Genomic DNA, 115,343 nt, shown 5'->3' with positions numbered 1-115,343 from the left:
CGTGGAAAATAACAGCATCGTAATCCTCCCCGATGGCCTCCGGGCTGAGGTCGATCTGCTGCCGGACTGCCTCAGGCAGCTCACTCAGCCACTGTCGGTTATTGTCGCTCTCCTGCCACAATACACGACATCCGGTACAGATCACTGCAGCTAACTGGCACAGGGCATCAGCCTGATTGTCAGCAACACAGAATACCCGTTGACGAGGCAACAGGGCATAACTGTTACGCTCGCCCGTCGGGCCGTTTAACAGCCGGACGGTATTACTGTGGTTGTTATCTGCAAAATGACGACACTGTTGTTGTAACAGTGTATTTTTCTGCCCCGTGGCATAATCATTCAGCGCCGTAAACGGTGCAGACGGTATCTGGCTGGTCAGGGGGGACGATAAATGTGACAGTGTCACTGATATACCATTATCCGGCCGTGAAGAGAGCAGCCGGTACAGATATAATGGCCCGCCGGCTTTCGGCCCTGTTCCCGACAGACCTTCACCGCCAAATGGCTGAACACCGACAACCGCGCCGACCATATTCCGGTTGACATACAGGTTACCGGAGCAGATATCACGGGTGACCTGGTTGATAGTTTCATCAATCCGGGTATGCACACCAAAGGTAAGCCCGTAACCTGTACTGTTAATGTCCTCAACCAGTTGTGGCAGCTGGTTGCGGGCGTAACGTACCACATGCAGTACCGGCCCGAAAATTTCCTGTTGCAGATCCTGTGGGCTGTTAATTTCGATCAGGGCAGGGACCACGAAATGGCCATTCTGCAACGGGGTCGTTTTACCGCTATCCGGATGGGTAAGACGACTGACATTAAAGCCCTGCTGTGCCATTGATGATATATGCTGTTCAATCATTTGTTGTGCCTGCCGGTCAATCACCGGACCGATATCTGTCGCCAGGTATTCCGGATTACCGGTGCGGTATTCGGCCATCGCGCCGCGCAGCATCTCCAGAGTATGGTCTGCGATATCGTCTTGCAGACATAACAGGCGCAGGGCGGAACAGCGTTGTCCTGCACTGTCAAAGGCCGAGGCCACGACATCAGTCACCACCTGTTCAGTCAGGGCTGAGGAGTCAACGATCATAGCGTTAATTCCGCCGGTCTCGGCGATCAGCGGAACCGGCTGACCTGACGGGGTCATTCGTCCGGCAATATTCTGCTGCAACAGCGCCGCAACGGCGGTGGAGCCGGTAAAAATCACTCCGCGGATGGCCGGATCGGCAACCAGTTGTGCACCGACCGTTTTCCCTGAGCCTGGCAGAAATTGTAATACACCGCGCGGCACACCCGCGTCGTGCATAATTTGTACGGCTTTCATTGCTATCAGCGGGGTCTGATCGGCCGGTTTTGCCAGAACGGCATTACCGGCAGCCAGCGCGGCGGCAATCTGACCGGTAAAAATTGCCAGCGGAAAGTTCCACGGACTGATACAGGCGACCGGGCCAAGGGGACGGTGGGTGTCGTTATCGAAGTCGGTACGGACGGTATTGGCGTAGTAACGCAGGAAATCGACGGCTTCGCGGATTTCTGCTATCGCATTCTGGAATGTTTTGCCGGCTTCACGAACCAGAATCCCCATCAGGGTCTGTGTCTGGTCCTCCATGATCATCGCAGCGTTATCCAGAATACTGGCACGTTCCTGCGGAGGAGTCGCGAACCAGATGCTGCAGGCCTGAGTACTGGCTTGCAGGGCGGCGCTGACCTCCTGTGGTGTCGATTTTCGTACCATACCGACCGTATCCTGTTGTGCTGCCGGATTGATCACCGGTTGCGGATCAGGACGCTGATTATCCGCGGATAAGGGCGCATCAATCAGGGGTTCAGCCTGCCACAGTTGTGCAGCACTGTTCAGTAACGCGCTGGATAAAGAAGCAAGGCGGTGCTCGTTAGCCAGGTCCAGGCCCGCTGAATTCTGCCGTTCCGTGCCATAGAGGTCACGGGGTAACGGAATTTTAGGGTGTGGCAGACCGGCCGTGCCTTCTTCCAGACCGGTTTGTTCGGTTGCCAGCACCGGGTCGATGATTAAATCGTCCAGTGACAGGGATTTATCGGCAATACGGTTAACGAAGGAGGTGTTAGCTCCGTTCTCCAGTAACCGCCGGACCAGATAGGCCAGTAATGTTTCGTGGGTGCCGACCGGGGCATAGATTCGGCATGGACGGCTCAGTTTTCCTTCGGCGACCGGACCGACTACCTGCTCATATAATGGTTCTCCCATACCATGCAGGCACTGGAATTCGTACTGACCCGGGTAATAGTTATTACCGGCCAGCTGATAGATAGCCGCCAGGCTCTGGGCGTTGTGGGTAGCAAACTGGGGATAAATCAGGTTAGGGACCGACAATAATTTGCGGGCGCAGGCCAGATAAGAGACATCGGTATAAACTTTACGGGTATAAACCGGGTAACCTTCAAGGCCTTCAGTCTGCGCCCGCTTGATTTCGCTGTCCCAGTAAGCCCCCTTAACCAGGCGGATCATCAGGCGGCGATGGCTGCGTTGTGCCAGCTCCGTCAGCCAGTCAATAACAAACGGGCAGCGTTTCTGGTAAGCCTGAATAACAAAACCAATGCCATTCCAGCCCTCCAGTTCCGGCTCAAAACACAGTTTTTCCAACAGGTCGAGTGACAGTTCCAGCCTGTCTGCCTCTTCGGCATCAATATTAATACCGATATCGTATTCGCGGGCCAGCAGCGTCAGTGATTTCAGCACCGGATAGAGTTCATTCATTACCCTGTCATATTGCGCCCGTTGATAGCGGGGATGCAGAGCGGAAAGTTTAATCGATATCCCCGGACCTTCATAAATACCGCGGCCATTAGAGGCTTTACCAATAGCATGGATTGCCTGCTGGTAAGAGACCAGGTAAGCTGCGGCATCTTTACGGGTCAGTGCGGCTTCGCCCAGCATATCGTAAGAGTAACGGAAACCCTTATCTTCCAGTTTACGGGCATTAGCCAGTGCTTCAGCGATGGTCTCTCCGGTTACAAATTGCTCACCCATCAGACGCATCGCCATATCAACACCTTTGCGTACCACCGGCTCACCGCTCTTACCGATAATCCGGTTCAGGGAACGTGACAAGCTGGCCTCATTATGGGTAGCAACCAGCTTACCGGTGACCAGCAGTCCCCAGGTGGCGGCATTGACAAACAGTGAAGAGCTGCGGCCAAGATGTGACTGCCAGTTGCCATGACTGATTTTGTCACGGATCAGGGCATCGCGGGTGGGCTTATCCGGAATACGTAACAATGCTTCTGCCAGACACATCAGAGCAACCCCCTCCTGAGAAGAAAGGGAAAACTCCTGCAGCAGGCTCTGTACCATACCTGAGCGCCCGCTGCTTACTTTCTGCTGGCGTAAGTTTTCGGCCAGCTGGTGTGCCAGCTGGCGGGTTTTTTCCGACTGTACCGGGTTTAACCTCGCCTGCTCAAGGATCATTGGCACACTATCCGTTTCCGGACGTCGCCAGGCGGCGGTAATCGCCGAACGGGTCACTGACTGTGGTAACACCTGTTCCGCAAAATCGAGAAACGGCTGCACCGGTTCTTCTCTGGCGGCCACAATGTCCGGATCATAACCGGCAGAAAGCTGTTCAGAAATATAAGGGCTGTGACCGGATTCAATGGCCTCCAGCAGGTTAAACACCGCCTGGCGAATTAACCAGTGAGGTGTCCGGTCTATTTTTAGTGCGGCTGACTTTAACCGCTCCCTTGTCTGTTCGTCGAGCTTTACACCCATTGTGGTGGTGGTTGCCATGTGAGTCTCCGTTTGCGGTTAATTATTATAGGTTGCACCTCAATATCACCGATGTTGCAACCTGTTGCAACTATGAAAAACTTATGAATATAAAAAGTATCATATCACCGGGTATTTATTGTGGTGATACAAGGCGGGGTGCATAGTTACCCTCCCGTAAAGAATAGCTATTTATCTATTAAAATCAGGGTTGCATAAAGTTGCAAAATCAAAAAAATTGATCAGGCGCGGATTACGGAGAAAAAAGGAGTGCACCAGGGTGAACAACATGTTACTTCATTGTTACAAGCGGGCAGGGGGAGTGAAAAAATACACGATATGTGCAGTTTCTATGCGTAAAGCCGGAGGAGTGACTATTTTGTCGTGCTATTTACGCTAATTGTGCCTGATAATAAAAGAAAAATGGAGACAAACATGACAATCAGTACCCCGTTAGTGGTGACATTTATTATTTATATTTTTGGCATGCTGCTGATCGGCTTCTTCGCCTGGCGTTCTACCAAAAACTTTGACGATTATATTCTCGGTGGCCGTAAAATGGGCAGCCTGGTCACTGCATTATCTGCAGGTGCATCGGATATGAGTGGCTGGCTGCTGATGGGGTTGCCTGGTGCTATTTTTCTGGCGGGTATTTCAGAAAGCTGGATAGCTATCGGTCTGCTGCTCGGCGCCTGGTTTAACTGGAAAATTATTGCCGGTCGTTTACGGGTGCATACGGAGTATCACAATAATGCCCTGACTCTGCCGGACTATTTTTCCAGCCGCTTTGAAGATAACAGTAAATTATTACGTGTGATTTCTGCGGTCATTATCCTGGTATTTTTCACTATTTACTGCGCCTCAGGCATTGTGGCCGGTGCACGGCTATTTGAAAGCACTTTCGGAATGAGCTATGAAACAGCCCTCTGGGCCGGAGCGACAGCTACTATTATCTATACCTTCCTCGGAGGGTTTCTGGCCGTTAGCTGGACAGATACGGTACAGGCCGGCCTGATGATTTTCGCCCTGATTCTGACGCCGGTAATTGTGATATTTGCGGTCGGTGGTATCCCTGATGCGCTGGCAGTGATTGAAGCACACGGCTCCGGTTTTACCAATCTGTTTAACCGTATGGATTTTATTGCGATTGTTTCGCTGCTTGGCTGGGGACTGGGTTACTTTGGTCAGCCACATATCCTGGCACGTTTTATGGCGGCAGATTCGCACCGTTCAATGCATGCCGCAAGGCGGATTGGTATGACCTGGATGGTCCTTTGTCTGGCCGGTGCCGTGGCGGTAGGTTTCTTTGGCATCGCTTATTTTGATAATAATCCTGCGCTGGCTACAGCGGTAAATCAGAACGGCGAGCGGATATTTATTGAACTGGCTAAAATTCTGTTCAACCCGTGGATTGCCGGAGTCTTACTGTCGGCGATTCTGGCGGCGGTAATGTCCACCCTGAGCTGCCAGTTGCTGGTCTGTTCCAGTGCCCTGACCGAAGATTTTTATAAAGCGTTTTTACGCAAACATGCCGGACAACAGGAGCGGGTCTGGGTAGGGAGGCTGATGGTGTTGCTGGTGGCGATTATCGCAATACTGCTGGCCCGTGATCCGGATAACAAAGTCCTGGGGCTGGTCAGTTACGCCTGGGCAGGTTTTGGTGCGGCTTTCGGTCCGGTAGTATTGCTCAGTGTTTGCTGGAAACAGATGACGCGTAACGGGGCATTGGCCGGAATGATTGCCGGTGCAGTCACGGTAATTGTCTGGAAACAGTTTGCGTTATTCGGGTTATACGAGATTATTCCTGGCTTTATTGCCGGATTACTGGCGATTGTTATTTTCAGCTCAATCGGACCACGTCCGTCCCCGCAAGCATTACAGCGCTTTGACAAGGCCCGCCAGGCATTTCTGAGTGACTGATAACCGCTAAGATAACCACTGAGCAAAAAACCGTTCCATCGTCGATGGGGCGGTTTTTTTTCGATTTTATTCGCCTGACGGGAAATGTTTACTGACAGAACTTGCGTTTTTTATAAATGAGAATAATAATCGTAATTATTTACACTATTTTACCGATGCTGACGTTTCGGTATAAGGTCAGTTATGTTTGTTCCTTTCCTGATAATGCTCCGTGAAGGCCTTGAGGCCGCATTAATTGTCAGTCTGATTGCCAGTTATCTGCAGCGAACCGGCCGTAGCCGATGGTTTCCGGCGATGTGGTCCGGCGTCGGAATGGCTGCTGTACTCTGCCTCGGACTGGGCATTTTCATCAACCTGACTACCGGAGAGTTCCCGCAGAAACAGCAGGAATTATTTGAAGCTATTGTGGCGATGGTTGCGGTCGTAGTGCTTACCTGGATGGTGTTCTGGATGCAGCGGGTCGCCCGTCATATAAAAACCGGGCTGACAGATGCTATCGAACATACTTTACAACGCAGCAGTGGCGGAGGACTGGCTCTGGTGTTTCTGGCAGTGGCACGTGAAGGACTGGAATCGGTGTTTTTCCTGCTGGCGGCATTCACTCAGGATGTGGGATATGCACCACCGGCAGGTGCAGTGCTCGGGCTGGTGACCGCCATTTTCCTCGGCATACTGCTGTATCGTGGGGGGATTACCCTTAATCTTGCCGGTTTTTTCCGCTGGACCAGTTTATTCATTTTATTTGTTGCCGCGGGCCTGGCTGCCGGTGCCGTCCGCGCTTTTCATGAGGCGGGTATCTGGAACGGTTACCAGTCTGTAGCTTTTGACCTTAGTGATATTTTATCGACCCATTCAGTGGCGGGTACCTTACTGGAAGGTATTCTCGGATATCAGGAGGCCCCGACAGTCAGTGAAGTGGCTGTCTGGTGCCTTTATCTGATTCCCGCATTACTGCTGTTTTTCCGCAGCGCGGGTCCGGTAGTCACTGTCAGCCGGCCGGCCAGCTGATATCCGGGTACTGCTATTTTAAACCATATAAACAGGGATTCAGACATGAAAACAGTTTTCCGTCGTCATGCATTACTCACCGCGATGCTGGCGGTTTCAGGGCTGGCCAATGCAGCCGGTACTCCTCAGGTGACTGTGACGGTAACGGACACCAGGTGTGAGCCTATGGCATTAACCGTCAATGCCGGTAAGACACAGTTTATTATTAAGAATAACAGTCAGAAAGGGCTGGAATGGGAAATACTTAAAGGCGTGCTGGTGGTTGAAGAGCGTGAAAACATTGCCCCCGGATTCAGCCAGAAACTGACGGCAACCCTCGACGCCGGAGAATATGAAATGACCTGTGGCCTGTTGAGTAACCCTAAGGGGAAACTGACAGTCAAGGCCAGTGGTCAGCAGGGTGAAACCCGGCAGCAGAACCATTTACTGGCACTGCAAGGCCCGGTAACCGCCTACAAGGCCTATGTTGTTGCGGAAGTGACTCAGCTGGTGGCAGGGACTAAACAATTCACTGATGCTATTAACGCCGGTGATATTGTCCGTGCCAGGGCGCTGTTTGCGCCGGTCCGCCGCCATTATGAACGTATTGAACCTATCGCAGAGCTGTTTTCTGATCTTGATGGACGGATTGATGCCCGCGAAGACGATTACGAGAAAAAAGCAGAAGATCCTGCATTCACGGGTTTTCACCGGCTTGAGAAGGCATTATTTGCCGATAATTCGGTGGCGGGTATGGGACATTATGCAGACCAGTTGTATCAGGATACCCTGGAACTGCAGCAGCGTATTAACCAACTGGCTTTCCCGCCTGCCAAAATGGTGGGCGGTGCTGCCGGTTTAATGGAGGAGATCGCATCAGGGAAAATTTCCGGTGAAGAAGACCGCTACAGCCGGACCGATCTTTCAGATTTCCGTGCTAATCTTGACGGTGCACAAAAAATCGTTTCCCTGTTGCACCCCTTGCTTGAAAAACAGAACCCTGCATTACTGGCTAAGATCACCGCGAACTTTACTAAAGTTGATTCTATTCTCGACAAATATACCGAGGGTGACGGTTACCAGTCTTATGACAAGCTGACTATAGCAGACCGTAATGCGCTGAAAGGGCCGGTCACTACACTGGCTGAAGACTTATCACAACTGCGCGGCACGCTGGGCCTCGATTAAACATGACCTGTAAACCTCAGACCACCGAACCATCGCGGCGGCGGTGGTTAAAAAAACTGGGCCTGCTTGGCGGTGCTGCCGCAGTCAGCGGGGGCTGTCCGTTTCAGTCGCAGGCCAGTACCGCGGAACAAGATCCTTGTGTTCCACAGGATCAACGTTACGGGCTTGAGCCGTTCTACGGGCCACATCAGGCCGGTATTATCACGCCACAACAGGCGTCGATGATGTTACTGGCATTTGATGTGCTGGCAGAGAATACCGCAGATTTACAACGGATGTTCAGATTGCTCACTGAGCGTATCGCATTTCTGACCACTGGCGGACCGGCTCCGGCACAAGAAAATCCGTTATTGCCACCAATGGACTCAGGGATCCTTGGGGCGGATATCCTGCCGGATAACCTCACTATTACTGTCTCGGTGGGAGCATCATTATTTGACAGTCGTTATGGGTTACAGGCCCGTAAACCACGTAAACTGCAAATCATGACCCGTTTTCCGAATGATTCGCTGGATGCTGCCTATTGTCACGGTGATTTACTGTTGCAGATCTGTGCTAATGGCCGGGATACGGTGATCCATGCGGCCCGTGACATCATCAAATATATGCCGGATTTACTGGCCGTTCGCTGGAGGTATGAAGGTTTTATTTCTGCCCATGCTGCCGCCAGTCGTGGTAAAGAAACGCCGGTAAACTTGCTGGGTTTTAAAGATGGCACAGCCAATCCACAGACTTCAGACCCTGAACTGATTGAACGGGTGTTGTGGGTTGCTCCCGCTTCGGGAGAACCTGAGTGGGCAACCGGCGGCAGTTATCAGGCCGTCAGGCTGATTCGTTTCCATGTTGAAATGTGGGATCGGACACCGTTGCATGAGCAGGAAACGATTTTCGGGCGTAATAAAACCAATGGTGCACCGCTGGGTATGCAGCATGAACATGATGTACCCGACTACAGTCAGGATCCACAAGGGCAGATTATCCCATTGGATGCACATATGCGGCTGGCGAATCCACGTGATGCCGGCAGTGAGCAACGGTTGCTATTACGCCGTGGTTATAGTTATTCCGGCGAAGTACTGGCATCGGGACAACTGGATATGGGGCTGCTGTTTGTCTGTTATCAACGGGATTTGGAAAAATCTTTTATCAGTGTACAGCAACGGCTGAATGGTGAACCTCTTGAAGAATATATCCGGCCATTTGGCGGCGGATATTTTTTTGCCTTACCCGGCGTTGCCGATAATCAGCATTATCTGGCCCAGTCACTGCTCGAAAATTAACCTTTTTTATGACGGTAATATAAATCAGTTGCTGGCCTCAGGACTGATTTATATATCATATCACCGGCGTCAGGGGACTATTCTGATCATTATTCCCGCCGGAAAGAAATAAAATAACACTTTGTTTTTTATTTGTTATTTTATTAATTTACTCGGATTTCTGATTATTTTTTATCGAATTAGTAAAAATAGTGTTGCATTTCACTGCCTGTCAGGTACAAATTATTCCCTGTAAGTGATGGTGTCGATAGTTTCTCCGGAGAGTATGGATGAATTGTGACTGCTGGTATGACTTCAGAAACATTTCACTTGTGTCGCCCGGCACAGGTACTGGCTGTAATCAACACTTATTAGCAGCTTCTCCCTTATTCTCATTACTGCATGTCTCTTTTACTGGTGCACGTTCATTCGAGCGATGCGCTGATTTCTATGGCCGTTTATGGCTTAAAAGGAAGCCTGTTAACCTCTAAAGCGTTCACGTATACGCGTCTGTTTTCAGACACGGAAAATGAAACCAACTGTAAGGTGCCAACATGGGAAGACAGAAAGCAGTGATTAAAGCGCGTCGTGAAGCGCGCCGGGTGATCCGTAATGACTCACGTAGCCACCGGCAGCGCGAGGAAGAATCGGTGACTTCGCTGGTACAAATGGGGGGTATGGACTCTATTGGTATGGCGCGTGACTCCCGCGATCGCTCAGTCATCGCAGCCCGTAATGATGCGCAGGCGCGCTATCTGGCTGCCATCGAAAATAAACAACTTATTTTTGCCACCGGCGAAGCCGGTTGTGGTAAAACCTGGATCAGCGCCGCAAAAGCTGCGGAAGCATTATCCGGTAAAGATGTTGAACGTATTATCGTGACCCGCCCGGTATTGCAGGCTGATGAAGATCTTGGTTTTCTGCCCGGCGATATTGCTGAGAAGTTTGCGCCTTATTTTCGTCCGGTATATGACGTGCTGGTAAAACGTCTCGGTGCCTCATTTATGCAATACTGCCTGCGCCCCGAAATTGGGAAAGTCGAAATAGCCCCCTTTGCTTATATGCGCGGGCGGACCTTCGAAAATGCATTTGTCATTCTTGATGAAGCACAAAACGTTACTGCCGCGCAGATGAAAATGTTCCTTACGCGATTAGGCGAAAATGTGACTGTGATTGTTAACGGGGATATTACCCAGTGTGATTTGCCGTCGGGGGTGACTTCCGGGCTGGCAGATGCCTTACAGCGTTTTACGGATGACCAGCTGGTCGGTCTGGTACATTTTGATAAACAGGATTGTGTCCGTTCAGAACTGTGCCAGCGTACTTTGCAGGCCTATGACTGAGTGATAAACCGGCCCTGATACACCTTTCCTTCAGCCTTTTAACGGTTATTTACCTGAGGCCACAGCCTGACAGCTGTGGCCTGTTCTTTTTACAGGTCGTTTAACGTGAATAAGAGCGGGGGGCAGGCTGCTTACCTGTGACTGATAGCGGATCGTTCGGCCTGTATCAATAATTTTCCTGTTTGCGGGCAGGGCAGATATTTCTTCTGTCCGGCTGGCAGTATCCGGAAATTTATCCGTCCCCGGGCAATTTGATTTTCTGAAGTAATAACGGTGTCTCCGGAGCGGCTATATCCCTGAAAACACCTGTCGCAGGGTACCCGCGTATAATAATCGGTGCTGCTGCTGAGTTTTTGCTGGCTGGCTATTGGCACAACCGGCGTTGCTGGTCGCTGACCGGGTAAATACCTAGGCTGATGATCCACATTAACTGCCCGCAATGGCGGGTTTCTGAAATTCAGGGATCATCATCTATGATGCAACAGCAACAACTTATGCAAGCCGCAGGGATCAGTGAAACACTGGCCATGGTCTGGCTGGGCCCGCTGACCAGAGCGATGTCAGAGTTTTCGATTGAACAGCCGGAAGATCAGGCAATGTTTATTGCTCAGACCGGCCACGAATCTGCCGGTTTTAGCGTACTCACCGAAAATTTTAACTATACCTGCCATGCCTTAGCCGAATTATTTCCACAATACATCACCGGTCAGCAGGCGGTATTACTGGGACGCAGTGCTGAACAGCCAGCCCAACAGCAACAGATTGCGGAATTAATCTACGGTAACAGGCTGGGTAACCAGTCGGCAACCGAAGGCTGGGTTTATCGCGGACGAGGACTGATCCAGATCACTGGCCGCGGTAACTATAGTGATTGTGCCGGCGGCCTGAACCTGCCGTTGCTGAGTTATCCTGAAATGCTGGTGCAACCGGAACCGGCCGCCCGTTCAGCGGCCTGGTTCTACAAAACCCATGGTTGCCTGGCATATCCGGGGAATATCCGCAAAGTAACGCAGATCATTAATGGTGGCAGTACCGGGCTTGCTGATCGTCAGGCCAGATTCACAATGGCATTACAGGTATTTAGCGGGAGTCACGGATGAACATAAAATCCCTGCTTATTACTCTCGCTATGCTGATTTGGCTGAGCAGCCTGATCCTGACCGGGGTTGTCAGCTGGCGCTACAAAACTGCGCTGGTGGCACAGCAGCAGGCGGAACAACAGCAACAACAGCAGGCTGCGATCATTACTCACCAGCAGCAACAATGGCTACAGACCAACAGACTCTCGCAACAGGTACTGGCGGCAAATACCCGCAGCAGGGAACAGACAGAGGAAAAACTTAATGAATATCGGAAAATTCTGCGTAACCGGCAAAGTTGTAACCAGCCTGTGCCTGATGATATTGCTCAGCGGTTGTACCGTTACGCACAAAGCTTACGAACCCGCGCAATGTACACTGCTGCCGGCAGCACTGCTACAGCCGGTAGTCGCGCCATTACCCCCGGACAGTTAACTTACTGTCAGGCGGTGTTATGGATAGATCCGTTACTCCATGCTCTGGAAACAGCCAATAATCAGTTAATTGCCATCTCGGGTATTGAACAATCACGGGCAGGTAAAACGGGCCGGAGTCAATGATGATATTTGCCGGTGGATAACTATCATAAACCCCGGCCCGTGGTGCCCGGCAGCAAGCCGGGCCCGCGGGAGAAGTTACCCTGCCGCTCAGGGATGTTTTTCTCTGTCGAAAACGCTGTGTTCCTGGCTCTTTCAGATAACAGAAAAATGACATTCCGGCGATAACTCCTGAACCGATCGCAATAACAAACAGCAGGCCGTTCGCCCTGTTTCAGGTCATGTTTTGCTGTCTCCGGGATCACCGGGCGATACAGCGGAACCGGTGCCTGCATCTGTTCCGGATCTGTCTGTTATGCTGTCCGAATAACCATCATGCTGAAATATCTGCGGATACTTTATTCACATTTCCTGCGCATTGTTATGCTGTGATAACCGCAGCGTTGATCAAACGGAGTGGTTATGGACCGTCGTCGTTTTTTGGAATGTGTGGCAGGCGGACTACTGCTCAGCCGGGCCCGCGGTAGTTTGTCGGCCGGGAATCGCCCTGCACAGATTATTCCATTGTGGCCGGGAACACCACCGGGAGGCGGGGGCCCTGACGGGGGACTCCGGGTATCGCGCAGTGGTGCACAAAGCAATATCGTCCGCCCCTTGCTGACTGTTTATACACCGCCACGGACTGAGGGTTATGGGGTATTGGTTGCCGCCGGTGGCGGATATAAACGAATTGAAACAGCAAAGGAAGCGTTACCCGCGGCCCGGTGGCTAAATCAACGGGGATTTACGGCTTACATATTGAGCTATCGTCTGCCGGCTGAAGGCTGGAATGATGGTAACCTGGTGGCATTACAGGATGCACAGCGTGCCTTAAGGATAATCAGGGCACGGGAGGAACATGTCAGTGTACTGGGTTTCTCGGCCGGAGGCCATCTGATGGGAATGGCTGCAACACGCAGTCATTTTGACGGCTATCCGCCACAAGACAGTATTGACAGCCTGCCAGCAAGGGCTGACCGGGCCGCATTGATTTACCCGGTGATCACCTTGCAGTCACCTTACAATCATACATCAACCTATAACGTGCTGGCCGGTCGCGAGGCAACACCCCGCCAGCAAGCGCAATTATCAGTACCGACTTTTGTCACCCCGCAATCACCGCCTTTTTTGCTGGTTCAGGCCTCGGATGATCCTGTCTCCGACCCGCAAAATACCTTAATTATGCAGGCTGCCTGTCAGCGTAATCACGTCCCTGTTGAACTGTTCCGTTATTCCCGCGGCGGCCATGGTTTTGCAATGGGCAGGCCAGGTACACCCACTGTCCGCTGGCCGCTGCATTATCAACACTGGTTACAGGCGTGGCGAAACAAACAGTAAAACACCCTCTTTTGTTCAATATTTATTATTAATAATCCCGGGTGTTTTGCCCGGTACTATTAGGGCTGATGGAATACCGCAAGAGGTAACTCTACAGGGGGGAGGTTTGCCGGCGGACACTGGCAATAATGATACAGAGAAAGACATTATCAGCCAGGTGGCAGGAGCTGGATAACTCTTTGTAGTAACAGATTTTTGTAAGGCGGGTAATTAAGTAATTAATGCTATTAATCATTAACCAGCCTGACAAATAATTTAAAAGTTTGATCTGGATCACTCTAATCTGCTCTCAGGGGGGTACCTTAGGATTATCACAACAAGTTCATACGCCGGTAATTATCACCGTTTATACAACAGATAAATTTATGTGATTTCAAAAGGAAATAACCATGAGTGCAGAAAAAAAAGTTGCAGTGGTCACAGGTGCAGGTCAGGGTATTGGCAGGGCGGTGGCACTGCGACTGGCCAGAGATGGTTTCAGTATCGGCAGTCTGGACTTTAACGGAGAATCTGCCCGTGAAACTGTTGATCTGATTACCCGTGCAGGCGGAGAAGCACTTGCTGTGGTAGTGGATGTAGCTAATCGCGAACAGGTTTTTGCTGCGGTTGATAAGGTCGCTGAGAAATTCGGCCGTCTTGATGTGATCGTAAATAATGCCGGACTGGGTCCGACCACACCGATTGAAGACATCACACCTGAAATATATCATAAAGTCTTTGACGTGAATGTCGGTGGTGTCTACTGGGGTACCCAGGCAGCGCTGAAACATTTCAGGAAAAGAACGCCCGCAAAAACCGGGGATGTGATTGGTAAAATCATTAATGCATCTTCACAGGCGGGTCAGGTCGGTAATCCTGATCTTGCTGTGTATGGTGCTACTAAGTTCGCGGTGCGCGGTATCACCCAGACGGCGGCAAAAGATTTGGCTAAATTTGGTGTAACAGTAAATGCTTATTGCCCCGGTATTGTTCGTACGCCGATGATGGAAGGTATCGCCAAAAAAGTGGCTGAAGAGAATGGTCAGTCACTGGAATGGGGGCTGGAACAGTGGGCGAAAAATGTTACTTTGGGCCGTATTTCTGAACCAGAAGATGTTGCAGCTTGTGTGTCCTATCTTGCCGGCTCTGACTCGGACTATATGACCGGGCAGGCATTAATTATCGATGGTGGTATGACATTTAACTGATTTCCCTGCTAATTAATAGTTATTTCCCCGACAGGTTATTAACCTGGCGGGGTGATGGTATTTGTTCCGGTTAACCTTCCTTCAGTCAGCCACCGTTCAGTTGCGGGTAAACTGCCTATTATTGAATTCTGCTCACATGCCTATTCTGAATTGACTCTCTTATCAGTATTCCGCCGGAGCGATAGACTGGTCTACGCAGACTTTCTGATCAGGAGAATATTATGATTACCGTATTACAAAGCGGCGATAAGCCGTCAGCGAAAGGCCCTGATGAATATTTTACCGGAACCGTTCGTATTGATGCCCCATTCTGTGGCTCCGGGCCAGCGACGGTGAGCGGAGCGACTGTTACCTTTGAACCGTCAGCCCGTACTGCATGGCATACTCATCCTTTGGGACAGACACTGATTATCACTGCTGGTACTGGTTTTGTCTGTGAGTGGGAGCGGCCGCTGCAAAAACTCCGTCCCGGAGATATTGTATGGATTCCGGCGGGTGTTAAACACTGGCATGGGGCCAGCCCGCAAAACAGTATGACGCATATTGCGATTGCCGAGGCTGAAAACGGTAGCGTTGTTGAATGGATGGAGAAAGTCACTGATGAGCAGTACGCTATAGCGTGATAAAACCGAGGACGGCAGAGCTGCTCTTATCCTGTTGTCCTTTCCGTAAATGTCTTATCGAATTTTACGGATGATACCTTTAATTTACGCAGAAAAATCAACCAGAAGAAAGCCCGGATCCAATCGCTGATGGAAAAGCTAAAATACTTTATTTATCGCCGTCTCGCCATTCTTCAATAACTAACTGATTTTATTAAGGTAATACGCATCATGGTGTAAATAATCGTCATCCCTCCGGCTGCTAATATCTGCGTTTTCACCACTGTGATAGCATGTACAGGTCATTTTTCAGAGCAAGTGCCATGATAAAGAAGGCTCGTACCCCGACACCTCACGATGCGACATTCCGTCAGTTTATGACACAGCCTGATATTGCCCGCGATTTTATAGAACTCCACCTGCCGGCTGATTTGCTTGCTCTCTGCGATCTTCGTACACTGAAACTGGAGTCCGGTTCTTTTATTGAAGATGACTTGCGACAATATTTCAGCGATGTGCTCTATAGCCTGAAAACGTCTTCCTCTGACGGATACATTTATATACTGGTCGAACATCAGTCAGCTCCTGATAAACATATGGCATTTCGTCTGCTCCGCTATGGGGTTGCTGCCATGCAGCGCCATCTGGACGCTGGTTATAAGAAATTACCGCTAGTGATACCGGTACTGTTCTATACAGGTAATCGCAGTCCATATCCATATTCTACCCACTGGTTTGATGAGTTTGACGATCCTGAACTGGCGGGCAAAATTTATAATCGTGCTTTTCCGCTGGTCGATGTCAGTATTATCCCCGATGAGGAAATCGCGGGGCACCGCAGTCTGGCTGCTCTGACTCTGTTGCAAAAACATATTCAGCAGCGCGATCTGGCTGAACTGGTAGACCGGCTGGCCCCCATCTTACTGGCCGGAGACCTGTCTTCATCACGGGTGATATGGCTGATACACTATATTTTACAGGCAGGTGAAACATCAGATGCCGAAGTCTTAGTACGTGAACTGGCACAACGGGTGCCTCAATACGGAGATCCACTGATGACTATCGCACAACAGCTTGAACAGAAAGGTATTGAGAAAGGTATTGAGAAAGGTGAACGCGAAGCGACCCTGAAAATTGCCCGTAATATGCTGCGTAATGGTGTTACCCGAGACATTATCATTACCACAACCGGCCTGAGTGAAGCCGAGCTGGTCCGGCTTTGCTTTTGAACCTGATCCTTCTACTGCCAGCATGCCCTGCGGCCATACAACAGGCTGTGTTGTCGAACCCTGCGAGGGTTCTCACCCTCCCGGGCCGGTGCTCGCTGAAATCGATAAAAAAAGCCTGAACTTTCGTTCAGGCTCTCTTAATAAATGATGGCGGTGAGGGAGGGATATACGTGCTGCGTTGCAGCACNNNGAGAAAAAAAGCCTGAACTTTCGTTCAGGCTCTCTTAATAAATGATGGCGGTGAGGGAGGGATATACGTGCTGCGTTGCAGCACGCCCTGCGGGTGGCCTGCGGCCATACAACAGGCTGTGTTGTCGAACCCTGCGAGGGTTCTCACCCTCCCGGGCCGGTGCTCGCTGAAAGCAATAAAAAAGCCTGAACTTTCGTTCAGGCTCTCTTAATAAATAATGGCGGTGAGGGAGGGATTCGAACCCTCGATACGTTGCCGTATACACACTTTCCAGGCGTGCTCCTTCAGCCACTCGGACACCTCACCACATTTTTTCTGTCGACCGCTGTAGCGGCTAACGGGGCGGTACTATAGGGAGTCGGCCGCAAACGGTCAAGATTTTTTTTATTCTTTTGTTTTATTCGCTTAACTACTGAGCTTGTTGATGCAATTGACCGCAAGATGATGGTATTTTATTCAGCGGATGGTCAGTAACCTCAGTCTTTAACCTGCTCAGCAAAGCGTTTACGTAATTTCTGTAACTTTGGCGGGATTACCGCCAGACAAAAACCGTTGCGCTGGCCGGCACCATCCCAGTAATTCTGATGGTAGTCTTCGGCAGGATACCATGTCCGGAGCGGTTCGATGGTGGTGACTACCGGTGCAGAGTGTTCTGCTGCGGCACGCTGAATGGCTTCTCTGGCTGCGGCTTCCTGCTGCGGGCTGTCAGGAAAAATAGCTGATCGGTACTGTGTCCCGATGTCATTTCCCTGACGATTTAACTGAGTAGGGTCGTGGGTAGCAAAACTGATATCCAGTAAATCTCCGTAACTGACGACCGCAGGATCAAAACCAATCCGGATAGCTTCTGCATGTCCGGTAGTACCTTCACATACCTGCTGATAGACTGGGTTTTCCGTGATCCCCCCCGTATAGCCGCTTTCGACGGATTCAACCCCGTTAATGCTTTTGAATACCGCTTCAGTACACCAAAAACAGCCACCGGCAATTACTGCATACTCTATTGTCATCGTACATTCCTCTGTTTACTGCCGAATAATGATTGTCACTATATCAGATATGTGCAGTATGCTGTTTTTCAAGTCTCATTATCTCCTGTTGCAGACGACAGTCTTCCGGAAAACAGGATAATGACAGAATCCGGCTATTACTGGCCGTTATATCGGTGAACCAGAAAGTCAGTATCACTGCAGATAAAGCATTAACCATCCTCTGTAATGAATCATCTGCAGAGGACAATCAGAAAATTACAGCGCAGTATTTTGATAACCCCCCTCGAAAGATTGCATTATTTATAACCAGAATCGGGCAATGTAAATTAACTGGCTGTATCTCTTTACAGGATAAACTCATAGCTCATCACCGCACTGAATAGTGATGTAAAAATCTTATATGCTGTCCTGCCGGTAGTAACTGCCACAAACAGTACCTGTACGCAAGGTAATGCCATTATTTTTTATATCAATGCCGGTTGATGCTGGCAGGTTAAAATAATTAATTTCAGAATTGATCGATTTTGTTTAATAAAGGCATTGATTTTAGCAGGTGAATAATCGTCGTACTTTCTATATTGAAATAGTCATGCAACGGAAGGCGTTATTTTAAGAATAATGTTTTATCTTTAGCGCCGGGTGGTATAACCTTCTGCTTGCTAACACAAATTGCCGTTTGAATATTTATTCATGTAAAAGAATAAGTATCTCTTGCTTCCGTAAGAAGTGAATGAGAAATTTAATTTAACATTACACACCCCATTGCCGCGGCAGTGGATTTGTTATTAATTGTTTCAACAGGCTGATCGCAGTTTTTGATAAAAAAAATAAATGGGTTTCATTACTCTCAAAAGAGAGTGCTGTAAATTTCGAAATGATCTGGGTCAATTATTAAGATGAAACAACCGTGAAAGTTATTGTGCGCGTTACTGATAGAGGTTAAATTCTAATAAGATAAATCCCATAAAAAAGGAAAAAATAACTTCGTATTCTCTCACTAAACTCAGAAGTTGCGGTTTATTATACTGTTTCCGAAAGCTTTTTAATTATTTAATCTTGTAATTAAGTTCATGAAAGATAAGTTTCACGGATGAATATACCCCGGGAAACCAGTGCACGGCTTGCCGGGCCTTTAGGTTCACAATTTATACAGCAGGAAAGAAAAATGAATACAACTAACCTGGTGAAACATATTTATGATGTTAACCTTTCATATTTACTTCTGGCCCAGCAATTAATTAGTCAGGATAAATCCTCAGCCATGTTCCGTTTAGGGGTTGATGAGTCAATGGCGAATAAACTGGCTGAACTTACTTTACCCGAACTGGTTAAGCTGGCTGAGACAAATCAGTTGATATGTAAGTTACGGTTTATAGATTATACGATTATTCAGCAGCTGACGCGTGAATCCCGGGTGGATGATATGCAGCAAATCCATACCGGAATTATGCTGGCCAGTGAACTTTTACAATCCGTTTCTTAGAGATTATTCGGGCCAGATTCAGGAGGTAAATATGAAAGTACATAGCGTTATACGTGAAGGTCATGATATCCAGCTGGCGATTGACCTGATCCGCCTGGGAGCACGGTTGCAATTGCTTGAAAGTGAGACCGTACTCAGCCGCGGACGTCTTATCCGGTTGTATAAGGAAATCAAGGGTTGCCCGCCGCCGAAGGGGATGCTGCCGTTTTCCACCGACTGGTTTATGACATGGGAACATAATATTCATGCGACCGTATTCTTTCACGCATGGTTATTTATGCAGAAAACACATCTGCTTAATGGTGTCGATGGGTTGATTGCTGCCTATCGTCTGTACCTGGAACAATGTCCTCCCGCAGATACAGGACCACTGCTGGCACTGACCCGCGCATGGACATTGATCCGTTTTGTGGATAGCGGAATGCTTGAACTGGCAGCCTGCCGCTGTTGCCACGGACAGTTTATTAATCATGCTCATCAGCCTAAGGGGAGCTTTATTTGCAGTTTATGCCAGCCCCCTTCCAGGGCGGTGAAAAAACGTAAACTTCCGCAGACACCTGCCGATAACATCGTATATATGCGGGGTGAAGAAATAAAAATATGATCATTATCTGATCTGTTTATTCTCCGTAATGTGATAACTATATTTTTTATTAGTTTTTAATAATATCAATATAATCAAAATCCGCAAAATATACCGATGACGTAAGGGGTCTCCGTGTTAATTATTCTGGGATATATAGTGGTTATCGCCTCAGTGCTGGGAGGCTATGTTCTGGTTGGCGGGGAACTGGGGGTATTATATCAGCCTTCTGAGCTATTAATTATTGGCGGGGCAGGGGCAGGTGCTTTTCTGGTTGGGAATAATGGTAAGTCAGTATTAAAAACACTCAGAGCTCTGCCATTATTACTGCGAGGCTCGAAATATACGAAAACGCATTACCTGGATTTAATGACGTTGTTATTTATTCTGTTATCTAAGGCCCGTCAGCAGGGAGTGCTTGCTCTGGAGAAGGATATCGAAAATCCGGCGGAGAGTGAGATATTTACTCAGTACCCGCGTTTGCTGAATGATCAAATGGTGACTGACTTTATGACCGATTATTTGCGCTTGATTATCAGCGGTAATATGAGCGCATTTGAGATTGAATCTCTGATGGATGAAGAAATAGAAACCTATGAACATGAAAGTGATGCACCGGCACAAAGTATAGCGATGGCAGGTGACGGTCTGCCTGCATTTGGTATTGTGGCGGCTGTAATGGGGGTGATTCATGCCCTGGCGTCAGCAGATCGCCCGGCAGCCGAGCTGGGCGCGTTAATTGCTCATGCCATGGTCGGGACATTTCTTGGTATTCTGCTTTCCTACGGATTTATTACCCCGCTGGCCGCGGTGCTGCGGCAGAAATATGCCGAAAATATAAAAATGATGCAGTGTATTAAAATCACGCTGCTATCCAATATGCATGGTTATCCGCCACAGATTGCCGTCGAGTTCGGCAGAAAAGTGCTGTATTCAACGGAACGACCATCCTTTACTGAACTTGAAGATCATGTACGTGAAAACAAATCTGTAAATAAAACATCAGCGGAAGCAGATGTATGAAACCTGACGAACGCCAGATAGTGGTGGTGAAAAAAAGAAAGTCGTCGGGCCACCATGAAAGTCATGGCTCCTGGAAAATTGCTTATGCCGATTTTATGACGGCAATGATGGCCTTCTTTATGGTGATGTGGCTGATTGCTGTATCCACCCCGAAAGAGCTGCAACAGATTGCTGAATATTTCAAAATGCCACTGCGGGTGGCATTATCCGGCGGACAACGCAGCAGTGACAGCGTCAGTCCGGTACCTGGCGGAGGCAATGATATTACGCAAAAACAGGGTGAAACCTTAAAGACGCCTCGTAAAACAGACAGTAAACATCAGCGTGATGTACAGCAGCTCAAAAAACTGAAAAAAGAGCTGGAAAGTTTGTTACTCAATGATCCGCGTCTGAAAGCACTACGGCCCCATTTATTGATTACTGTCGTCAGTGGCGGGTTACGTATTCAGATTATCGATAGTAAACAACGGCCAATGTTTTTGCTGGGCAGCGCTGAGGTTGAACCCTATATGCGCACTCTGCTGCAGGCTATTGCACCTGTGCTGAACGATGTGCCCAACAAAATAAGTATTGCAGGACATACAGATGATTTTCCTTATCAGGACGGAGAAAAAGGTTTCAGTAACTGGGAATTGTCGGCAAACCGTGCCAACGCTTCGCGCCGTGAACTGGTGCGTGGCGGCCTTAATCAGGGAAAAGTACTCCGGGTAGTTGGTATGGCTGACACTATGAAGCTGAAAGATCTTCAGGGTGATGATGCAGAAAACCGTCGTATCAGTTTGCTGGTACTGAATCAGGATGCGGAAGAAGCTATCGAGAAAGAAAACCGGGAAGAGCAGGCAATTACTATTTCAGACCCGTCTGAGCTGAGTCAGCATACCAGTGCCGTAGTTCCGGTACCTGCACCTGACACAGTGCCTGCCATCGCCAGGAAAGGGACAAACAGTTTCCGGATTCCGCAACCGGCGGGTGTTTCTGGCCGTAGCAGCACAGTATCGTCAGCGATTATACCTTCGGATAAATAAAGGCAGCTTACGTGACAATGGATATCAGTGATTTTTATCAGACCTTTTTCGATGAAGCCGATGAATTACTGGCGGATATGGAACAGCATCTGCTGGCACTTGACCCGGCGACTCCGGAAGCCGAGCAACTGAATGCTATTTTCAGAGCGGCCCATTCGATCAAAGGCGGAGCAGCCACTTTCGGTTTCACTGTGCTACAGGAGACGACCCATATTCTGGAAAATATCCTCGACAGTGCCCGCCGTGGTGAACTGGCGCTGAATAGCAGTATTATCAATACGTTTCTGGAAACCAAAGACATTATGCAAGAACAGCTGAATGCCTATAAAACTGCGCAGCAACCCGATGAAGAAAGCTTTAGCTATATTTGCCAAATGCTGCGGCAGATAGCCCTGGGTGTTACCGGCGATCCCCCTCCGATAACGGACCAGGTCTGCGGGCAAACAGTAGCCGCAGAGACCCATACTGAACCTGCGACAGGGACAACATCGGGCAGCGAGCCCCTGCCGCTACGTATCCGGCTGGAGTCTTTGAAAACCAATGAAGCTGAGACCCTGTTAAACGAAATACGACATCTGGGAAATGTGTCGGATGTGGTACAGCAACCCGGCAGTATTGAAGCGACAGTGCAGGGAGTCAGTGCCGATGATTTACTGGCGGTGCTCTGTTTTGTGGTTGATGAGCAGCAAATACATTTTGTTTCGCCCGGCGAATCCCATCCGCCGGTCAAAGAGAGCAGAGAGAATACGGATGATGTTGTGCCTGCGAAAGCCGCACGCCATCAGGCACCGGTCGTAAAAGCCAGCGAGTCTACCAGTATCCGGGTGGCTGTTGAGAAAGTTGACCAGCTGATTAATCTGGTAGGAGAACTGGTGATTACCCAGTCGATGCTGCAGCAGCATGCCAATACGCTTGAGCCGGGCGTACACGGAGACCTGCTGAACAGTATGAGCCAGCTGGAACGTAACGCCCGGGATTTACAGGAGTCGGTAATGTCTATCCGGATGATGCCCATGGAGTATGTATTCAGCCGTTTTCCGCGGCTGGTGCGTGATCTGGCCGCGAAACTGGATAAGAAAATTGAGCTGACATTACAAGGCAGTTCAACGGAACTCGATAAAAGTCTGATAGAGCGAATCATCGATCCACTGACACATCTGGTGCGTAATAGTCTGGATCATGGTATTGAATCTCCTCAGCAGCGGCTGCAACAGGGTAAAACCGAAACCGGTAACCTGATCCTGTCTGCGGAACACCGCGGTGGTAATATCTGTATTGAGGTTACGGATGACGGCGCGGGCCTGAACCATGAAAAGATACTCGCCAAAGCCAGGCAGTCAGGCATTCCTGTTCATGACAATATCAGCGACGATGAGATCGGTCTGTTAATTTTTGCGCCCGGATTTTCGACGGCAGAACAGGTGACTGATGTCTCCGGACGGGGAGTCGGGATGGACGTGGTAAAACGGAATATCCAGCAGATGGGCGGACATGTCGAAATAACGTCTATACCCGGTGCCGGTACCACCATCCGTATCCTGCTGCCCCTGACCCTGGCAATCCTCGACGGTATGTCGGTGCGGGTGGGAAATGAAGTCTTTATCCTGCCCCTTAATGCGGTGATGGAATCACTGCAGCCTGACAGTAAAGGGCTGAAAGCGTTAGCCGGAGGGGAGCGGGTACTCGAAGTCCGTGGCGAGTATTTACCGCTGGTGGTGTTATCATCCGTATTTGATGTGGATAATGCCCATACGGATCCGACCCGGGGTATCGCGATTATTTTACAAACTGCCGGTAAACGTTATGCCTTACTGGTTGATCAGCTTATTGGCCAGCATCAGGTCGTGGTAAAAAATCTTGAAAGTAATTACCGCAAAGTTGAAGGCATCTCTGCAGCAACCATTATGGGAGACGGCAGTGTCGCGTTTATCGTTGATATTGCGGTATTGCAGTCATTTCATCGGGATAAATGTTTATCCGCGAAATCGGGTAAGCTCGTCGAATAGATTTGCGGGGTTAATGTGGAACAAATAACAGAGGAAATCGTTTCCCAGGAATTTCTGGTATTTACGCTGGGTGATGAAGAATACGGTATTGATATTCTTAAGGTACAGGAAATTCGCGGGTACGATCACGTCACACGGATTGCCAATACCCCGCCATTTATTAAAGGCGTCACTAACCTGCGCGGAGTGATTGTGCCGATTCTGGATATGCGCATTAAATTTTTGCAGGATAATATTTCCTATAATGAAAATACGGTAGTGATAGTGCTTAATCTTAAACACAGGGTGGTGGGGATTGTGGTGGACGGGGTATCTGACGTCCTCGCTCTGAGTAAAGATGATATTCGTGCTGCGCCGGAATTCACTGTCACTCTGTCAACCGAATATCTGACAGGGCTGGGTGCCAGAGGTGATCGTATGTTAATTCTGGTGGATATCGAAAAATTACTAAACAGTGAAGAAATGGCACTGGTCGATACCCTCGGCTAACCAGCTGTGTAAAAAATAAAAACTTTCTGGCGGCATTTAGTCGCCTTTATTTTGACTGCTGATAGTAAGCAGATAATAAAGATTAATCATGCCGGGCCGATATAAGCAGAGTCATGCTTATTACAGAGGTCATTATGTTCAGTCGGATGAAAATTGTAACCAGTCTATTATGTGTGCTTTGCCTGATGGCAGTATTACAGATTGCCAGTGGCGGGCTTTTTTTTCAGATGCTTAAAACCGGCAAGGATAATTTTTATTTCAGCCAGGTGCTACGCGATCAACAACAATATATTACCGGGGTTAGCAGTGCCCTGCTGGAGGCGAGAAATAATATCAGTATGGCGGCAATCAGTGCACAGCAAAATATTAACGCATTGCAGAGTAATAAACAGGTTCAGGTGCTGCTTAAAAATGCGGCGGACCAGATTAAGCTGGCTGATGAAGAATATCAGAACTATACCAGTGCACTGACCGACAGTGGTCTTAAAGATCCTCGCCAGCAGGATTTACAAAAAAGTTATAAAAAATATCGTGCCGGATTAGACGAATTACTGATGCTGGTCAGTGAGGGTAAGATTGCCGAATTTATCGATATGCCGGTGCTGGAACAACAAAAAAGGTTTGAGGATAATTATAACGGCTGGCTGAAGCGTAATGATGAGCTGACCGATCAGGGAATTACTCAGAGTGCGGTGGATTTTCTGCATGCTGAATGGATGATTATCGGAGTACTGATCGTCACTTTGCTGGTGGTAGGGCTGGTCTGGCTGGGGATGCACCGGATCCTGCTGAGGCCATTACGTCAGGGGATTGAACATATTCGCCAGGTTGCTAATGGCGATCTGACCCATGCTATTGACGTAACCACCAGTAATGAGATGGGGGAACTACTCAGTACTGTCCGTTATATGCAGCAGGAGCTGAGAAATACGGTCGGACTGGTGCGCGATAGCTCCGAATCTATTTATACCGGGGCCAGCGAAATAGCGAATGGCAGTACCGATTTGTCTGCCCGTACCGAACAACAGGCCGCATCACTGGAAGAAACCGCATCCAGTATGGAACAACTGACCGCAACGGTGAAACAGAATGCCGAAAATGCGCGTCAGGCGTCACAACTGGCGTTAAATGCATCAGATACGGCGCGGCACGGTGGATCTGTGGTCGATAATGTTGTCACCACCATGAAAGATATTGCCGGCAGTTCACAGAAAATTGCCGATATTACCAGTGTGATTGATGGTATTGCCTTCCAGACTAATATTCTGGCCCTGAATGCGGCGGTCGAAGCGGCCCGTGCCGGAGAGCAGGGGCGGGGATTCGCAGTGGTTGCCGGAGAGGTACGCAACCTCGCACAGCGCAGTGCCCAGGCGGCCAAAGAAATTAAAATCCTGATTGAAGACTCGGTCAGCCGCATCGATTCCGGTTCACAACTGGTGGAAAATGCCGGTGTCACTATGGGAGAAATTGTCAATGCGGTTACCCGGGTGACCGACATTATGGGCGAGATTGCCTCGGCATCGGAAGAGCAAAGTCGTGGTATTGACCTGGTCAGTACCGCAGTGACAGAGATGGATCAGGTGACTCAGCAAAATGCCACTCTGGTCGAAGAGTCGGCAACTTCTGCAGCGACACTGGAAGAACAGGCAGGTTTACTGAAACAGGCAGTCGCTGTGTTCCGTATCGGGCCTGTCACTCATGAAAATGACGTAAAATTGCTGACCGGTGCGGCCAGTGCCAAAGTCGCTCGCGGTCACAGTCAGTCTGCGGATAATTCGCCTGATAACTGGGAAACATTTTGAGCCCTGTACAGTTACCGGCCGGAATAATGCACCGGGAAATACTGGCGGGGAATTCCCCCTGCCGGTCCCGGCAGAGATTTCCCGGAGACGCCCTGTCAGCTGATGTAAAGGATTACGGTTAATCTATGGATAAACTACCCAATACGGCGGCGCGGCAAAAGCTACCTGCGGCCAGCCAGCCACATAAGTTGTTATTGTCAGAGGCCAATTTCCAGCGATTGTGTCAGCTTATCTATCAGCGGGCCGGTATTGTGCTGGCCGCACATAAACGGGAAATGGTCTACAACCGTCTGATGCGCCGGTTACGGTTATTACAGATGAACGATTTTGGTCAATATCTGGCGATGCTGGAAAGTCAGCCCGCCAGCAGTGAATGGCAGGAGTTTATTAATGCGCTGACCACTAATCTGACTTCGTTTTTTCGTGAAGCACACCATTTTCCGCTACTGGCTGAGCACGCTCGCAGCCGGCATGGCAGTTACAGCGTCTGGAGCTGTGCGGCCTCTACCGGTGAAGAACCTTATTCTATTGCTATGACTCTGGCCGATACTTTAGGGATGGCGCCCGGTAAATTTCAGGTATTTGCCAGTGATATTGATACCGGAGTGCTGGAAAAAGCCAGGCAGGGGATCTATCGGCGTGAGTCACTGGATATGCTGACGGCAGAGCAGTTACAGCGTTATTTTCTGAAAGGAAAAGGGGCACAACAGGGGCTGGTTCGTGTGCGGCCCGAGCTGAGCCATTATGTACAGTTCTCACAGCTCAATTTACTGAGCCCTGACTGGAAACTCCCGGAAAAATGCGATGCTATATTTTGTCGTAACATTATGATTTATTTTGATAAATCTACGCAAGAGGCCATTCTGCGGCAGATGGTCCGGTATCTGAAACCCGGCGGGCTCTTGTTTGCGGGGCATTCTGAAAATTTCAGTCAGATAAGTCAGGATTTTTGGCTACGGGGCAAGACGGTTTACAGTCTGGCTAAGGAAAGGCAATGAGTAAAATTACTGTGCTGAGTGTTGATGATTCAGCTCTGATGCGCCAGCTAATGACGGAAATTGTAAACAGCCAGCAGGATATGGAAATGGTCGCGACGGCACCGGATCCGCTGGTGGCACGGGAGCTGATTAAACAGTTTAACCCGACAGTGCTGACACTGGATGTGGAAATGCCCCGTATGGACGGGCTGGAGTTCCTGGAAAAGCTGATGCGTTTACGGCCAATGCCGGTAATTATGGTGTCATCACTGACGGGTAAAGGTTCGGAGGTTACTCTCAGGGCGCTTGAACTGGGGGCTGTAGACTTTGTGACTAAACCGCAACTGGGTTTGCGCGAGGGTATGCTGGCCTATTGTCAGGTGATTGCCGAGAAGATTCGTATTGCTGCCCGTGCCCGGCTCTACCGGCCATCAGCGTCAGGCGCTCCGGGCATTCTCAATGCGCCGCCGATCCTCAGCAGTGAAAAACTGATTGCGATTGGGGCATCGACAGGGGGGACTGAAGCCCTGCGCCGGGTACTGGAACCTTTACCTGCCGCCTCACCGGCGGTACTTATTACCCAGCATATGCCGCCGGGATTCACCCATTCTTTTGCTGAACGCCTGAACCGGCTTTGTCAAATCACCGTGAAAGAAGCGGAAGAGGGGGAGCGGGTTCTGCCTGGTTTTGCCTACATTGCCCCCGGTTCTATGCATATGGAACTGGGACGCAGCGGGGCAAATTATCAGATTAAATTGCATAACAGTGAACCGGTAAATCGCCACCGGCCATCGGTAGATGTTCTGTTTAATTCGGTGGCCAGATTTGCCGGACGTAACGCAGTCGGGGTGATCCTCACCGGGATGGGAAATGACGGTGCCAGCGGATTACTGAAAATGCGTAACGCCAAAGCCTGGACCATTGCGCAAAGTGAAGCAACCTGTGTGGTCTTTGGCATGCCGCGCGAAGCAATTCTGCTGGAAGCGGCCTGTGAAGTGGTCGACCTGGAGAATATCAGTCAGCAGATGCTGGCGCATATCAGCCGCGGACAATCGCTCCGTATTTAATCTAAGCAGTAGCGAACACAAAGGAAAGTGCAATGGCGGACAGTAACTTACATTTTTTAGTTGTTGATGATTTTAATACCATGCGGCGTATTGTCCGTAATTTATTAAAAGAGCTGGGGTTTACCAATGTAGAAGAAGCCGAAGACGGGGTGGATGCCCTGAATAAATTACAAGCCGGAAATTTCGGGTTTGTGATCACTGACTGGAATATGCCCAATATGGACGGGCTTGAGCTGTTACACAGTATTCGCGCGGACGGTAAATTATCGGCGATGCCGGTACTGATGGTCACCGCGGAAGCCAAAAAAGAAAATATTATTGCCGCCGCACAGGCCGGGGCCAGCGGTTATGTGGTTAAGCCGTTTACCGCCGCTATTCTGGAAGAAAAACTGAATAAAATTTTTGAAAAACTCGGTATTTAGGGGACACAGATGAACCAGATTCCGCTACCTGATAACGACAAAACTGTACGTGACATTGTCACAAAAGTCGGGTCTCTGGCCCGGATGTTACGGGATAATTTACGGGCGATGGGGCTTGAACAGGCAATAGCCGATGCTGCAGAAGCCATCCCCGATGCCCGTGACCGGCTGGATTATGTGGTACAGATGACTGCTCAGGCTGCAGACCGGGCGTTAAGTTGTGTCGAAGCGGCACAGCCACATCAGGACCAGCTGCAACAGCAGTCTGTGGCACTGGCCGGACGCTGGGATCTGTGGTTCGCCGATCCGATAGAACTTAATGATGCACGGCAACTGGTAACAGATACCCGGCAGTTTCTGGCTGAAGTGCCTGAACATACGGGTTTCACTAACCAGCAGTTGCTTGCCATTATGATGGCTCAGGATTTTCAGGATCTTACCGGTCAGGTGATTAAGCGGATGATGGAAGTTATTCAGGAAATTGAGCGGCAATTACTGATGGTATTGCTGGAAAATATACCTGAGGCGGCACTGCCCGCGAAAACAGAGCAAGACAGTCTGTTAAACGGACCACAGATCGATAGCAGTGCCAGCGGTGTTATTGCTAACCAGGACCAGGTGGATGACTTACTGGACAGTCTCGGATTCTGAGCACCGATCCCGGAATAACCGGGTGTTTCCTCCGGATATCTGAACGATAGATCCGACAGGCCTCTGTTATGCTTGATTTTTCAGCAATCAGCAGAGCAGTGTTGTGGCCGATCAGGATCAGGAAGATAAAACCGAAGCCCCCAGCAGCCGGCGGATAGAAAAGGCCCGTGAAGAAGGCGATATTCCCCGTTCACGGGAGCTGACCTCATTATTAATGTTATTTGCCGGACTACTGTTATTACGCCTCAGCGCGGTATCGATGGCGGAAGCGTTAACCCGCATGATGCGCAGTGGTTTTGTCTTCGACCAGCGCATTACCCGGGATCAGACGCCGTTACTCCACAGCAGCAGCTTACTCTGGCAGTGTGTTCTTGCTCTGGCACCGCTGATGGCCGGGATCATGCTGGTGGCGGCATGTTCACCTTTACTGATAGGCGGTATGTCCCTGAGCGGTAAATCCCTGAAATTTTCCCCCGGCCGGATGAATCCGCTCAGCGGCGTTAAACGCCTGTTTAGCGGCCAGATGGTGGCAGAACTGACCAAAGCGCTGCTGAAAGTGGTGATCACCGGCACTCTTGCCGGTAGTTATCTGTACCGGCACTGGGACGAGTTTCTGGTATTGATCACTTTACCTGCCGGTGTGGCCATCTCCCGCGGTTTGTCACTGATTGTGGTCTGCGGACTGTGGGTAGTGCTGGGCATGCTGCCAATGGCCGGGCTGGATGTTTTCTGGCAGTTGTACAGCTACCAGAAAAAACTGCGGATGTCGCGTCAGGATTTGCGGGATGAATACAAACAGCAGGAAGGTGATCCGCATCTTAAAAGCCGGATACGCCAGCAGATGCGCGCCGCAGCCCGGCAAAGGATGATGTCGGCAGTGGCGGAAGCGGATGTTGTTGTGACTAACCCGACACATTTTGCAGTGGCCTTACAGTACCAGGAAGGCAAAATGCAGGCCCCTAAAGTCGTGGCCAAAGGCAGTGACAAGCTGGCAGAAAGGATACGCGCGATTGCGCAGCAACACCGGATACCCACTCTGGAAGCACCACCGCTGGCACGAGCCCTGTATCGCCATACGGAGCCCGGTGAATATATCCCCGGCGCGTTATACGGGGCAGTCGCAGAAGTGCTGGCCTGGGTGTGGCAACTGAGACGCTGGAAAACGACCGGCGGCAGTCAACCGCTGACACCGAAAAATCTCGAGGTGCCGCAGCAAATGGATATAACAGGAGACATTTCCCCCCATGGATAATCTGGCAAAGAAACTGCGTCTTCCTGCACGCTGGAGTGATGTGGAGTGGCAGATCCTGGCAGGGCCGGTACTGATTCTGGTTATCCTGGCGATGATGGTACTGCCGCTGCCCCCGTTCCTGCTCGATATGCTGTTTACTTTTAATATTGCCTTGTCGGTTATGGTGTTGCTGGTGGCTATGTTCACCCGTAAAACCCTCGAATTTGCCGCATTTCCGACCGTATTATTGTTCGCGACCCTGTTACGTCTGGCCCTGAATATCGCGTCGACACGGATCATTTTATTACAGGGGCATACGGGGGCAGGGGCTGCGGGGAAAGTGGTCGAGGCTTTTGGTCATTTTCTGGTTGGCGGAAATTTTGCGATTGGGATTGTGGTGTTCGTGATCCTGGTGGTGATTAACTTTATGGTGATCACTAAAGGTGCCGGACGTATTGCCGAAGTCGGTGCGCGTTTTGTGCTTGACGGTATGCCAGGCAAACAGATGGCAATAGATGCGGATCTGAATGCCGGCCTGATTGGCGAGGATGAAGCAAAAACCAGGCGCAGTGATGTTTCCCAGGAAGCTGATTTTTACGGTTCAATGGATGGCGCCAGTAAATTTGTCCGCGGTGATGCCATTGCCGGGATCCTGATCATGGTGATTAATATTATCGGTGGATTACTGGTCGGGGTTGTACAGCACGGGCTGGATTTAGGTCAGGCGGCGGCCAGTTATACCCTGCTGACCATTGGCGACGGACTGGTGGCTCAGATTCCGGCGCTGGTCATTTCGACGGCTGCCGGGGTGATTGTGACCCGGGTCAGTACCGATAATAATGTGGGTGAGCAGATGGTTTCCCAGCTGTTCAGTCAGCCGCGGGTGATGTTGTTAAGTGCCGCGGTGCTCGGATTACTGGGGATTGTGCCCGGCATGCCGAATCTGGTGTTTTTACTGTTTACTGCGGCGTTGCTGCTGCTGGCCTGGTGGCTGAAAGGACGCGAACAGCAGCTGGCCGGAGCTGCACAGCAGTTACAGTCTCAGGCACCGGCAATACCGGCGGCTGAGGTCAGCTGGGATGATGTGACCCTTGAAGATCCGCTGGCAATGGAAGTCGGGTACCGGCTGATTCCGCTGGTTGATGAAGCCCGTCAGGGCGATTTGCCCGGCCGTATCCGCGGGATCCGCAAAAAATTTGCCCGGACGATGGGATTTCTGCCGCCACCGGTACATATCAGCGATAACCTCAGTCTGGCGGCATCCTGCTACCGGATTCTGATGAAAGGTGTCGAGATTGGTCGGGGGGATGTCTGGCCCGGGCGCTGGCTTGCTATTAATCCGGGGGGAGCGACCGGAGAACTGCCGGGTGATATCACCCGTGACCCTGCGTTTGGGTTACAGGCCGTATGGATCGACGGCGCACTGCGTGAACAGGCCAGAACGCAGGGGTACACTGTGGTCGAGGCCAGTACAGTGGTGGCTACGCACCTCAATCACCTGCTGAGTCAGTCTGCCAGTGAACTGTTCGGACGTCAGGAAGCCCGGCAATTGCTGGAACGTCTCAGTCGTGAAATGCCAAAGCTGACTGAAGGACTGATTCCTGAACTGATCAGCCTGACGACCCTGCACAAGGTGTTACAGAATTTACTCGGTGAACAGGTTCCGGTGCGCGATATGTGCACCATTATAGAAACCCTGGCGGAGCATAGCCCGATAACAGCCGACAGCCAGCAACTGACCAGTGCAGTGCGGATCGCGCTAGGCAGGGCCATCACTCAGCAGTGTTTTCCCGGAGATGATGAGATACAGGTGATTGGACTGCAACCGGCCACAGAAAATCTGTTATTACAGGTGGCGCAAACCGGTGGTGCCCTTGAGCCCGGGCTGGCAGAACACCTGACAGCACAAACCGCAGAAGCGATACAGACCCAGGAAGGATTGGGGGTGACACCGGTGCTGGTGGTCCGGGCCGGGCTCCGGGAGCTGCTCTCCCGCTACTTACGTCGCAGCTTTCCGCAACTGGTCGTTATGTCGTCTGCTGAGGTAAAAACTCACCGGCCAATTCGTCAGACCGCCAGCCTGGGCAGCCAGTAACCGGTGGCGTATATTTCACGCTGTTCTCTGTTGCTGCTGCTGGTCGTGGCCGTAAGGCTGCCAGCGGCTGATATCACGCTCAGTGGCAGCCTGCCGGGCCCGGCAATGACCCGCCGCGGCCACTGGGTGACGACACGCCCGCTAAATATTGTTGTGCCATCCGCCGGCAATATTCTTCGCACTGGCTGGTATTACCAGCTAACCGACCCGGCCCCGGCCGGATTCCAGGCTCAGTTATGCCGGGGGAGTGATTGTTTTACGCTGGACGGGGGCAAGGGCGCAGGAGACTGGTTCAACTCAGATCGCGGAACAGGGCCGTTTTATCTGCGTTTCCGGATACAAAGCAGTGCGGTTATCCCCGCAGGTTTTCGTGTGGTTAGCACTGAGGTTCGTGTCACTTACCGGCAGCGACAGAATACTATGCGTTAGTCTGTTAAGGGCTATGTTGTTGCGCAACGTCTGGCAGAACAGAAACAGGAAAGCGTAGTATAGCCCGCATTGTCCTGCGACTGTTCCGCCATACCGGAGGAGGGCTCCGGTCAGGAAAATCACATACGTTCGACGGTGTTAATTCCGAGGGTGTCCAGACCACATTTCAGGGTTCTGGCTGTCAGGCTGGCCAGTTTCAGACGGCTATGGCGGGTGGCGTCATCCTCAGCGGCCAGAATCGGGCAGTGCTCATAGAAACCGGAGAACAATACGGCCAGCTCATATAAGTAAGCACACATTACGTGAGGCGTACCTTCGCGGGCGACCTGCAGGATGGTTTCTTCAAACTGCAATAAGCGAGTTGCCAGTGCTGCTTCACGTGGCTGGCTGAGGATGATACTGCCTTCTGTTGTCTGTTCGCTGATTCCGGCTTTACGGAAAACGGATAATACGCGGGTGTAAGCGTACAGCAGATAAGGTGCCGTATTACCTTCGAAAGCCAGCATATTGTCCCAGTCGAAAATATAATCCGTGGTACGGCTTTTGGACAGGTCAGCATATTTTACTGCACCAATACCGATAACCTCGGCCAGCTGCTGCAGCTCCTGTGCAGACATCTCCGGATTTTTATCACTGACCAGTTTCAGCGCACGTTCGTGGGCTTCATCCAGCAGATCGGCCAGTTTAATGGTGCCACCGGCACGGGTTTTAAACGGACGCCCGTCTTTACCCAGCATCATACCAAACATATGGTGTTCCAGCGGGACGCTGTCCGGGACATAGCCGGCTTTACGGACGATAGTCCACGCCTGCATCAGGTGCTGGTGCTGACGTGAATCAATGTAATACAGCACACGATCGGCTTTCAGGGTTTCATAACGGTATTTTGCACAGGCAATATCGGTGGTGGTGTACAGGTAGCCGCCATCCTTTTTACGGATGATCACCCCCATAGGTTCACCTTCTTTATTCCTGTACTCATCCAGGTAAACGACAACGGCACCTTCGCTTTCTACCGCGAGGCCTTTTTGTTCCAGATCAGCAACAATGCCCGGTAACATAGAGTTATACAGGCTTTCACCCATCACATCGTCACGTGTCAGGCTGACATTCAGACGGTCATAGTTGTACTGGTTCTGCGCCATGGTGATATCCACCAGTTTCTTCCACATCTGCGCACAGTACTGGTCACCGCTCTGTAATTTCACCACATAGCTGCGGGCCCGCGCAGCGAATGCCTCATCCTGGTCATAAAGCTGTTTTGCTTCACGGTAAAAGGCTTCCAGGTCAGACAGGGCGATCTCAGTCTGTTGTTCCTGTTGTTTTTTCTCCAGGAAGGCAATTAACATGCCGAACTGGGTACCCCAGTCGCCGATATGGTTAGCACGGATAACCTTGTGTCCGAGAAACTCCAGGGTGCGAACCGAAGCATCGCCGATAATCGTGGAACGCAAGTGACCCACATGCATCTCTTTTGCCACATTTGGTGCCGAATAGTCGACCACGATAGTCTGTGGTGCTACCGGCGAGATATTCAGACTGTCTGACGCCAGTGCCTGTTCGGCCCGGGCAGCCAGCCACTGCGGGTCGAGGAAAATATTAATAAAGCCGGGACCGGCAATTTCGGTTTTGCTGGCAATTCCTTTCAGATCAAGGCGGTTAAGCACCTGCTCGGCCAGTTGTCGCGGTGCCTGACCCATTTTTTTGGCAACAGCCATAATGCCGTTGGCCTGATAGTCGCCAAACTGTGCTTTGGCAGACTGACGTACCTGCGCTTCGCAGTCGGCCGGAGCGCCAGCTGAGATCATTGCCTGACTGATTTTTTCTGAAAGAATAGCCTGAATATTCACCGAATTACCTTTATAAGCTGTTAACACCCCCGTGCACGGCCAACCACTGGTTGCCGGTTTTCAATACGTAAGGGGCAGTAATCGAAATTGAGTCGGGCAGTATACGTGAAAGGCTGCCGGACGTCAGCAGTCGGATAGCTCCCTGTTCGCGGAAGCCGGCGGAGAATATTTTTCCCTGCGGGCTTTACATGGTGCGGGGGAGTCGCAAAAATAGCGGCGCAGATTTTTTACCGATGGAACACTATGACTGATATTGCCACTTTTTCCCGGTTATTGCCGGATCTTGCCGATGACCTGCAACGCTTTGCCGGTGATCTCAGTAACCTTGCTCACCGGCTGGGATTGTCGCTGGCAGAATTACAGCCTGACCATATTTCACTGCGCTGCCATCAGAATGCCACCGCAGAGCGCTGGGCTGCCGGTTTAAGCGAACTGGGAGAGATGTTTTCCCGTGCCGATATCAATCAGCGGCCGGTCTGCCTGTTCAGATTACATCAGCCACTGCGGCTGCTGAACTGGCAGATCCCGGTGGTGGAACTGCCGTGGCCGGGCAGCAAACATTACCCTCATGAAGGCTGGGAACATATTGAAGTGGTTCTGCCGGGTGATCCGCACACCCTGGGGCAACGTGCGATGGCGCTGATTGCCGATCACGGGCTGACTCAGCCGGGTATGTCGTTTAAAACCAGTGCCCCGTCAGCAGAACATGACAGCCTGCCTAACCCGACTCTGGCGGTAACTGACGGCAAAACGACGATAAAATTCCACCCGTATACACTTGAAGCGGTTGTCGCCAGCGAAAAATAGTCACTGCCCGGCAGTCGGAGAACGCTGGCTGCCTGCGGTTATGATGGTTACGCCGGTTATCTGTGCGTTGTCCGTTGCGGTACAACTGCCATTTTTGTTTGAATTTATATCCCCTTAACTTCGCCGGTGTGATTCCGGTCGCCCCTTTAGTGCTGATTAACTGCCATTATTGGCGCTCGCGTAAACCGGACAACTAACAGAGTTTTTATCCGTATTTTTACGATTACCAACACAGACTGTTTGATAAGGGGAGCCCATGGCGATACTGGAAATCTGCTGCTACGGTGCGGATTGTGCGTTACAGGCCGCTGAAGCCGGTGCGGATCGTATCGAGCTTTGCGCCGGACCACGTGAAGGCGGGCTGACACCCTCTGCCGGGGTGTTACAGCAAGTGATTAACGGGGTTACGGTACCGGTTCATCCGATTGTCCGCCCGAGGGGCGGAGACTTTTGCTACAGCGACAGGGAATTTGCTGCGATGACATCAGATATTGCCCTGATTAAGCAGCTGGGTTTTGCCGGGGTGGTGGTGGGGATTCTCGACAGGCATGCACATATTGATATAGCGCGGATGCGGGAGATTATGCAGTTATGTGACGGTATGGCGGTCACTTTTCATCGTGCGTTTGATTTATGTCACAACCCTTACCGGGCGCTGGATGAACTGACCGAACTGGGAGTGGCGAGGATCCTGACATCCGGCCAGCAGGAGCATGCGGAAAACGGATTATCCCTGCTCAGCGAACTGAATATCCGCAGTCGCGGACCCGTGATTATGGCCGGGTCCGGTGTCCGGCTGAGTAACCTGCACCGGTTTACCGGCGCAGGGATACGTGAAATACACAGTTCGGCCAGTAAAGCGGTGAGTTCACCGATGCACTACCGTAAAGCAGGGGTCAGTATGAGTTCCCACTCTGCAGATGATGAATTTACCCGTTACATCGTGGACGGCGAAATGGTCTCGGCAATGAAAAGTATGATGCAATAGTCCTGCAGCCAGCCGGCAGAGAATCGCCGGCTGTGATGGTCAGGGTTTACGGGCAATCAGTACCGCCCGTAGCGGCGCCGGGTAACCTTCCACCGTCAGGCGGTTATCCTGAGGGTCAAGAAATTCAGCCAGGGATTCGCTGGTCATCCAGTCAGTCCGGCGTTGTTCTTCGGTTGAAGTGACCGCATGGTCGACAATCCGCACCTCGGTAAAACCGCATTTTTGCAGCCAGTGTTTCAGCGCAGCAGCCGATGGCAGAAAATAGACATTACGCATTTGTGCATAACGTTCACCGGGGACCAGTACGGTATTTTCATCACCTTCCACCACCAGGGTTTCCAGCACCAGCTCCCCTCCGCTGATCAGCTGATTTTTTAATTGCATCAGGTGGTCAAGGGGAGAGCGGCGGTGATAAAGCACGCCCATAGAAAATACGGTGTCAAAAGCATTCAGCTCCGGAAGCTGTTCAATACCTACCGGCAGCAGGTGTGCACGGCGATCATCGCCCAGCAGTTTACGTACCGCTTCGAACTGGCAGAGAAACAGTTGCATCGGGTCAATACCCACCACCAGTTCAGCGCCTTCACCGAGCATCCGCCACATATGGTAGCCACTGCCGCAACCGACATCCAGAACGGTACGGCCCGCCAGTGGCGAGATATGAGGTAATACCCGCTGCCATTTCCAGTCGGAACGCCATTCCGTATTAATCCGGGTGCCATACAGTGCAAAGGGACCTTTACGCCACGGCATTAATTGACGGAGCAGTGTTTCGATGCCCTGGCGCTGACGCGGGGTCAGATTATCACTATCGGCACTGACGCCATTCAGCAGGTCACATTGCCCCGGAGTCAGGGCTGGCAGGTGATCAATGGCTTTTTTCCACAAACGGAAATGGCCATGTAAATTTTCGCGTTGCCACTGGCTTAACTGTGCAGGCAGAACTTCCAGCCACGGGGCCAGAGGGCCGGTAGCGATTTGCTGATAAAAACGTCCGAAATCAATCATTTTATTGCCACAAGTGAACCAAAATTAAAACACTGAAACCATTGTTCGGCGTGCCGGAATCCGGCGCTATTAAGCCGTGCTTTATGCGTGTTAACACTGTCTGTCAGCATTACGTTTTCCAGCATGCTGCGCTTCTGGCTGATTTCCAGCTCGCTGTATCCATTCGCCCGTTTAAAGTCGTGGTGCATATTAAACAGTAACTCATCCATCTGCTGATCTTCGAAACTGAACTTTTCTGACAATACCAGTGCACCGCCCGGCTTAAGACCCTGATAAATGTTGTTCAGCAACTGCTGGCGTTCGGCAGGGGCCAGAAACTGCAGGGTGAAATTCAGTACCACCAGCGAGGCATTGGTAATCTCAACCGTGCGGATATCGTCTTCGATGACCTGAACCGGTGTCTGTGCACGGAAAGCATCAATATGCCGGCGGCAGCGTTCGACCATGGCCGGTGAGTTATCGACAGCAATAATTTCGCATCCGGGGTGCCGGATATTACGGCGCACCGACAGGGTAGCAGCGCCCAGAGAACAGCCAAGGTCATAAACACGGGTATCGGGCTGGACAAAACGTTCGGCCAGCATGCCGATCATTGAAATAATGTTGGAATATCCCGGCACTGAGCGTTGGATCATATCAGGGAAGACTTCAGCAACCCGTTCATCGAAAGTCCAGTCACCTAATTTTTCGATCGGTGCTGAAAAAAGCATATCACGGTCAGACATCACAGTATCCGCAGGACCTCAAAAGCGGCTATTGTCGCAGAAACTGGCGCAGGCTGCACCCGTCAGCGATATTTTTAGTGCTCATTGTACAGAAAACCCCCCGCTGTGCTGGCAGTAAGGGCTGGCTGCGGCAGGTTCATCCGCTGCGTTTCAGAACAGTGACTGCTGATCAGGCCATGACGGCAGTGCCGGTAGTCCGGCGGTCAGTGGCTGTAATTCAGGCCATAGCCGGTGCAGTAAAGGAAACACCTCGCCCATCTCCGGGGTATGGATAAACAATAACGGAGACCGCGCCGACTGCCATTCCTGCAGACGGGCAGACCAGCGGGCAAACAGCTCTGCGGAATGGGCCACGTCGTCGCTGCCGATAAAACGGATCATCGGCTGTTCTGCTGTGCACACCGCATGGACAGGAACTTTGGGTTTCTTTGCCTTAGCATCCAGCGCGGCGGCACTGACCGAAGCCGAAGAGTGTACTGCCCGGCTATCAAGGATGACGCGGTTAACCCCGCGGTCGGCCAGCCCGCGGTTCAGGGCCCGGCCTGCTTCCGGCTGACTGAAAAAGGCGTTATGCCGGACCTCTACGCCATAGGTAAATGCTGAAGGAAGTTGTTGCAGAAAAGCCCATAACTCCGGCAATTGCCGCGGGGAGAAGCGGGCCGGCAACTGCAACCAGTACTGTGCTATCCGCTCTGACAGCGGATCCATCCGGCGGAAAAAGTCATTCAGTAAATCGCCCGTATCACGTAATGCGGCATCGTGACTGATGGTGGCCGGAAATTTAAAACAAAAGCGGAAATTATCGCCGGTCATCCCCCGCCAGCGCAGTACGGTATCGTTATCCGGCAGGGCATACAGGGTGGTATTACCCTCGACACAATCAAAATGCTGCGCATAGTCTTCCAGGGTATGAAGCCCGGCACGTTTCCAGCCGGGATGTTGCCACTGGGGTAAGCCGATTCGTAAGGTCACTGGGTATCCTTCAGGCAGAGTGTTATACAGAGACTGGCGGCTAAGGGTAGCCTGAAATTGTACCAATAACGAAAAACTTCTGATCTGACTGCTGAGTAATCAACCGCTTTCGCACTGCTGTACTTATCCTGTGCCCGTTTTTCCAGTATAATACGTCCCATTTTGCAGCCGGTGATTTTCGGTAAAGATTCCGGACAAAGGTCAGACCGCTGCGGCAAGGCCAAAAAAGGATAGCGTTATGCGTACAGAATATTGCGGAAAACTCAATATGTCCCACGTCGGGCAGCAGGTAACCCTCAGCGGGTGGGTTAATCGTCGCCGTGATCTCGGCAGCCTGGTGTTTATTGATATGCGTGACCGTGAAGGTATTGTGCAGGTGTTTTTTGACCCTGACTACCAGCAGGCTTTCGCGCTGGCGTCTGAGTTGCGGAATGAGTTTTGTATCACCATTGAAGGTACTGTGCGGGCCCGTGACGATCGCAATAAAAACCCGGAGATGGCGACTGGTGACGTTGAGGTGCTGGCGACCGGCCTGACAATCATTAACCGTTCTGAGCCGTTACCCCTGGATTCAAACCATATCAACAGCGAAGAAGCACGGCTGAAATACCGCTATCTGGACCTGCGTCGTCCGGAGATGGCGCAGCGCTTTAAAACCCGCGCCCGCATCAGCAGTTTTGTGCGCCGGTTTATGGATGCCAATGAGTTCCTGGATATCGAAACACCGATGCTGACTAAAGCGACGCCGGAAGGTGCCCGCGACTATCTGGTGCCGAGCCGTGTGCACAAAGGTGAGTTCTATGCATTACCTCAGTCACCTCAGTTGTTTAAACAGTTACTGATGATCTCCGGTTTTGACCGTTATTATCAGATTGTAAAATGCTTCCGTGACGAGGACTTACGTGCCGATCGTCAGCCTGAATTTACTCAGATCGATGTTGAAACATCCTTTATGACGGCGCCGCAAGTGCGCGAGATCATGGAACGGATGATCCGCGAACTGTGGCAGGAAATCCGCCAGGTCGATTTGGGAGATTTCCCGCAGATGACGTTTGCCGAAGCGATGCGCCGTTTCGGATCGGATAAACCGGATTTACGTAACCCGATGGAACTGGTCGATGTTGCTGACTTACTGAAAGAGGTTGAGTTCCAGGTATTCTCTGGCCCGGCCAATAACCCGACAGGCCGTGTTGCGGCACTGCGTGTACCTGGCGGTGCTCAGCTGACCCGTAAACAAATTGACGAATACACGAAATTTGTCGGTAATTACGGTGCCAAAGGCCTGGCATGGATGAAGGTCAACCAGCGCGATGCACTGCCGGAAGGCATTCAGAGCCCGGTGGCTAAGTTCCTGAGCGCCGAAATTATTGAAGAAATACTTAAACGTACTGCGGCAACCGATGGTGACCTGATCTTCTTCGGCGCGGACAAAGCCAGTGTGGTTGCTGATGCTATCGGCGCACTGCGTCTTAAAGTTGGCCGCGACCTGTCTCTGACCAATGAAAACAGCTGGGCACCTCTGTGGGTGGTTGACTTCCCTATGTTTGAAGATGACGGTGAAGGGCATCTGGCGGCGATGCACCATCCGTTCACTGCACCGCGTGATCTGTCGCCTCAGCAACTGGCCGCTTCCCCGGCAGAGGCGATAGCCAACGCTTACGATATGGTGATTAACGGTTATGAAGTCGGTGGTGGGTCGGTGCGTATCCATGACGGTAAGATGCAACAGGCTGTATTCAGCTTGTTGGGTATTGATGAGCAGCAGCAGCAGGAGAAATTTGGCTTCCTGTTAGATGCTCTGAAATATGGTGCGCCGCCTCATGCAGGGCTGGCATTCGGTCTAGATCGCTTAGCGATGCTGCTCACCGGTACCGATAACATCCGCGATGTTATTGCGTTTCCGAAAACGACCGCTGCCGCCTGTCTGCTGACCGATGCACCGGGCCCGGCAAATCCGGACGCTCTGGAAGAACTGGCGTTGAAAGTGGTAAAGAAAGAAAAAGTCTCACCTGAGAACAAGTAATGAACTATAAACACCCTGTTTCGGTGCTGGTGGTGATATACGCACAGAGCACCGGCAGAGTGCTGATGCTGCAGCGCCGTGATGATGCCGGATTCTGGCAGTCGGTGACCGGCAGCCTGGAGCCGGGGGAAACCCCCGGCCAGGCGGCGGCCCGTGAGGTGCAGGAAGAGCTGGCCATTGATGTTGCAGCTCAAGGGCTGATGCTGGAAGATTGTCATCAGCAGATTGAGTTCGAAATCTTTCCGCATTACCGGCACCGTTATGCCCCGGGGGTCACCCATAACCGCGAGCACTGGTTTTTGCTGGCGTTACCGGAAGAACTCCCGGTTGTCCTGAGCGAGCACCTGGCCAGCCAGTGGCTGCCTGGGGCACAGGCGGCGGCACTGACCAGATCCTGGAGTAACCGCGACGCAATTGAAAAATTTATCGCCTGCTAATGCGTCAGGGCGATGTCATTGGATGACAAGCAGACTCTGTACAGAGCGCTTTGTACCCGATTATCTAATAACCAGATAGTGAGAAACTGATTATGGCCGGACACAGTAAATGGGCTAACACCAAACACCGTAAAGCGGCACAGGATGCCAAACGCGGGAAAATTTTCACCAAAATTATCCGTGAACTGGTAACCGCAGCCAAGCTTGGCGGGGCGGATGCAAGTTCTAACCCGCGTCTGCGCGCGGCAATGGATAAAGCATTATCCAATAACATGACCCGTGACACTATGGATCGTGCGATTGCCCGTGGTGCCGGTGGCGAAGACAATGCCAATATGGAAACCATTATCTATGAAGGTTATGGTCCGGGCGGCAGTGCGATTATGGTTGAATGTCTGAGTGACAACCGTAACCGTACCGTGTCTGAGGTTCGTCATGCGTTCACTAAAACCGGCGGTAACCTGGGCACTGATGGTTCAGTTGCCTATCTGTTCAGCCGTAAAGGTGTGATCAGTTATGCGCCGGGTCAGGACGAAGACACTATTATGGAAGCAGCACTGGAAGCCGGTGCTGAAGATGTGATGAGTTATGATGATGGTGCGATTGACGTATTTACAGCCTGGGAAGCGCTGGGCAATGTCCGTGATGCGCTGGAAGCCGCAGGCCTGAAAGCGGACACAGCTGAAGTGACAATGATCCCGTCAACCAAAGCCGAAATGGATGCGGAGACTGCGCCAAAACTGTTACGGCTGATCGATATGCTGGAAGACTGTGATGATGTGCAGGAAGTTTACCATAACGGTGAAATTTCTGATGAGATTGCAGAAACCCTGTAATCTGCGGTTTCCGCTACCCGACACAGGCCGGATATTATGGCGATAATTCTGGGGATTGACCCGGGGTCAAGGATCACCGGTTATGGCGTTATCCGTCAGACGGGCAGGCAGTTAACTTATCTGGGCAGTGGCTGTATCCGGACCAATACGCCGGCATTACCTGAACGTTTACGCCTGATTTATGCCGGCGTCAGTGAAATTATCACCCAGTTTGCCCCGGATTATTTCGCCATTGAACAGGTATTTATGGCTAAAAATGCCGATTCGGCGCTGAAGCTTGGCCAGGCACGCGGGGCGGCAATTGTCGCTGCGGTGAATCAGGGCGTGCCGGTATTTGAATATGCGGCACGTCAGGTCAAACAAACGGTGACCGGTACCGGTGCGGCAGAGAAGTCACAGGTACAGCATATGGTCCGTAATCTGCTGAAATTACCGGCTAATCCGCAGGCAGATGCGGCGGATGCCCTGGCGATAGCGATTACCCATTGTCATATCAGCCAGAATACGCTGCGCGTCAGTGATAATGCCTTATTACTTGCCCGTGGCCGGTTGCGCTGAAGTCCGGGCCGTACCCCGTCACTCTGTTATCAGGGCTGGATATTCATCCAGCCTTTTTTGTGTTATAAATCGGTGCAATTCATAAAATAAAAGGATACGTACAGTGATTGGTCGTCTTCGGGGTCTTATACTGGAAAAGCAGCCGCCGCTGGTGTTAATTGAAGCCAGCGGAGTCGGTTATGAAGTGCATATGCCGATGACCTGTTTTTACGAACTACCGGAACTGCATCAGGAAGCCGCTATCTTTACGCATTTCGTGGTCCGTGAAGACGCACAGCTGTTGTTCGGTTTTAACAACAAACAGGAAAGAACCCTGTTTCGCGAACTGATCAAAGTTAATGGTGTGGGACCGAAACTGGCACTGGCCATTTTATCCGGCATGTCTGCACAACAATTTGTGCAGGCCGTGGAGCAGCAGGAAATTGTCGCACTGGTCAAATTACCGGGCGTCGGTAAAAAAACTGCCGAACGCTTAGTCGTCGAAATGAAAGACCGGTTTAAAGGGATGCACGGCGACCTGTTCTCCGGAGAGACACCTTTTGAACTGTCGGCACTGTCATCTGCGCCGGCAGATAATAATGATGCGGAAGCGGAGGCTGTCTCGGCACTGGTGGCGCTGGGTTATAAGCCTCAGGAAGCAAGCCGTATGATCAGTAAAGTCGGCAAGCCGGCCGCTGACTGTGAAACGTTAATCCGTGAAGCATTGCGTGCAGCAATATAAGGATCCTTATGATTGAAGCTGACCGTCTGATCTCTGCGGCGCCCCGGACAGAAGAAGAGACACTGGACCGTGCTATCCGGCCAAAATTACTCGATGAATATGTCGGGCAACCGCAGGTCCGCGAGCAGATGGAAATCTTTATTAAAGCCGCCAAAATGCGTAATGATGCCCTCGACCATTTACTGATTTTTGGTCCGCCGGGGCTGGGTAAAACTACGCTGGCGAATATTGTGGCTAACGAAATGGGCGTTAATTTACGCACAACTTCCGGCCCGGTATTAGAAAAGGCAGGGGATCTGGCCGCAATGCTGACCAATCTCGAAGCCCATGATGTGTTATTTATCGATGAAATCCATCGCCTGTCACCGGTGGTGGAGGAAGTTTTATATCCGGCAATGGAAGATTACCAGCTGGATATTATGATTGGCGAAGGACCGGCGGCCCGTTCGATTAAGATTGATTTACCGCCTTTTACCCTGATAGGCGCAACCACCCGCGCCGGGTCATTGACATCCCCGTTGCGTGACCGTTTTGGTATTGTGCAACGGCTGGAGTTCTATCAGGTCGCTGATCTGCAGCATATTGTTGCACGCAGCGCCGCCTGCCTGGGGCTGGAGCTTTCTGCAGAAGGTGCGCTGGAAATTGCCCGCCGCGCGCGCGGGACACCGCGTATTGCTAACCGGTTGTTACGCCGGGCGCGGGATTATGCAGAAGTCTGCGCCGATGGCAATATGAATGGTGAGGTGACCGCCAGTGCACTGGATATGCTGAACGTTGACAGTGAAGGTTTTGATTATATGGACCGTAAACTGTTACTGGCTATCATCGATAAATTTACCGGCGGGCCTGTCGGACTGGATAACCTGGCCGCAGCGATTGGCGAAGAGCGTGAAACCATAGAAGATGTGATCGAGCCTTATCTTATCCAGCAGGGGTTTATTCAGCGAACTCCCCGTGGCCGTATGGCAACCACGCATGCCTACCAGCATTTTGCTATAGCCCGCGACAGGGACTGATTATACCGGGATACCAAGGTCACAGGCACTGGCCTTTGTCTCCCGGTCTGCGTATCGGCCGGGGTTATGCTGCGTTCTTTTTCAGCAGGCTGAGTATAAACAACACTGCCGCCGCGAGCACTACCGACGGACCGGCAGGAGTGTCGTAAACGGCTGAAAATGCCATGCCGCCGGTCACAGCGAGCATACCGCAGAGCACTGCCAGCCCCGCCATTTGTTCCGGTGAACTGGCAAAACGCCGTGCGGTGGCGGCCGGAATGATCAACAGAGAAGTAATGATCAGCGCCCCGACAAATTTCATTGCCACACCAATTGTCAGTGCGGTGATTAGCATCAGCAGTACCCGGCAACGGCCAATATTAACACCTTCAACCTGTGCCAGTTCCGGACTGATAGTCATGGACAACAGCGGACGCCATTGCCAGAGCAGGGTTGCCACCACGATCAGCACACCTCCGCCAATTACCCACAGGTCATCAGGCGTGACCGACAGTAAATCGCCGAACAGGTATGCCATCAAATCGACACGGACATTCGACATCAGGCTGACAACCACCAGGCCCAGAGACAGGGAACTGTGAGCCATAATGCCCAGTAAGGTATCAATGGCCAGTTGCTGACGGTGCTCCAGCAGCACCAGCAGCAGTGCCAGCAGCAGGGTAATGGCAATCACTGCATAATAGGGGTTGATATTCAGCAGTAAGCCAAAAGCCACGCCCAGCAATGACGCATGGGCGAGGGTATCACCGAAATAAGACATCCTGCGCCAGACAACAAACGATCCCAGCGGGCCGGCTGCCAGCGTCAGTAACATTCCGCCCAGCCAGCCAGGTAAAAGTAATTCAAGCATCAGTCAGTATTTCCTTTACGTAACACAATCCGGCCCTGTAAATCATGACGATGATTATGATGGTGGCGATAAATAGCCAGTTCTTCTGCACCCCGCTGGCCGAACATCGCAATAAATTCCGGATGACGTGAAACAACTTCCGGTGTTCCTGAGCAGCAGATATGGTGGTTAAGGCAAAGCACATCATCCGTTTTCGCCATCACCAGGTGCAGGTCATGGGACACCATCAGTACTCCGCAATTCATTTCATGACGTAATTGATTGATCAGGTCATAGAGTGCCACCTGGCCATTCACATCGACGCCCTGGGTCGGTTCGTCCAGTACCAGCAACTGCGGACTGCCAAGCAGCGCACGGGCCAGTAAGACCCGCTGCATTTCTCCCCCGGACAGTTTCTGCAGAGAGTAGTGCTGCAGGTGACCAGCCTGTACCCGTTCAAGGGCCGGTAAAACATCACCGGCGTTTACCTGTGGTGATAACCGCATAAAGCGTCCGACAGTCAGTGGCAGGGCAGGGTCAATATGCAGTTTTTGCGGAACGTAACCAATCCGCAGGTTCGGCGAGCGCCGGACTTGTCCCTTCCCGGGTGTCAGCAGACCCAGCACCAGGCGTACCAGGGTTGATTTACCGGCACCGTTAGGCCCCATCAGCGTCAGGATGCGCCCCGGTTGCAAGGAGAAGGAGATATTGCTTAATACGTCGCGGTGGCCGAAAGCGACCGAGACTTTATCTAACTCGACTAATGCAGTCATGGAATTTACAGTTTGCAACAAAAGTATTATGTTATAATATCACAATTTCTTACGGTATTACGAAGGATTGAATTAAAATGTTACATTTTAAATTCCGCCGGCTTCCGGCGTTGATGGCGCTAACCTGCGCCGGAATGTTGCCAGTGGCTGCGCAGAGTGCCGTGGTTACTTCGATAAAGCCACTGGGTTTTATTGCAGCAGCAATTGCAGACGGAGTAACGCCGGTGGAAGTTGTGCTGCCGGACGGTGCATCTGAGCATGAATATTCACTGCGGCCGTCAGACGTAAAACGTATTAAAAACGCGGACTTAGTGGTATGGGTTGGGCCGGAGATGGAGGCATTTATGACCCGCCAGCTGGCTGCATTGCCGGCAGATAAAAGCCTGCAACTGGCTGCCCTGCCAGCGGTTCACTCACAACTGATGAAAGGTGATGAGGATGACCACGATCACCATGAGCATCAGCAACATGACCATCCGGAAGGGGCCTCAGCTGCGGAGAACTCTGATAGCCATCACTCTCATGGTGAATATAATATGCATATCTGGTTGTCACCGCAGATAGCCGAGGCTTCTGCGATTGCAATTCATGATAAATTATTGGAACTTATGCCAAACCGCAGAGACAAACTGGATGCGAACCTGGAATCATTTAAAGCCGGGCTGGTTCAGACCGATAAGAAAATACGTGCCCAACTGACCCCGGTAAGCCATGAAGGATACTTTGTCTTCCATGATGCTTACGGTTATTTTGAGTCATATTTTGGTCTGTCACCGCTGGGTCACTTTACTGTGAATCCGGAAATCCAGCCAGGTGCTCAGCGATTACACCAAATCAGAACACAGTTGGTTGAGCAAAAAGCAGTCTGCGTTTTTGCTGAGCCACAATTCAGGCCAGCCGTTATCGATGCTGTTGCCAGGGGGACGTCAGTGCGTAAAGGTACTCTTGATCCGTTGGGAATGAATATCAGTATCAGCCGTGATAGCTATGTGACGTTTCTTTCACAGTTATCCGGCCAGTATGCGAGCTGTCTGAAAGGAGCATAAAAAGGAAAAATTAAGTGCAACAGATTGCCCGCTCTGTCGCCCTGGCATTTAACAACCTGCCGCGCCCCCACCGCATTTTTCTGGGGTCGCTGACGGTTATTACGCTGGCTGCCGCTGTCTGGCGGCCACCGTTTTACCATCATGGTGATGCTTCAGAATCGATAGTCAGAAATATAGAAACCGACACTGCACAACTGCGGAATATGTTGCCTGCGGCCAGTGAACCTATAGATCAGAGTACTTCAGCCCCGGATGAAGAAGATATTCCGTCAGATGACGCTGCCGATAATGATACTCCGGTTGGCCGGGAATATACCGTATCCTCAGGGGACACTTTCAGCAGTATCCTTAACCAGTACGGTATCGATCTCTCCGATATCAATGGGCTGGTAGACAGTGATAAAGCTCTGCGCGGGCTGAATATTGGCCAGACGCTGAGCTGGACACTGAACGGGGACGGTGAGTTGCAATCCCTGAGCTGGGAAATTTCACGCCGTGAGACCCGTAATTATCAACGCACGGCACAGGGCGGCTTTACCATGACCCCGACTGTCCAGCAGGGGGAATGGAAAGATACGGTTCTCCGCGGATCAGTGCAGGGCAGTTTCTCAGCCAGTGCACAGAAAGCGGGCCTGACCGGGTCCGAGGCCAGTGCGGTGATTAAAGCACTGCAATGGCAGATGGATTTTCGCAAACTGCGTGCCGGAGATAAATTCAGTGTACTGATGTCCCGTGAAAATCTGGACGGTAAGTCAATGCAAAGCCAGTTACTGGCGGTACGCCTGCGTTCGGCAGGTAAAGACTATTATGCTTTCCGCGCCGATGACGGTAAGTTTTATGACCGAAGTGGTTCCGGGTTGTCACGTGGTTTCCTGCGTTTCCCGACGGTGAAACAGTTCCGGGTTTCTTCTAACTTTAACCCGCGGCGCTTAAATCCGGTGACCGGACGTATTGCCCCACACCGCGGTGTCGATTTCGCCTTACCGATAGGTACCCCGGTACTGGCTGTCGGTGACGGTGAAGTGGTGGTATCGAAAAATGGCGGGGCAGCCGGGAATTACGTGGCTTTGCGTCATGGCCGCCAGTATATGACCCGTTATATGCACCTGAGCCGTTTGCTGGTGAAACCAGGTCAGAAAGTGAAACGCGGTGACCGTATTGCCCTGTCCGGGAACACAGGACGTTCAACCGGACCGCATTTGCATTTTGAAATCTGGATAAATAACCAGGCCGTCAACCCGCTGACGGCACAAATGCCGAGGATGGAAGGACTGAACGGCAAAGCCCGTAAGGAGTATCTGGCCAGTGTCAAAGGCTGGGTACCTCAGCTGACTTTTTAGCCAGCACTCCTTCTTTATAAAAAGCCGGGCAGTTTTTGCCCGGCTTTTTGCATTTATGCAGATGAAGATTGCAAATTGTCACTTCAGCACTATCATGATCGCGCGACTTACAGAGGCCAGTGCATGAAGAGTGAAAGAAAGAACAATATTGAGTTTATTCCGCAGTTTAAGATGTCATTCCTGAAACCAAAATACTGGGGTGACTGGATTGCTATCGGCGCGATGGCCGTGATGGCAATGCTACCGGTATCTGTCCGTGATCCGTTACTGGGGGCGCTCGGTACCCGGGTCGGGCGGCTGGCAAAAAGTGCCCGTCGCCGTGCGCGGATAAATTTATATTACTGTCTGCCTGAGTTATCGGAGCAGGCGCGGGAACAAATTATCGATAATATGTTTGCCACGGCACCCCGGGCAATGGTGATGATGGCGGAGCTGGCGATCAGAAAACCACAGGCGGTCAGTCAGCGGGTGGTATGGCACGGGCGTGAGATTATCCGGCAACTTCAGGATCAGCAACAGAATGTGATTTTTCTGGTTCCTCATGGCTGGGGAGTTGATATCCCGGCGATGTTGCTGGCTTCAGAAGGGCAGAAAATGGCGGCAATGTTCCATAACCAGAAGAACCCGCTGATGGATTATCTCTGGAACCGTCTGCGGCGTGTGTACGGCGGACGGATGCATGCCCGCAATGACGGAATCAAACCGTTTATCAGTTCGGTTCGTCAGGGCTACTGGGGATATTATTTACCCGACCAGGATCATGGTGCGGAACACAGTGAATTCGTGGACTTTTTCGCTACCTATAAAGCGACATTACCGGCGATTGGCCGTCTGATGAAAGTCTGTCGCGCGAAGGTGGTTCCCCTGTTTCCGGTGTATAATGGTAAAACACATCAGCTGGATATTTATGTGCGTCCGCCGATGGCAGATTTGGAACAGGCCGATGATAAAACGCTGGCCAGACGAATGAATGAAGAAGTGGAAGTTTTTGTCCGGCCTCACCCCGAGCAGTACACCTGGATTCTGAAATTATTAAAAACCCGCCGTGAAGGAGATATGGAGCCATATGCGCGTAAAGATCTCTGAGCTGCCAGTACAATAACGATGGGCGGGTTCCACGGGCGGTGATCTGCCGTGGAACCTCCGTTATCTATTCCACCCGCAATACACGGCTGGTATTCGTTGTTCCGCTGGCCCCCATAACATCGCCCTGAGTCACCACTACCAGGTCTCCGGACATCAGGTACCCCTGGTCACGCAACAGGGTGACGGCATCATGAGCTGCAGCCACACCGTCCGTGTAACTCTTAAACGCCACCGGCGTCACGCCGCGGTACAGGGCCGTTAGGCTGAGTGTTTTAGGATGGCGGGACATGGCGAAAATCGGCAATCCGGATGTGATCCTTGATGTCATTAATGCTGTCCGGCCAGACTCAGTCATGGCGATTATGGCAGTGACACCCTGCAACCGGTTCGCTGCATACATTGCCGACATAGCGATCGCTTCTTCGATATTATCAAACTGCATATCAGGGCGCGGTTCCGAAGCCTCAGCCCCCGAAATTTTCTCAGCGCCAAGGCACACTCTGGCCATCGCGCTGACGGTTTCAGCAGGATATTGTCCGGCGGCGGTTTCCGCAGACAGCATGACCGCATCGGTCCCATCCAGCACCGCGTTAGCAACGTCCATAACTTCTGCGCGGGTCGGCATCGGGTTAGTAATCATTGATTCCATCATCTGGGTTGCAGTGATCACCGTACGATTAAGGCGACGTGCCCTGCGGATCAGCGTTTTCTGGATACCGACCAGTTCAGGGTCACCAATTTCAACCCCTAAATCGCCCCGTGCGACCATCACCGCATCACAGGCAAGGATAATGTCGTCCATTGCTGCTTCGGAAGCGACAGCTTCGGCACGTTCCACCTTGGCGACTATCTGTGCATTACAGCCAGCGTCCTGCGCCAGTTTACGGGCGTAATGCAGATCAGCACCGACACGGGGAAAAGAGACTGCCAGATAGTCGACACCGATACTGGCTGCCGTGCGGATATCTGCTTTATCTTTTTCTGTTAAGGCCGCCGCCGATAAACCACCGCCCAGTTTGTTAATGCCTTTGTTATTCGACAGGGGGCCACCGACAGTGACTTCGGTAAATACCTGATATTCGTTAATCCGCAGCACTTTTAATTGTACCCGCCCGTCATCCAGTAACAGGATGTCACCGGGAACAACATCACGGGGCAATCCTTTGTAATCGATACCGACTTTATCCTTATCGCCTTCACCTTTTTCCAGGCTGGCATCCAGCAGGAAAGCATCGCCTGTATTCAGAAAGACCTTTCCTTCTTTGAAGGTCGACACCCTGATTTTCGGGCCTTGTAAATCGCCAAGGATGGCTACATGACGCCCCAGCTTTTGCGCAATCTCCCTGACTTTCACCGCCCTGGCCTGATGGTCTTCTGCGCTGCCGTGGGAGAAATTAAGGCGAACCACATTGGCGCCGGCAGCAATAATTTTTTCGAGATTATTATCGCGATCGGTCGCCGGGCCCAGGGTGGTAACAATTTTGGTTCTTCTGAGACGTCTTGACATGAAGGACTCCGTTAACAAAAAAGCTGCGGAGTGATGTTCCGCAGCAGGATATTCGCCGGTATTCTAGCTGATTCGGGTTATTCGTTTCGAGCTAAACTGTTGTCATTTTGTTAAAGCAAGCGGTGTGTGAGCTGTTATTATCTCAACGCTATTTGATTAGCCGGTCTTTGATACGGTACAACTTATAGTGAATTAATTTTTTCTGTCATGCAGCCCCGCATACTGCCGGCGGACGGGCTAACCGGTCTGCGGACGAAAGCCAGCGGCTATTATTTCCAGAGGTGATAACCCGCGTTGCGGGACAGTAAAAACCGTCTGATAATGTTACTATCAGGCTTACGGATTAGCAGTGCTGGTGGTTGTACTATAAATAATATGACTGACATCCGGCCAGCCCGGGCCATTTAACGGCCTTAATCACAGAACACATTGAAACATCAGGGATTAAGCGCGTATTTACCTGGTGATATGAAAGAAGTACAGTGTAACGTAATTGAATAATGAAAGAGTCCGACAATGTCAGCAGACAGTGGCGGTAATTCTGCAACGAGGAGAATAAAATGTCGGTAACCCATCAGGCCCAGGCATGTGATCTGGTCATTTTCGGTGCCAAAGGCGATCTCGCCCGCCGCAAATTGTTGCCTTCCCTGTATCAACTGGAAAAGGCCGGACAGATCCATGAAGAGTCCCGCATTATTGGTGTCGGACGGGCGGAATGGGATAAAGCAGCCTATACCAAGGTTGTTCGTGAAGCCCTCGAAACCTTTATGAAAGAGAAAATCGATGAAGCGCTGTGGGAAAAACTCAGCAGCCGCCTCGATTTTTGTAATCTGGATGTAAACGACAGCGGCAGCTTCAGCCGTCTGGGCAAAATGCTCGACCAGAAAAAGCGGACCACCATTAACTATTTCGCCATGCCCCCGAATACATTCGGTGCTATCTGTAAAGGGCTGGGGCAGGCCAGGCTGAACGCTAAACCTGCGCGGGTGGTTATGGAGAAACCGTTAGGTACTTCTCTGGAAACATCCCGTGAGATTAATGACAGTGTCGGTGAGTACTTTGACGAAAGCCAGGTATTCCGTATTGACCATTATCTGGGGAAAGAAACGGTCCTTAATCTGCTGGCATTGCGCTTTGCTAACTCCATTTTCGTGAATAACTGGGATAACCGTACCATCGACCACGTGCAGATCACCGTGGCTGAAGAAGTCGGTATTGAAGGGCGCTGGGGCTATTTTGATAAAGCCGGTCAGATGCGCGATATGATCCAGAACCACCTGCTGCAGATCCTGACGATGATTGCGATGTCCCCGCCGTCAGATTTAAGCGCCGACAGTATTCGTGACGAGAAAGTCAAAGTTCTGCGTTCATTACGCCGTATTGACCAGACCAATGTCCGTGACAAAACGGTCCGCGGGCAGTATACCGCCGGCTTTGTTCAGGGCAAAAAAGTACCGGGTTATCTGGAAGAGGAAGGGGCGAATAAAACCAGCACTACCGAAACTTTTGTCTCTATCCGTGTGGATATCGATAACTGGCGCTGGGCTGGCGTACCTTTCTATCTGAGAACCGGTAAACGCTTACCGTCGAAATGTTCAGAAGTTGTGGTTTACTTTAAGAACCCTGAGCTAAACCTGTTTAAAGATTCCTACTCTGAGTTACCACAGAATAAGCTGACTATTCGTCTGCAACCGGATGAAGGGGTGGCAATTGAAATTCTGAACAAAGTGCCGGGCCTGGATCATAAACATAAACTGCAGACTACTGAACTGGACCTCAGTTTCTCTGAAACGTTTAATGAGTCTCATCTGGCGGATGCCTACGAACGACTGCTGCTGGAAACGATGCGCGGTATTCAGGCACTGTTTGTCCGCCGGGATGAAGTTGAGGCGGCCTGGACATGGGTTGACTCGATCATTAACGCCTGGGCAGCCGATGGCGATGGGGCTAAGCCATACCAGGCCGGTACATGGGGGCCTGTGGCTTCGGTTGCCATGATCACCCGCGATGGTCGTTCATGGAATGAATTTGAATAATATTTCCTGATTGTCGGAATCTGAACTGAAACGGCCTGCTTTGCAGGCCGTTTTTGATCGAACCACGGATTTACAGGGCTAACCGGCAACCGGTGATTTATCCGGGGGCAGGGCGAGTGCTTTCAGGCAATCAGTGTCCTGATTTTTATCTAAAAATTTCAGCCTGTCGTGAAAAGTTCCGTGTTGCGGCGATTTTATTTATGTCGTTAGTTAAGGAAATGAAAGTAAATGTAAATCAGGCCTTACATATTAATGTAATATTAATGAAAATGATTATCACAATCATTTCATGTAATTGCGGATCATCAGTGAACAGTAAAAAAAATATTTCACCTGCTTTTAAAACCCTCGGTACATTAAGTGTATTTGCCGGTCTTTGCGCGGCTTCTGGTGTTGCGCAGGCACAGGTTACCCCGGCAGCGACAGATTCCGCTGCGGCAGCGAAAACAGCGTCTGCAGCCGGCAGTAAAAAAGCGGCCGGTGACAATACTCTGGTCGTGACAGGCAGCAGCTTACCGTCACTCTACCTGCCATCCGGTCTTTCCGATCCTAAATTTACGGCACCGCTGGCTGATACCACCCGCACCGTGACCATTATTCCGGAAAAAGTATTGCAGGAACAGCAGGCGACCACACTGACAGAGGCCCTGAAAAATTCCCCTGGAGTCGGTGCATTCTTCTCTGGTGAGAATGGCAGCACCAATATGGGGGATGCCATTATGATGCGTGGTATTGATACTTCCGGCAGTATTTATAGCGATGGTATCCGTGATATCGGAAGTATCACCCGTGATACCTTTAATACCCAGAGTATTGAAGTGATTAAAGGGCCATCGGGCTCAGATTACGGACGTACTGCACCTTCCGGCTCGATTAATATGGTCAGTAAACAACCGGAGCTTTATACCGGGGTGGATGGATCTCTCGGCTATGGCAGTGCCTCTGAACGGCGGGCTACCCTGGATTATAACCAGATGCTGAGCGATACCGCGGCTTTCCGTGTTAATGTGATGGGTGATAAAGGCAATACAAAAGATCGCGACCATATTAACCACCAGAAATTCGGTATCGCGCCTTCACTGGCCTTCGGTTTAGGTACCAAAACCCGCTGGTATCTTGATTACTTCCATGAACAGCAAGACAACACTCCGGATGGCGGGGTGTATACGGTCGGCTTACCGGGCTACAGCAGTACCAACAGCATACTGAACAATTCCGGACCAGTATCACGCAGTACATTTTACGGTACCGATTCAGATTATGAACACGATATGATCGATACTTTCACCTCCCGGCTGGAGCACGACTTTAACGACCGCACAACGTTGCGAAATACCACCCGCTGGTCTGAAATTCGTCAGCGTTATCTGCTTTCTGCGGTGCTGGGCCGGACTATCACCGAAACTGACGGTAATGTTTATGGTTCACGCCTGATGAACTCAAGCAATACGGTCAATAAAATTCTGACTAACCAGACTAACCTGACGACAAAATTCGATACCTTCGGGATGCAACATAATATCAGCACCGGGCTGGAACTGACCCGGGAAGATTATGTTTCCTACCCTTACGCCTTTGCGGCGAACAGCGTTAACCTGCTGAATCCTGATGCGGATACGGCAGTCAGTTCTGCCACCGGTTATGGTTCAAAAGCCCGCACCAATACCCTCGGTGTTTATGCGTTTGACACTCTTAAGCTGACGCAGCGTATTGAGTTTAATGGCGGCTTGCGCCTCGACAGCTACAAAACACATTATACCGGGGACAGTGCCACCGGCCATACGGATCTCAGCCACTCAGGTAACCTGGTCAACTGGAAAGCCGGAGCTCTGTATCATCTGACCAAAGAAGGTAACCTGTACGTTAACTACGGTGTATCTCAGCAGCCTCCGGGCGGCACTGATTTCAAACTGACCAGCGACAGTACCGACAGGACGTCACGCAGCGGTGAAAACATTAACTTCAAACCAGAGCGTGCAGAAACATCAGAACTGGGCACCAAATGGTCGTTACTGAATAAAAAACTGTTACTCAGTGCTGCACTATTCAGAACCACGATTAAAAATGACGCGGAGCTGGATACAACTACTAATCAGTACCAGCAGATTGGTTCCAAACGGGTTCAGGGTTATGAACTGACTGCCGCAGGGGATATTACGGACAATATTCATCTGATGGCCGGTTATACATTGCAGAACACCCGTACCGACAAAACCTCGGCAACCAATGACGGCTCCAGCTATATTCCGTTCACCCCGCGTCATGCCTTTACCTCCTGGGCGACCTGGGATGTGACCGATGACGTGACAGTTGGTTTAGGTGCACGTTACACGGGCAGTATGCATAAAATTAAAGACGGTGCGTCAGGCACACCTTCATCGGTTGATCATTACTGGGTTGCCGACTCTATGGCGACGTGGCGGGTGAATCCGACCCTCGATTTACAGCTGAATGTCTACAATATGTTTAATAAAAAATATATTGCTGCACTTAACCGCAGTGGCTATCGCTATACGCCGGGCACACCACGTACCTGGATGCTGACCGCCAATGTGCATTTCTGACAACAGGTCTGAACACTGACCGTCGTTATTGAACGAAGAGACTGATCAACGCTGCCTGAGGGCAGCGTTTTTGATCCGTAACCTTCCGGATGTCCCGCTAACAGCAGTACTCAGCAAACATTTTCAGGCTAAAAGGAGAGACGACGGCAGTCGGGGGAGGTAAAGATGCTGACAATGATAAGTCCCCCGGGCTGCGGGGGACAGGCGGCAGTCGGTTAATTAACCACTGACTGATACTTTTTCTGCGGCTGCGATAGCGCGGGCAACCGCTTGTTCGGTGGTATCTCCGGTAGCTAAAGCCACACCCAGCCGGCGGCGGCCTTCAATGGCGGGTTTGCCAAATAAACGCAGCTGCAGACCGGCACCCAGTGCCTGGTCCGCATTCACAAAACGGATATCCCGGCTGTCCAGTTCCGGCAGGATAACCGCAGAAGCTGACGGGCCATACTGACGGATCCCGCCGATTGGTAAACCGAGGAAGGCACGGACATGCAGAGCAAATTCCGACAGGTCCTGTGAAATCAGGGTGACCATACCCGTATCATGGGGGCGTGGTGAGACTTCGCTGAAAATGATGTCATCGCCGCAGACAAACAGCTCGACGCCAAACAGCCCGAATCCTCCGAGGGCCCTGACAACTGACGCTGAGATTTGCTGAGCACGTTCCAGGGCCAGCGGGCTCATGGCCCGTGGCTGCCAGGATTCACGGTAATCACCGTCTTGCTGGCGATGGCCGATCGGCGCACAAAAATGAATACCATCCGCGGCATGGACCGTCAGCAGAGTGATCTCAAAATCGAAGTTAACCACGGCTTCAACAATCACCTTTCCGGCCCCTGCACGGCCACCTTGCTGGGCGTATTGCCAGGCTTGTTCCAGTTGGTCCGGGGTACGGATAAAGCTCTGACCTTTACCTGAAGAGCTCATCACCGGTTTAACGATACAGGGGAATCCGATGTCATGGGCGGCAGCAAAAAACGTCTCTTTACTGTCAGCGAAACGATAAGCTGAGGTTGGCAGTGCCAGTTCTTCTGCAGCCAGCCGGCGAATGCCCTCACGGTTCATGGTCAGTTTTGCTGCACGTGCAGTCGGCACCACATGCACACCTTGTTGTTCAAGCTCGAGTAATTTATCTGTAGCAATCGCTTCGATTTCCGGCACCACAAAATCAGGTTTTTCCCTGGCGATAACTTCTGCCAGCGCATCACCATCCAGCATATTGATCACATAGCTGCGGTGGGCCACATGCATCGCCGGAGCATCGGCGTAGCGGTCTACGGCGATCACTTCCACACCCAGCCGCTGACATTCCACAGCAACTTCTTTCCCCAGTTCACCTGAGCCTAATAACATGACACGTGTTGCTGACGGACGCAGTGCTGTTCCGAGAGTTACCATTCTTTTCACCCGTTGATTCCTGAACAAAAACTGCCGCACAGTATAAAGGAAAACGATTGCGCAGGCATTAGCAGGCGATTTCTTTTTTATAATGGTAAAGTCTGCTTCACAGACGGCAGGGCAGACGATGACAGGGTCAGATTCTTCCTTGCGGTGAACGTATTCCTCCGGCTGGCAGGTCTTAATTTTTTCAGGACAGAGACAATGACAATCCCAAAAGCAGCAAAACATCCCCATACAATGACACTGCATGGTGAAACCAGAACAGATAATTACTACTGGCTGAGGGATGATGAGCGTTCCCGTCCGGAAGTCCTTGACTATCTGCGTCAGGAAAATGATTACTGCCAGCAACAATTATCCGCGGTGAAAGACCTGGAAAAAAGGTTATACCAGGAAATGGTGGCCCGTATCCCGCCGAAAGATCATTCGGTCCCTTATCTGAAAAACGGTTTTCTCTATCAGCAGCGTTTTGCTGCCAGAGGAGAGTACCCGGCATGGTTCCGCGCCCGGCAAAACGGATCCGCAGATCCACAGTGGGAATGCCTGATTGACTGTAACAAAAGAGCAGAGCAGCATCCGTACTATAGTCTCGGAGCCCTGGATATCACCACGGATAATCGTCTGATGGCGGTCGCGGAAGATTTTTTATCACGGCGACAATATGAGATACGTCTGTACTCATTAGCGGATAACCACTGGTTTCCGGAAGTCCTGACCGGCGTTTCTCCTTCGCTGGTATGGGCGAATGATGGCAGAACTCTGTTCTATGTCCGTCAGGATCCGGATACTCTGTTGCCCTGGCAGGTCTGGCGACATATTGCGGGAACAGCGGTCGACCAGGACCAGCTGGTGTATCAGGAAAATGATGACAGCTTCTATGTCAGTCTGGGGAAAACCACCTCGGAAGACTTTATCGAAATTATTATCGACAGTACCACCAGCACCGAGGTCTGGCTGGTGAATGCCAGTGAGCCTCAGTCCGCGCCCGAATGTTTTTTGCCGCGGCGGGAAGATCATGAATATGATCTGGACCACTATCAGCAGCAGTTTTATATCCGATCCAACGCCGAAGGGATTAATTTCGGCCTGTACCGCACCGCAGAATCCCTGCCGGAAGAAAGGCACTGGCAGACGGTCATCCCCGTCAGAGAGCAGCGGGTACTGGAGGACTTTCAGGTATTCCGGGACTGGCTGGTGACGGAAGAGCGGGAAAACGGCCTGAGCTGTTTGTCTCAGTATCATCGTTTCCGTGATGAACAACGGCTGATCCGCTTTGATGATCCGACGTACGTGACCTGGCTGGGCTATAACCCGTCGCCGGACACTTCAGAATTACGTTACGGTTATTCATCCATGACCACCCCGGCAACCACCTTCCAGCTTGATCTGGACAGCGGTGAACGTCAGATTCTGAAGCAAAGCACGGTAAAAGGTTTCAGTGCCGGGAAATACCACAGTGAGTATTTATGGCTGACAATGGATGATGGCTGTGAGGTACCCGTATCCCTGGTCTACCGAAAAGACCTGTTCCGTCCGGCGGAAAATCCTTTATTGGTCTACGGTTACGGTGCGTATGGCAGCAGTATGGATGCAGACTTTAGCAGCAGTCGTCTCAGTCTGCTGGACAGAGGATTTGTCTATGCACTGGTGCATATTCGTGGTGGTGGCGAGCTGGGGCAGGCGTGGTACGACGGCGGACGGCTGGCAAATAAACAGCACAGCTTCAGTGACTTTATCCAGTCAACCCGCCAGTTACTGGCGCGGGGTTATGGTAACCCGCAACAATGCTATGCCATGGGCGGCAGTGCCGGTGGCTTACTGATGGGAGCGATAGTTAATCAGGCTGCCGGACTGTATCACGGAATTGTGGCACAGGTACCTTTTGTTGATGTGCTGACGACCATGCTGGATGAAAGTATTCCGTTAACCACCGGCGAATATGATGAGTGGGGTAATCCGCAGCAGGCCGAAAGCTATGCCGTTATCCGCAGTTATAGCCCTTATGATAATGTCTGCCCTGCGGCTTATCCACATATGCTGGTAACCACTGGCTTACATGATTCGCAGGTACAGTACTGGGAACCGGCCAAGTGGGTCGCGAAGCTGCGGGAACTGAAAACCGATAATCACTTGCTGCTGTTATGGACCGATATGGATGCCGGGCACGGGGGGAAATCGGGACGGTTTAAAGCCTATCATGATATCGCGATGGAGAGTGCCTTCCTTATCGGGCTGGCGGAAGGGCTGCTTCCGCCAGCTCAGATTCAGAGCTGACCCTTCAGATAATGCCGGAGTGCCTGGCGTAATGCCGGGCGTAAGTCCGTAAGATTATCCAGCATCCAGCGCAGATAACCCGGGTCCTTCCGCGCCACTGAAGCAATAGGTTGTCCGCGGTATTTTCCGAAAGGGAAAATATCATCGGCCTGAGCGCTGGCTGCCGGCTGGCAGACTGCCAGCATCTGCGGGCGATCCCAGCCCGATTGTTCCATAATCCGGATTAACAGTGCGGCGGTCACATAGCAGTCATACAATGCCCGGTGAGCATGCAGGTGCTGTGGCGGTTCAATGTCCAGCTTAAGGCTATGGCGCAGCGCCTGGTTACTGTATTTACGCCCCGGCCATAACTGGCGTGCCATCTTCAGGGTGCACAGCCATTCGCCGCCCATTTCAGGAAGTACCCTGCGGTCAAAACTGGCATTATGTGCCACATAGCAGTCGCTGCCCTGGTAACGGGAGATGACCTGCTCAATCGGCGGCTGATCAGCAACCATCTGCGGGGTGATCCGATGAATTGCCATTGCCTGATGGCTGATAGGCCGATCGGGACAGACCAAATCACTCATCGGATTGACTATCCTGCCATCAGTCACATCCACCGAGGCGATTTCGACAATGCCGCCCTGCAGGCCACAGGTTTCTGTATCAATAACCCGTAACATCAGTTTTTCTGTTTAGGTTCATAAGGTAAACGTGACAGGGTCAGGGAGGTCTGGCGAAAAGTCCCCAGTCGCTGGCGGAACCAGTCGCGTAATGCTTCAGGTTGTTCTCTTTCAACAATCTCAGCGACTACCGGCATATTATAACGTTCTTTAAAGGCGACGCCGGAGGCAGCCAGATCCGTATTAATCTTATCTTTTTCTTCTGCAGACAGCAGGGCTAAGTTAAAGCTCATCGGGTGCTCCTGAATATTTAGCGTCAAAATAATGCTTTCTCTTCTGCGGATCAACCCCCGGGCTAAGCTGGCGTAAACTCGACACCGGTTCAGTAGCGGCGTATTCTTAATGTAATCAGGCAGTTCTTATTATCAGTGTCAGGAGAGCAGAGTGTTGCGGAACAGGAGATGCGGCAGACAGACAATAGTCGCCGCGATGTCAGATACGGTTATTTTCCCGCGGCGAGGTAACAGGTGATTGTTACCGGCTACATACTTCTGCGTTTTTTCCATTTCAGTAGTCTGTTATTTTTTTCCGGCACACTCGGCTATATGGTGCTGCTGACCCGTGGTAAATTCGCCGGACAGTTAGGGGCATTGCTGAAAACCCCCTTGTGGTGGAGTGCAGCCATTGCGTTAGTCAGTGCGCTGGGAATATTTGCTGCCCAGACAGTATTGATGAGCGGGCAGCAAAACGGGTTTACGCAGCCGGACATCTGGCGTGCTGTGGCCGCTACCCGTTTTGGCCGGGCCTGGGGGGCGGAAATGTTGCTTCCGGCACTGACTCTGCTGCTGATCAGGTTCTCAGGGTCCCGTATCCGGAAATTATTATTGCTGAGCAGTATGATTCAACTACTGTGCCTGGCGGGGACCGGACATGCCGCGATGCACGACGGGATAGCCGGTATCGCAGGGCAGCTGAGCCAGACTGTCCATCTGCTGGGAGCTGCTTTCTGGTGCGGAGGTTTGTATCCGCTGCTGCGACTGATGCAACAGGCAGGACGGGAATACGGTGAGCGGGAGGCCCTGCTGTCCATGATGCGTTTTTCCCGTTATGGTCACTGGGCGGTGGCGGTTACGTTATTCAGCGGTGTTATTAATACGTTATCGATTGCCGGCTTTTCGCTGCAGCCCACATTATGGCTGAGCCTGCTGATGTTGAAAGTGCTGTTTGTCATGCTGATGGTGACGATTGCGCTGTATAACCGCTACACGCTGGTACCACAGTTTAAACAGGCGGCGAACCACGACAGTCGGCAGTTATTTATTCGCCTGACCAGACTGGAGCTGATTACCTCTCTGGTCGTCATCGGACTGGTCAGCCTGCTGGCAACCTTATCGCCGGGATGAATTTTTCCCGTTATTCAATGATTGTGTAAACAAGGTTTATATTGCATGAAAAAAATATTTCCTTCCCTGTTACTGCTGTTGCTCAGTGGTCAGGCTATGGCAACTCAGGTGATCACCGTCAGTCGTTTCGAAACCGGCAAAGATCACTGGCCCCTGAACCGTGAAGAAATTATGCTGACCTGTGAAAAGGACGGCGCATTATTTGCCATTAATCCGTCGACCTTAATGAATTACCCGTTGAATAAAACAGCACAGCAAAAAGTGAATGCCGGGCTGGCTCAGGGAAGCTCAATTGCTCCGCTGGTGGCGGATGATAAAAATCATCCCGGTCAGAAAATGAGCCTGCAACCATTGATCAGCAAAGCGCAGTCTTTGTGCGGAAAATAGCGGTGACAGCATCAGCCAATGGCACTGGAAACCGGGGGAAAGCAGACTATGCTTATTAACAGAGCAACGTTATTGCATAACCACAGTTTTTAGCGCACGGCTCTCTGAGCCATTTCCCCCGACCGGCCACAGGAGTTGTGTCCGGTCTTTTTTTTAGTCGTGTCAGCGGAACAAACGGCCTTCTTTTACCAGTTCACGGGGGTAGCTGTTTTTTATCCGGTTACTGACCTTTTTCGCCAGTCCCAGTGGCTGACCACGATGGAATACCAGCATGTCACTGGCAGGTAACGGCTGACAAGGGTAGATATCACGGCCACGGTACCACTCTTCTGCCTGCGCATCACTCAGATGAACAACCGTGTCGTGCCCGGGATCTGCCAGTGCAATAACGGCCTCATGCTGCCAGCGATAACCCCTGGCAAAGGTTTCAGCCAGCTTCAGGCCGATGCGTGAAAAGCGTACCCGGCCAAATAATGACTCAGCTTCTTCAGGGAATAACCAGATTTCTTTATCCCGCTGCCAGAGTTTCAAATTTTCCGGCCAGTCCAGACCGGCGTCGTTTGCCCGCTGGCGTACTTCCTGAACCTGTTTCCGGGGTAACGGACTGAAAGGGAATTTGCCGACTTTATAGGTCGGGGCCGGAAGCGGGGGAATACTGTCTGTTTTACGTAAACAGGCGACAAAAAATCCTTCACTATCGAAATATTGCGGGAAAACATGCAGGTAACCTTCGCGGGTTGCCGCCTGTGACGCGCCCTCAAACAGCGTATTCAGGGCAATCACTTCCACTGCCTGCGGGTAGCTGGCCAGCAACTGATTAACCACCTGCTGGTTTTCCAGCCGGTTAAGGGTACAGGTCGAATATACCAGTGTGCCGCCGGGTTTCAGCGCATGGAAAGCACTTTCCAGCAATTGCTGCTGAGTAGCGGCAATCTGCCGGCAACTCGACAGGCTCCAGTTTTTCAGTGCCCGGGGATCTTTGCGGATAACGCCTTCGCCGGAGCAGGGGGCATCCAGCAGGATTGCATCAAATTGCTCCGGTAATGCCGGGCCAAATACAGCAGCGTCAAAATGGGTAATGGCTGCACGGCTGACGCCGCAACGACTGATATTGGCATGCAGTACTTTTACCCTGCTGGCTGAGTATTCGTTTGCCAGTATCATGCCCTGGTCCTGCATTCTGGCAGCAATCTGGGTTGTTTTAGAGCCGGGAGCAGCAGCCATATCCATTACATAGCGGGGATCAATGCTGTGGGCAAAAAGTGCTGACACCGGCAGCATTGAGCTGGCTTCCTGAATATAAAACAGTCCGTTCAAATGCTCTGCAACGCTGCCGAGAGGCAGTGATTCATCGGTACGGCTTATCCAGAAACCTTCTTCACACCAGGGCACCGGGCTCAGTTGCCAGTCATAGTCAGCAACCAGCGCCAGAAAGTCCGCCACCGAAATTTTAAGAGTATTAACCCGGATACTCCGGCGCAGTGGCTGGTGGCACAGTGCTTTAAACGCGGAAAACTGCTGTCCGTCAGGGAGTAATTGTTGCATTTGTGACAGAAAGTCTTCAGGGAAAAACAGAGATGAATCGGACACAGGGGGGTACCGTTAGAAAATAGTCAGTTATTGTAACATGATAACGGGCAGCGATGCTGCCCGTTATCTGTGGTGCGGGTTTAGCGGGAGATCGCGGTGCCCCATGACTGCCAGTCTTTTGGCGCTTCATTAAGTAACAGAAAATGCTTACCGGCACCCGCTTCAGGAGCCAGAGGCACTGTCGGCGGTGTGGCAAACTGTATTCCGCCACGGATAAATTGCTGGAAGGTACCGGTTTTGACTACACCGCCGATCAAGCCAAAGTTCAGTGAATACCCTGAAGCCAGCCAGAATACCGAGTTGTTCCTGACCAGATACTGGTAACGCTGACTGATGCGCAGGGCGATTTGTACCCGGTCAGCCAGAGCCCCCAGAGAAGTTCCGGTGACGGTACCGACTTCAACACCACGGAACAGAACCGGAGTACCTATGGTCAGTGAACCGGCTTCCGGAGCATCGACATACAGGGTCCTGCCATTCAGATAACGCGAATCGGTGATTGTTGCCTGCTGAAGTTCAAAACTGCGGCTGGCGGTGCCTTTCCCCGGATCAACGTTAACGTATGGCTGTAAGATAGACTCAAGGTGATTCACCCCGGCAGGTGAAATCTCCGGTGAAATAATGGAAAAACGGCTGCCGGTACGGGCAAAGTCGTTGACGTATTCCGGGTAGAGCACCGCTTTGGCAAGGACCTGATTATTGGCGGCATTGAGTGACAGGGACTCTATCTGCCCCACAGTAATCCCGAGATAGCGGATAGGCATACCGGCAGACAGTTTACTGGCATCATAGGTCTGCAGGGTAATCTGGCTACCGATAGCTTTGGCTGCGGTCTCGGTCGGATAGAGAACCCGGTTCTGACCCGGCGAGTGTTCAACTCCCTGTACATTATCGAAACTTATCGCACCTTTCAGTGCGCGATTAAGCGGGGTTGCCTGCACCGTGATACCACTGGCATTAAGCTGTACTTTAGCCCCGCCTTCTGCCCAGAACACGCTATCTTTGGTGACCAGCTGACGGTAAGCAGGGTTGATATGGACCGCTACCGTGAAATTGTTTGCATGAGGAGTGACAGCGACAATTTCCCCGACCTGAAAACGGCGGTACAGTACAACCGATCCGGTCTGAATATCCGGCAGGGTTTGTGCAGTCAGGTTCAGGGTCGCAACAGGGGTATCCCCGGTAATGCCTTGTGCTGCTTTTTCTGCATCGGCGTATAACGGATAACGGGGCGCAGGATCACCTTTATCTCCCGCAATTAAGCGGATCCCGCCCTGTAACCACTCTCCGGGGCTGGCTCCGACCATCTGCACACCGTCCGGGCTGACATTGACCCGAATCTGACTGTCTGCCACAAACTTACTGTTGGCATGGACGAACTGACGATAATTCGCGGCAATCGAAATAACAAAGCGCACGCCATTAGTGGTCAGCTCCCGTTCAGAGACGGTACCGATGGTAACACCATTCAGGATCACCGGCTGGCCCGCAGCAATACCGTAACTGTCATCGGCAGTTAACTGCAGATTCAGGCTGCCCGGGGTATACATCAGTGTCCGGGTCGCCGGATAAACCGTGAAGCGGTTGCGGGGTTCACCTGCGCCGGGGATCAGTTGCAGCGTATTTCCGGTTAACAGGCTGCTCAGAGACGCGTCAGCGGAAGTGATTTTCGGACTGTGTAATTCGATACGTGTCTGCGTGCGCATCAGTTCGGTTACTGAAGGGTCAATGGTTAATTCACCGCTGACATGTTGCGGGTCAGTCAGGTTTAACCGGGTCAGGGTACCGACCTGTAGTCCCTGATACAGCAGTGGAGTGGATCCGGCGCTCAGGTTATTACCGTCAGGCAGGTCAAGGGCAATACTTACCCCGCGGTGACTTTCTGCCAGAGTCGGGTACAGGGTATAATTTTCATCAGACACCGCCGCCTGACTGGCTGACGGAGAATCAAAGGCAATAGCACCGTTAATGATTGCAGGCAGGCTGTCCATCCGGATATTCACCCCGCCGGCGCCGAAACGGGCATCAATTCCAGACACATTCCAGAAACGACTGTCTTTTTTGACCAGATAACTGTAGCGGCGCTCGATTAAAACATCGATAACCACACCACGGTTATCACTATTCACACTGTAGTTATACACTTTACCGACAGGAACCTTGCGGTAATAGACCAGAGAGCCCGTCGAAAGCGAGCCGAGATCCGGCGCATTCAGGTGCAACATTAACCCGGACGTGTTGGTGTTATATTTTGGCTGAGAGTCCAGAGCTGTGAAGCTGTCCTGCGGGTTGCCGTTGCCCGGCATCATGGAGATATAGTTACCGCCGACCAGGGCATCAAGACCTGAAACACCGGCCAGAGAGGCCTGAGGTGTCACCAGCCAGAACTGGGTGTTTTCACGCAGTGCCGGCTTCATCTCATTTTTGATACTGGCTTTAATACGGATGGTCCGGTAATCATCACTCAGCACAATGCCTTCAACAGTACCGATTTGTACCCCCTGATAACGGATAGGGGTCCGCCCGGGGACGATGCCGTCGGCAGTCTGAAAGTTAATGGTAATGGTGGTTCCCCGTTGCTGGTAATTTTGCCACAGTAACCCGCCGGTGATCAGTAACGCGACCAGTGGCAGTAGCCAAAAAGGGGAAATCTTGCGCTTTTTTGTCAGCGCCGGTCTAATCGGCATATTCGGTGTTTCCTGTTGCATATGCATCCCAGAGTAAACGACTGTCCAGCCATTCGGCAGCGAGTATCGTCAGGATTACGGCGGAACCGAAATAGAATGCAGCCGGTCCCATGGTGAAAGCTAATAACTGGTCACGGTTAACCAGTGACATCGTCAGCGAAATAACAAATAAATCCAGCATCGACCAGCGGCCGATCCACTTTATTGCACGCAGCAAGCGGATTCTGGTCTTCAGCCCCTGAACACAGCGGAAATGAATACTTAGCAGCAGGGACAGCATAATCAGTACTTTGCTGAACGGTACCAGAATACTGGCAATAAATACCACTATCGCCACCGGAATGTTGCCTGAACCAAGGGACAGAATACCGGAGAAAATAGTGTCCTGCTGGCGGGCACCGTTCAGGTAAATAACGGATATCGGTAATAGGTTGGCCGGGATAAGTAACATCACTGATGCTATCAGTGCGGCCCATGTTTTTTGCAGGCTGGCGGGTATCCGCCGGGACAAGGGCACATGACAACGCCGGCAGCGGCCCCTGCTGTCAGGCAGACCGCTGAAGTGACAGTGCAGACAGATCATTATCTTATCTGCGGCGATCCCGGTGACGGGCTGCGGATAAAAGGCCTGCCATAATTTGCCGACATTCAGGTTAATCAGTACCAGCAGGCTGAGCACTGTCAGGGTAATAAATGCCAGCAGACCATTTCCGGCATCCAGTGACGCGTAATCCTGTACTTTGATTGCCGCGACCGCAATGCCGACCAGGTAGATATCCAGCATTACCCATTCTTTTAGCTTATCCAGCATCAGCAGTACCGGCCGCAGGTTCATTCCCAGCCAGTGGCCGATAACCAGATAAAGTATCGCCAGAACCAGTGTCAGAGGCGCACCTGCCGCGCCGAAGGTCACCATCGCGGCGGTCAGTACATCACCCTGAGCAACTATCTGAAAGATACCTTCGAACAGGCTGGCGTTAATCTCCATCCCTAATAAGTGAATACGGATTAATGGCAGACCGAAGGCTAATGGCATCAGGATAAGCATCAGCAGTGCAATCACTGCCAGCTGCAGTAATGACCATTCCCTGCCGCTTTCTATCTTTGCCATGCAGCGCGGACAATACGCTGTTTCGTGCGATTTGAGTGGCGGCAGAGAAAAAACCGCATCACACTGCGGGCATCTGTGGGTGCCCTTATGTAATAATAGCGGGTGAATTTTGTTAATTATCATAAAAGAAATTAATGGTTAGTCGGTCTGGCAGCATAAAATCCTGAATGTTCTCAGCGCATGTCTGCTATATTTCTGCTGACGATAATGAAGAGATGTCCCGGACAACGAGTCACTAAGAGTATAGTAACTCTGCGGTTGATTCATTATGTCTGTGTATGTTTTCGTGCTATGCAGACTGCATGGAAGACGATAATATTTTGTTAATGTATATGGTTGGTGTATGAGCAAACAAGCATTTTATGATGAGCTTAACCGTGATTTCGCGGCATTAATTGCTGCTGAAAGCTCATTTCTGGCAGTGATGGGTAATTGCAGTGCGTTATTATTTGAGCGGTTATCTGAAGTTAACTGGGCCGGTTTTTATTTACTGACCGAACCGGATACACTGGTCCTCGGGCCGTTTCAGGGCAAAATAGCCTGTGTGCGAATTCCTGTTGGTCGTGGTGTTTGCGGTACAGCTGTTGCAGAAAATACCGTGCAACGGGTTGCAGATGTTCATGCCTTTGCCGGACATATTGCCTGTGATGCAGCCAGTAATTCAGAAATCGTATTACCTGTAGCTGTTAACGGAAAGGTTATTGGTGTGCTGGATATTGACAGTATCGCCTATGATCGTTTTGATGCTGAAGACGAAAAAGGTTTGCGCATTTTGACCGAAACCCTGTCTGCCGCCTTGTCTGAGACAAAAATTGAAAGATTTTTGCAACATAACGGCAGCTAATTGACAGGATGCATAGCATTTAGCAACGTTGTCATTATAATGGCGCCTGTTCATGCCTTCTTTGGTCGGCAAAACCGTTGTAATCAGGAAATTTCATGGAAAATCAACCTAAGTTGAATAGCAGTAAAGAAGTTATCGCCTTCCTGGCAGAGCAATTCCCTCAGTGTTTTTGCACTGAAGGTGAAGCAAAGCCCCTGAAAATTGGTATTTTTCAGGATATCGTTGAACGTGTACCTGGCGATTCAAATATCAGTAAAACCCGGTTACGTTCAGCGTTGCGTTTGTATACCTCCAGCTGGCGTTACCTGCATGGCATTAAGGCCGGCGCAACCCGTGTAGACCTCGATGGTAATGCGTGTGGTGTACTGGATGAGCAGCACGTTGAACATGCCCGTAAGCAGTTGGAAGAGGCGAAAGCCAGAGTACAGGCTCACCGTGCTCAGCAGCGTGCGCGTAAAGCGGAAGCCGGAGAAGAGGCGACCGAACAACGTAAACCGCGTAAAGCTGCCCCGCGTAAACCCGCGTCTGACGATACCCCGCGTAAACCTCGCAACAATGCCAGCAAATCTGCCAGCAAGCGCAGCCCGCAGACAGATTCTGCGCCTCGCCAGCCGGTGACAGATACGTCTTTATTGCAGACAGGTCAGGCGATTAGAGTTAAAGCCGGACAAAATGCAATGGATGCAACGGTGCTTGAAGTATCTAAAGAGGGTGTTCGGGTTCAGCTTTCATCCGGCATGGCAATGATAGTACGCGCAGAACACTTGCAGTTCTGAAACGGAGAGTGACCAGGGCATGAACACCTTTTTTAAGCTGAATATCATTGCCGGCCTGCTGTTTGCAGGCCAGGCATTTGCGGCAGATACTATTACCCGCGAAGATCAAATTCCGGTTCTGCATGAAGAACCGCAGCAGGTCACTGTCAGTGAACGGGTAACCACCCGCTTCACTCAGTCCCATTACCGGCAGATTGATCTGAACAGTGATTTTTCGAAGAAAATCTTCGACCGTTATCTGAATATGCTCGATTACAACCATAATGTATTGCTGGCCTCTGATATTGCGAAGTATTCAGATCAGGCGGCAACGGTGGGTGATGAGCTGAAAAGCGGTAAACTGGATGTTTTTTATGACCTGTTCAATCTCTCTCAGAAACGTCGTTTTGAACGCTATCAGTATGCGCTGGACGTTCTGAAACGCCCGATGGATTTCACGACAAACGAAACCATCAATCTTGACCGCAGTAAAGCTCCCTGGCCAACATCAACCGCGGAGCTGGACAAACTGTGGGATGCTAAAGTCAGATTTGATGAGCTGAACCTGAAACTGACGGGAAAAACCGAGGCAGAAATCAGGGACATCCTGACCAAACGCTATAATTTCGCTATCCGGCGTCTGGCGCAGACCAATAGCGAAGATGTTTTCCAGCTGGCGATGAACGCCTTTGCACATCAGATTGATCCGCATACCAACTATTTATCACCACGTAATACCGAGCAGTTTAATACGGAGATGAGTCTGTCTCTGGAAGGCATTGGTGCGGTGTTACAGTCCGATGATGACTATGTAGTGATTAACTCTATGGTTGCCGGTGGCCCTGCGGCGCGCAGTAAATTGCTGTCAGTCGGTGACAGAATTGTCGGGGTCGGGCAGCCAGGTAAACCGATTGAAGACATTATCGGCTGGCGTCTTGATGATGTGGTCGAAAAAATTAAAGGCCCGAAAGGCAGCCGTGTCCGTCTGGAAATTCTGCCGGCCGGTAAGGGCAGTAAGACACGCATTATTACTCTGACGCGAGAAAAGATCCGCCTCGAAGATCGTGCCGTACAGATGTCGGTACATCAGGTCGGCACCCATAAAGTCGGTGTGCTGGATATTCCCGGCTTCTATGTCGGCCTGACGGATGATGTTAAAGTACAGCTACAAAAGCTGGAAAAACAGCATGTTGACAGTATTGTTATTGATTTGAGAACCAACGGTGGCGGAGCTCTGACTGAGGCTGTGTCTCTTTCCGGACTATTTATTCCTTCCGGGCCGGTGGTGCAGGTCCGCGATAATACCGGTAAAATTCGTCAGGACAGTGATACAGACGGAATTGTTTACTATAAAGGTCCGCTGGTGGTATTGGTGGATCGCTTTAGTGCTTCGGCGTCAGAAATTTTCGCGGCCGCGATGCAGGATTATGGCAGGGCATTAATTGTCGGTGAACCAACCTTTGGTAAAGGGACGGTTCAGCAATACCGTTCTCTGAACCGTATTTATGACCAGATGCTGCGTCCTGACTGGCCGCCACTGGGGTCGGTGCAATACACTATTCAGAAATTCTACCGCATAAACGGCGGCAGTACTCAGCTGAAAGGGGTAACCCCTGATCTGCTGATGCCTACCGGGGTTGAAGCAGTGAAAACCGGTGAGAAGTTTGAAGATAATGCGTTGCCATGGGACAGTATACCGGCCGCGTCTTACCATAAAACCGGGGATATCAAAGAGTATCTGCCGAAATTACTGGCTGAACATGACGCCAGAATCGCCAAAGATCGTGAGTTCCAGTATATCCTTCAGGATATGAAACGTTTCGATGCGATGAAAGATAAAATTGATATCGTTTCCCTGAACTACGCTGAGCGCGAGAAAGAAAATAAACAGGATGACAGCCTGCGTCTGGACAGAATTAATGCACGCCTGCAGGCTGAAGGTAAAAAGACCTTAACCAGCCTCGATCAGCTGCCTAAAGACTATAAAGCGCCAGATCCGTATCTGGATGAGGCGGTTGATATAGCCAATGATCTTGCTCAGCTGGAAGCAACGCAGCCAGCCCCTGCAAAATAAGGCAGTGTCTTTATAAAAAGCACCGGTTATCCGGTGTTTTTTTTTGCCGGTAATTCTGCTGCTGAAAATAACAGCGTTATTATGTCAGGAATTGCCGGAGGAGTGCTGCGATATGTCGTTATCAGTGTAAAGTTATGTCTTTTCAAGGGTTCCGTGCGGTTGCACTCTTGAAAACCGGTGTAATGGACATAGGATATGTGGCAGAAACCTGCGTTAAAAATGAGGATAATAAACGTCTATGATGCGTATAGCTCTTTTCTTACTGACTAACCTTGCAGTAATGCTGGTGTTTGGTCTGATTCTTAGCCTGACCGGCATTCGTTCCAGCAGTGTCCAGGGGCTGATGATCATGGCGGGTCTGTTTGGCTTTGGCGGTGCATTTGTCTCGCTGCTGATGTCCAAATGGATGGCATTACGTTCGGTGGGGGGAGAGGTTATTCAACAGCCGCGCAACGAAACCGAAAACTGGCTGATGTCGACGGTGGCACAACAAGCCCGCCAGGCTGGTATTGCGATGCCCCAGGTGGCTATCTACCATGCACCTGACATCAATGCTTTTGCCACCGGTGCAAGGCGTAATGCATCGCTGGTCGCGGTATCAACCGGACTGTTACAGAATATGAACCGTGATGAAGCCGAGGCGGTACTGGCCCACGAAATAAGCCACGTGGCTAACGGTGACATGGTGACCATGACGCTGATCCAGGGAATTGTTAACACCTTTGTTATTTTTATTTCGCGGATCATTGCGCAGCTCGCAGCAGGCTTCCTGTCATCTGATCGCGACAGCGAGGAAAACAGTAACGGTAATCCTTTAGTCTATTTTGCTGTTGCTACAGTGCTGGAGCTGGTGTTTGGTATTCTGGCGAGCATTATTACTATGTGGTTTTCGCGCCATCGTGAATTCCATGCTGATGCCGGTTCAGCGAAGCTGGTAGGCCGTGAGAAAATGATTGCGGCATTACAGCGGCTGAAGACCAGCTATGAGCCTCAGGAACCTGGCAATATGATGGCCTTTTGCATTAACGGAAAAGGTAAATCTCTGAGTGAGTTATTTATGTCTCATCCGCCGCTGGATAAGCGTATAGAGGCTTTACGCCGCGGTGATTACCTGAAGTAATCCTGAGCTGTCCGCCGGACTTACCGGCGGACTAGTCCCTTGCCAGTGGATTGCTCTGATAGTCAGCCGGAGTCTCTCCCGGCTCTATCCACGGACAACTGGATTTACCGATGACACCGCTGTCTGACTGAAGGTAATGAGAGACGGTAAGCCCTTTTGCCGTCAGATACTGGCAACGTAATCCTAATCCTGCCGCAATTTTTTGACTGCCTGTCAGTACCCCGTAGCCACTGAGCAGCATCCCCAGCCAGATAATAGTCAACACTAAGACACTGCGTACTATCATATGTTTTCACCTCTGTGTTTAAGGTAATCGTTGTGCTACTGCGTCAGCATGCGGTAACTGTTTGCAGAAAGGGATCAGAGATAACTGAAATATTTCTGTGGCAAACCGCGCGCAGGCACCTGACAACGGATGATCATTTCTGTTTCCCGGAGTAGAATCAGCGTTTATATTTTTAGTCAGTAATTCGGGTGTATTGAGGCATAGGTATGAACGATTTTTCATTGGGGGAAGGGCCATTTCTGTTACCGGTGCTGATTGCCGCAGCAGTTATTTTTGCCCTCATTATCTGGTTTTTTGTTAACCGTGCCAGTGTCCGGGCTAATGAACAGGTACATCTCCTTGAAGCTCTTTTGCGTGAACAAAAAAAGCAGAATGCGTTACTTAAACAGTTAGTCACACTGCATACTCCGCCGGAGGCCGAAATTACCGGGTCCCCGACAGAAGAATCCCTTTTCCGGGAAACGGAAGAAAATGGCTATATGAAGTTTGTCCCTGAACGCTGACTCGCCGGGGATGCTCATTATCCGCGTGATCCCGGTAAAGTACGATGTTGTAGCCGTCACCGCACACGGTCAGCCGGCCGGTAAATTATCCGGCCTCAATTCTGCGCGCCGGTATTACACAGAGAATAACGGCAAGCTGTTTTGAGAGACTGACAGTATCTGGTTAGTTATTTTTGTTCTGACATCATAATAAAAAAATATAACCGTGGCTGACAGTTTTATCGCGGTATTATTTCTGTCATGTACTGTTATTATAATTATACAGTCACTGAATTTGATATGGCGATTAACGTGGTTTTATTTTTATCTGTGAAGGGTCCGTTAACCGGTAAATATATTTATAAAATTGAACATTCACTGATGACAGTTAGCACTTTTTGCCCATTAAAGGTTGCTGAGAGTTATTAAGGGTTTATGGCTGTTTTTTTGTACGCCTCCTGTGGCGGCGGGGCGTTCACGGTGATTAAAGCGTGTTTTACATCAATAATTATGCGTTCTGTATCACTAAGGTATTAAAAATGGCTTGCCATTAATTATGGGATATGTAATAACAATTCATAGATTAATCGAGGTACGATTCTGTTTATGTATGGCATTTTCAGTAGAGAAGAGATGAGTAAAGACGTTATCGTTAGAACTGCTTCCTTTGCCGAACCTGATATTAGTGCCTCATTCAGTAAGTCCCGCGTTTTTCTGTAACACAGCCTTCGGGCAAAATAAACATTTAAAGGAATTTGCAAAATGGCAAAGATTAAAGGTCAGGTTAAGTGGTTCAACGAGTCTAAAGGTTTTGGTTTCATTACTCCTGCTGACGGCAGCAAAGATGTGTTCGTACACTTCTCTGCAATCCAGGGTAATGGTTTCAAAACTCTGGCTGAAGGCCAGAACGTAGAATTCGAAATTCAGGACGGTCAGAAAGGTCCTGCAGCAGTTAACGTTACTGCTATCTGATAAGCGAATATCTTTTTCAGGACAGACTCCTGAAATAAAGAATTTCGAAACCCCGCTCTCTGAGCGGGGTTTTTTACTTTAGACTCCGCCAGTGAACAGGTACACTGCCCGCTGTTTTTTTTAACGGGGTAATCTCAGGTGTATATTTGTCCTTTATGTCATCAGCTGCTGCAACAGCAGAACGGTGGCTGGCATTGTGCCAGTAATCATCATTTTGACCAGGCTAAAGAAGGGTACGTTAATCTTTTGCCGGTGCAGCATAAAGGCTCGAAGACGCCGGGAGACAGCCCGGAAATGATGCAGGCCAGGCGCTGCTTTCTGGAGCAAGGGCATTACCAGCCAATGCAGCAGGCAGTCACAAAGGTGCTGGCAGAACATCTGCCACAACCGGATGTACAGATCCTCGATATTGGTTGCGGAGAAGGGTATTACACGGCCGATATCGCCCGGCATTTCGGAACACGCCCTGATGCGGCTGTGTTCGGGCTGGATGTGGCCAGAGTGGCAATCAAATCTGCGGCTAAGCGCTATAAAAATATCCGGTTTTGCGTGGCATCCAGTTACCGGCTGCCTTTTGCCGACCACAGTCTGTCTGCCGTATTACGCATTTATGCCCCGTGTAAAGATGAAGAGCTGGCAAGGACGATTATGCCGGGAGGGTATTTACTCACAGTGACTCCCGGGCCACGGCATCTGCAGCAATTGAAAGCACTTATTTATTCCGAAGTACAGTTACATGAAGATCGTGAACATCCGCTGGCAGAGTTTGTGGCCGTGAAAGAACAACGTCTGAATTACCCGATGACACTCGATGCTGATGCAGCAACAGCACTATTGCAGATGACGCCTTTTGCGTGGCGTGCTTCTCCTGAGGTCTGGCAGACTCTGGCAGACAGCGATAATTTCCACTGTGCTGCTGACTTCTGTCTGCGGTTATGGCAGCGTAAGCCACTCTGAACGTATAGTAATGTTATTCAGTTTGTAAATGTAAAAATTCTTTTTGACGGCGTGGCTGTAACTGATAAAGTAAACTTCTGTATTAATTTTAAGGAGTAATGGGCTTAGCCCGGTTTATGGATCGTCACCGACGCCGTTCAGTCTTTCCTGAGTTGCTGTGCAACCCCGGCAGATCATTTATCATCCCCTGTAGTTTCACCGCTTTTTCAGCCACACCGGCGTTAATCCGCTGGCAAGGTGTTGTTCCGGTATTTTTTCCAGCGGAGAGCCATTAATGGAAATATTTATGGACCCTTCTGTCTGGGCTGGGTTACTGACACTGATTGTTCTTGAAATTGTACTGGGCATCGACAACCTGGTCTTTATTGCCATTCTGGCCGATAAATTGCCACCACGGCAACGTGATAAGGCGAGGGTGATTGGCCTGAGCATGGCCCTGGTATTACGCCTTGGTTTGCTGTCATTAATTTCATGGATGGTCACGCTGACCCGGCCTCTGTTTTATCTCGGGGATTTTGGTTTCTCCGGCAGAGACTTAATTATGCTGGCAGGGGGAATCTTTCTGTTATTTAAGGCCACGACGGAACTGCACGAACGGCTGGAAAATATGCCGGAATCAGAAGAAGGCAATAAAAGTTATGCCAGCTTCTGGGCCGTGGTAGCCCAGATAGTGGTGCTGGATGCGGTCTTCTCTCTGGATGCGGTGGTGACAGCGGTGGGAATGGTCAGCCACCTGTGGATTATGATGACCGCCGTTGTGATAGCCATGGGGCTGATGTTACTGGCCTCAAAGCCGCTGACAAAGTTTGTCAATGCACATCCGACAGTCGTCGTTCTGTGCCTCAGTTTCCTGCTGATGATTGGTCTGAGCCTGGTGGCTGAAGGATTTGGTTTCCATATTCCGAAGGGATATCTGTACGCAGCTATTGGTTTCTCGATAGTGATTGAAATGTTTAACCAGATAGCCCGTCGTAATTTTATACGTCATCAGGCACGCCGGCCAATGCGCGAACGGACTGCGGAAGTTATCCTGCGGCTGATGGGCGGGCGGCAAACCCACGCTCAGCCAGTGACCAGTACTCCGGCTGAAATAAGTCTGCCTGTTACCGAATCGTTTAAAGATGAAGAACGCTATATGATTAACGGGGTTCTTACCCTGGCATCGCGTTCTATCCGCAGTCTGATGACTCCCCGTGGTGAAATTTCCTGGGTTAATGCCGAAAGTCCGATTGACGATATTCGTCAGCAATTACTGGATACTCCCCACAGCCTGTTCCCGGTCAGCCGTGGTGAACTGGATGAAATTATCGGGGTAGTTCGCGCGAAAGAATTGCTGGTCGCCCTCGATCACGGGGTTGATATCGGGCAGTTTGCGGCAGCGACGCCGGCAATTATTGTACCGGAAACCCTTGATCCTATTAATCTGCTGGGTGTTTTGCGGCGAGCGAAAGGGAGCTGTGTTATCGTCAGTAATGAGTTTGGCGTCGTGCAGGGGTTAGTGACCCCGCTGGATGTACTGGAGGCGATCGCCGGTGAGTTCCCGGACGAAGATGAAACCCCGGATATTATCCCGGACGGTGATGGCTGGCTGGTAAAAGGGGGAACCGATCTGCACTCGCTTGAACAGTTGTTTGATGTGCATTATCTGGTTGAATCCGGAGAAGATCATGCGTCACTGGCGGGGCGGTTAATCAGCCAGAAAGGCCAGATCCCGCAGACCGGAGAAGTGATAGACATTAACGACCTGCACTTTACCATCGTCCGGGCCACGGATTACCGTATTGATTTGGTCCGGATTACCCGTGACCCGCAGAACCACGATCAGGACGCCGGATAATCTGTCCTCCCCGCGGCGTTACCGCGGGGAGGATGTTACTGCTGGTCAGTCACACTGTACTTTTATTGCCAGTCCGCCACGTGATGTTTCGCGATATTTGGCGTTCATATCTTTCCCTGTTTCATACATTGTCTCAATAACCTTATCCAGGGATACTCTTGGCTCACTGGTCCTCCGTAAAGCCATACGTGCGGCATTAATCGCTTTCACCGAGGCGATAGCATTACGTTCGATACAGGGGACCTGGACCTGACCAGCGACCGGGTCGCAGGTCAGTCCCAGATTATGCTCCATACCGATTTCTGCGGCGACGCAGACTTGTTCAGGACTGGCCCCCGAAAGTTCAGCCAGACCGGCGGCGGCCATTGAACAGGCGACCCCGACTTCGCCCTGGCAGCCAACCTCTGCCCCGGAAATTGAGGCATTCATTTTATACAGAATACCAATAGCCCCGGAGGCCAGAAAGTAACGCAATGCCACTTCGTTATTGACCGGTGAGATAAACTGATCATAGTAGGAAAGTACCGCCGGGATAATGCCGCAGGCGCCGTTGGTCGGTGCCGTAACGACGCGACCTCCGGCGGCGTTTTCTTCGTTAACCGCCAGGGCGAACATATTCACCCAGTCAATAACGTTCATCGGGTCGGTTGAGTTTTTGCTGCCCGAGATGAGTAACCGGCGCAAGGCTGCGGCACGTCGTGGTACCCGCAACGGTCCCGGCAGTACGCCTTCGGTATTTAATCCCCGGTCAATACAGGCCTGCATTGTCTGCCAGACGCTGGCAAAGTAATGACTGATATCGTCACGGCTATGTACTGCCAGCTCATTCTTCATCACCAGCCCTGACACGGAAAGCCCGGTAGTATGGCAACCGGACAACAGTTCTTTGGCTGAATTAAAAGCATAGGGCACCTGTACATTCTCTAACGTCGACTGGCCAAATTGCTGTTCATCGACAATAAAACCGCCACCGACCGAATAATAGGTTTTTTTCAGCAGACAGTAGTCTTCGTTCCAGGCGGTCAGGGTCAGGCCATTTTCATGTAATGGCAAATTATCGCTGCGGAAGACCATGCCTCCTTCACGGGGGAAATCCACTTCGTGCAGCCCGCCGGCGATCAGCAAACGCTGACGCTGATTAACATCGGCGACAAAAGCCGGGATAGCATCAATATCTACCGTATCCGGGGCCGCCCCGGAGAGGCCCATAATAATAGCGATATCCGTATGGTGACCATGACCGGTCAGGGACAGGGAGCCATAAACATCCACTGCGATACGGGTGGTCTGATATAATTTTTCTTCGGCTATCAGTGTATCGACGAACTGTTTGCCAGCTTTCATCGGCCCTACCGTATGAGAACTTGAAGGGCCAATACCTATTTTGAACATGTCGAAGACACTTATCACAACCAAAACTCCCGTACTAACCATCTGCAGCGCAATAAAAAAACGGTATGCTTACTGAAGCACCGGCCTGATCGCCGTCACCGTTGTAAATATCTGTATTAATATATATTACCACTTGCTCCGCAGAACGAGGGGACTATTTACCGAGTATTTGCCGGCCAAAATCGCGGAGTATACCCGCGGTCATTCCCCAGATAACATGCGGCTGATAACCGGAGAACCAGATTTCTGCGGGCTGGCCACGGCGGATGACATTCAGAGAAGAAAAATGGCGGCTGTGCAACCAGGGCAGTAACGGGATTTCGAACACCCCGGCAACTTCACCGGCGTCAAGTGTTATCGGCAGGTCTGCGGGCAGGATAGCAACAAATGGGGTCACTCTGAATCCTGTCTGGCTGCTGACTGCGGGTAACTGACCGATTATCTCTATATTTTCTCTGCTCAGTCCCAGCTCTTCGGAGGTTTCACGTAATACGGTGTCGTATAAATGACGGTCACCAGGGTCGCGTTTACCTCCCGGAAAGGCAACCTGGCCCGGGTGATGACGCAGGTGATCGGCGCGGCGGGTCAGCAGTAAAGCCGGTACTTGCCTGGCAATGACCGGTAACAGCACCGCGGCCTCGCGGCCCCCGGCGCTGTCCGACTGACTTCGCGGGGGAAGCTGTAACAGGAAACGCTGACGAAACTGTTCAATATTCATCAGTGCTGATGGCCGATAATGTTTTCAGTGCCGGCAGGATCCGTTGCAGCTTATGCAGTGTTTCCTGGTATTCGTCCTGCATAACACTGTCGGCAACAATGCCGCCACCTGCGGTACAATACAGTTGTTGTTGTTCGGCGATCAGGGTACGGATGGTGATATTGGTGTCCATTCTCCCGCAGCGGCTCAGATAACCAATACTGCCACACCAGGCATTACGCCGGTGAGGTTCCAGTTCATCAATGATTTCCATGGCACGGATTTTCGGGGCTCCGGTAATCGAGCCACCGGGGAAACAGGCCCGTAACAGGTCGGTGTTGCTGGTGGTGGCGGGTAATGTGCCGCGGATGGTGCTGACCAGATGGTGAACCGCAGGAAAAGGTTCAACCACAAAAAGTTCCGGTACATTGACACTGCCCGGTTCGGCCACCCGGCCAATATCATTACGTAGCAGGTCAACGATCATCAGATTCTCGGCGCGATCTTTTTCCGCGGTTGCCAGTTGCTGTGCCTGCTGTTGATCTGCCTGCGGGTCGTCCATCCGCGGACGGGTTCCTTTAATCGGACGGGTTTCTACGCGACGGTCGCTGACCTGCAGAAAACGCTCCGGGGACAGGCTCAGCAGGCAACTGTCCTCTAACCGCAGAAATGCACTGAAGGGCGCACGGTTTTGCTGGCTTAAGTATTCAAAGGCCTGCCACTCACAGCCCTGGTATGCGGCCTGAAAACGTTGTGCCAGGTTGATCTGGTAACAGTCTCCGGCACGGATATAGTCATGTACCCTGGCGAAGCACTGCTGATACTGAAGATATGACAGATTACTTTTCCAGTCAGATAACAGTCTGAACGGTGCCCGCGGCGCGGCCTGCTGTTGCTGAAGCCAGTGCAGGCGTTGCCGGACATCCCCGAGGCTGACCAGAGTAAGGCGTTGTTGTTGATGATCTGCTATCATGGCCCAGTCATAGATACCGACGGCCATATCGGCGGTAGACAAATCACGGGTTGCCTGCTGCGGAAGGCGTTCAAAACGCCGGCCTAAATCATAACCGAACAGACCGAGCGCTCCGCCGCAGAAAGGCAGCCCGGCGTCCGGGGTCGTTACTGCAGGCAGTTGTTCCAGCGCCTGTTGCACCAGTGTCAGCGGGTCATCCCCTGATACCCGGCAATGGCCCTGCTCGGTAATTTTTGTCTCCGGACCATGGGTGGTCAGAGTGGTCAGCGGAGCAGCACTCAATATATCAAAGCGATTATCGCGATGCTCGGCGGCTGCAGAACTCAGTAACATCGCCCAGGGCTGATCCGCAATCGGCGAGAACCAGTGATTGATGGCAGTGGGTGAATATTCCAGAGAAAGTGTTTTCAGAGTCATAAACGTCAGGCAATAGCGGGAATTTGGCGCTAAGCCTGACATATTTTTTTATTACTGACACCAGTTATCTTCTCTGCAACAGAAGGTCGCTGGCTGGCTGACAGAGGTTGATATGTTTAATGGATTACCGGCACTTTCCCGCGAGCAGCAGCAACAGGCGGTAGAGCGTATCCATCAGCTGATTGCTGAAGGTATGTCGAGCGGTGAAGCTATCGGCGTAGTTGCGGCCGAAATTCGTGAAACGCACCAGGGCGGACAGAGCCTGGCACGTTTTGAAGATGAAGATGACGAAGATGAAGACGAAGAGTAATCGCCCGGCGATTACAGTGCGGCGATAATTTTAATTTCCACTTTATATTTCGGATGCATCAGTCCTGCCAGTACCGTGCAGCGCACCGGTGCATTATCCGGTGATACCCACGCATCCCATGCCTGATTCATTGCCTCAAAATCGGCTTTATCGGTCAGAAAAATGGTGGCATCAAGAATTTTACTTTTGTCTGAGCCGACGCGGGCCAGTAATTTGTCAATCACTGCCAGTGCATCGGCGGTCTGAGCAAGGGCATCGCCGTCGAGGTTTTCAGGGACGCTGGTATAGTAGACCGTTTGCTGGTAAACCACAGCTTCTGACATGCGGTGCTCAGGATCGATTCGGGTGATAGTCATGACTTGCTCCTTTAATTTTTCGGCCCTCAGCCTGCCATATCAGGGGGAATATGTCATCCCCGGTAGTCCCTGTGGCAGATTACTGACATAATCAGCCCGTTTAATGTAATTCCGGAGGCGATGTGAGTGATGATTTTTCCCCCGGCGGGGTACTGACCCATGCTATCCGTGGCTTCCGGCCACGTGAAGCACAGCGGCAGATGGCCCTGGCGGTGGAACAGGCAATAGAAGACGGCAGTGAGCTGGTGGTGGAAGCTGGCACCGGCACCGGAAAAACCTATGCCTATCTGGTCCCGGCATTACGTTCGGGCAAAAAAGTCATTGTCTCCACGGGCTCCAGAGCGCTGCAGGATCAGCTCTATAGTCGTGATTTACCCGCTATTGTTAAGGCACTGGCATTTACCGGTAAAACGGCAATCCTCAAAGGCCGTGCCAATTACCTGTGTCTGGAACGTATGGATCAGCAGAACCTGTCCGGCGGTGATTTACCGGTTCAGTCGCTGACTGACCTGGTCAGTGTCCGTGGCTGGTCATCAGCGACCGTGGACGGGGATATCAGTCATTGCGGCACTGTTGCTGAGGACAGCCCGTTGTGGCCGCTGGTGACCAGTACCAACGATAACTGTCTGGGCAGCGATTGTCCGCGTTATAACGACTGTTTTGTGGTTAAAGCCCGTAAACGGGCTATGGATTCAGACATTGTGGTGGTTAACCATCACCTGTTTCTGGCGGATTTGGTGGTGAAGGAAAGTGGTTTTGCTGAGCTGATTCCGGATGCAGACGTCATGATTTTTGATGAAGCCCATCAGCTACCGGATATTGCCAGCCAGTATTTCGGGCAGCAGATTTCCGGCCGGCAACTGCAGGACCTGGCAAAAGATATCATTATTGCCTACCGTACTGAGGTCCGCGATATGCAACAGTTGCAAAAGGCGGCCGACCGGCTGTCTCAGGCCAGCCAGGATTTCCGGATGATCCTTGGCGACCCGGGGTTTCGCGGTAATTTACGGGAATTATTACAGCAGCAAAATGTGGCGCGGATGCTGGTGCTGCTGGATGATGCCCTGGAGCTGTGTTACGACGTGATAAAGCTGTCGCTGGGGCGTTCTGCGCTGCTGGATGCGGCTTTTGAAAGGGCGGCTCAATACCGGACACGCCTGAAACGTATCAGTAATACGGATCAGCCTGGTTTCAGCTACTGGTATGAATGTTCATCCCGTCATTTCACCCTGGCCCTGACGCCCTTATCGGTGGCTGAAAGGTTCCGTGAAGTCGTCGATGCGAGAAAAGCCTCGTGGATCTTTACCTCTGCGACTTTAGCGGTAAATGGCAAAATGGACCATTTCGCCGGGCGGCTCGGGGTTAACGGTGCCAGGCAGATGATCCTCAACAGCCCGTTCGATTATGCCCGCCAGGCCTTATTGTGCGTGCCACGTAACCTGCCGGAGACCCGGCGGCCGGGGGTAGCGAAGCAACTGGTGAAAATGCTGGCCCCCTTAATTGAAGCTAATCAGGGACGTTGTTTCTTTCTTTGCACCTCGTATCAGATGATGCGCGAACTGGCCGCGGAGTTCCGCCAGGTGCTGACATTACCGGTATTATTGCAGGGTGAAACCAGCAAAGGACAAATTTTACAGCAGTTTATTGAGGCCGGTAATGCCTTACTGGTGGCAACCAGCAGTTTCTGGGAAGGGGTGGATGTCCGGGGGGATGCGTTATCGCTGGTGATTATCGATAAACTGCCTTTTACGTCACCGGAAGACCCGCTGCTGAAAGCCCGTATGGAAGACGCCCGGCACCGGGGTGCCGATCCTTTTGATGAAGTGCAGCTGCCTGATGCGGTGATCGCTCTGAAACAGGGGGCAGGCCGGTTAATTCGTGATGAAACTGATCGTGGTGTGTTGGTAATCTGTGATATGCGTTTGGTTTCACGGCCTTACGGGGCATTGTTTATCAATAGCCTGCCGGATTGCCCGCGTACCCGCGATTTAGGGGCGGCTGAGCAGTTTATCAGGGCCGGGCGGACGCTGTCCCGCTAGCATTTTATTGCGAATAACGTTCATTTGTCAGCGCAATGACAATTATACTGTCTGTTGCGGATAGGCAACAGACAATGAAAACGGACTGCTGGCGCGTGACTGTGCGGCAGGTTAAGACTTCACTTTTATTAATTACAAAAAATTATGCAAGATATCTCAAAACTTAAGTTACTCGCCCTGGACACGGCTACAGAAGCCTGTTCGGCGGCTATTTTTAATCAGCAACAGCAGGATGCCCGTTTTGAGATCGCTCCGCGTGACCATACACGCAGAATTTTGCCGCTGGTCTCTGAGTTACTGGAAGGTCAGCAACTGACACTGACCGATCTGGATGCGCTGGTTTTTTGCCGTGGTCCGGGCAGTTTTACCGGGGTACGTATCGGTATCGGCATTGCACAGGGACTGGCTCTGGGGGCCGATTTACCGATGATTGGGGTATCGACCCTTGCTACCCTCGCCGAAGGCGCCTGGCGTGGCCAGCAGGCAAGCCGGGTGCTGACGGCGATTGATGCACGGATGGGTGAAGTTTACTGGGCCGAGTATCAGCGTGATGCTCAGGGAGAATGGCAGGGCAGTGAAACTGAGCAGGTGCTCAGTCCGCAGCAAGCGCAACAGCGTATGCAACAGTTATCGGGGGCATGGGTGACTGCCGGGACAGGCTGGCAGGCTTACCCGCAACTGCAACAGGAGCATTGCCTGCAACTGACGGCCAGCGACGCAGAACTGCCGTGCGCAGCAGACATGCTGCCGCTGGCGATTAATCAGTGGCGTAAAGGCGCATTATCTGATGTCGCCGCGATTGAACCTGTCTATTTACGTAATGAAGTGACATGGAAAAAATTACCGGGCAGATAAGGTTTGGCTGCAACCGGTGATAATTTGTGCTGTCTGACCCTGTAATATTCAGGAGATTACTATGTTTAGTTTGAGTAAGGGATGTCCGGCACTTATGCTGATGTCCGTGTTATTGCTGGCCGGATGCGTCACCGTGCCTCAGAGTATTCGTGGTATTTCACCTCAGCCACAGCAGAACCTGTCACAGGTTATGAATGCCCCGCAGTTATACACCGGCCAGGAATCACGGTTTGGCGGCAAAGTGGTTCAGGTGATCAACCGAAACGGTCTGACCCGTATCGAGCTGGCCGTACAGCCTCTGGATGACAGCGCCCGGCCAGTACTGGGATCAGCCACTGTTGGCCGAATTTATGCCGATATTAACGGCTTTGTTGACCCGGTTGATTTCAATAACCAGTATCTGACGGTACTGGGGAATATCCGCGGTACGGAGAAAGGAAAAATAGGCCAGGCCAGTTATGATTTTCTGGTCATTAATGTCACCGGCTATCAGCGCTGGCGACTGGCCAGTCAGGTAATGACCCCGCCGATGCCAATAGACCCCTGGATAGGGTATGGCCCGGGGCCGGGGCATTACCGGCATGGATACCCGGGCGGAAACCCCTGGTGGGGGTTTTATAACCCGGGTCCTGCACCGGTACAGACTTATCTGACCGAATAGCAGAAAGCTGACCGGAAAGCCCGCAGTCCGGATTACTGCGGATTTTCCGGATCATACAGAGGGTGGCGGATATCCCGTACAGTGACTATCGGGCACGTCAGTCTCATTGAACAATGGCGAGGGATTACCATGGCCTTACAGGCGGATACACGGAAGAAACCCTGGTTAGCACATTACCCTGATAATGTGTTACCGGAGATTAATGCTGATCATTGTCAGTCATTACTTGATGTTTTTGAACAGTCAGTCCAGCGCTACAACCATAAACCTGCCTATATCAGTATGGGACAGACCCTGACGTTCCGGCAGCTGGAACAGCAAAGCCGTGCTTTCGCCGCTTATCTGCAACAGGCACTGAAACTGGCGAAAGGGACCCGGCTGGCGCTGATGTTACCGAATACCTTACAGTTTCCGGTGGCGCTATTCGGGGCGCTGCGGGCCGGGATGATCGTGGTCAACGTTAATCCGCGCTATAAGCCTGCAGAATTGCGCCATCAGCTGGCTGACAGCGGTGCTGAAGTTATTGTTATTATCAGCAGCTTTGTTGCCACCTTACAGCAGGTGATGGCGGATACGCGGCTCAGACATATCATAGTGACATCGCCGGGTGACGGGCTCCGCTGGCCAAAGCGCAGCCTGGTGAATCTGGCGGTCAGGTTTATCAAAGGGTACCGGCCGGGCGGATTTTTGCCGGATGCCCGCAGCTACCGGCACTGCCTTCAGCGTGGTCAGTCGCTGACTTATCATCGCCCTGAGCTACATCCCCATGATGTTGCTTTATTGCAGTATACCGGCGGTACCACCGGACGGGCAAAAGGCGCAATGCTGACACACCGTAACCTGCAGGCGAATCTGGAACAGATAAAAGCCATGTATGGCGGGGTACTGGTATCCGGTGAAGAGATGATTGTTACTGCATTACCGCTGTACCATATTTTTGCGTTGACTGTGAATTGCCTGTTATTCCTTGAAAAAGGGGGCTGTAATCTGTTAGTTACCAATCCGCTTGATACCCGAAGAATGATTAAAACCCTCAGTCGTTACCGTTTTACGGCAATTTCCGGAGTAAACACCTTATTTGATACTTTGCTGGCCAGTACGGATTTCAGAAAGCTGAATTTTTCTTCCCTGAAACTCACGGTCGGGGGAGGAATGTCCGTGACCCGCAGTGTGGCAGAACAATGGCATGCGCTGACCGGTAATTACCTGCTGGAAGGTTATGGACTGACAGAATGCTCCCCGCTGGTGGCGGTCAACCCCTGTAACAGCAGGGAACATACCGGCAGTGTGGGCATTCCTGTGCCTTCAACAGAGATTAAAATTGTTGATGAACAGGGTAATGAACGGGGGCAGAGCGAACGCGGAGAGCTGCTAATTAAAGGACCGCAGGTAATGGCAGGCTACTGGAACCAGCCGGCAGAAACGGCGGCAGTATTCAGCGATGGCTGGCTGCGTAGCGGCGATATTGTGACTGCTGACCAGCAGGGCTTTATCCGGGTCGTTGACCGAAAAAAAGATATGATTCTGGTCTCCGGGTTTAACGTTTACCCCTGTGAGGTTGAAGCGGTGATTCTGTCTCTGGATAAAGTCGCCGAGGCGGCGGTGATCAGCGTACCCAGTGACAAGACCGGTGAAGCAGTCAAAGCGTTTGTGGTCGCCAGAGATAAATCCCTCACCCGTGAAGAGTTACTTGACCATTGTCGTAAAAATCTGACAGGCTATAAAATTCCGCGGCAGATCGAGTTTTGTGATGCGCTGCCGAAAAGTAATATCGGGAAAATTTTACGTCGTGAACTTCGTAGTGGTGTCATTGCTGATCCCTGAGGATTATGCTGGCATCTTTATATGTAAACGCCGGGCTGACCGGCGTTTTTGTTTTTGTCATCGCTGTGAAGAATTTCCACAGTAAGAGAGAATGCTGTTTTGAATTATCAACTTATCGACACCGACCAACAACTGGCGGTGGTCTGCCAGGCCGCCCTTGAACATGATGCTGTTGCACTGGATACGGAGTTTGTCCGTACCCGTACTTACTACCCGCAATTAGGCCTGATTCAGTTATTTGATGGTCAGACACTGACATTGATTGACCCGCTGCATATTACCGACTGGCAACCTTTTATTACGTTGTTAACCGATAGCGGAGTGATTAAATATCTGCATGCGGGCGGTGAAGATTTAGAGGTATTCCTGAACCGTTTTTCCGTATTACCGTCACCGATGGTTGATACTCAGATTCTGGCAGCGTTTCTTGGTTACCCTATGTCACTGGGCTTTGCGGCGATGGTTGCACAGTTTACCGGGGTTGAGCTGGATAAAAGTGAATCGCGAACCGACTGGCTTGCCAGGCCGCTCACCGAACGTCAGTGTGAGTATGCGGCGGCAGATGTTGGCTATTTGCTGCCGATTGCCGGTCAGTTACATCAGCAGGCCAGAGATCAGCAGGTGCTGGATAAAGCGTTAAGTGAATGTGCAATGCTGTGCGAACGGCGTAAGGATATTCAACCTGCCGCACAAGCCTGGTGTGAAATCAGTCAGGCATGGCAATTACGCCCGCGTCAGCTGGCAGCTCTGCAGAAACTGGCCGAATGGCGTCTGGATTATGCGCGTCGCAAAGATATGGCAGTTAACTTTGTAGTAAAAGAAGAAAACCTGTGGAAGGTGGCGCGCTACTTACCGGGCTCCCTCGGTGAACTTCAGCAGCTGGGACTGGCCGGGCCGGAAATTCGTTTTCATGGCCAGACACTGCTCCGGCTGGTAGCAGAGGCTCAGGATATCGCAGAAGATCAGCTGCCTGCGCCAATAAAAAACCTGATTGACTGCCCGGGATATAAAACGCTGTTTAAGGAGCTGAAAAGCTGCATTAAAACCATCAGCGAACGCAGTGGTTTCAGCCAGGAATTGCTGGCTTCACGCCGGCAAATTAACCAGGTACTTAGTGAACACTGGCATATAAAGCCCCGTAGCAAAACGCCTGAGTTACTTAAAGGCTGGCGGGGAGAACTGATGGGGCAGGAAATTACCGCCATTATTGACGGTAAATAATCCGCAGACGAATGCCGCTTTATCAGGCGGCATTACTGTCGGCGGTGCAGGATCATTTCGCCGCTTCTTCAGCTTCCGGTAAGGTAACGTTCAGCTCAAGAATGGAAATGTCCTCTCCTTTTTGATCCAGTTGTACGGTAACCATATCCGGATCAATTTTTACATATTTGCAAATCACTTCCAGAATATCGCGCTTCAGTTGTGGCAGGTAGTGGGGTTCACTATCACCACGACGACGTTCAGCAACAATAATTTGTAATCTTTCTTTGGCGATATTTGCAGTATTTTTCTTACGGGATAAAAAGAAATCAAGTAATGCCATGGCTTATCCCCCGAACAGGCGTTTTAGGAAACCCTTCTTCTCTTCTTCAATAAAGCGGAAGGGACGTTCTTCGCCGAGTAAGCGATCGACGGTGTCAGCGTAGGCTTTGCCCGCATCTGAAACGGTGTCCAGAATAACAGGCTCACCCTGGTTGGACGCACGTAATACCGACTGGTCTTCCGGGATAACTCCCACCAGTGGAATGCGCAGTATTTCCAGTACATCTTCCATGCTTAACATATCTCCGCGGCTGACACGTCCGGGGTTATAGCGGGTAAGCAGTAAATGTTCTTTTACCGGATCCTGACCTTTTTCGGCACGGCGTGATTTCGAGGCGATAATACCCAGAATCCGGTCGGAGTCACGTACAGAAGAAACTTCAGGGTTGGTCGTAATCACCGCTTCGTCGGCAAAATAGAGGGCCATTAAGGCTCCGGCCTCGATGCCTGCCGGTGAATCACAGACCACAAAGTCGAACGCCATCGTCGACAGTTCATCCAGTACTTTTTCAACCCCCTCATAGGTAAGGGCATCTTTATCACGGGTTTGTGATGCGGGAAGAATAAACAGATTTTCCGTCCGTTTATCTTTGATTAACGCCTGGTTGAGGGTGGCATCTCCCTGAATAACGTTAACAAAGTCATAGACTACGCGGCGTTCACAGCCCATGATTAAATCGAGGTTACGCAAACCGATATCGAAATCGATAACCACGGTTTTCTTACCTTTTTGCGCTAAACCCGTTGCGATGGCCGCGCTTGACGTGGTCTTGCCAACGCCCCCTTTACCAGATGTAACTACAATAATGCGTGCCATATATAATGATTTCCTTAACAATAGAAAAGGGGTCTAATTAAGAGTCTTTATCGACAATACACCGTCGGTTAATGACAAACGGGCTGCCTGGCCAAAAAATTCGGCGGGAATTTGATCCATAATCCAGTATTCCCCGGCAATAGAAACCAGTTCAGCCGCTAAATGTGTACAGAAGATACCTGCGTTTTGATCACCGCTGGCGCCTGCCAGGGCGCGGCCACGCATTGTTCCGTAAATATGAATATTACCATCAGCGACAAGTTCTGCACCTGCACTGACGCTGCTGGTCACGATTAAGTCAGCATTTTTAGCATATATTTGCTGCCCTGAACGTACCGGGGTATGGATTATGCGAGTTTTAGCGAATTTTTCACTGTCAGCGACCGGTGCGGCTATGACCGGCTCCGGTTGCGGTTCACTTTCGCGGGGGTTGCGTGCTTCTTTACCTTCCGTAAGTACCGGTAAACCAGCCGCCTGAATCAGTAATTTCAGCTGCTCGTCTTTGCAGCCACTGATTCCGACAATCCGTAAGCCGGTTTCCACGATGGCTTGTTGCATCTTCGGCCAGTTAACCCCGGCGGATAACGATGAAATATTCAGTACCACCGGGGCATTTTTAAGAAATGCCGGCGCCTGAGCAATTTTTTCCTGAAGCGCCTGACGAATCACCCCAGGTTGTGAATGGTGAAGATGGACAACAGATAAAGTAAAACTGCTGCCTTTAAGTTCGATTGGCGTTTGCGACATCTGTCCCGACTCAGTCCTGTAATGGCAGTTTTATTTCTGAACAAGCGATTAAATAATCCGCCCCTGGCCCAGAAGGTTCAATATTCGAATGACTCCTGTCATGTTATAGTTACACTATTATTCAGGCAAGTCACCACAGAGATTAATTCGGAGAAAAATATGTTTTGTGCCATTTACAGAAGTGCCCTTCGGGATCAGACTTATCTGTATATCGAGAAAAAAGATGATTTTTCCCGCGTCCCGCAAGAGTTACTTAAAGGTTTTGGTAAACCGGTGCTGGCGATGGTGATATCCCTTGCCAGCCGTGAGAAACTGGGCAGTGCCGATATCAATAAAGTTAAGCAGGAATTACAGGATAAAGGTTATTATTTACAGGTCCCGCCACCGCCAGAAGACTTACTTAAAATGCATCTGGAAAACAAAGAAAAATAATTATTCAGATTCCTCTGTAATTATAACCAGTATTCTGCGCGGCGTTATTACCATCCCCGGTATGATTCATTGTGCGCATAATTAATACAATAGCTGGCAGCAGGTTAATTTCACCCGGTGGTGAGGCTTGCTGAGAAGAAGGGGCGGGGAAAACGTCATCCTGCGGGCTATTTTCTTTTACTGGTTTTCTTGCTAAGTATAACAGGGTTGATCACTTTCTTATGCTAACGAGGACATAACATGTACCAGCATCGTAACTGGCAGGGTGAATTACTGAATCTGCCTGCCGGAAAAGTGGTGTGTGTTGGCAGTAACTACGCCAGACATATCAGTGAAATGGGCAGTATTACGCCGGAAGAGCCGGTGCTATTCATCAAACCGGAAACTGCACTTTGTGATTTACGCCAGCCGCTGAAGTTATTATCAGAACTGGGTGAAATTCATCATGAAGTGGAACTGGCCGTGTTGATCGGCAGCACGCTGCAAAACGCCCGCGAAGATCAGGTCTTACCGGCGATTGCCGGTTACGGGGTTGCACTCGATTTAACGCTACGCACCATTCAGGCAGGGCTGAAAAAGAAAGGGCAGCCGTGGGAAAAATCTAAAGGATTTGATAACTCCTGCCCGGTCTCCGGATTTGTTCCGGCAGTGGAGTTCAGCGGTGATGCGCAGAGTACCCCACTGGCCCTGGAGATTAATGGCGATATTCGACAGTCGGGAAATACCCGCGATATGATGTATAAAATTGTGCCATTAATCGCTTATATGTCGCGATTTTTCACCTTACGTCCCGGTGATATTATCTTAACCGGGACCCCGGAAGGGGTGGGTCCGCTGCTATCGGGGGATTCGCTCAGCGTCTCTTTTGCTGACTGCGCCGTGACTACCAGGGTGCTGTAGTACTTGCATATCGGGCGATGACTCTTTATAACGGGCGGCCGATTTGTATAAAGAGACTTAACTTATGATGACAAACCCTCCTTTCTGGCAAACCAAAAGCCTCGATCAGATGACTGATGAAGAGTGGGAATCTGTTTGTGATGGTTGCGGACAGTGTTGTCTGAATAAATTACAGGACGCAGATACGGATGAAATCTATTTTACTAATGTGGCCTGTAATTTATTAAACATAAAAAGCTGCCGTTGTAAGCACTACGCTACCCGCTTCGAGTATGAGCCGGATTGCATTAAACTGACCCGTGAAAATCTGCCGACCTTCTCATGGCTTCCCCGGACCTGTGGCTATCGTTTACTCGCGGAAGGTAAATCATTACCGGACTGGCACCCGTTGCTGACCGGTTCTGCCAGAGAGATGCATGCTAAACGGATTTCTGTGCGTTATATCGCGGTGCGGGAAAGTGAAGTGCGTAACTGGGAAGATCATATTATTGATCGTCCGGATAAAAATGGCTGCTGAAACGCAGCCATTGCCGGCTACGGGAAACTATCTCTGACGACTGAAGTTTTTCAGCTGGGCGATGAATACCAGAACACCGATCAACAGATATACGGCAAAAACAACCACCAGCCACTGGGGCATACTAAGGCTGAACAGGGTCCAGCTGCGATCCAGGCAATCGCCGCTGGCAACAAACATGCCGGGTACCCATTTATCCAGACGTAGCCAGGAAGGGAAGCGGGCCATAAAATCGCAAGTGGCGAACAGCGGCGGATGAAGCTGTAACATGGTATGTTCCCAGGACAGGCGCAGACCTTCCCCCGCAGCAATCAGCCATCCAATGATACCGACAAAACGCAACGGCGTTGCCGGTGCAATTGCGCCGACAATGCCTGCCAGCAGAACCCCCAGTAAGGCACAGCGCTCATAAATACACATTACGCAAGGCTTCAGCCCCATAACATGCTGAAACCACAGTGCCGTGAGTTCTAAAGCCAGAGCGGTCAGGGCCAGAAGTGCCCAGGCGGAACGGCCCTTAGAACAACGGTTTAACAATCGCAACATACTGTTTTCCTTGTTCAATTCATATACCCGGCAGTGTAAACCAAAATGACAAATAATCCACCACTATCACAGTTACAGGGCGGGGTAAATGTCAGCCACTCTTATGCCGGGGGATTAAGAATTGTACGGCAAAACGGCCCCGCAGTGTTGGTTTTATTGACAGTGATCGCCTTTTGTTGCCCCGGTGATGCTATATGACAAATAACGCTTTTGTTATGATGCAATGATAACACCATGGCTGGTAAGAGAGCACAGATGATGCTGATAAACGCACAAAGTCCGGCAGGGATTGCCGAAGAATATATTATCGAGAGTATCTGGAATCGCCGTTTCCCGCCCGGCTCTGTGCTTCCTGCCGAACGCGAGCTGGCCGATCTGATTGGGGTGACCCGCACGACATTGCGTGAAGTCCTGCAGCGCCTTGCCCGTGATGGCTGGCTGACCATCCGGCACGGGAAACCAACCCGGGTCAATAATGTACTGGATACTTCAGGCCTGAATATTCTCAATACCCTGAGCAGGCTTGATCCTGAAAGTACTCCGCAATTAATCGATAATCTGTTATCGGTGCGAACCAGTATTGCGGCTGTCTTTATCAGCCATGCTGTGGGGCATAACCCTGAGCAGTCCCGGCAGATCCTGAGCGGAGCGTTGCAAGCCTGGAGGCAGGGGAAACGTTACAGCGATATTGACTGTCAGGTATTCCGCGGGCTGGCCTTTGCCTCAGGTAATCTGGTCTACGGGCTGATAATTAACGGGCTGAGTGGTTTATATAGCCGTGCTGCAACCCTGTGTTTTTCACATCCGGAAGCCCGCGATCTGGCCTGTGAGTTTTATCATGCATTACATGAGCTCTGCCTGCCGGAAGTGAACAGGCAACAGGTAGTACAGCTGGTTTGTCAGTATGGTGATACCAGCCGTCAGCTCTGGCGCAGGATACAGAATATCCCTGCCGGCAACGGTGCGGCTTAACCAGTCTGACGGGACGGGCAGCGAGCCAGTAGCTCAACGCTGCCGTCATCATTTTGCTGTTCCAGCCGGACATCAAACCCCCACAGGCGGTGGATATGTTTCATCACTTCATCCGTGTTGCTGCCCAGCGGGGCCCGGTTTTGGGGGATATAATGTAATGTCAGTGAGCGGTCTCCTCGCAGGTCTGCGTCCAGCACCTGAATGTTTGGTTCGCGATGACTCAGATTATACTGGGCTGACAGCTGCTGGCGGATAGTCCGGTATCCTTGCTCATCGTGTATCGCAGAAATTTCCAGATAATTTTTCTGATCGTCATCAGCCACCGAAAACAGACGCAGATCGCGTATTACCTGCGGCGAAAGAAACTGACTGATAAAACTTTCATCTTTGAATTCACGCATGGCGAAATGCAGCGTATCCAGCCAGTCGCTGCCGGCGATATCCGGGAACCAGGCGTAATCTTCGGCGGTCGGTTGCTGACAGATACGTTTAATATCACGGAACATCGCAAACCCCAGCGCATAGGGATTAATCCCGTTATACCACTGGCTGTTGTAGGCCGGCTGAGCCACAACATTGGTATGACTGTGTAAAAATTCCAGCATAAAACGTTCACTGACTTTTCCTTCGTCATACAGATGATTCAGCAGGGTGTAGTGCCAGAACGTGGCCCAGCCCTCATTCATCACCTGAGTTTGTTTTTGCGGATAAAAATACTGGCTTATTTTACGAACAATCCGCAGGATCTCCCGCTGCCAGGGCGCCAGCAGTGGCGCATTTTTTTCCATAAAATACAGCAGGTTTTCCTGGGGCTCCGCCGGATAGCGTTGCCGCTGTGCGGTAAGCGCCGGTTTTTCCGTGCGGGGTAAAGTACGCCACAGGTTATTCACCTGCTGTTGCAAATAATCTTCGCGGCTTTGCTGGCGGGCTTGCTCTTCCTGTAGTGAAATCTTCTGCGGGCGTTTATAACGGTCCACACCATAGTTCATTAATGCATGGCAGGAGTCCAGCAGTTGTTCCACCGCTTCGATACCGTATTTTTCTTCGCATTCGGCAATATAGTTACGGGCGAATAACAGATAATCGACAATTGAACCGGCATCGGTCCAGCTGCGGAATAAATAGTTATTTTTGAAAAAGGAATTGTGTCCATAACAGGCATGTGCCATCACCAGCGCCTGCATGGTAAGGGTATTTTCTTCCATCAGATAAGTGATGCAGGGATCTGAGTTGATGACAATTTCATAAGCCAGTCCCTGCTGACCTTGTTTATAGCGCTGCTCTGTTTCAATAAACGTTTTACCAAATGACCAGTGGCTATAATTAATCGGCATACCAATACTGGAGCAGGCATCCATCATTTGTTCGGCGGTAATAACCTCTATCTGATGGGGGTAAGTTTCCAGCCGGTAGTAGCCGGCAACACGGTCAATTTCCGACAGGTAAGTCTCAAGCAGCTCAAAGGTCCAGTCCGGGCCGTCACTCAGCCTGGCCGGGCGGAAGGAAGGGGCATCAAAAAGGGTTGTCATAGCGCACCTCGTTTATCGGCAGTGAGTGATCGCCTGTCATCATCCTGATATGTTTCCACGTTTCAGGGATAATTTAAGGATAGCTGATACTTTGCAAGTTCAGGTCAGGGCAGGGTAAAAACTGGCACAAAAACGGGTGCAGACTTCCCGCGGGCTATTTTTTCTGCCAAAAGTTAAATTCCGTACAGCTATACAGAATAATATCCCGTATATAAGGATAATATATGGCAGCATATTAAAATTCTGACATCGTTTCTGAAAACTCATCCCCGCATAATTAACTACTAATTTTTAATATAAAACCACCTTAACTGCTGAATATGCAAAAAACTGCGAATTTTTGTTACCAGAAAGATAAAAACAAGGTGAAATAGACTTAATTTAATAGCCATTGATCTATCAGTGTATATCGCTACCTGATAACCAATGACCTGGTATTTTATGCTGCGGGGGTTGTAATGAAAGTGCTTATTCTCGGAAGTGGGGTGGTCGGGGTGACCAGCGCCTGGTATCTTGCTCAGGCGGGCCATGAAGTCACAGTGATCGATCGCAGCAGCGGGCCGGCTGAAGAAACCAGTGCCGGAAATGCCGGGCAAATTTCGCCCGGGTATGCCTCTCCGTGGGCAGCGCCCGGTATTCCATTAAAAGCGCTGAAATGGATGTTCCAGCGTCATTCTCCGTTGTCTGTTCGCCCGGATGGTTCGTCATTTCAGTTGCAGTGGATGTGGCAAATGCTGAAGAATTGTACGCTGCCGCATTACCAGCAAAATAAAAGTCGCATGGTCAGGATTGCCGAATACAGCCGTGATTGTATTAAAGAACTGCGCGCCACTACCGGGATTCATTATGAAGGGCGCCAGGGCGGCACATTACAATTATTCCGGACTGAACAACAACTTGCTAATGCCGTAAAAGATATTGAAGTGCTTAAACAGGCCGGGGTGCCTTATAAATTACTGCAGGCCGCCGAATTAGCTTCCATTGAACCGGCCCTGGCGGCAACACAGCATAAACTGACCGGCGGATTACAATTGCCGAACGATGAAACCGGTGACTGTAAACTCTTTACTCAGCGACTGGCGGCGATGGCGCAACAGGCCGGGGTGGTATTTCGTTATAATATGACGGTTGACCGGTTATTACGCGAAGGAAACAGCATCAGCGGTGTTCAGTGTGGCGACGAAACGCTGACTGCCGACCGTTATATTGTCGCTTGCGGTTCTTATTCAACGGCATTACTGAAAGATATTGTCGCCATTCCTGTTTATCCTCTGAAAGGATATTCCCTGACGATTCCGGTGAAAAATTACCACGCCGCTCCGCTGTCTACGGTACTCGACGAAACCTACAAAATAGCTGTTACCCGGTTTGATGACCGGATCCGGGTGGGCGGAATGGCTGAAATTGTCGGATTTAACACCAAACTGTTACCTGCCCGCAGAGAAACGCTGGAGATGGTGGTCAGTGATCTTTATCCTGAAGGTGGCAAGATTGAACAGGCGACTTTCTGGACCGGGCTGCGGCCGATGACCCCGGATGGTACCCCGGTTGTCGGACGGACACCATTAGCTAACCTGTTCCTGAATACCGGACATGGCACTCTGGGCTGGACAATGGCCTGTGGCTCCGGGAAATTAATCGCCGATATTATTTCCGGTAAAACACCGGATATTGCCGCTGATGATTTATCCGTGATGCGTTATTTACCTGGTTTTGATAACCCGTCATTACCTAAAAAAACAAGTATTGCCCGTTAAGGTTTTCCGGAGAATTGTATGTCACGACCGATTATCGCAACCGTCAGCCAGCAGGCGCTACAGCATAATTTAGCCATAGTAAAACAGGCTGCACCTGCTGCAAAAGTCTGGTCTGTTGTGAAATCTAATGCCTACGGGCATGGTATTTCCCGTTGCTACACTGCATTGTCAGAGAGTGATGGCTTTGCTCTGCTGAATTATGAAGAAGCTATTCAGTTACGCGAAAGTGGCTGGCAGAAGCCGTTGCTATTACTGGAAGGCTTTTTTAAAGCAGCCGATCTCGCACTGCTGGATGGTTATCGGCTGACCACCAGCGTACACAGTGAATGGCAAATTACCGCACTGGCAAATGCCCGGTTATCTGCCCCCCTTGATATCTATGTCAAAGTGAACAGCGGTATGAACCGTCTCGGTTTTCGTCCGGATCAGGTCCCGGAGGTCTGGAACCGGCTGGCTGCATTAGACAATGTCGGTGAAATGACACTGATGACACATTTTGCGCGGGCGGAGCTTAGCGACGGAGTCGATCAGCCGGTTGCTCTGATGGCGCAGGCTGCTGCCGGTTTAGGGAGCGTCCCCGCGCGTTGTTTTGCTAACTCTGCGGCCACGCTCTGGCACCCCGAAACCCACCATCAGTGGATCAGGCCGGGGATCATTCTGTACGGCGTTTCGCCTTCCGGTAACTGGCAGGATATTGCCGGAACAGGACTGAAGCCGGTGATGGGGCTGCACAGCGAAATTATTGGTATTCAGCAGTTAACCCCGGGAGAAGGGGTGGGTTATGGCTACCGCTATCATGCCGCCTCTGAGCATAAAATAGGGATAGTGGCTTGCGGGTATGCCGATGGCTATCCCCGTCATGCGCCGAGCGGAACACCTGTCGCTGTTGACGGTGTTATGACACGCACCCTGGGAGCGGTGTCGATGGATATGATGATGATAGACCTGGCTCCCTGTCCCGCGGCACATATCGGGTCTGTTGTCGAACTGTGGGGGCAACAGGTACCGGCAGATGATGTGGCGCAGTCATGCGGAACGGTAGGTTATGAACTGTTATGTGCCGTTGCACCACGGGTACCCTTCCGGCTTCTGTAAGCGGTCACTGTCTCAGCCGGAAACCGGCTGAGACAGTGATACTACAGTTCCCGGAGCGTTCCTTTTACCCGGTGACTGCAATACCAGGCAATGATCGCCAGAACTGAGCCCGCCAGCATCATTGCCGTCAGCGCCTGTTGCGGGCTCAGTGGCAAGGCCAGAACCCAGAGGCTGCCGCCGGCACCGCCCGCCATCTGAATAAATCCCTGTAATGCGGAGGCCATACCGGCCTGCTGCTGGTAAGGTTCCAGTGCATAACTGGTAGCCGGGCCGATGATAAATGCCAGCCCTGCCACTGCTACCGCCACCGGTAACATATAACTCAGCCAGTACTGACGGGCAGCTTCATTGAAAAACAGTATTTCCCCGCTTAACATCCCTGCAGCAAACAGCATGCACAGGCTGCCAAACAGCAGACAGAAAGGCCGGCCGGCTTTGCGGATAACAAAACTGACCACGCTGCTGACCAGCATAATCCACAGGCCGTTAGCGCCAAAGGCTAAGGCGAAGGTAAAAGGGGATAAACCGCCTTTTTCCATCAGCACATCCGGCGCCAGAGAAACATAGGTCAGGACCATGCCCAGAGCCCCGGCATTCGCCAGCGAGAAACAGATAAACCGCGGGTTTGACAGTATGGCGGCATATTGTTTCAGTGGGAAAAAGGGGACTTTCAGAGTATTGTGCGGACGGGTTTCCGGCAAATACAGGAAGATAATCACGCCAGTCAGCAGGCCATAAAACATCAGAAATCCGAAGGGTGCACGCCACCCCCAGAATTCGGCCAGTGTCCCCCCCAGCAGGGGAGCCAGTGCCGGGACAATATTTAATGCGCCGTTAAGAAAACCGAAGGTTCTGGCTGCTTGATCTCCGCTAAGCCGGTCACGAACGCCGCTGAATGCCACTACGGCAGTACAACAGACAGCACATCCCTGGATAATTCTGGCAGTTAAAAATAACGGCCAGTGGCAAGCAAGGGCCGCCATCAGACTGCCGGCGATATACAGAGTCAGACCGGCTATTGCCACGGGTTTACGGCCAAAATTATCCACCAGCGGACCGGTAACCAGCTGGCCCAGCCCCATCACCAGCAGAAAAAGCGGGATAGTCGATTGTATATTGCTGACCGGGGTATCCAGTCCGGCAGCCACCTGTGGCAGCGTGGGAAGATACAGGTCAATACCCAGCGGGGCCAGTAAAACCAGACTCAGCAGTAACAGCGTATATTTATTCATAAATTATGCAGGTGACCCGAAGAAAAGCGCACAAGACTACCGTTTTTCCACGGTAGCCGGAAGTGCTAAATAAGGTTTTTTAACGGGCAAACGTTTACCCGCTGTATGATTCTGAGCGGTGACCGCTTACGACGGATTTTCCATCATTCTGACACCTACTTTGACAATCCGGTTATCTTCTTTTTCGGCAATTGTCCAAATCACATTAAGCCATTCGAGCTGGTCGCCAACCACCGGGATCCCCCCCAGTTGCTGAGCGATTATTTTTGCCACCGGCTGATGTGGCTGAATATCCTGATCCAGTTCGAGACCGTAAACCTGAGCAATATCGAACAGATCAGTACCGGCATCGAGAATAAAATCACCAAAGAAGCGTTGTTCAAGGGCAACCGGCGGACTCTCACTGAACATTTTGCCCAGTGCCGGTAAGTCTTTTTCACGACCGATGACACACAGAATATCACCCTCTTTCAGACGCGTGGATCCGGAAGGATGCATCAGTAAATTATCGCGAAACAGGGCCGCGATCCGGGTCTCTTCCGGCATGTCAAGCTCCCGCAGGGCGGCACCAATGCACCATTTATCGGCACTGAGCTGGTAAACGAACTCTTCCCACGGGCTGTCGGGGTGAATATCCAGCCCGATACGCTGGATAGGCTCTGCGGCCGGCGGGACAACCACTTTCGCCATCTTTGCGGCCCGGCTGAGTGAGGTTCCCTGTAGCATTAAGGACACCAGCACCACAAAAAAGGCGATATTAAAATAGAGTTTGGCATTATCCAGCCCGGCCATCATCGGAAACACCGCGAGAATAATCGGCACCGCGCCGCGTAATCCGACCCAGCTGATAAAAAACCGTTCGCGCAGGGTAAAGTTTTTGAACGGCAGTAAACCGGCAAATACCGACAACGGACGGGCAATAAAAATCAGCCACAATGACAGTAACATTGCCGGAACAGCGATATGCCATAAATCCGTAGGAACCACCAGTAACCCGAGAACGATAAACATGCCGATCTGGCTTAACCAGGCCATACCATCGAAAGTCTGCAGTATGCCGTGGCGGTTACGTACCGGCCGGTTACCCAGCCAGCAGCCACACAGATAAACCGCCAGGATACCGCTGCCTTCCATCAGGGTGGTGAAGGCAAACACCAGAATACCGCCACTGACAGCCAGCAGGGGATATAAACCGGCTGGCAATGAAATCCGGTTAATTAATTGCTGGATAGCAACACCGCCACCAATCCCAAACACAATCCCGAGACCAAACTCCTGCACCAGATGCACCAGGAACATCATATCCAGTCCGCTTTGTCCTTTGTGGATCATTTCTATCAGGGTAATCGTCAGAAATACGGCCATCGGGTCATTGCTGCCGGACTCAATTTCCAGGGTAGAGCTGACCCTTTCATTCAGCCCTTTACCGCCCAGCAGGGAAAACACGGCAGCTGCATCGGTAGAACCGATAATGGCACCAATCAGAAATCCCTGCATCAGGTCGAGATTAAATAACCAGGCTGCCATCAGGCCGGTCAGACCGGCAGTCACTAACACGCCGATGGTCGCCAGCGATAACGACGGCCAGAGGGCAACTTTAAACGCACTGGCTTTAGTACGCATCCCTCCGTCCAGCAGTATCACTGCCAGAGCCAGGTTTGAGATCAGGTAAGCGGCCGGGTAATTATCGAAAGCGATGCCGCCGATACCGTCCTCCCCGGCCAGCATGCCAAGCACCAGGAAGATCACTAAGATAGGGATCCCCAGCCGTGAAGAAAATGCGCTGAGGATAATACTTGACGCTACCAGCACCGAGCCAATAACAAAAAGACTATAAATCATGCTGGTTTCCAAATGACAGCTCCCTGAATATCGATGATTTATGAACAGAACCGGGATACCGGAGGCAGCGTTTGCAGCATAACCGCCAGTTCCATTGTTACCGAAGTTATACAACGGCGATAAAACAACACCATAATGCAGATGGTATAACAGGGGATAACCGGTCCGGGCGCGCGCCCTTCACCCTGGCTGGCCCGGAAGTGTTTACTGGCCTGGCATCCATGCACCACTGGCGATAAACCAAATCAGTAATGCCACACCGGCAACAATAATAGCGATAGGAAACAGGTAACCAGTCTTCATGTTTTACACCTTTACGGATAAAGCGCGGCACTCAGCAGAAAAGGATTAACAGCCTGTAAATACCGGTACCAGGTACAGGATCAGCCGGTGATACTTGCCGGGTGATAAGTATACCGGTTGCCGGCACTGAATTGAATCATTGATTAGCAGGACTGTTATTGCTGTAAAAATACCGGCCACCGTCAGTGGCCATCAGATCAGTTACCGGTTGTCTGGCGGCGGAATAATTCACGAAATACCGGATAGATATCTTCAGGTTCGCGGACCGGCTGGATAGCAATATTATCAAACTGATGCTGTAGCTGTTCATATTCCCGCCACAGAGTCTGATGAGCACGGCGGGTGATTTCTATATAACTGTAATAACGGACTACCGGCAGCAGCTGACTGGCCAGTAGCTGGTAGCACAACGGCGAATCATCGGCCCAGTTATCACCGTCAGAAGCCTGTGCGGCATAAATATTCCATTGTAACGGGTCGTAGCGTTGTTTAATCACCTGGTCCATCAGTTTCAGGGCACTGGAGACAATGGTTCCCCCGGTCTCCTGAGAGTAAAAAAATTCCTGTTCGTCGACTTCTTTAGCCTGCGTATGGTGCCGGATATAGACTACTTCGACATTTTTATAACGGCGGCTAAGAAATAAATACAGCAGAATATAAAACCGTTTTGCCATATCCCTGGTCGGCTGATCCATCGAACCTGAAACATCCATCAGGCAGAACATGACAGCCTGGCTGGAAGGTTCGGGATGTTTTTCAACATTTTTATAGCGCAGGTCGAAAGTATCAATAAAAGGCACTCTGTCTATCGCCGCTTTCAGGCTGGCAATTTCAGCGGATAATCGCTGCTCTTCCATCAGCTGAACCGGGTCCTGATCGCGGATGGCTTGCAGTGACTGTTCCAGCTCCCGGAGCTGACGGCGTTTAGCCGCAGTCATGGCGGTACGGCGGGCGAGTGAATTTTGTAACGAACGAACCACACTGATATTCGAAGCAACGCCGTGAGCAGTATAGCCGGCACGCTGTACTTTGTATTCAGTGAGCCGGTGATGGTCATTTTTCTGTAAATCCGGCAGCTCCAAATCATCAAACAACAGATCCAGATATTCGTCTTTAGACAGGGTAAAGCTGAATGAATCTTCGCCTTCACCTTGCGGGCTGGCATCCCCCTGAGCACTGCCATTTCCCGCACCGCCTGACTGACGTTCGATACGGTCGCGGGTGATAAACTGATCATTTCCGGGATACACCCGCACCCGGTTGCCACCGGCCCCCTGATGAAATACCGGTTCAAGGATATCAGCGACCGGAATCGACACAGACTCAGCGCTTTCTGTATCAGTGACAGAACGTTTCTTGATGGCTTCTGAAAGCGACTTCTTAATTTGTGATTTATAACGACGTAAAAAGCGCTGCCGGTTGACCGCACTTTTATTTTTGCCGTTGAGTCGCCGATCGATAAAATAGGACATAGCATACCCCCGGGCATATTCTGTGAAACGGGCCAGCTTACGACAGCCCGCTAACGGAAGACCCTCAGATCCTCCGTTAGCTTAGTAGTTAAGAAGATTTGCGTACCCGCAGATACCATTCACACAGCAGACGTACCTGTTTGCGGGTATAACCTTTTTCCATCATCCGGTCGATAAAATCATCATGCTTTTTCTGTTCATCGGTAGAAGTTTTGGTATTAAACGAGATCACCGGTAACAGTTCTTCCGTATTGGAAAACATTTTCTTCTCTATCACCGTCCTGAGCTTTTCATAACTGGTCCAGTTCGGATTACTGCCGCCATTCTGTGCTCTGGCCCGTAAGACGAAGTTAACTATTTCGTTGCGAAAATCCTTAGGATTGCTGATCCCGGCGGGTTTCTCAATTTTTTCCAGTTCAGTATTCAGTGACTCACGGTCGAACAGTTGTCCGGTATCCGGGTCGCGGTACTCCTGATCCTGGATCCAGAAATCAGCATAAGTCACATAGCGGTCAAAAATATTCTGTCCATATTCGGAGTAAGACTCCAGATAGGCTGTTTGTATCTCTTTACCGATAAACTCAGCATATTTCGGGATCAGATAGCCTTTGATACATTCCAGATAGTTTCCGGCTTGTTGCTCAGGGAATTGTTCCCGTTCAATCTGCTGTTCCAGGACATAAAACAGATGAACCGGATTGGCAGCCACTTCCGTATGATCAAAGTTAAAAACCCGTGACAATATTTTAAAAGCAAAACGGGTAGATAAGCCGTTCATACCTTCATCGACACCGGCATAATCGTGATATTCCTGCCAGGATTTTGCTTTCGGGTCTGTATCTTTCAGGGTTTCGCCATCATAGACCCGCATTTTTGAGTAAATACTCGAATTTTCAGGAGACTTCAGCCGCGAAAGGATAATAAAACGCGCCAGGGTTTCCAGGGTGCCGGGTGCACAAGGGGCATTGTCCAGCTCACTGTTACTCAGCAGTTTCTGATAAATCTTGATTTCTTCTGATACCCGCAGGCAGTAAGGAACTTTGACAATATAAACACGGTCAAGGAAGGCTTCGTTGTTTTTGTTATTACGGAACCGGACCCATTCGGATTCATTAGAGTGGGCCAGAATAATACCATTAAACGGCAGGGCAGAGATGCCCTCGGTACCATTATAGTTACCTTCCTGGGTCGCGGTGAGTAACGGATGAAGCACCTTGATTGGCGCTTTAAACATTTCGACAAACTCCATGATCCCCTGGTTAGCACGACATAGGGCTCCGGAATAACTGTAAGCATCCGGGTCATTTTGTGCAAAGTGTTCCAGTTTTCTGATATCGACTTTACCCACCAGTGCCGAAATATCCTGATTATTCTCATCGCCCGGTTCAGTTTTTGCGATAGCCAGCTGATGCAGCACTGACGGCCAGACCTTAACCACCTGGAAACGGGTAATGTCGCCGCCGAATTCATGCAGACGTTTCGCTGCCCAGGGCGACATAATCGTGCCAGTGTAACGCCGCGGGATAGCATATTCTTTCTCCAGCAGTCCGGCATCTTCCTGAGGACTGAACAGACAAAGAGGATGGTCATTGACCGGACTATGCTCCCCGTTGGCACTCAGCACATAGATGGGGACCCGCTGAATAAGGGCTTTCAGCCGTTCAGCCAGCGAGGATTTACCTCCCCCGACCGGCCCCAGCAGATAAAGGATCTGTTTCTTCTCTTCGAGGCCCTGAGCGGCGTGCTTCAGATAAGCAACGATTTGTTCTATCGCGTCTTCCATCCCGTAAAATTCTTCAAAGGCAGGATAGCGTGACACAATCCGGTTAGAGAAAATCCGCGATAACCTCGGATCCTGAGCCGTGTCTACCATCACCGGTTTTCCGATAGCGGTCAGTAACCGTTCGGCGGCATTCGCATAGGCACTGCGGTCCTGTTTACAGAGTGAAAGAAATTCCTGCAATGTGAACGCTTCGTCTTTGGCCGCTTCGTAACGCTGGCGATAATGATCGAATATATTCATAGGGATGCCCGTCCTTTCAGTGTTAGCACAGGTAGAGGAGCGTGTTCCTGCAGGATCTGCCCCCGGAGATACGGCCCGGTGATCAGTCATTTCCCCCTGACCGGAGGCACAAAAATATAAGGGACGGAAAACAGTCACTGTTTACCGGGCCGTATCATTTAACTGTAGTAATTATCTGGCAATTTTCCTCTGTTTATCAGATGCGGCGTAACCCTTATGATTAACGGAGGAGTTATAAGTGCGGGCTTTCCGGCTAAGTTGCGGTTTGCTGCCGCCCGGCGGACAGGGAAATAATGTAAAATAAAATGTGATCAATCTGTGCTCAGGTGATTCTAGTCAGCATCCTGTAAGGATAAACTGCGCCAGTTAATATAATTACAGGACTTTGTTATTTTGAAAAAATCACTTTTTTGCGTAAGCACCCTGATAGGGGCGTGCTTTTCTGGTCAGGTATTGGCGGAAAATACGCCGTTAACCTTAGGCGCGTCGGTACTCTTTATGCAATCGCCATATCACGGCGATAAAAATAAATATTACCCGCTGCCGCTGGTGGATTATCAGGGTGAGCACTTTTTTATTTCCGGCTGGCAGGCGGGTTATAATCTGTGGAAAGATGATCAGGACCAGTTCTCCCTGATTATTACGACCTCCGGGGAAGAGTTCAAACCGGGTAAAAATGACTACAGTGACATGAAGCGGCTGGATAAACGTCATATGACTCTGATGGGCGGTGGGATGTGGCAGCACACTGCCGACTGGGGGGTTCTGAAAACGTCACTGACAGGCGATGTACTCGACGAAAGCAACGGGCTGATCTGGAATACTAACTGGCATTATCCGTTAATGATTGGCGGGTTTGCCGTCAACCCGGGGGCGGGGGTCAGCTGGAATAGTGCTCATCAGACAGATTATTACTACGGCGTTTCTTCTGCTGAATCGGCCAGATCCGGGATCTCGCGCTATCATACGGGGGACAGCTGGAATCCGTATGCCGAAGTCAGCGCTATTTATCCATTAACCGAACGCTGGCAACTGGGATTCGGCGGTCGTTATCAGTGGTTTGATAGCGCCATTAAAGACAGCCCGATGGTGGCAAAATCCGGCCAGTTAATGGTGTGGAGTGGTGTCAGTTACACTTTCTGAGTGATCAGATAAAAACGGGACAATCAACACAGTCCCGTTTTTACTTGCGGTACGTTATAAGGTTATTTATTGACCCGAAAAGTGACGCCTAAACGGGCAGGGGCATCAGCTTTACTGACCATCGGGACCGAAATCCGCGCGGTTTCCACACACACCATGGTTTTATAACCATCATTCGCCATATCATCCATACTGCAGGACAATTCAGGCCCCGGATTCCATGTGACAACGTCACTTTTATTGTGGTGGCAGATGCCCAGCTGACGTTCGCCGCGGCTATCTGTAATGACATTACAGTCATCAGCTGCGGTAAAAATGCGATCGACACGTGCCGGATAAGTTTGCGGTGACGTCAGCTCACCTTGTGTATTGCCGGTCACTTTATCAGTAAATGGCTGCCCCAGACCGCTGACGGATACCCCGCTGATATCAGCGACCTGAAAGTAACTGTGCAGTGCCGCGGTGGACTGATAATCACCGTGAGCTTCCAGTTCAATTTCACACTGTCGGCCGAGCCTGAAACGGGCAATCAGGGAAAACTCATAAGGCCAGAGTTTCAGGGTCTGTGGTGAATGCTTCAGTTCGAAAGTTAACATAACACCCTGGTCATTTTCATCATGGGCCAGTAACGTCCAGGGCAGGTTGCGGGCAAAACCATGTGCCGGTGTACCGGCTGGCCCGAACCATGGCCAGCAGACGGGAACCCCGCCGCGCAGAGCTTTTCCTGTCTTAAAGGGCGTCTGACTGCTCAGCCAGATCACCGGTTTTTCACCTGAGGGCTGCCACGAGATCAGCTGGGCACCTTGTAAAGCAACCACTGCATGTACCAGAGGATGATTAACGACAATCAGTGGTAACTGATCTTTCTGACGCTGAGAAATATAAGGGGTTATCTGACGGATTACCGGCAGTTTATATAAAGTGTCCTGCATTTTCTCACCTCAAAAAATGATAGCCCTGATAATAGAAAAAAGGGCGACCGAAGTCGCCCATAGCTGTTTCTGTGTTAGCGGCAGCTGATTATTTAGCAGCAACCAGTGCAATCAGATCCAGTACTTTGTGAGAGTAACCGGTTTCGTTATCGTACCAGGAAACCAGTTTTACAAAGTTATCATTCAGAGCGATACCTGCTTTGGCATCGAATACGGAGGTGCAGACTTCGCCGTTAAAGTCGGTAGAGACTACGTCGTCTTCGGTATAGCCCAGAACACCCTTCATCGGGCCTTCGGAAGCGGCTTTGATAGCTGATTTGATCTGTTCGTAAGTGGCTGGTTTTTCCAGACGTACGGTCAGGTCAACGACAGAAACGTTTGGTGTTGGTACACGGAAAGCCATACCGGTCAGTTTACCGTTCAGTTCAGGCAGCACTTTACCGACAGCTTTAGCTGCACCGGTAGAAGAAGGGATGATGTTCTGAGAAGCACCACGGCCACCACGCCAGTCTTTATGAGACGGGCCATCAACCGTTTTCTGGGTAGCAGTCGTTGCATGAACGGTGGTCATCAGACCTTCGATGATACCAAAGTTATCGTTGATAACTTTTGCCAGAGGAGCCAGGCAGTTGGTAGTACAGGAGGCATTGGAAACGATATCCTGGCCGGCATATTTTTCAAAGTTAGCACCGCGTACAAACATCGGGGTGTTATCTTTAGAAGGGCCAGTCAGCACAACTTTTTTGGCACCCGCAGTAATGTGTTTACGTGCAGTCTCGTCGGTCAGGAAGATACCTGTCGCTTCGGCAACCACGTCAACACCTACTTCATCCCATTTCAGGTTTGCAGGATCTTTTTCGCTGGTTACGCGGATTTTTTTACCATTGACGATTAATGCACCCTCTTTTACTTCAACAGTACCGTCAAACCGGCCATGAGTGGAGTCATACTTCAGCATGTACGCCATGTAATCCGCGTCGAGCAGGTCGTTGATTGCAACGATCTCGATATCTGAACGCTGTTGCGCAGCACGAAAAACAATGCGACCGATACGGCCAAAACCGTTAATACCTACTTTGATAGTCATATATTCCACCAGCTATTGGTTATTGAATAAAAGGTTGGCTGTAAAATTACAAAAACCGCTGCAGGCGTCAAGCTTAATCGTGTCAATTGTTGTGGCAGATCAATCATCGGACGCCCTTTGCACACCGAAAAATGATTAGTTTACCTTATCAGAACGCGCTGCAGAGCCTGTCCGCGGCGGGGCGAAAAAAAAGGTATAGCTCACAGTTTCAGGTGATACTGCCGGGGTTAGCGGCATCAGCACAAATTGCCAGCCCCATTTTGTTACCTGTTTGTTATAGTAGTCGATAGTTGTGTTTGTTTACAGTCAATGGATGTCCAATGTCGTCAGAAAATAAAAACCATGGCTCACAGCCTGCGCTTACCGAAATGCAGCACTATGTTACACAGCAACGCGGTACGGAACCGCCGTTCAGCGGGGCTTTGTTGCATAACAAGCAACAGGGGATTTATCATTGCCTGGTCTGTAATGTGCCGCTTTTTTACTCGGACAGTAAATACGACTCAGGATGCGGCTGGCCAAGCTTTTATCAGCCGGTGAATAATCAGGCCATTCGTTACCTGGAAGATATTTCTCATGGTATGCAGCGCATTGAGATCCGCTGTGCTCACTGTGATGCTCATCTGGGACATGTTTTCCCGGACGGACCGCAGCCAACCGGTGAGCGTTACTGCGTCAATTCGGCGTCACTGAATTTTACTGATCCACAAGGCAAAGTTACTTCGGGATAACTGATGAATAAAACACTTGAAACCTTACTGGCAGGCATGACACCGGACGTTTATCAGCGGCTGGTGACCGCGACTGAAACCGGAAAGTGGCCTGATGGCGTCGCGCTGACACCGCAACAGCGTGAGCACAGTCTGCAGCTGGTTATGTTATGGCAGGCTCAGCACAATGATAATCCGGCACATATGTCGATTGGCAAAGGCGGAGAGATGGTGATCAAAACTAAACAACAGCTCAAACAGGCGTTTGGTATTGACGAGAGCAGGGTCAGACTGACCCTGAACTGAAAATATCACGGATCTGCCGGCAGGCAGATCCGTACTGCCTCAGTCGGGAGTTAATTCGCCCCGCAGATTACACTGCATTAGCTGACGAATCTCTTGCGGCGAATAACCGGCGGAAAGCAGATAATGGAGTTTGGTTAAGGTTGCTTCCACCGTCAGATCAAAACCACTGATAACCCCTGCATTTTCCAGCGCATTACCGGTCGCATAGCCCCCCATATTCACTTTGCCGGAAAGGCATTGTGTCAGATTGACAACCACAATTCCGCGTTGTGAAGCCTGTTGCAGTTCGGCCAGAAACTCCGGGTTCTGTGGTGCGTTGCCGACTCCGTAAGAGCGCAGGATCAGTGCTTTCACCGGCTGACGTAAAAAGTTACGCACGACATCGGCCGAAATACCGGGATACAGGGTCACGACACCAACCGGCTGAGGTTCGATGGGATGCACCTTCAGAGGCCCGCTGCTGGCCGGTGCCGGGGGAGTGTGTAAACGACGAATATGAATACCGGCTTCCAGCAACGGTGTCAGATTAGGGGAGGCGAAAGCATTAAAGCCATCGGCATGGGCTTTGGTAGTACGGTTACCGCGATAAAGCGTATTATTGAAAAATAACGACACTTCATTAATCGGGTAATTCGCGGCCACAAATAGCGAGTTCAGCAGGTTTTGCTGACCATCTGAACGCAGTTCTGCCAGGGGAATTTGTGATCCGGTGACAATAACCGGCTTGCTGAGGTTTTCCAGCATAAATGACAACGCCGATGCGGTGAATGCCATGGTATCTGTACCATGCAATATCACAAAACCGTCATACAGGTCGTAGTTTTGCTGTATATCATCGGCAATCACCTGCCAGTCACGCGGTGTCATATCCGACGAGTCCATTAATGGCTGATATTCATGAATAGTAAATTCAGGCATTTCAGGACGATGGAACTCAGGCATGGTCAGCAATTGTTGTTGCAGATGACCAGAGACCGGCACATAACCATGAACGGAACGCTGCATACCGATGGTTCCGCCGGTATAGGCGACATAAATATTTTTTCTCTGCATGAAAACTCAGTGTCAGTAGTAATAAAACAGAAGACAGGATGGCGGCAGTATAAAAGTAATTGTCATGAAAAACAGCCTGAACAGGGTTCAGGCTGCATATTTTTTAATTCAATACGCCACAGTTAAGGCAATAAGCATAACGATTCTGCGGATCAACGGTCTGGCCAGTGACTCCCGGTTGCTTACTGATATCGGTCATCACTTCTGCCAGCGGGGCCGGTAACAGGGCACGGACACTGACTGGCAGCGCCGCACTGACAGAGGCACTCATCTGATCCAGCACCTGGTCAAACAATGAAGGCTGTTGCTGATACCAGTCCAGGACCGGGGTTTTGATTTGTGCCAGCTCAGCGGCTTTTTTCACTGCATCATCAAAGTCACCTAACTGGTCCACCAGGCCATTTGCTTTAGCATCACTGCCGGTCCAGACATGGCCCTGGGCTATCTGGTTAACCTGTTCGGTGGTTTTATGCCGCGATGCAGCGACCAGATTCAGGAAGTTGCTGTATCCGTTTTCGATACTGATTTGCATCATTTGCTCAACCTGTTGCGGCAGGGCTTTGGTCATTGAAACATCAGCCAGTGGCGACGTGGCGACGCCATCCGTATGCACGCCAATCGTACTCAGGGTGTTTTCGATGGTATTAATTACCCCGAAAATACCGATAGAGCCGGTAAGGGTGGTCGGGCTGGCAATAATGTAACTGGCGGGCGTTGAAATCCAGTATCCGCCGGAAGCGGCCAGACCGCCCATGGAAACAACGACCGGTTTCCCTGCCTGTTTTGCGGCCATCAGTTCTTCGCGAATAGCCTCAGAAGCAGTGACACTGCCTCCCGGGCTGTTAACCCGCAGGATAATCGCTTTGACTGCTTTATTTAACCGCGCAGCACGGATTTGCGCGACGGTTGTTTCACTGCCGACATTACCGGACGAAGATTCGCCGTCAACAATTGCCCCGTTAGCAACAATGACCGCAATATTTCCTTGCTGGCTGCTGTGGGGATCGTTGACCGGATAATTGTAGATACTGACACTGCGATAGTCATTTTCCTGAGGATCCCAGCCGAACTTTTTGATCAGTTGCTGATCCACCGCGGATCGGGTCTGCAATTCATCCACCAGCTTACTTTTCAGGGCATAGGTGGCGGTATTGCCGCCGTCTGCTTTCAGAGCGGCAATCAGATTATCTGCCCCGGGGAACACCTGCTGAGGTGTCAGTTTCCGGTTAGCAGCCACCGTCGCCAGGTAGCTGTCCCATAACTGGTTTATCCAGCGGCTGTCGGCATCTCTGGCGGCCGGTGACATATTGTCACGCAGGAAGGGTTCGACGGCTGATTTGTAAGTCCCGACACGGAACACATGTGAAGAGACTTTCAGAGTATCCAGCAGGGTTTTGAAATACAGATTGTTGGTCGCCATACCATGAATATCAATCGCACCCTGAGGCGACAGGTAGACAGTACTGGCAAAACTGGCCAGGTAGTATTGCGCCTGACTGTAATTATCGCCATACGCATAAACCGGTTTACCGCTGTCGCGGAATTCCTGTAAAGCTTTACCGATATAACGCAGGGAAGGCTGATCGCCGCCGGCAAAGTTACGCAGGTCCAGTACGATGCCGGTAATTTTATCATCGGTTTTCGCCTGACGGATCGCATCGACAATATCAAACAATGAATTCTGCTGCAGGGTTTCACTGCGGCTACCGATAAGCTCGCGGCCTATTTTACCCAGACGGTTATTGGCCGAAGGCTGATCGACAATAGTTCCGTCGATATCAAGCTTTAATGCACCGCCGGTCAGGGTTTTCGCTGAAGAAGATGAGCCACCGCTGACCTGCATCCAGATGCCGACACCTGCCACAATCAGTACCAGCAGGAACAGGTTAAGAATGAACTCCCTGATAAAATTCAATACCCGCCAGCCGGCCGATAGCAGCCTGACGATGAATCGCCCCAATGTGCGCATAATTTCTCCATTAATAGGTCAGCAGGCAGAAAGCCGGCCTGAGTTTTGATCATTCAGGCATCATCCTAAAGAGCAGCGCCTGAAATGTCAGCAGGAAATCACGACAGACTGTTACAAAAGACGTTGTTATGCCAGACTTAGCCATATCACTGCTTTTTATTACGGGAAATATATGGACGCTCTGGAACTCTTATTACAGCGCCGCTCTGCGGCCAGACTGGCTGAACCAGCACCACAAGGGGAAGCGTTAGACACTATTTTACAGGCAGGCCTACGTGCACCTGATCATGGCGGGCTTAAACCCTGGCGTTTTGTGCTGATAGAGCAGCAGGGACTGGAACGTTTCAGCCAGTTACTTTCTGCGGCCGCAGTACAGGACGGTCTGGATGATAAAGGGCAGGAAAAAGCCCGTAACGCACCTTTCCGTGCGCCGCTGATTATTACCGTTATTGCTCATTGTGAAGAACATCCTAAGGTGCCGCAGTGGGAGCAGGTTGTTTCTGCCGGATGTGCGGTGATGGCGATGCAAATGGCTGCTCAGGCTCAGGGTTTTAACGGAATCTGGCGCAGCGGCGCATGGACCGAACACCAGATCGTCAGGGACGGATTCGGTTGTCGTCCGCAGGATCAGATTGTCGGTTTTCTCTACCTCGGAACACCGAAATTAAAAGCCCCTCCGGTCGCGCCGGAAGATACTGGCGCTTTTGTCAGTTATTTCTGACAGTGTTATCTCCCTGAATCTGGCATTATCCTGATTCAGCCAGTCAGTGGCTGAGTCAGGACGTGATTTTATCACGGAGCATCACTCAGAAGAGTATTCTGCCGGGCGATACCTGCTGCTTCCCCGGTGTGAAAAAAGTAGCTTTACAGATACCCGGATTAACAAAGGAAGATCACGGTTAATGCGTTTGTTTATTGCCGAAAAGCCCAGTCTTGCGCGGGCTATTGCTGATGTTTTACCTAAACCGCACCGTCGTGGTCAAGGGTTTATTGCCTGCGGGAATGATCAGACAGTCACCTGGTGCGTCGGTCATTTGCTGGAACAGGCGCAGCCGGAAAATTATGACCCCCGTTATGCCCGCTGGTCACTGGCTGATCTGCCAATTGTGCCGGACAAATGGCAACTCAGGCCCCGTCCTGAAGTCGCCAGACAACTGAGCGTTATTGAAGAACTGTTGCAGAAAGCCACCCGGGTTGTCCATGCCGGTGACCCGGATCGGGAAGGACAACTGCTGGTTGATGAAGTGCTCGATTATCTTAACCTCAGTAGCGAAAAAAAGAATGCAGTACAACGCTGCCTGATCAATGACCTCAATCCGCAGGCGGTTGAGCGTGCCATTGAGACATTACGCGACAACCGCGATTTTGTGCCGTTGTGTATCTCGGCGCTGGCCAGAGCCAGGGCTGACTGGCTGTACGGGATCAATATGACCCGTGCTTACACGCTATTTGGCAGGAACGCAGGCTATAATGGCGTATTGTCGGTCGGGCGGGTACAGACCCCGGTACTCGGGCTGGTCGTGCGTCGCGACGAAGAAATCGCTGACTTTGTGGCCAGAGATTTCTTCGAAGTCAGAGCCCATATTCTGGCCGAAAATGACCAGCGTTTTACCGCGTTATGGCAACCGAGTGACGCATGTGAATCCTGGCAGGATGAAGAAGGAAGGCTGCTGAACCGGTCACTGGCCGACCATGTCTGTAAACGTATTGCCGGTCAGCCGGCGAAGGTTACCGGTTATCAGGATAAACGCGAAACTGATATTGCACCGTTACCTTTTTCACTCTCCAGCCTGCAGATTGAAGCCGCAAAGCGCTTCGGGCTAAGTGCCCAGAGTGTACTGGACATATGCCAGCGTTTATACGAAACCCATAAACTGATTACTTATCCGCGCTCAGATTGCCGTTATCTGCCGGAGGAACATTTTGCCGGCAGACATGCGGTACTGGATGCAATTAACAGTCACTTACCACAGCAAGCCTTTCCCGAAGAACTGAATACGGACCTGCGTAACCGTTGCTGGGATAATAAAAAAGTGGATGCGCACCATGCCATTATTCCAACCGCCCGGCGTAGTCAAACCCGGTTAACTGATAATGAACTGAATATCTACGGACTGATTGTCCGCCAGTACCTGATGCAGTTCTGCCCGGAAGCTATTTATCGTAAATGTGTTATCGATCTGGAAATTGCCGGCGGTAAGTTTATCGCGAAAGCCCGCTTTCTGGCGGTTGCTGGCTGGCGCGTGTTGCTGGGGTCGAAAGAGCGTGATGAAGAAAATGACGGCACGCCGTTACCGGAAGTAAAAAAAGGGCAGCAATTGCTGTGTGAACAGGGGGAGGTGCTGGAGAAAAAAACCCAGCCTCCGCGCCATTTCACGGATGCCACCCTGTTATCAGCAATGACCGGTATCGCACGATTTGTCCAGGATAAAGCCCTAAAGAAAGTGCTCAGAGAGACCGATGGTTTAGGGACCGAAGCGACACGTGCGGGAATTATCGAATTGTTGTTTAAACGCGGTTTTCTGGAGAAAAAAGGACGTTATATCCATTCAACGGTGGTGGGGAAAGCATTGATCCATGCGTTACCACAGCCCGCGGCCAGCCCGGATATGACCGCCCAGTGGGAGTCGATGCTGACCCGTATCAGTGAAAAAAACTTCCGTTATCAGGATTTTATGCAACCGCTGGTCGGCACTCTGCAGACCCTGATTGGTGAAGCACGCCGTTCACCGCCGGTACAGGTATTAGGTCAATTGCCGGCAGTGCCGCGGAAAGCAACGCAGAAAAGGAAAAAGAAAACAGCCACGGAGAAGTAATGATGCGCAGGTTACTGTTGGTATTGTGCAGTATATTAAGTTTTCCGGTATTCAGTAGTCTGCATACCGGAGCCGGTGTCTCGGCCAGGGTCATGATTGATTCTGATAATTTACTGACCGGCAGGCCAGCCGATACTCTGAACCTGCAGGGAACTGATAACGTCTGTATATATAACAGCCAGCGTTATTCTGAAGGGGCGATACTGAAAAGCGGCACGCTGTTATTAACCTGCGTGCGCGACAAAAATATTATCGGTACGGCGCCACTGGTCTGGCAGCCGCTAAAGACATCGTCGTCTGCGGCTGCCCCGTGACAATCAGAGTTTAAATTCTGCCCAGACCGGGGCATGGTCTGATGGTTTTTCCATACTGCGGATATCGTAATCTATGCCGGTGGCAATACATTTTTCTGCCAGTGGCTGGCTGGCCAGTAACAGGTCAATACGCAGTCCGCGGTTGTCGTTAAAGCCTTTCGAACGGTAGTCGAACCAGGAAAAGCGATCGTCAACCTCCGGATTGGCTGCCCGCCAGGTATCAGTCAGTCCCCAGGACAGCAGTTTATCCATCCATTCACGCTCTTCCGGCAGGAAAGAGCATTTACCGGTTCGTAGCCAGCGTTTACGGTTATCTTCGCCAATGCCGATATCACGGTCGGTACAGCTGATATTCATATCACCCATAATCAATACCGGCTGTCCGGCAGTCAGTTGAGTTTCAAGATGCTGTTGCAGATCTTTGTAGAATTTATCTTTAGCCGGAAATTTCTGCGGATGCTCACGACTTTCCCCCTGCGGGAAGTAGCCGTTAATTACCGTAATGGTACCCATCGGGCTGGAGATCCCTGCCATGATAATACGCCGCTGAGCATCTTCATCATCCGTAAGAAAACCACGCTGCACGCTGACCGGCTCTGCTTTTGTCATCAGCGCTACGCCGTAATGGCCTTTCTGACCATGGAAGAAAACGTGATATCCCAGTTTTTGTACTTCTTCTAAAGGGAACATATCATCGTGAACTTTGGTCTCCTGTAATCCGATGACATCCGGCTGGAGTTTTTCGACCAGTGCGGCCAGCTGGTGAGGACGGGCCCGCAGACCGTTAATATTAAAAGAGACAAATTTCATGTTTTTACCACAGTCATAGAATTTAACCGCGATGGTAGCGATTTTTTTTCCCGATGTCACCGTAAGCGGATAAGGGAAGTCTCCGGCTCGAACCTTGTCGAAGGTTCTCGTCCTTCTCCGTGGAGAATATATCAGTATTATTGGAATATCTGGCTGAATCGCCAT

103 protein-coding genes and 1 tRNA gene (1 of these 104 cut by a window edge) are annotated in these 115,343 nt (G+C 51.0%); 68 read left to right on the top strand and 36 right to left on the bottom strand.

From position 1 onward, the window contains the following. Positions 1 to 3,769: the 5' portion of a trifunctional transcriptional regulator/proline dehydrogenase/L-glutamate gamma-semialdehyde dehydrogenase gene (putA, locus tag JK216_RS01560; RefSeq protein ID WP_249213057.1), read on the bottom strand. 185 nt of this gene lie to the left of the window's left edge; only the first 3,769 of its 3,954 coding nucleotides appear in the window; the start codon lies at positions 3,767 to 3,769; the stop codon falls past the left edge of the window. A 414-nt stretch (positions 3,770 to 4,183) separates the two neighbouring features. Between putA and putP the strand changes: the two genes are divergently transcribed. From putP to JK216_RS01505, 11 genes are all read left to right on the top strand, one after another. Beyond that, the gene (putP, locus tag JK216_RS01555) at positions 4,184 to 5,668 is read left to right on the top strand and encodes a sodium/proline symporter PutP (protein WP_212711483.1); all 1,485 of its coding nucleotides are present in this window, start codon (positions 4,184 to 4,186) and stop codon (positions 5,666 to 5,668) included. A gap of 183 nt (positions 5,669 to 5,851) precedes the next feature. Further along, positions 5,852 to 6,676, top strand: coding sequence for an iron uptake transporter permease EfeU (efeU, locus tag JK216_RS01550; protein WP_212711484.1), 825 nt, complete (start codon positions 5,852 to 5,854; stop codon positions 6,674 to 6,676). 45 nt (positions 6,677 to 6,721) lie between these two features. Beyond that, the gene (gene efeO / locus JK216_RS01545) at positions 6,722 to 7,843 is read left to right on the top strand and encodes an iron uptake system protein EfeO (RefSeq protein WP_212709166.1); all 1,122 of its coding nucleotides are present in this window, start codon (positions 6,722 to 6,724) and stop codon (positions 7,841 to 7,843) included. A gap of 2 nt (positions 7,844 to 7,845) precedes the next feature. Beyond that, entirely contained in the window at positions 7,846 to 9,123 is a 1,278-nt protein-coding gene (efeB, locus tag JK216_RS01540; RefSeq protein ID WP_212709165.1) for an iron uptake transporter deferrochelatase/peroxidase subunit, read from the top strand. A 533-nt stretch (positions 9,124 to 9,656) separates the two neighbouring features. After that, positions 9,657 to 10,445 carry a phosphate starvation-inducible protein PhoH gene (gene phoH, locus JK216_RS01535; RefSeq protein WP_212709164.1) on the top strand — a complete coding sequence of 263 codons (789 nt, stop codon included), beginning with the start codon at positions 9,657 to 9,659 and terminating at the stop codon, positions 10,443 to 10,445. 476 nt (positions 10,446 to 10,921) lie between these two features. Continuing rightward, positions 10,922 to 11,545, top strand: coding sequence for a glycoside hydrolase family 19 protein (locus JK216_RS01530; protein WP_212710258.1), 624 nt, complete (start codon positions 10,922 to 10,924; stop codon positions 11,543 to 11,545). Further along, positions 11,542 to 12,084, top strand: a complete 543-nt coding sequence (locus JK216_RS01525; protein WP_212710242.1) for a hypothetical protein — start codon at positions 11,542 to 11,544, stop codon at positions 12,082 to 12,084. Before JK216_RS01530 ends, JK216_RS01525 begins: the two co-directional genes overlap by 4 nt. Positions 12,085 to 12,483: 399 nt before the next feature. After that, positions 12,484 to 13,398 carry an alpha/beta hydrolase gene (locus JK216_RS01520; protein WP_212710241.1) on the top strand — a complete coding sequence of 305 codons (915 nt, stop codon included), beginning with the start codon at positions 12,484 to 12,486 and terminating at the stop codon, positions 13,396 to 13,398. Positions 13,399 to 13,787: 389 nt separating this feature from the next. After that, positions 13,788 to 14,585, top strand: a complete 798-nt coding sequence (locus JK216_RS01515; protein WP_212709161.1) for a (S)-acetoin forming diacetyl reductase — start codon at positions 13,788 to 13,790, stop codon at positions 14,583 to 14,585. A gap of 224 nt (positions 14,586 to 14,809) precedes the next feature. Then, positions 14,810 to 15,208, top strand: coding sequence for a cupin domain-containing protein (locus tag JK216_RS01510; protein ID WP_212709188.1), 399 nt, complete (start codon positions 14,810 to 14,812; stop codon positions 15,206 to 15,208). 302 nt (positions 15,209 to 15,510) lie between these two features. Continuing rightward, on the top strand, positions 15,511 to 16,416 hold the full coding sequence (locus tag JK216_RS01505; protein ID WP_212711485.1) for an Rpn family recombination-promoting nuclease/putative transposase: 906 nt from the start codon (positions 15,511 to 15,513) through the stop codon (positions 16,414 to 16,416). A 408-nt stretch (positions 16,417 to 16,824) separates the two neighbouring features. Here the strand turns inward: JK216_RS01505 and JK216_RS01500 are convergent. Further along, positions 16,825 to 16,912 (bottom strand) — tRNA-Ser (locus JK216_RS01500). Between the two features lie 170 nt (positions 16,913 to 17,082). Then, a complete protein-coding gene (gene msrA, locus JK216_RS01495; protein WP_212711486.1) occupies positions 17,083 to 17,616 on the bottom strand; it encodes a peptide-methionine (S)-S-oxide reductase MsrA in 534 nt (177 codons plus the stop codon). A 1,147-nt stretch (positions 17,617 to 18,763) separates the two neighbouring features. Here msrA and flhD point away from each other — a divergent pair. From flhD to JK216_RS01425, 14 genes are all read left to right on the top strand, one after another. Next, on the top strand, positions 18,764 to 19,081 hold the full coding sequence (gene flhD / locus JK216_RS01490) for a flagellar transcriptional regulator FlhD (RefSeq protein ID WP_212709225.1): 318 nt from the start codon (positions 18,764 to 18,766) through the stop codon (positions 19,079 to 19,081). A gap of 31 nt (positions 19,082 to 19,112) precedes the next feature. After that, positions 19,113 to 19,685, top strand: a complete 573-nt coding sequence (gene flhC, locus JK216_RS01485) for a flagellar transcriptional regulator FlhC (protein ID WP_212709226.1) — start codon at positions 19,113 to 19,115, stop codon at positions 19,683 to 19,685. A gap of 114 nt (positions 19,686 to 19,799) precedes the next feature. Next, entirely contained in the window at positions 19,800 to 20,687 is an 888-nt protein-coding gene (gene motA / locus JK216_RS01480; RefSeq protein ID WP_212709227.1) for a flagellar motor stator protein MotA, read from the top strand. After that, entirely contained in the window at positions 20,684 to 21,712 is a 1,029-nt protein-coding gene (motB, locus tag JK216_RS01475; protein ID WP_212711487.1) for a flagellar motor protein MotB, read from the top strand. The genes motA and motB overlap by 4 nt, the downstream gene beginning before the upstream one ends. Positions 21,713 to 21,729: 17 nt before the next feature. Continuing rightward, positions 21,730 to 23,718 (top strand): chemotaxis protein CheA, encoded by a 1,989-nt coding sequence (gene cheA / locus JK216_RS01470; protein WP_212709256.1) that lies wholly within the window; start codon positions 21,730 to 21,732, stop codon positions 23,716 to 23,718. After that, positions 23,719 to 24,207: a chemotaxis protein CheW gene (cheW, locus tag JK216_RS01465; RefSeq protein WP_212709257.1), complete on the top strand. Its 489-nt coding sequence runs from the start codon at positions 23,719 to 23,721 to the stop codon at positions 24,205 to 24,207. It abuts the gene before it with no gap. Between the two features lie 134 nt (positions 24,208 to 24,341). Next, complete coding sequence (locus tag JK216_RS01460; protein WP_212709229.1) at positions 24,342 to 26,009, top strand: methyl-accepting chemotaxis protein; 1,668 nt, start codon at positions 24,342 to 24,344, stop codon at positions 26,007 to 26,009. A gap of 125 nt (positions 26,010 to 26,134) precedes the next feature. After that, positions 26,135 to 27,007, top strand: a complete 873-nt coding sequence (gene cheR / locus JK216_RS01455) for a protein-glutamate O-methyltransferase CheR (protein ID WP_212709230.1) — start codon at positions 26,135 to 26,137, stop codon at positions 27,005 to 27,007. After that, positions 27,004 to 28,053, top strand: coding sequence for a chemotaxis response regulator protein-glutamate methylesterase (locus JK216_RS01450; protein WP_212709231.1), 1,050 nt, complete (start codon positions 27,004 to 27,006; stop codon positions 28,051 to 28,053). The genes cheR and JK216_RS01450 overlap by 4 nt, the downstream gene beginning before the upstream one ends. 32 nt (positions 28,054 to 28,085) lie before the next feature. Further along, a complete protein-coding gene (gene cheY / locus JK216_RS01445) occupies positions 28,086 to 28,475 on the top strand; it encodes a chemotaxis response regulator CheY (protein ID WP_212709232.1) in 390 nt (129 codons plus the stop codon). A gap of 9 nt (positions 28,476 to 28,484) precedes the next feature. Then, positions 28,485 to 29,126, top strand: a complete 642-nt coding sequence (cheZ, locus tag JK216_RS01440) for a protein phosphatase CheZ (RefSeq protein ID WP_212710237.1) — start codon at positions 28,485 to 28,487, stop codon at positions 29,124 to 29,126. A gap of 103 nt (positions 29,127 to 29,229) precedes the next feature. Continuing rightward, entirely contained in the window at positions 29,230 to 30,378 is a 1,149-nt protein-coding gene (flhB, locus tag JK216_RS01435) for a flagellar biosynthesis protein FlhB (RefSeq protein ID WP_212711488.1), read from the top strand. Next, positions 30,371 to 32,452 (top strand): flagellar biosynthesis protein FlhA, encoded by a 2,082-nt coding sequence (gene flhA, locus JK216_RS01430; protein ID WP_212711489.1) that lies wholly within the window; start codon positions 30,371 to 30,373, stop codon positions 32,450 to 32,452. Before flhB ends, flhA begins: the two co-directional genes overlap by 8 nt. Before the next feature lie 3 nt (positions 32,453 to 32,455). Then, on the top strand, positions 32,456 to 32,881 hold the full coding sequence (locus tag JK216_RS01425; protein ID WP_212711490.1) for a flagellar protein FlhE: 426 nt from the start codon (positions 32,456 to 32,458) through the stop codon (positions 32,879 to 32,881). Between the two features lie 119 nt (positions 32,882 to 33,000). Here the strand turns inward: JK216_RS01425 and argS are convergent, their stop codons facing one another. Beyond that, positions 33,001 to 34,731 (bottom strand): arginine--tRNA ligase, encoded by a 1,731-nt coding sequence (argS, locus tag JK216_RS01420; RefSeq protein WP_212709237.1) that lies wholly within the window; start codon positions 34,729 to 34,731, stop codon positions 33,001 to 33,003. Positions 34,732 to 34,974: 243 nt separating this feature from the next. On the opposite strand from argS, the gene JK216_RS01415 reads away from it, so the two are divergent. After that, positions 34,975 to 35,538, top strand: a complete 564-nt coding sequence (locus JK216_RS01415; RefSeq protein ID WP_212709238.1) for a VOC family protein — start codon at positions 34,975 to 34,977, stop codon at positions 35,536 to 35,538. A gap of 256 nt (positions 35,539 to 35,794) precedes the next feature. Then, positions 35,795 to 36,526, top strand: coding sequence for a copper homeostasis protein CutC (gene cutC, locus JK216_RS01410; protein WP_212711491.1), 732 nt, complete (start codon positions 35,795 to 35,797; stop codon positions 36,524 to 36,526). 39 nt (positions 36,527 to 36,565) lie between these two features. On the opposite strand, the gene cmoB is transcribed toward cutC, so the two are convergent. From cmoB to JK216_RS01395, 3 genes are all read right to left on the bottom strand, one after another. Further along, positions 36,566 to 37,534, bottom strand: coding sequence for a tRNA 5-methoxyuridine(34)/uridine 5-oxyacetic acid(34) synthase CmoB (cmoB, locus tag JK216_RS01405; RefSeq protein WP_212709240.1), 969 nt, complete (start codon positions 37,532 to 37,534; stop codon positions 36,566 to 36,568). Beyond that, the gene (gene cmoA / locus JK216_RS01400) at positions 37,531 to 38,259 is read right to left on the bottom strand and encodes a carboxy-S-adenosyl-L-methionine synthase CmoA (protein ID WP_212709241.1); all 729 of its coding nucleotides are present in this window, start codon (positions 38,257 to 38,259) and stop codon (positions 37,531 to 37,533) included. Before cmoA ends, cmoB begins: the two co-directional genes overlap by 4 nt. Positions 38,260 to 38,409: 150 nt before the next feature. Continuing rightward, entirely contained in the window at positions 38,410 to 39,231 is an 822-nt protein-coding gene (locus JK216_RS01395) for a DUF72 domain-containing protein (RefSeq protein WP_212709242.1), read from the bottom strand. Positions 39,232 to 39,469: 238 nt separating this feature from the next. Between JK216_RS01395 and aspS the strand changes: the two genes are divergently transcribed. The 6 genes from aspS to ruvB all read left to right on the top strand — a co-directional run bounded on the left by aspS (position 39,470) and on the right by ruvB (position 44,822). Next, on the top strand, positions 39,470 to 41,254 hold the full coding sequence (gene aspS, locus JK216_RS01390) for an aspartate--tRNA ligase (protein WP_212709243.1): 1,785 nt from the start codon (positions 39,470 to 39,472) through the stop codon (positions 41,252 to 41,254). Continuing rightward, complete coding sequence (nudB, locus tag JK216_RS01385) at positions 41,254 to 41,691, top strand: dihydroneopterin triphosphate diphosphatase (protein WP_212711492.1); 438 nt, start codon at positions 41,254 to 41,256, stop codon at positions 41,689 to 41,691. Before aspS ends, nudB begins: the two co-directional genes overlap by 1 nt. Positions 41,692 to 41,783: 92 nt before the next feature. After that, on the top strand, positions 41,784 to 42,527 hold the full coding sequence (locus JK216_RS01380; RefSeq protein WP_212709245.1) for a YebC/PmpR family DNA-binding transcriptional regulator: 744 nt from the start codon (positions 41,784 to 41,786) through the stop codon (positions 42,525 to 42,527). A gap of 36 nt (positions 42,528 to 42,563) precedes the next feature. Beyond that, positions 42,564 to 43,085 carry a crossover junction endodeoxyribonuclease RuvC gene (ruvC, locus tag JK216_RS01375; protein ID WP_212709246.1) on the top strand — a complete coding sequence of 174 codons (522 nt, stop codon included), beginning with the start codon at positions 42,564 to 42,566 and terminating at the stop codon, positions 43,083 to 43,085. 103 nt (positions 43,086 to 43,188) lie between these two features. Continuing rightward, on the top strand, positions 43,189 to 43,806 hold the full coding sequence (gene ruvA / locus JK216_RS01370; RefSeq protein ID WP_212711493.1) for a Holliday junction branch migration protein RuvA: 618 nt from the start codon (positions 43,189 to 43,191) through the stop codon (positions 43,804 to 43,806). 8 nt (positions 43,807 to 43,814) lie between these two features. Continuing rightward, positions 43,815 to 44,822 (top strand): Holliday junction branch migration DNA helicase RuvB, encoded by a 1,008-nt coding sequence (ruvB, locus tag JK216_RS01365; RefSeq protein ID WP_212709248.1) that lies wholly within the window; start codon positions 43,815 to 43,817, stop codon positions 44,820 to 44,822. Positions 44,823 to 44,886: 64 nt separating this feature from the next. Here ruvB and znuB read toward each other — a convergent pair whose 3' ends face one another. Both znuB and znuC read right to left on the bottom strand, forming a co-directional pair. Continuing rightward, positions 44,887 to 45,672, bottom strand: coding sequence for a zinc ABC transporter permease subunit ZnuB (gene znuB / locus JK216_RS01360; RefSeq protein ID WP_212709249.1), 786 nt, complete (start codon positions 45,670 to 45,672; stop codon positions 44,887 to 44,889). Then, positions 45,672 to 46,424 (bottom strand): zinc ABC transporter ATP-binding protein ZnuC, encoded by a 753-nt coding sequence (gene znuC / locus JK216_RS01355; protein WP_212710234.1) that lies wholly within the window; start codon positions 46,422 to 46,424, stop codon positions 45,672 to 45,674. The genes znuB and znuC overlap by 1 nt, the downstream gene beginning before the upstream one ends. Before the next feature lie 77 nt (positions 46,425 to 46,501). Between znuC and znuA the strand changes: the two genes are divergently transcribed. From znuA to lpxM, 3 genes are all read left to right on the top strand, one after another. After that, on the top strand, positions 46,502 to 47,470 hold the full coding sequence (znuA, locus tag JK216_RS01350; RefSeq protein ID WP_212711494.1) for a zinc ABC transporter substrate-binding protein ZnuA: 969 nt from the start codon (positions 46,502 to 46,504) through the stop codon (positions 47,468 to 47,470). 14 nt (positions 47,471 to 47,484) lie between these two features. Then, complete coding sequence (mepM, locus tag JK216_RS01345) at positions 47,485 to 48,810, top strand: murein DD-endopeptidase MepM (protein WP_212711495.1); 1,326 nt, start codon at positions 47,485 to 47,487, stop codon at positions 48,808 to 48,810. 123 nt (positions 48,811 to 48,933) lie between these two features. Further along, on the top strand, positions 48,934 to 49,896 hold the full coding sequence (gene lpxM, locus JK216_RS01340; RefSeq protein ID WP_212711496.1) for a lauroyl-Kdo(2)-lipid IV(A) myristoyltransferase: 963 nt from the start codon (positions 48,934 to 48,936) through the stop codon (positions 49,894 to 49,896). Positions 49,897 to 49,960: 64 nt separating this feature from the next. On the opposite strand, the gene pyk is transcribed toward lpxM, so the two are convergent. Next, positions 49,961 to 51,403 (bottom strand): pyruvate kinase, encoded by a 1,443-nt coding sequence (pyk, locus tag JK216_RS01335; protein WP_212711497.1) that lies wholly within the window; start codon positions 51,401 to 51,403, stop codon positions 49,961 to 49,963. 560 nt (positions 51,404 to 51,963) lie between these two features. Between pyk and zwf the strand changes: the two genes are divergently transcribed. Beyond that, a complete protein-coding gene (gene zwf / locus JK216_RS01330) occupies positions 51,964 to 53,439 on the top strand; it encodes a glucose-6-phosphate dehydrogenase (protein ID WP_212708242.1) in 1,476 nt (491 codons plus the stop codon). A gap of 269 nt (positions 53,440 to 53,708) precedes the next feature. Then, positions 53,709 to 56,003 carry a catecholate siderophore receptor Fiu gene (locus tag JK216_RS01325; protein ID WP_212711512.1) on the top strand — a complete coding sequence of 765 codons (2,295 nt, stop codon included), beginning with the start codon at positions 53,709 to 53,711 and terminating at the stop codon, positions 56,001 to 56,003. 219 nt (positions 56,004 to 56,222) lie between these two features. Here the strand turns inward: JK216_RS01325 and purT are convergent, their stop codons facing one another. Next, positions 56,223 to 57,401, bottom strand: a complete 1,179-nt coding sequence (gene purT / locus JK216_RS01320; RefSeq protein WP_212708299.1) for a formate-dependent phosphoribosylglycinamide formyltransferase — start codon at positions 57,399 to 57,401, stop codon at positions 56,223 to 56,225. Positions 57,402 to 57,605: 204 nt separating this feature from the next. Between purT and JK216_RS01315 the strand changes: the two genes are divergently transcribed. After that, the gene (locus JK216_RS01315; RefSeq protein ID WP_212711498.1) at positions 57,606 to 59,678 is read left to right on the top strand and encodes a prolyl oligopeptidase family serine peptidase; all 2,073 of its coding nucleotides are present in this window, start codon (positions 57,606 to 57,608) and stop codon (positions 59,676 to 59,678) included. Here the strand turns inward: JK216_RS01315 and exoX are convergent. Then, positions 59,669 to 60,343, bottom strand: coding sequence for an exodeoxyribonuclease X (exoX, locus tag JK216_RS01310; RefSeq protein ID WP_212711499.1), 675 nt, complete (start codon positions 60,341 to 60,343; stop codon positions 59,669 to 59,671). The two genes, JK216_RS01315 and exoX, sit on opposite strands and share 10 nt — an antisense overlap. Further along, positions 60,343 to 60,576, bottom strand: a complete 234-nt coding sequence (locus tag JK216_RS01305; protein ID WP_212708246.1) for a DNA polymerase III subunit theta — start codon at positions 60,574 to 60,576, stop codon at positions 60,343 to 60,345. Before JK216_RS01305 ends, exoX begins: the two co-directional genes overlap by 1 nt. 234 nt (positions 60,577 to 60,810) lie before the next feature. On the opposite strand from JK216_RS01305, the gene copD reads away from it, so the two are divergent. Both copD and JK216_RS01295 read left to right on the top strand, forming a co-directional pair. Beyond that, complete coding sequence (copD, locus tag JK216_RS01300) at positions 60,811 to 61,686, top strand: copper homeostasis membrane protein CopD (protein ID WP_212711500.1); 876 nt, start codon at positions 60,811 to 60,813, stop codon at positions 61,684 to 61,686. 45 nt (positions 61,687 to 61,731) lie between these two features. Next, on the top strand, positions 61,732 to 62,073 hold the full coding sequence (locus tag JK216_RS01295) for a DUF2511 domain-containing protein (RefSeq protein ID WP_212708248.1): 342 nt from the start codon (positions 61,732 to 61,734) through the stop codon (positions 62,071 to 62,073). Between the two features lie 162 nt (positions 62,074 to 62,235). On the opposite strand, the gene rsmF is transcribed toward JK216_RS01295, so the two are convergent. From rsmF to yebS, 3 genes are all read right to left on the bottom strand, one after another. Continuing rightward, entirely contained in the window at positions 62,236 to 63,663 is a 1,428-nt protein-coding gene (rsmF, locus tag JK216_RS01290) for a 16S rRNA (cytosine(1407)-C(5))-methyltransferase RsmF (RefSeq protein ID WP_212708249.1), read from the bottom strand. A gap of 80 nt (positions 63,664 to 63,743) precedes the next feature. Beyond that, positions 63,744 to 66,371 carry an MlaD family protein gene (locus tag JK216_RS01285; protein ID WP_212711501.1) on the bottom strand — a complete coding sequence of 876 codons (2,628 nt, stop codon included), beginning with the start codon at positions 66,369 to 66,371 and terminating at the stop codon, positions 63,744 to 63,746. Beyond that, entirely contained in the window at positions 66,340 to 67,584 is a 1,245-nt protein-coding gene (gene yebS / locus JK216_RS01280; protein WP_212708251.1) for a paraquat-inducible protein A, read from the bottom strand. The genes JK216_RS01285 and yebS overlap by 32 nt, the downstream gene beginning before the upstream one ends. A gap of 220 nt (positions 67,585 to 67,804) precedes the next feature. On the opposite strand from yebS, the gene JK216_RS01275 reads away from it, so the two are divergent. The 4 genes from JK216_RS01275 to htpX all read left to right on the top strand — a co-directional run bounded on the left by JK216_RS01275 (position 67,805) and on the right by htpX (position 72,254). Continuing rightward, on the top strand, positions 67,805 to 68,305 hold the full coding sequence (locus JK216_RS01275; protein ID WP_212708252.1) for a GAF domain-containing protein: 501 nt from the start codon (positions 67,805 to 67,807) through the stop codon (positions 68,303 to 68,305). A gap of 95 nt (positions 68,306 to 68,400) precedes the next feature. Next, positions 68,401 to 69,081, top strand: coding sequence for an RNA chaperone ProQ (proQ, locus tag JK216_RS01270; RefSeq protein ID WP_212711502.1), 681 nt, complete (start codon positions 68,401 to 68,403; stop codon positions 69,079 to 69,081). Positions 69,082 to 69,100: 19 nt separating this feature from the next. Further along, positions 69,101 to 71,134: a carboxy terminal-processing peptidase gene (prc, locus tag JK216_RS01265; protein ID WP_212708254.1), complete on the top strand. Its 2,034-nt coding sequence runs from the start codon at positions 69,101 to 69,103 to the stop codon at positions 71,132 to 71,134. A gap of 238 nt (positions 71,135 to 71,372) precedes the next feature. Next, entirely contained in the window at positions 71,373 to 72,254 is an 882-nt protein-coding gene (gene htpX, locus JK216_RS01260) for a protease HtpX (RefSeq protein WP_212708255.1), read from the top strand. A gap of 31 nt (positions 72,255 to 72,285) precedes the next feature. Here htpX and JK216_RS01255 read toward each other — a convergent pair whose 3' ends face one another. Beyond that, positions 72,286 to 72,540 carry a YobH family protein gene (locus tag JK216_RS01255; protein ID WP_212708256.1) on the bottom strand — a complete coding sequence of 85 codons (255 nt, stop codon included), beginning with the start codon at positions 72,538 to 72,540 and terminating at the stop codon, positions 72,286 to 72,288. A 206-nt stretch (positions 72,541 to 72,746) separates the two neighbouring features. On the opposite strand from JK216_RS01255, the gene JK216_RS01250 reads away from it, so the two are divergent. The 5 genes from JK216_RS01250 to JK216_RS01230 all read left to right on the top strand — a co-directional run bounded on the left by JK216_RS01250 (position 72,747) and on the right by JK216_RS01230 (position 76,788). Beyond that, positions 72,747 to 73,043: a YebO family protein gene (locus JK216_RS01250; RefSeq protein ID WP_212710229.1), complete on the top strand. Its 297-nt coding sequence runs from the start codon at positions 72,747 to 72,749 to the stop codon at positions 73,041 to 73,043. Between the two features lie 585 nt (positions 73,044 to 73,628). After that, on the top strand, positions 73,629 to 73,742 hold the full coding sequence (locus tag JK216_RS16985) for a DUF2627 domain-containing protein (RefSeq protein ID WP_343876709.1): 114 nt from the start codon (positions 73,629 to 73,631) through the stop codon (positions 73,740 to 73,742). Positions 73,743 to 73,784: 42 nt separating this feature from the next. Further along, positions 73,785 to 73,994, top strand: coding sequence for a transcription antiterminator/RNA stability regulator CspE (cspE, locus tag JK216_RS01240; RefSeq protein ID WP_001062678.1), 210 nt, complete (start codon positions 73,785 to 73,787; stop codon positions 73,992 to 73,994). Between the two features lie 138 nt (positions 73,995 to 74,132). Then, positions 74,133 to 74,951, top strand: coding sequence for a 23S rRNA (guanine(745)-N(1))-methyltransferase (gene rlmA / locus JK216_RS01235; RefSeq protein WP_212711503.1), 819 nt, complete (start codon positions 74,133 to 74,135; stop codon positions 74,949 to 74,951). 274 nt (positions 74,952 to 75,225) lie between these two features. Further along, positions 75,226 to 76,788, top strand: a complete 1,563-nt coding sequence (locus JK216_RS01230) for a TerC family protein (protein WP_212708259.1) — start codon at positions 75,226 to 75,228, stop codon at positions 76,786 to 76,788. A 45-nt stretch (positions 76,789 to 76,833) separates the two neighbouring features. On the opposite strand, the gene JK216_RS01225 is transcribed toward JK216_RS01230, so the two are convergent. The 3 genes from JK216_RS01225 to pabB all read right to left on the bottom strand — a co-directional run bounded on the left by JK216_RS01225 (position 76,834) and on the right by pabB (position 80,267). Beyond that, positions 76,834 to 78,198: an L-serine ammonia-lyase gene (locus JK216_RS01225; RefSeq protein ID WP_212708260.1), complete on the bottom strand. Its 1,365-nt coding sequence runs from the start codon at positions 78,196 to 78,198 to the stop codon at positions 76,834 to 76,836. Positions 78,199 to 78,334: 136 nt separating this feature from the next. After that, a complete protein-coding gene (locus tag JK216_RS01220) occupies positions 78,335 to 78,898 on the bottom strand; it encodes a CoA pyrophosphatase (protein ID WP_212710228.1) in 564 nt (187 codons plus the stop codon). Next, a complete protein-coding gene (gene pabB, locus JK216_RS01215) occupies positions 78,888 to 80,267 on the bottom strand; it encodes an aminodeoxychorismate synthase component 1 (protein WP_212708300.1) in 1,380 nt (459 codons plus the stop codon). The genes JK216_RS01220 and pabB overlap by 11 nt, the downstream gene beginning before the upstream one ends. Before the next feature lie 112 nt (positions 80,268 to 80,379). On the opposite strand from pabB, the gene JK216_RS01210 reads away from it, so the two are divergent. Next, entirely contained in the window at positions 80,380 to 80,577 is a 198-nt protein-coding gene (locus JK216_RS01210) for a YoaH family protein (RefSeq protein ID WP_212708262.1), read from the top strand. A gap of 11 nt (positions 80,578 to 80,588) precedes the next feature. On the opposite strand, the gene JK216_RS01205 is transcribed toward JK216_RS01210, so the two are convergent. Next, positions 80,589 to 80,933 carry a RidA family protein gene (locus JK216_RS01205; protein WP_212708263.1) on the bottom strand — a complete coding sequence of 115 codons (345 nt, stop codon included), beginning with the start codon at positions 80,931 to 80,933 and terminating at the stop codon, positions 80,589 to 80,591. Between the two features lie 122 nt (positions 80,934 to 81,055). Here JK216_RS01205 and JK216_RS01200 point away from each other — a divergent pair, with 122 nt between their 5' ends. From JK216_RS01200 to rnd, 5 genes are all read left to right on the top strand, one after another. Beyond that, positions 81,056 to 82,972: an ATP-dependent DNA helicase gene (locus JK216_RS01200; protein WP_212708264.1), complete on the top strand. Its 1,917-nt coding sequence runs from the start codon at positions 81,056 to 81,058 to the stop codon at positions 82,970 to 82,972. Between the two features lie 144 nt (positions 82,973 to 83,116). Continuing rightward, the gene (tsaB, locus tag JK216_RS01195) at positions 83,117 to 83,827 is read left to right on the top strand and encodes a tRNA (adenosine(37)-N6)-threonylcarbamoyltransferase complex dimerization subunit type 1 TsaB (RefSeq protein ID WP_212711504.1); all 711 of its coding nucleotides are present in this window, start codon (positions 83,117 to 83,119) and stop codon (positions 83,825 to 83,827) included. Positions 83,828 to 83,888: 61 nt separating this feature from the next. Further along, complete coding sequence (locus JK216_RS01190) at positions 83,889 to 84,488, top strand: Slp family lipoprotein (RefSeq protein ID WP_212711505.1); 600 nt, start codon at positions 83,889 to 83,891, stop codon at positions 84,486 to 84,488. 129 nt (positions 84,489 to 84,617) lie between these two features. Continuing rightward, positions 84,618 to 86,312 (top strand): AMP-binding protein, encoded by a 1,695-nt coding sequence (locus JK216_RS01185; protein ID WP_212711513.1) that lies wholly within the window; start codon positions 84,618 to 84,620, stop codon positions 86,310 to 86,312. A 99-nt stretch (positions 86,313 to 86,411) separates the two neighbouring features. After that, positions 86,412 to 87,533 carry a ribonuclease D gene (gene rnd / locus JK216_RS01180; protein ID WP_212708267.1) on the top strand — a complete coding sequence of 374 codons (1,122 nt, stop codon included), beginning with the start codon at positions 86,412 to 86,414 and terminating at the stop codon, positions 87,531 to 87,533. A gap of 52 nt (positions 87,534 to 87,585) precedes the next feature. Here the strand turns inward: rnd and minE are convergent, their stop codons facing one another. The 3 genes from minE to minC are packed head-to-tail and all read right to left on the bottom strand — an operon-like array spanning position 87,586 to position 89,418. Beyond that, positions 87,586 to 87,855, bottom strand: a complete 270-nt coding sequence (gene minE / locus JK216_RS01175; protein WP_212708268.1) for a cell division topological specificity factor MinE — start codon at positions 87,853 to 87,855, stop codon at positions 87,586 to 87,588. Between the two features lie 3 nt (positions 87,856 to 87,858). Continuing rightward, complete coding sequence (minD, locus tag JK216_RS01170; RefSeq protein ID WP_212708269.1) at positions 87,859 to 88,671, bottom strand: septum site-determining protein MinD; 813 nt, start codon at positions 88,669 to 88,671, stop codon at positions 87,859 to 87,861. A gap of 33 nt (positions 88,672 to 88,704) precedes the next feature. Continuing rightward, a complete protein-coding gene (gene minC, locus JK216_RS01165; protein WP_212708270.1) occupies positions 88,705 to 89,418 on the bottom strand; it encodes a septum site-determining protein MinC in 714 nt (237 codons plus the stop codon). A 159-nt stretch (positions 89,419 to 89,577) separates the two neighbouring features. Here minC and JK216_RS01160 point away from each other — a divergent pair, with 159 nt between their 5' ends. The 3 genes from JK216_RS01160 to JK216_RS01150 all read left to right on the top strand — a co-directional run bounded on the left by JK216_RS01160 (position 89,578) and on the right by JK216_RS01150 (position 91,267). Beyond that, positions 89,578 to 89,850, top strand: coding sequence for a YcgL domain-containing protein (locus JK216_RS01160; protein WP_212708271.1), 273 nt, complete (start codon positions 89,578 to 89,580; stop codon positions 89,848 to 89,850). Positions 89,851 to 90,090: 240 nt separating this feature from the next. Beyond that, entirely contained in the window at positions 90,091 to 90,750 is a 660-nt protein-coding gene (locus JK216_RS01155) for a fumarylacetoacetate hydrolase family protein (RefSeq protein ID WP_212708272.1), read from the top strand. A 67-nt stretch (positions 90,751 to 90,817) separates the two neighbouring features. Continuing rightward, on the top strand, positions 90,818 to 91,267 hold the full coding sequence (locus JK216_RS01150) for a YcgN family cysteine cluster protein (protein WP_212708302.1): 450 nt from the start codon (positions 90,818 to 90,820) through the stop codon (positions 91,265 to 91,267). A 27-nt stretch (positions 91,268 to 91,294) separates the two neighbouring features. Here JK216_RS01150 and dsbB read toward each other — a convergent pair whose 3' ends face one another. Then, positions 91,295 to 91,813: a disulfide bond formation protein DsbB gene (gene dsbB / locus JK216_RS01145; protein WP_212708273.1), complete on the bottom strand. Its 519-nt coding sequence runs from the start codon at positions 91,811 to 91,813 to the stop codon at positions 91,295 to 91,297. A gap of 258 nt (positions 91,814 to 92,071) precedes the next feature. Here dsbB and fadR point away from each other — a divergent pair, with 258 nt between their 5' ends. Then, the gene (fadR, locus tag JK216_RS01140; protein WP_212708303.1) at positions 92,072 to 92,785 is read left to right on the top strand and encodes a fatty acid metabolism transcriptional regulator FadR; all 714 of its coding nucleotides are present in this window, start codon (positions 92,072 to 92,074) and stop codon (positions 92,783 to 92,785) included. On the opposite strand, the gene JK216_RS01135 is transcribed toward fadR, so the two are convergent. Continuing rightward, positions 92,782 to 94,314 (bottom strand): SpoVR family protein, encoded by a 1,533-nt coding sequence (locus tag JK216_RS01135; protein WP_212708274.1) that lies wholly within the window; start codon positions 94,312 to 94,314, stop codon positions 92,782 to 92,784. The two genes, fadR and JK216_RS01135, sit on opposite strands and share 4 nt — an antisense overlap. A gap of 458 nt (positions 94,315 to 94,772) precedes the next feature. Between JK216_RS01135 and JK216_RS01130 the strand changes: the two genes are divergently transcribed. Together JK216_RS01130 and dadX are read left to right on the top strand one after the other, a co-directional pair. Continuing rightward, entirely contained in the window at positions 94,773 to 96,071 is a 1,299-nt protein-coding gene (locus tag JK216_RS01130; RefSeq protein WP_212708275.1) for a D-amino acid dehydrogenase, read from the top strand. A gap of 18 nt (positions 96,072 to 96,089) precedes the next feature. Continuing rightward, positions 96,090 to 97,166 (top strand): catabolic alanine racemase DadX, encoded by a 1,077-nt coding sequence (gene dadX / locus JK216_RS01125; RefSeq protein WP_212708276.1) that lies wholly within the window; start codon positions 96,090 to 96,092, stop codon positions 97,164 to 97,166. 41 nt (positions 97,167 to 97,207) lie between these two features. Here the strand turns inward: dadX and JK216_RS01120 are convergent, their stop codons facing one another. From JK216_RS01120 to JK216_RS01100, 5 genes are all read right to left on the bottom strand, one after another. Then, positions 97,208 to 98,398 (bottom strand): multidrug effflux MFS transporter, encoded by a 1,191-nt coding sequence (locus JK216_RS01120; RefSeq protein WP_212711506.1) that lies wholly within the window; start codon positions 98,396 to 98,398, stop codon positions 97,208 to 97,210. A 126-nt stretch (positions 98,399 to 98,524) separates the two neighbouring features. Further along, positions 98,525 to 100,252: a potassium/proton antiporter gene (locus JK216_RS01115; RefSeq protein ID WP_212711507.1), complete on the bottom strand. Its 1,728-nt coding sequence runs from the start codon at positions 100,250 to 100,252 to the stop codon at positions 98,525 to 98,527. A gap of 192 nt (positions 100,253 to 100,444) precedes the next feature. Further along, positions 100,445 to 100,543, bottom strand: a complete 99-nt coding sequence (locus JK216_RS01110; RefSeq protein WP_212708279.1) for a YoaK family small membrane protein — start codon at positions 100,541 to 100,543, stop codon at positions 100,445 to 100,447. Between the two features lie 197 nt (positions 100,544 to 100,740). Further along, complete coding sequence (locus tag JK216_RS01105; RefSeq protein WP_212708280.1) at positions 100,741 to 102,015, bottom strand: YeaH/YhbH family protein; 1,275 nt, start codon at positions 102,013 to 102,015, stop codon at positions 100,741 to 100,743. Positions 102,016 to 102,103: 88 nt separating this feature from the next. After that, entirely contained in the window at positions 102,104 to 104,038 is a 1,935-nt protein-coding gene (locus tag JK216_RS01100; protein ID WP_212708281.1) for a PrkA family serine protein kinase, read from the bottom strand. 393 nt (positions 104,039 to 104,431) lie between these two features. On the opposite strand from JK216_RS01100, the gene JK216_RS01095 reads away from it, so the two are divergent. Next, complete coding sequence (locus JK216_RS01095; RefSeq protein ID WP_249213060.1) at positions 104,432 to 105,181, top strand: TonB-dependent receptor; 750 nt, start codon at positions 104,432 to 104,434, stop codon at positions 105,179 to 105,181. Positions 105,182 to 105,243: 62 nt separating this feature from the next. On the opposite strand, the gene JK216_RS01090 is transcribed toward JK216_RS01095, so the two are convergent. Next, a complete protein-coding gene (locus JK216_RS01090) occupies positions 105,244 to 106,113 on the bottom strand; it encodes a D-hexose-6-phosphate mutarotase (protein ID WP_212708282.1) in 870 nt (289 codons plus the stop codon). Between the two features lie 88 nt (positions 106,114 to 106,201). Further along, positions 106,202 to 107,200, bottom strand: coding sequence for a glyceraldehyde-3-phosphate dehydrogenase (gene gapA, locus JK216_RS01085; protein WP_212708283.1), 999 nt, complete (start codon positions 107,198 to 107,200; stop codon positions 106,202 to 106,204). Between the two features lie 320 nt (positions 107,201 to 107,520). Here gapA and msrB point away from each other — a divergent pair, with 320 nt between their 5' ends. Both msrB and JK216_RS01075 read left to right on the top strand, forming a co-directional pair. Beyond that, the gene (msrB, locus tag JK216_RS01080) at positions 107,521 to 107,931 is read left to right on the top strand and encodes a peptide-methionine (R)-S-oxide reductase MsrB (RefSeq protein WP_212710223.1); all 411 of its coding nucleotides are present in this window, start codon (positions 107,521 to 107,523) and stop codon (positions 107,929 to 107,931) included. A gap of 3 nt (positions 107,932 to 107,934) precedes the next feature. Then, complete coding sequence (locus JK216_RS01075) at positions 107,935 to 108,216, top strand: DUF1315 family protein (RefSeq protein WP_212708285.1); 282 nt, start codon at positions 107,935 to 107,937, stop codon at positions 108,214 to 108,216. 39 nt (positions 108,217 to 108,255) lie between these two features. On the opposite strand, the gene ansA is transcribed toward JK216_RS01075, so the two are convergent. Both ansA and sppA read right to left on the bottom strand, forming a co-directional pair. Continuing rightward, complete coding sequence (ansA, locus tag JK216_RS01070; RefSeq protein ID WP_212708286.1) at positions 108,256 to 109,269, bottom strand: asparaginase; 1,014 nt, start codon at positions 109,267 to 109,269, stop codon at positions 108,256 to 108,258. A 103-nt stretch (positions 109,270 to 109,372) separates the two neighbouring features. Next, positions 109,373 to 111,238: a signal peptide peptidase SppA gene (sppA, locus tag JK216_RS01065; protein WP_212708287.1), complete on the bottom strand. Its 1,866-nt coding sequence runs from the start codon at positions 111,236 to 111,238 to the stop codon at positions 109,373 to 109,375. A gap of 172 nt (positions 111,239 to 111,410) precedes the next feature. On the opposite strand from sppA, the gene JK216_RS01060 reads away from it, so the two are divergent. From JK216_RS01060 to JK216_RS01050, 3 genes are all read left to right on the top strand, one after another. Next, entirely contained in the window at positions 111,411 to 111,959 is a 549-nt protein-coding gene (locus tag JK216_RS01060; RefSeq protein WP_212711508.1) for an NAD(P)H nitroreductase, read from the top strand. Between the two features lie 181 nt (positions 111,960 to 112,140). After that, a complete protein-coding gene (locus JK216_RS01055) occupies positions 112,141 to 114,054 on the top strand; it encodes a DNA topoisomerase III (RefSeq protein WP_212711509.1) in 1,914 nt (637 codons plus the stop codon). Then, positions 114,054 to 114,368 carry a DUF1496 domain-containing protein gene (locus JK216_RS01050; RefSeq protein ID WP_212707870.1) on the top strand — a complete coding sequence of 105 codons (315 nt, stop codon included), beginning with the start codon at positions 114,054 to 114,056 and terminating at the stop codon, positions 114,366 to 114,368. Before JK216_RS01055 ends, JK216_RS01050 begins: the two co-directional genes overlap by 1 nt. Positions 114,369 to 114,371: 3 nt before the next feature. On the opposite strand, the gene xthA is transcribed toward JK216_RS01050, so the two are convergent. Continuing rightward, positions 114,372 to 115,178, bottom strand: coding sequence for an exodeoxyribonuclease III (gene xthA / locus JK216_RS01045; protein ID WP_212711510.1), 807 nt, complete (start codon positions 115,176 to 115,178; stop codon positions 114,372 to 114,374). Between the last annotated feature and the right edge of the window lie 165 nt (positions 115,179 to 115,343).

The organism is Tatumella sp. JGM94 (genome assembly GCF_018257595.1).
Lineage (GTDB): Bacteria > Pseudomonadota > Gammaproteobacteria > Enterobacterales > Enterobacteriaceae > Tatumella > Tatumella punctata.
This window is presented reverse-complemented; position numbering and strand designations above follow the sequence as displayed.

Bases quoted from the DNA above. Each gene is read 5' to 3' on its own strand.
- putP (WP_212711483.1), top strand. From the start codon at position 4,184: ATGACAATCAGTACCCCGTTAGTGGTGACATTTATTATTTATATTTTT.
- efeU (WP_212711484.1), top strand. From the start codon at position 5,852: ATGTTTGTTCCTTTCCTGATAATGCTCCGTGAAGGCCTTGAGGCCGCA.
- efeO (WP_212709166.1), top strand. From the start codon at position 6,722: ATGAAAACAGTTTTCCGTCGTCATGCATTACTCACCGCGATGCTGGCG.
- efeB (WP_212709165.1), top strand. From the start codon at position 7,846: ATGACCTGTAAACCTCAGACCACCGAACCATCGCGGCGGCGGTGGTTA.
- phoH (WP_212709164.1), top strand. From the start codon at position 9,657: ATGGGAAGACAGAAAGCAGTGATTAAAGCGCGTCGTGAAGCGCGCCGG.
- JK216_RS01530 (WP_212710258.1), top strand. From the start codon at position 10,922: ATGCAACAGCAACAACTTATGCAAGCCGCAGGGATCAGTGAAACACTG.
- JK216_RS01525 (WP_212710242.1), top strand. From the start codon at position 11,542: ATGAACATAAAATCCCTGCTTATTACTCTCGCTATGCTGATTTGGCTG.
- JK216_RS01520 (WP_212710241.1), top strand. From the start codon at position 12,484: ATGGACCGTCGTCGTTTTTTGGAATGTGTGGCAGGCGGACTACTGCTC.
- JK216_RS01515 (WP_212709161.1), top strand. From the start codon at position 13,788: ATGAGTGCAGAAAAAAAAGTTGCAGTGGTCACAGGTGCAGGTCAGGGT.
- JK216_RS01505 (WP_212711485.1), top strand. From the start codon at position 15,511: ATGATAAAGAAGGCTCGTACCCCGACACCTCACGATGCGACATTCCGT.
- msrA (WP_212711486.1), bottom strand. From the start codon at position 17,616: ATGACAATAGAGTATGCAGTAATTGCCGGTGGCTGTTTTTGGTGTACT.
- flhD (WP_212709225.1), top strand. From the start codon at position 18,764: ATGAATACAACTAACCTGGTGAAACATATTTATGATGTTAACCTTTCA.
- flhC (WP_212709226.1), top strand. From the start codon at position 19,113: ATGAAAGTACATAGCGTTATACGTGAAGGTCATGATATCCAGCTGGCG.
- motB (WP_212711487.1), top strand. From the start codon at position 20,684: ATGAAACCTGACGAACGCCAGATAGTGGTGGTGAAAAAAAGAAAGTCG.
- cheA (WP_212709256.1), top strand. From the start codon at position 21,730: ATGGATATCAGTGATTTTTATCAGACCTTTTTCGATGAAGCCGATGAA.
- JK216_RS01460 (WP_212709229.1), top strand. From the start codon at position 24,342: ATGTTCAGTCGGATGAAAATTGTAACCAGTCTATTATGTGTGCTTTGC.
- cheR (WP_212709230.1), top strand. From the start codon at position 26,135: ATGGATAAACTACCCAATACGGCGGCGCGGCAAAAGCTACCTGCGGCC.
- JK216_RS01450 (WP_212709231.1), top strand. From the start codon at position 27,004: ATGAGTAAAATTACTGTGCTGAGTGTTGATGATTCAGCTCTGATGCGC.
- cheY (WP_212709232.1), top strand. From the start codon at position 28,086: ATGGCGGACAGTAACTTACATTTTTTAGTTGTTGATGATTTTAATACC.
- cheZ (WP_212710237.1), top strand. From the start codon at position 28,485: ATGAACCAGATTCCGCTACCTGATAACGACAAAACTGTACGTGACATT.
- flhA (WP_212711489.1), top strand. From the start codon at position 30,371: ATGGATAATCTGGCAAAGAAACTGCGTCTTCCTGCACGCTGGAGTGAT.
- JK216_RS01415 (WP_212709238.1), top strand. From the start codon at position 34,975: ATGACTGATATTGCCACTTTTTCCCGGTTATTGCCGGATCTTGCCGAT.
- cutC (WP_212711491.1), top strand. From the start codon at position 35,795: ATGGCGATACTGGAAATCTGCTGCTACGGTGCGGATTGTGCGTTACAG.
- cmoB (WP_212709240.1), bottom strand. From the start codon at position 37,534: ATGATTGATTTCGGACGTTTTTATCAGCAAATCGCTACCGGCCCTCTG.
- cmoA (WP_212709241.1), bottom strand. From the start codon at position 38,259: ATGTCTGACCGTGATATGCTTTTTTCAGCACCGATCGAAAAATTAGGT.
- aspS (WP_212709243.1), top strand. From the start codon at position 39,470: ATGCGTACAGAATATTGCGGAAAACTCAATATGTCCCACGTCGGGCAG.
- nudB (WP_212711492.1), top strand. From the start codon at position 41,254: ATGAACTATAAACACCCTGTTTCGGTGCTGGTGGTGATATACGCACAG.
- JK216_RS01380 (WP_212709245.1), top strand. From the start codon at position 41,784: ATGGCCGGACACAGTAAATGGGCTAACACCAAACACCGTAAAGCGGCA.
- ruvC (WP_212709246.1), top strand. From the start codon at position 42,564: ATGGCGATAATTCTGGGGATTGACCCGGGGTCAAGGATCACCGGTTAT.
- ruvB (WP_212709248.1), top strand. From the start codon at position 43,815: ATGATTGAAGCTGACCGTCTGATCTCTGCGGCGCCCCGGACAGAAGAA.
- znuB (WP_212709249.1), bottom strand. From the start codon at position 45,672: ATGCTTGAATTACTTTTACCTGGCTGGCTGGGCGGAATGTTACTGACG.
- znuC (WP_212710234.1), bottom strand. From the start codon at position 46,424: ATGACTGCATTAGTCGAGTTAGATAAAGTCTCGGTCGCTTTCGGCCAC.
- znuA (WP_212711494.1), top strand. From the start codon at position 46,502: ATGTTACATTTTAAATTCCGCCGGCTTCCGGCGTTGATGGCGCTAACC.
- lpxM (WP_212711496.1), top strand. From the start codon at position 48,934: ATGAAGAGTGAAAGAAAGAACAATATTGAGTTTATTCCGCAGTTTAAG.
- pyk (WP_212711497.1), bottom strand. From the start codon at position 51,403: ATGTCAAGACGTCTCAGAAGAACCAAAATTGTTACCACCCTGGGCCCG.
- zwf (WP_212708242.1), top strand. From the start codon at position 51,964: ATGTCGGTAACCCATCAGGCCCAGGCATGTGATCTGGTCATTTTCGGT.
- JK216_RS01325 (WP_212711512.1), top strand. From the start codon at position 53,709: ATGATTATCACAATCATTTCATGTAATTGCGGATCATCAGTGAACAGT.
- purT (WP_212708299.1), bottom strand. From the start codon at position 57,401: ATGGTAACTCTCGGAACAGCACTGCGTCCGTCAGCAACACGTGTCATG.
- JK216_RS01315 (WP_212711498.1), top strand. From the start codon at position 57,606: ATGACAATCCCAAAAGCAGCAAAACATCCCCATACAATGACACTGCAT.
- exoX (WP_212711499.1), bottom strand. From the start codon at position 60,343: ATGTTACGGGTTATTGATACAGAAACCTGTGGCCTGCAGGGCGGCATT.
- JK216_RS01305 (WP_212708246.1), bottom strand. From the start codon at position 60,576: ATGAGCTTTAACTTAGCCCTGCTGTCTGCAGAAGAAAAAGATAAGATT.
- JK216_RS01295 (WP_212708248.1), top strand. From the start codon at position 61,732: ATGAAAAAAATATTTCCTTCCCTGTTACTGCTGTTGCTCAGTGGTCAG.
- JK216_RS01285 (WP_212711501.1), bottom strand. From the start codon at position 66,371: ATGCAACAGGAAACACCGAATATGCCGATTAGACCGGCGCTGACAAAA.
- yebS (WP_212708251.1), bottom strand. From the start codon at position 67,584: ATGATAATTAACAAAATTCACCCGCTATTATTACATAAGGGCACCCAC.
- JK216_RS01275 (WP_212708252.1), top strand. From the start codon at position 67,805: ATGAGCAAACAAGCATTTTATGATGAGCTTAACCGTGATTTCGCGGCA.
- proQ (WP_212711502.1), top strand. From the start codon at position 68,401: ATGGAAAATCAACCTAAGTTGAATAGCAGTAAAGAAGTTATCGCCTTC.
- prc (WP_212708254.1), top strand. From the start codon at position 69,101: ATGAACACCTTTTTTAAGCTGAATATCATTGCCGGCCTGCTGTTTGCA.
- htpX (WP_212708255.1), top strand. From the start codon at position 71,373: ATGATGCGTATAGCTCTTTTCTTACTGACTAACCTTGCAGTAATGCTG.
- JK216_RS01255 (WP_212708256.1), bottom strand. From the start codon at position 72,540: ATGATAGTACGCAGTGTCTTAGTGTTGACTATTATCTGGCTGGGGATG.
- JK216_RS01250 (WP_212710229.1), top strand. From the start codon at position 72,747: ATGAACGATTTTTCATTGGGGGAAGGGCCATTTCTGTTACCGGTGCTG.
- JK216_RS16985 (WP_343876709.1), top strand. From the start codon at position 73,629: ATGTATGGCATTTTCAGTAGAGAAGAGATGAGTAAAGACGTTATCGTT.
- cspE (WP_001062678.1), top strand. From the start codon at position 73,785: ATGGCAAAGATTAAAGGTCAGGTTAAGTGGTTCAACGAGTCTAAAGGT.
- JK216_RS01230 (WP_212708259.1), top strand. From the start codon at position 75,226: ATGGAAATATTTATGGACCCTTCTGTCTGGGCTGGGTTACTGACACTG.
- JK216_RS01220 (WP_212710228.1), bottom strand. From the start codon at position 78,898: ATGAATATTGAACAGTTTCGTCAGCGTTTCCTGTTACAGCTTCCCCCG.
- pabB (WP_212708300.1), bottom strand. From the start codon at position 80,267: ATGACTCTGAAAACACTTTCTCTGGAATATTCACCCACTGCCATCAAT.
- JK216_RS01210 (WP_212708262.1), top strand. From the start codon at position 80,380: ATGTTTAATGGATTACCGGCACTTTCCCGCGAGCAGCAGCAACAGGCG.
- JK216_RS01205 (WP_212708263.1), bottom strand. From the start codon at position 80,933: ATGACTATCACCCGAATCGATCCTGAGCACCGCATGTCAGAAGCTGTG.
- tsaB (WP_212711504.1), top strand. From the start codon at position 83,117: ATGCAAGATATCTCAAAACTTAAGTTACTCGCCCTGGACACGGCTACA.
- JK216_RS01190 (WP_212711505.1), top strand. From the start codon at position 83,889: ATGTTTAGTTTGAGTAAGGGATGTCCGGCACTTATGCTGATGTCCGTG.
- JK216_RS01185 (WP_212711513.1), top strand. From the start codon at position 84,618: ATGGCCTTACAGGCGGATACACGGAAGAAACCCTGGTTAGCACATTAC.
- minE (WP_212708268.1), bottom strand. From the start codon at position 87,855: ATGGCATTACTTGATTTCTTTTTATCCCGTAAGAAAAATACTGCAAAT.
- minD (WP_212708269.1), bottom strand. From the start codon at position 88,671: ATGGCACGCATTATTGTAGTTACATCTGGTAAAGGGGGCGTTGGCAAG.
- minC (WP_212708270.1), bottom strand. From the start codon at position 89,418: ATGTCGCAAACGCCAATCGAACTTAAAGGCAGCAGTTTTACTTTATCT.
- JK216_RS01160 (WP_212708271.1), top strand. From the start codon at position 89,578: ATGTTTTGTGCCATTTACAGAAGTGCCCTTCGGGATCAGACTTATCTG.
- JK216_RS01155 (WP_212708272.1), top strand. From the start codon at position 90,091: ATGTACCAGCATCGTAACTGGCAGGGTGAATTACTGAATCTGCCTGCC.
- JK216_RS01150 (WP_212708302.1), top strand. From the start codon at position 90,818: ATGACAAACCCTCCTTTCTGGCAAACCAAAAGCCTCGATCAGATGACT.
- dsbB (WP_212708273.1), bottom strand. From the start codon at position 91,813: ATGTTGCGATTGTTAAACCGTTGTTCTAAGGGCCGTTCCGCCTGGGCA.
- fadR (WP_212708303.1), top strand. From the start codon at position 92,072: ATGCTGATAAACGCACAAAGTCCGGCAGGGATTGCCGAAGAATATATT.
- JK216_RS01135 (WP_212708274.1), bottom strand. From the start codon at position 94,314: ATGACAACCCTTTTTGATGCCCCTTCCTTCCGCCCGGCCAGGCTGAGT.
- JK216_RS01130 (WP_212708275.1), top strand. From the start codon at position 94,773: ATGAAAGTGCTTATTCTCGGAAGTGGGGTGGTCGGGGTGACCAGCGCC.
- dadX (WP_212708276.1), top strand. From the start codon at position 96,090: ATGTCACGACCGATTATCGCAACCGTCAGCCAGCAGGCGCTACAGCAT.
- JK216_RS01120 (WP_212711506.1), bottom strand. From the start codon at position 98,398: ATGAATAAATATACGCTGTTACTGCTGAGTCTGGTTTTACTGGCCCCG.
- JK216_RS01110 (WP_212708279.1), bottom strand. From the start codon at position 100,543: ATGAAGACTGGTTACCTGTTTCCTATCGCTATTATTGTTGCCGGTGTG.
- JK216_RS01105 (WP_212708280.1), bottom strand. From the start codon at position 102,015: ATGTCCTATTTTATCGATCGGCGACTCAACGGCAAAAATAAAAGTGCG.
- JK216_RS01100 (WP_212708281.1), bottom strand. From the start codon at position 104,038: ATGAATATATTCGATCATTATCGCCAGCGTTACGAAGCGGCCAAAGAC.
- JK216_RS01090 (WP_212708282.1), bottom strand. From the start codon at position 106,113: ATGCAGGACACTTTATATAAACTGCCGGTAATCCGTCAGATAACCCCT.
- gapA (WP_212708283.1), bottom strand. From the start codon at position 107,200: ATGACTATCAAAGTAGGTATTAACGGTTTTGGCCGTATCGGTCGCATT.
- msrB (WP_212710223.1), top strand. From the start codon at position 107,521: ATGTCGTCAGAAAATAAAAACCATGGCTCACAGCCTGCGCTTACCGAA.
- JK216_RS01075 (WP_212708285.1), top strand. From the start codon at position 107,935: ATGAATAAAACACTTGAAACCTTACTGGCAGGCATGACACCGGACGTT.
- ansA (WP_212708286.1), bottom strand. From the start codon at position 109,269: ATGCAGAGAAAAAATATTTATGTCGCCTATACCGGCGGAACCATCGGT.
- sppA (WP_212708287.1), bottom strand. From the start codon at position 111,238: ATGCGCACATTGGGGCGATTCATCGTCAGGCTGCTATCGGCCGGCTGG.
- JK216_RS01060 (WP_212711508.1), top strand. From the start codon at position 111,411: ATGGACGCTCTGGAACTCTTATTACAGCGCCGCTCTGCGGCCAGACTG.
- JK216_RS01055 (WP_212711509.1), top strand. From the start codon at position 112,141: ATGCGTTTGTTTATTGCCGAAAAGCCCAGTCTTGCGCGGGCTATTGCT.
- JK216_RS01050 (WP_212707870.1), top strand. From the start codon at position 114,054: ATGATGCGCAGGTTACTGTTGGTATTGTGCAGTATATTAAGTTTTCCG.
- xthA (WP_212711510.1), bottom strand. From the start codon at position 115,178: ATGAAATTTGTCTCTTTTAATATTAACGGTCTGCGGGCCCGTCCTCAC.